This is a genomic window from Pseudonocardia sp. CA-107938 (assembly GCF_050936315.1).
Classification (GTDB): Bacteria; Actinomycetota; Actinomycetes; order Mycobacteriales; family Pseudonocardiaceae; genus Pseudonocardia.
Map to the genome: position 1 here is coordinate 3,110,523 of NZ_JBNJNA010000001.1, position 110,692 is coordinate 3,221,214.

Sequence of the window (110,692 nt, forward strand, 5' to 3'; positions counted from 1 at the left end):
GAGCCGCGCCGCGTGCGAGCCCGGGCCGAGCGCGGTGCTCGCGATCTCGACGGCTGTACCGAACGCGTCCGCCGCGGCCGCGACGTCGAGTCGCTCCCTGGCCGCGATGCCGGCGAAGCAGCGGCCGTAGATCGAGACGTACGGTCCCATCCGGGCGTGGTACGGCGCGGCGAACTCCTGCCAGCGCACCGCTGCGGCGAAGTCGAACCGCAGGGTCGCGGCCATGGTCGCCACGTTCGCGGCGGCACCGGCGACGCGGACGGGCAGGGACTCCGGCCGGTGGAGCGCGTCGGCGGTCAGCGCGTCGATCCCGTCCAGCCGGTCGGCGAAGACCTCGCCGACGCTGCGGAGCACGTCGGCCTCTGCGCGCAGGTCCGCGCGTTCTGGGCCGGTCAGGTCGGATCGGTCGAGTGCGGCGTGGAACCGGGTCAACGCCGTCCGGGTCGGCGCGGGCCGCTGCAGCAGCGCGTTCGCCCACGCGGCGACGAGCTGGATCCGGCTGCGGGTCTCGACCAGGCGTTGCGGGAGCTTGGCGATGATCCCCAGCAGGGTGGTCATCTCGCCGCGTTCGAGCAGGTCGGTCTCGTCCAGCTCGACGAGCTCGATGGCGCGCTCCCGGTCGCCGGCGGCGAGCGCGTGGTCGACGGCCTCGTTCAGCATGTCGTGCTCGGCGAACCAGTCCGACGCGGTCCGGTGCAGCGCATCGACCTCGTCGGCCAGGTCGCGCTCGAGCCGCACGCGCAGGTGGTCGCGGAACAGGTGGTGGTAGCGGTACCACGTGCTCGCCGGCCCGACGCGCTGCAGGAACAGCCCGCGCGCCTCGACCTCCTCCAACCTGGGGGACGGAAGGCCCGACGGAGGAGGGCCGGGGAGGGTGAGGCCGGCCTGCCCGCGCCGCACCCCGGCCAGCGCGGAGGCGAGGCTGCCGCAGGTCCGCTCCGTGACGGACGTGCGCATCAGGAACTCCAGCAGTGCCGGGTCGAGCGCGTCCAGGACGTTCGCGGCGAGGAACTCGCCGATGTCGTCATGCGCGGACAGGTGCTCGATCAGCAGCGCCGGGTCGGTGCCTCCGCGCAAGGACAGCGCGGCCAGCTGCAGCGCCGCGACCCACCCGTCGGTGGTCGCGGCGAGTGCCGCGACCTGCGCACCGGCCAGCTGCAACCGGCCGACGTCGACGAGCAGCGACCGCGACTCGGCGGCGTCGAACCGCAGCGCGGCCGCGTCCACGACGACGAGCTCGTCGCGCACCCGCAGCCGGCCCAGCGGGAGCCCGGAGCGGGATCGGCTGGTCACGAGCACCCGCAGCCGTGGACCCGCGTTCTCCACCAGGAAGGCGAGCGCCGCGACCGACTCGGCGGCGCTGACGCGGTGCCAGTCGTCGATCACCAGGAGGACGTCGCCGGGGCCGGCGTCGACGCGCTCCACCAGCGCGGTCAGCACGTAGCGCGCGGCCTCGTCGAGGTGCGCGGCCAGCACCTGGGCGAGGTCGTCCGCGAGCGCGGCGCGGACCCGGCGGATCGCCTCGATCAGGTGCGAGAGGAACCAGACGGGGTTGTCGTCGTCCTCGTCGACGGTCAGCCAGGCCACCTCGACGCCCTCGGCGGCCAGGACGTCGCACCACTGGGCGGCGAGCGTGGTCTTGCCGAACCCGCTCGGCGCGTGGACGAGCGTCAGCTGGCGGGTGCGGCCGGCGCGCAGCGCGGTGATCAGCCGCTCGCGGGGCACGAGCGCGGCCGCCGGGGTCGGCGGCCGGTACTTCGCGGCCGGCGCGGGCGGGGTCGTGGGCGTCGGTGTCACTGCCGATGGCACGTAGGCGCCGGTGGCCGGCCCGGACGGGTCAGGGGCCGGCGCGGCTGCGAGGTCGGCGGGCAGCGCCATGTCGTCGACACCGAGCTGGTGGCGGCGCTGCAGCTCACGCAGCTCCTCGCCGAACTCCGCGGCGGTGGCCGGCCGGCCCGCGGGTTCGCCCGCCATCGCTCGTTCGATCAGGTGGCAGACGTCGTCGGGCACGTCGATCTCCCGCAGGTCCGCCACCGGCTGCGTCGTCAGCCGCACGAAGTGCGCGAAGACCTCCTCGCCGGAGTGCCGCTCGAACACGGCGTGCCCGGTGAGCGAGCAGAAGAGCGTGGCGCCGAGCCCGTAGACGTCGGCCGCGGGCGTGGGGTCGGCGCCGCGCAGCAGCTCGGGCGCGGTGAAGCCGGGCGAGCCGGCGACAGCCCCGACGGAGGTCTGGAAACCGCCGGAGACGCGCGCGATCCCGAAGTCGGTGAGCTGGGGCTCGCCGTAGTCGGTCAGCAGGATGTTGCCCGGCTTCACGTCGCGGTGCAGCGTGCCGGCGCGGTGGGCGGCCTCCAGCGCGCCGCAGATCTTCACGCCCAGCCGCAGCACCGCCGGCCAGTCCAGCACGCCGTGCTGCCGGAGCCGGCCGTCGAGCGAGCCCTTCGGGTGGTACTGCATGACGATGAACGGGCGGCCCGATGCGGTGGCGCCGACCTGCATCATCGCGACGATGTGCGGGTGCCCCGACAGGCGCCCCATCGCTCGCTGCTCGCGCAGGAACCGCTCGAGGTTGTCGGGGTCGACGTGCGAGGTCAGGACCTTGACCGCCACCGTCCGGTCCAGTTCGGGCTGCCCGCACCGGAACACGGCGCCGAACCCGCCCCGCCCGATCTCCTCGGGATCGACGAAACCCGCCGCGGCCAGCTCGGTGCGGATGTCGGGAACGTCGTCGTCCGGTGCGGGTGGTCGCTGCGTCCTGCTCGGATCGGCGTCGGCCATCGCGTCGTCGATCCTGGTCCGCGGCGCGCGGACGGGCAACCGGCCGCCGTTGACTCCGGGCCGGTGTTCGGACACTGTCGACGGATCGGGCTGTCCGGGGGCACAGCGCGGGGGGACGGCGGGTCGTGGGGGACGAGCAGGAACGCGTCACGTACCGGAGCATCTTCGCGGAGCGCGAGTTCCGCGCGCTGTTCGCGAGTCGCGCGCTGTCGACGGTGGGGGACTACGTCGCGCGGGCCGCGCTGGTCGTCGCGGTGTTCACCGAGACGGGCTCGGAAGCGCTCATGGGCGTCACGTTCGCCCTGACGGTGCTGCCGGACCTCCTCGGCGGCCCGCTGCTCGCCGGCCTGGCCGACCGGTACCCGCGCCGCGCGGTGATGGTGGTGACCGATCTCGGCCGGGCCGCGCTGCTCCTGGTCATGGCGATCCCCGGGATGCCGCTGCTCGCGCTGTGGGCGCTGCTGTTCGCGGTGCGGCTGATCGACCCGCCGTTCACGAGCGCGTACATCTCGACCATGTCGGTGGTGCTGCCGGGGAAGCGCCTGGTCACGGGCTCGGCGGTCACGCAGCTCGTCAACCACGTGTCCTACACCGTGGGGTACGGGCTCGGCGGCGCGATCGTCGCCGTCAGCGGGCTGTCCACGGTCCTCGTGATCAACGCCGCGACGTTCACGGTGTCCGCCGTGGTGATCCTGCTCGGCGTGCTCGGGCGGCCGGCGACGGCGCTGCCGGACGGGCGGGTGACGCTGCTCGGCGCCGGTGTGGCGGCGGCGCGGTACGTGCTGGGCCGCGCCCGCCTGCGCGTCATCCTGCTGTTCACGCTGCCCATCGCGGCCACGCTCGCGACGGAGACCCTCGCCGCCCCGTACGCGGTGCAGACCGGCAACGACCCGGCCGTCGCCGGCCTGCTGATGGGCGCCGGTCCCGCCGGCATCGTCATCGGGCTGTGGCTGCTCCCGTTCCTGATCCCGGACCAAGGCGCACGCCACGTCGCCGCGTTGTCGATCCTCAGCTGCGCGCCGCTCGTGCTGTTCGTGGCCACGCCGGGCCCGGCGCCCGCGGTCGTCCTGATCGTCGTCTCCGGGACCAGCCTCTGCTTCTGGATCCCGCTCGCCGCGGAGTTCACCCAGGCCGTGCCGGACCACATGCGCGGGCAGGCCGTCGGGCTGCTCACGACCAGCATGCGCGTCACGCAGGGTGTCGCGATCCTGACGTTCGGTCTCGTCGCCCAGAACGTGTCGTCGGCGCTGGTGATCGCGGCCGCCGGGGCGCTCGGCACGGGAGTCGCGACCGTGCTGTCCGTGGCCTGGATGCGCGCGGACCGTGCGACGGTGATCGAGCGCTGACGCTCAGCGCTCGATCACCGCAGCGTCGCGGTGAGCACCTCGCGGTGCGTGCGCTTCGCGGCGAGGTAGCGCTCGCGGCCGGCGTCGGTGAGGGTGACGAAGATCCCGCGGCGGTCCGCCTCGCACAGCGCCCGCTGGACCAGGCCTTCCTTCTCCAGGCGCGCGACCAGCCGCGACGTGGCGCTCTGGCTGAGGTGGACGGCCTCGGTGAGATCGGCGGAGCGGCACTGGTGATCGCAGGTGGCGAGCCGTTCGAGGGCCTCGAACTCGCTCGCGCCGATGCCGTGGCGCTCCTGAAGGCGGCTGTCGAGCGTGCCGAACACGGCCGAGTAGCGCGACAGCAGCTCGTGCCACTCCTGCACCAGGCCCTGCTCAGCGACGTCGCTCACGGCCGCGACGATAGCATGCGTCGACATCAGATGCGACCGCATTAAATGCTCTTGCATTAGATGCAGATGCATGTAGTGTGCCGGTCATGAACTCGCCCGTGCCCTTGTCCACCACGTCGACCCGATGGGACGCCCGACTCTGGGGCGTCCTGCTCACGGTCTCGATCGTCGTCGGTCTCGACGCGCTCGACGTGTCGATGGTCGGGGTCGCGCTCCCCGCCATCCAGGCCGACCTCGGCCTGTCCACGAACGCGCTGCAATGGGTCGTCAGCGGATACGTGCTCGGCTACGGCGGGCTGCTGCTGCTCGGCGGGCGGACCGCCGACCTGCTCGGCCGCCGCCGCGTGTTCCTCGTCGCCGTCTCCGTGTTCGCGCTGGCCTCCCTGCTCGGCGGGCTCGTCGACGACGGCGTGCTGCTCATCGCGAGCCGCTTCATCAAGGGCCTGGCCGCCGCGTTCACGGCGCCGGCCGCGCTGTCCATCGTCACCACGACGTTCCAGGAAGGCCCCGCCCGCAACCGGGCGATCGGCATCTTCGCCGTCTTCGGTGCCAGCGGGTACTCCGCCGGGCTCGTGTTCTCCGGCCTGCTGACCGAGGTGGGGTGGCGCTGGACGTTCCTGCTGCCGGCGCCGATCGCGCTGATCGCACTGTTCGCGGCGTGGAAGCTGATCCCGTCCTACCCGGCGGAAGGTGGCCGCGGCTACGACATCCCGGGCGCCGTCACCGGCGTCGCCGGCTCGTTGCTGCTGGTCTTCGGCGTCGTCGAGGCCCCGGAGATCGGCTGGGCCGCACCGCGCACGCTGGTCACGTTCGCCGTCGCGCTGGCGCTGCTGGCCACCTTCGTGATCATCGAGAAGCGCAGCAGCCACCCGCTGCTGCGGCTGGGGATCCTGCGTGCGGGGCCGCTGGCCCGCGCCAACCTCGGCGGCGCGCTGTTCTTCGGCGCGTACATCGGTTTCCAGTTCGTCGTGATGCTGTACCTGCAGCGGGTGCTGGGCTGGTCCGCGCTGCAGACCGCGCTCGGGTTCCTGCCGGCGGCGCTGATCGTGGCGTTCGGCTCGCCGCGCATCGAGCCGCTGATCGACCGGGTGGGCACGCCTCGCACGATCTTCGCGGGCGTCGTCGCGCACGTCGTCGCCTACGCGCTGTTCCTGCGCATCGACGAGCACTCGAGCTACGCCGGCACCGTCCTGCCGAGCATGATCCTGCTCGGCATCGGTTTCACGCTGGCGTTCTCGTCGCTCAACATCCAGGCGACGTCCGGGATCGCCGATGCGGAGCAGGGCCTGGCCGGCGGCCTGCTCAACACGTCACTGCAGGTCGGTGGCGCGATCGGCCTCGCGGTGGTGACGGCGGTCCTGACCTCCAACGGAGGCCGGGAAGCGTCGCCCGCCGCGCTGCTCGCCGGGCTGACGCCGGCGCTGAGCGTGGTCACCGGCATCGCGGTGCTGGGCCTGCTGGTCGCGGCCGGTGGGCTGGTCGCCCGGCGCCGGGTCGAGGTGCCCGCGGTGGAGCCGCAGCTGGCGGCCGTCGCGGACTGATACGCGCCGGCAACATCGCACCGTCTTGACTCGCCCCGTGACCGTGATGCGGCTGACCAGGTACACGAGTGACGACCAGGCCGAGATCCTGGGCGCCGGCGCCGATCCCTTCGGCGTCGGCGCCACGGGGCTGACGTGGCGGGCCAAGGACGACCACTTCGGCATCCGCCGCGGCACCCGGCTCGTCGCGCACGCCGGCGTGGTGCGGCTGCCCGTCGCGATCGGTGCGCTCGACACGGAGGTGGTGGGCATCGGCGGCGTGGCCGTCGCCCCCGACCTGCGCGGGCAGGGGCTGGCGCGGGCGGTCGTGGCCGCGGCCCTCGACCACGCGCGGACGCTGGGGCCGCCGTTCGGGCTGCTGTTCTGCCGCCCACCGCTCGTCCCGCTCTACCAGCGGCTCGGCTGGCGGACCGTCGACGAGGACGTCCACGTCGAGCAGGACGGCGGACCCGTCGTCATGCCGCTGCGGACCATGTGGACGCCGCTGCGCGAGGACGCGAGCTGGCCGGCCGGTCGGGTCCGCCTGCGCTCGGCCCCCATGTAGCCCGCGTTCCCCGCGAACCGTGCGGGCGGCACGATGGCCGGAACGCGCTCGCCGGCTCGGCACGAGGAGACCGCCATGTCCGTCTACGACGAGAAGGTGTGGCTGGCCCGCTACGACCCCGGCCAGCCGGCGGAGATCACGCCGGAGTTCGACACCGTGCTCGCGATGTTCCGGGCGACGGTCGCGCGGGCCGGGGCGGCCGACGCCATCCGCCACTTCGGCCGGACGATCAGCTTCACCGAGCTGGACGCCCTGTCCGACGCGTTCGCCGCCGGCATCACCGCGGACGGGTTCCGCCCCGGCGAGCGGGTCGCGATCTTCACCCAGAACGACCCGCAGTTCGTGATCGCGCAGCTCGGCACGTGGAAGGCCGGCGGCATCGCCGTCTCGGTCAACCCGATGAACAAGGAGCGCGAGCTCGCCGAGCTGCTGCGGGACTCGGAGGCGTCCGTGCTCGTGGCGCTGCAGTCGCTGCACCGCGACGTCGCGTCCCGGGTGCTGCCGGGCTCGTCGGTGCGCACGGTGATCACCACGTCGGAGCTGGACTTCCGGACGCGCGACGAGCCGGGCGTCGAACGCGTCGACCGTCCCGACACGACCGACCTGCTCGATCTCCTGGAGCGGTACCGGGACGCCGCTGCGCCGACGGTCGACCTCGGGCCGGACGACATCGCGTTCCTGACCTACACCTCCGGCACGACCGGCCCGCCCAAGGGTGCGATGTCCACCCACGCCAACGTGGTGTTCAACGCCCAGGCCTACCGCGACTGGGTCGGCATCGGCCCCGACGACGTGGTGCTGGGGATCGCGCCGCTCTTCCACATCACCGGGCTCGTCGGGCACATCGCCCTCTCGCTGCTGACCGGGGCACCGCTGGTGCTCATGCACCGGCTCGACCCCGTCCTGACCATCGACACGATCGAGGCCGAGCGGGCCACGTTCACCGTCGGCTCGATCACGGTGTTCATCGCGCTCATGAACGCGCCCAACGCCGAGCGCGCGAAGCTGGCGTCGCTCACGAAGATCTACTCCGGTGGCGCACCGATCCCGCCCAGCACCGTCGCGGCGTTCCGGGACGTCTTCGGCCACTACATCCACAACATCTACGGCCTCACCGAGACGACCTCGCCGTCGCACGCGGTGCCGTTCCGCGCCGAGGCCCCCGTCGACCCGGCGTCCGGGGCGCTGTCGGTGGGCGTGCCGATCTACGGCACGGTCGTGCGGATCGTGGACGAGGACGGTGCGGAGCTGCCAGCCGGAGAGATCGGTGAGCTGGTCACGTCCGGGCCGCAGGTCGTCGTCGGCTACTGGAACAAGCCGGAGGAGACCGCGAAGGCGCTCCCGGGCGGGGCGCTGCACACCGGCGACGTCGGCTACATGGACGCGCAGGGCTGGTTCTACATCGTCGACCGCAAGAAGGACCAGATCAACGCGGGCGGCTACAAGATCTGGCCGCGCGAGGTGGAGGACGTGCTCTACGAGCACCCGGCCGTCCGGGAGGCTGCCGTCGTCGGGGTGCCCGACGAGTACCGCGGGGAGACCGTCACGGCGTTCGTCTCCCTGAGGGCCGGCGCCGCGGCCACGCCCGAGGAGATCATCGCGTTCGCCAGGGAGCGGATGGCCGCCTACAAGTACCCGCGCCAGGTCGAGATCCTCGACGAGATCCCGAAGACCGTGAGCGGCAAGGTACTGCGCCGGGAGCTGCGGGCCCGGAGATGACACCCGCCATGATGGGCGCATGACGGCGCGTCCCCGGCGAGTGCTGCTCGTCGTGATCGGGCTCCTGGTCGTGGCAGCCGGCGCCGGGTACTGGTGGCAGCGCCCGCTGCTGCTCACCGGCACCGGTTACGCCGCCCACAACGGGTGCGCGCTCGCCGCGGTCTCCGCGCGGGCGCACCCGGAGGCCGACCTGCCGCCCAACCCGCTGGTGCCCGTGCTGCGGACCTCCGTCGAGCAGGGCAGTGCCACCAGCAGCATCCTCGGCGTGCTGTCCCGGCAGACCGCGTGGGCGAGCCCCGGCTTCGGGTGCACCCTGGCCGGTGCGCGGCCCGCGCTGCCGCCGCCCACCCCCGTCGCGGCGGCGGGCAACCCGTACGCCGCGACCGTCGCGCCGGATCCGGCGCCGGGCGTGCGGGACGCGCTGAACCACGCGTTCGGCACGGATCTGCCGGCCGCCGAGCGGGCGGAGCTGGGCACCCGGGCGGTCGTCGTGCTCAAGGACGGGAAGCTCGTCGCGGAGCGGTACGCCGACGGGTTCGGCCCGGCGACCCCGCAGCTGGGCTGGTCGATGGCGAAGAGCGTGACCGACCTGCTGGTCGGCCGGCTCGTGCAGCAGGGCCGGCTCTCCCTCGACGACGACCACCTGCGCCCCGAGTGGGCCGGTGACGCGCGCGCCCGCATCACCGTCCGCCAGCTGCTGCAGATGACGAGCGGGCTGGCCTGGGACGAGACGTACGCGCTCGGCACCCCGATCACACGGATGCTGTACCTCGAACCGGACATGGGCGCCTACGTGGCGGCGCAGCCGCTCGGCCACGATCCGGGCACCTACCTGCAGTACTCGTCCGGCAGCACGACGCTGCTCTGCTCGGTGCTCGCCGCCCGTACCGGCCTGGGCGCGAACCTGCCCCGTGACCTGCTGTTCGCGCCGCTCGGCCTGACCAGTGCCGTGCTGGAGCCGGACGCGGCCGGCACCCCGGTGTGCAGCTCGTACCTGTGGGCGACGCCGCGGGACTGGGCGGCGCTCGGCCAGTTCGCGCTCAACGACGGCGTGTGGAACGGCGAGCGGCTGCTCCCCGCCGGCTGGCTGGCCGACTCGACCCGCGCGGTCGCGGTGACCAGCGCCGAGCTCGACCCCTACGCGTCCGGGTGGTGGCCCAACCGCGGCCCCGACGGCTCGGTCGACGATCCCCGGCTGCCCGCCGACAGCTACTTCGCGAAGGGCCACGACGGCCAGTGGGTGATCGTGGTGCCGTCCGAGCGGCTCGTCGTCGTCCGCCTCGGGTTCACGCCGAGCAGGGACGACACCCGCGCGGTCTCGGCGACGCAGCAGCTGGTCGCGGCGCTGCGTCGGTAGTCAGGCGGCGGTGACTCAGGCGGCCGCGCGGACGGCGTCGATCAGCGCGGTGGTGGCCGGCGGGTCGGGCGGCTCGCCGTAGGTGACGGCGTAGATCCGGCGGGCGAACTCGGGGATCTCCGTCGTGTGGATGCCGGGGAGGCGGTGCGCCCGCAGCGAGAGGCCGGGCAGCGTGGTGACCCCGACTCCGGCGGCGACCAGCGCCTGCACGACGACCATGTCGTCGCAGACCGACTCGATGCGTGGGGCGAACCCGGCGACGCCGCAGATGGCGACCAGCTCGCCCTGGCAGTACTGGCAACCGCCGATCCACGCGGAGTGGCGGTGGTTCGCGACGCTGTCGTCCGCGCGCAGGCTCACCAGGTGGACGGTGTCGTCCGCGACGTGCACCGTGCGCACCCCGTCGTCCTCCAGCGGCGCGTGCGCGTGGCGGGGGACGAGCGCGACGTCGATCTCGCCGTTGCGCAGCATCTGCAGGGCTTCGACGGGATGCCGGTCGATCACGTTCACCGTGAGCCCCGGATGTGCGTCGACCAGCGCCGCTGTCGCGACGGGCACGATCGTGGCCAGCACGGACGCGTTGGCGGCGAGGCGGACCCGGCCGGCGCGCAGCCCGACCTGCGCGGCCAGCTCGCCGGCCGCGGCGTCCACCCGCCCGATGATCTCGGCGGCCCGGGTGGCCAGCAGCGTGCCCTCGGGGGTCAGCCGGATGCCCCGCCCCACCTTCTGGACGAGCTTGGCGCCGGTGGCCTCTTCGAGGCGGGACAGGTGGTGGCTCACGGAGGGCTGGGAGTAGTGCAGCTCCTTGGCCGCCTCGGTGACCGACCCGTGCCGTGCCACCGCGGCGAGCACCTTGAGGTGGACCAGGTTCAGCATGCATCAACTTTATCTATGCGATCGCGAAAGGATTGGCATTAGACGACATCTGTTGACCCGCCCATGCTTTTCGTAGGCGGCCGGACGCGCCGCGGACGGAGGGGACGATGAGCAAGCTCAGGTGCCACATCTCGATCTCGCTGGACGGCTACGTGGCCGGTCCGGACCAGAGCGCGGAGAACCCGCTCGGCGTCGGCGGCGAGGAGCTGCACGACTGGGTCACCAAACTGGCCGCCTTCCAGGAGGCCCACGGCCACACCGGCGGCACGGCGAACGCGGACACGCCGGTGTTCGAGGAGGCGAACGCGAACATCGGCGCCGCGATCATGGGCCGCGGCATGTTCGGGCCCATCGGCGGCGGCCCGTGGGACGGCGACGAGTGGACGGGCTGGTGGGGCGACGACCCGCCGTACCACTGCCCGGTCTACGTCCTCACCCACCACCGGCGCGACCCGGTCGAGATGGCCGGCGGCACGACGTACCACTTCGTCACCGACGGCATCGAGTCCGCGCTCGCGCAGGCGCGGGACGCGGCCGGCGGGAAGGACGTCATGCTGTGGGGCGGCGGGCAGGTCATCGCGCAGTACCTCGACGCCGGCCTGCTCGACGAGCTCGAGTTCCACGTCGTGCCGCTGCTGCTCGGCGGCGGTTCCCGGCCCTTCGCGGGCGCCGGCCCGCGGCTGGAGCAGGTGCGGGTCGTCGAGGGGAACGGCGTCGCCCACCTCAAGTACCGCGTGCTCGCCGGCGGTGCGGCATGAGCGCCGGGCAGCCCGACCGGTTGGAGACGTTCATCGACGACGTGGACCGCCTCGTGCGGAGCACGGACGACGAGCACGAGCTCACGGCTCGGACCGCCGAGCTGCTGTCGGACCTGCTGGCCGAGGGCTACCGGCTCCCGCCGGAGGCCGCCCAGGTGGCCGAGGGGCGGCAGATGACCTACCCGCTCCACATCGCCGCCGACGGCAGCTGGTCGATGGCGTCGGTGGTGTGGGACGTCGGTCAGCGGACGAAGGTGCACACGCACGAGACGTGGGGTGCGGTCGGCGTCTACTCCGGGGCCGAGCTGGAGGTCCGCTACGTCAAGCCGGCCGTGGACGCGCCGGTCGCGCCGCTGGTACCGGCCGGGGAGGCGCGCTGGGAGGTCGGGCAGGTGACCGTGTGCTGCACGACCGACGACGACATCCACGCGGTCGTGGCCGTCGGTGACGAGCCGACCATCGGCATCCACGTCTACGGCGCCGACATCGGCAGCATCCGCCGGCGGTCCTACGATCCCGCGACCGGCGAGTACCAGTGGTTCGTCCACGGCTGGGACAGCCCGACCTCGCTCAACCGGTCCGGGCCCGCGCTGCCAGCGCACCCGCGGTGAGCGCCGCTGCTACCGCCCCGACGAGGAACGGGGTGGTCGCACCCCACGTCGCCGCCAGCCAGCCGGCGAGGGGGCCGCTCACGGTCATCGCGCCCAGCAGGACGACGGCGAACACCGCCATGACCCGGCCGAGCAGGTCCGGTGGGGCCTCCTGCAGCTGCGCGACCACGGTCATGAGCAGCATCGACCAGCCAAACCCCGCGACGGCCAGCCCGGGCAGCGCGAGCGCGGGTGCGACGCCGACGAGGAGCTGCCCGGCCGCGAGCGTGCCGGTCGCCGCCGCGGCGGTGCGCGTGCTCGGGCGGCCCCGGGTCGCAGCGACGAGCGTGCCCACCAGGGACCCCGCGGTGAAGACGGCGAGCGCGGCGCCGATCGCCCCGGCCTCCGGCACCAGCACCGGCACGCTGACCTGGTAGGAGAACGTCGCCGTCGCGACCGCCGCCAGCACGACGACGGGCCGGCGCAGCTCCGGGGTGCGCCACACGTGGGCCAGGCCGTCGCGGATCTGGCGGGGCGCGCGCGGCGTCCGGGGGCTCGGGCCGATCGGCAGGGAGGCCAGCACGGCGACGTCGACGAGGAACGAGAGCGCGTTGACGCCGAACGTGACGGCCGCCCCGAACGCGGGCACGAGCAGTCCGCCCAGTGCCGCCCCCACCGTCATGCCGAGGAGCAGCAACGTGCCGGACAACGCCGCCGCGGCCGGTGCGGCGGCCGGCGGCACCAGCTGCGGGGTGAGGGCGCGCCGGGCCGGGGTGTCGACGGCGTTCACGATCCCCCAGACGGCGGCCAGCACGCCGATCACCGGGAGCGTCAGCCGTCCGGTCGCTGCGGCGACGGCGTACGCCGCCGCGACCAGGCCCAGGCCCGCCTCGGCCGCCATCAGCAGCGTGCGCCGGTCGACCCGGTCGGCCAGCGCCCCGCACCACGGCCCGAGCACCAGCGTCGGCACGAACTGGAGCGCCACCACCCAGCCCAGTGCCGTCGGGTCCAGCGCCACCACGACCGCCGACAGCGCCACGACCTGTGCCCACGAGCACGTGATCGACGGCAGCTGGCCGGCCGCGTAGCGCCGGAAGGCCGGGCTGCGCAGGGGCCCGAACGCGGTGCGCAGCGGCGAGTCGATCGCTGCGTTCATGCCAGCGTGAACGCCGCGGCCACGGCCAGCGCGAGACCGAACAGGTAGGTGCCCATGGCACCGACGACCCCGACCAGGCTCTGGTGGGCCAGCGAGTCCGAGCTGAGCATGCCGTAGGCGTGCATCAGCCGGGCGAGCGTGGCTCCCACGATGAGCGGGATCGCGACGCCCGCCGGGCTGCCGATCCCCACCACCAGGAACAGCACGGCGAGGTACGGCACGTACTCGCTCGCGTTGCCGTGCGCGCGCTGCGCGATGAGCAGCGGCGACGCCGGGTCGGTCGGCTGCTGCGACCCGCCCGCCTTCGCGGTGACCCCGCGCATGCGCGAGACGTTGAAGCCGAGCACGAACAGCAGGCCGCCGAGCACGGCGACGCCGACGACGGCGGCGACCATGGCGGTGGACGAGTGGACGGTCAGGGAGGTCATGCCGGTCTCCTCTCGAGAGCAGGGGTGGTGCGGGCCAGGAAGGCGCCGTTCAGGGCGAGATCGACGACGTCGGCGCAGAGCGTCCAGCCGAGCAGCGCGTCGGCCTTGCGGAGGCCGCCGACGCTGGTCACGTTGACCTCGATGAGGTGGCGGCCGATCACGTCGAGGCCGGCCAGGTGGATGCCGTGCCGGCGCAGGGTGGGGGCGAGGCGCGCGCAGATCTCGCGGTCCCGGTCGGTGAGCGGCGCTTCTGCCGTCGGGTTGCCGATGCGGAAGTCGCCGCCGAGCGGGTACCGGGCCACGGCCCCGACCGGCTCACCGTCCAGCACGAACACGCGCTTGTTGCCCGCGCTCACCTCGCGCAGGTAGGGCTGCAGCACCACGGCCCGCGAACCCGCCGCGGTGACGACCTCGACGAGCGAGGCCAGGTTCGGGTCGTGCCGGTCCAGCCGCAGCACACCCCGCCCCGCGAACCCGTCGACGGGCTTGGCGACGACCACCCGGTGCTCGGCGACGAACGCGCGGACCGTGGCCGGGTCGGCGCTGACCACCGTGGCCGGGCCGAGGTCCGGGACCTGCAGCGGCAGCAGGTGCTCGCTGCACGCCCGCAGCCCCGCCGGCGCGTTCACCAGCGCCGTCCGGGCCGGGTCGACGAGATCGAGCACCAGGGTGGCGGTGACGAACTCCTCGTCGAGCGGGGGCTCGGTGCGCACGAACACGGCGTCCGCCTCGTCCAGCCAGAGGCGGGTCGGCGTGCCGGCGCGGTACCAGGGATCGGGCACCGACCAGCGGCACCCCTGCACCGGGACGCTCGGCGCCAGCCACAGCGGCGTGGCCACGCACCGGGCCCGGCCGTCGACGGCCTCCAGCTGCAGCGCGCCGGTGGCCCACACCCGTGCCCCGCGCTCCTGTACGGCGTGCATCAGGCCGATGCTGGTGTCGAGTGCGGGGTCGAGCCCGTCCAGCGGGTCGACGACGAACACGACGTCGCGGCTCATCGCGCCACCACCCCAGCCGATGCAGCCGGCGCGGCGATCGCGAGCAGGTCCGCTGCGAGCGGCGACCAGCCGGTGGCCGCCCGGCGCCAGGCTGCCGGCAGGTCACCGAGGCCGGGCAGGAGCAGGTCGAGGGCGTCGCGGCGGGCCCGTGGGTCGGTCAGCAGGGTGTGCACCGCGTGGACCGCGGCCGGGATCCGCTCGTCGGGCTGCGCGTCGAGGTAACGCACCTCCAGGTACCCGCCGCGCGGGCGCACCGGCGGGAACAGCGTCGACAGGTGCTGCCGCGCGTCGAGGCCGGGCAGCGGGAGCCGGGGGGCCGCGGCGGCGAACGCGAGGTAGGCGCCGACGGGGTCGAGCGGGTCGAGGTGGCGGCCGTCGTATCCGCAGCGGCGGGGGTCGATGCGCGTCCAGATGCCGGTGCGGGAGCCCGCGACGGACGGGCGACCGTCGAGGGTCGGCGAGTTGGCGAAGGCGGCCGCGAGGTGCGGGCCGGCCAGATTGGCGACCAGCCACTGCTCGCGGCCCGCCCGCCCCGGCAGCAGGTCGACGCACACCTGCAGGGACGCGGTCAGCCGCATCATCCGCCGGCCGTCGGGCCCGTGCTCGTCGAGCGCGGCCTGCAGGGCGCGGTAGCGCGGGTTGGCCACCTGCAGGGGCACCCGGTCACATCCGTGCAGCGGGTCGGTGCCGGCCGCGACCAGCGCGATGCCGGCGCGCGCGGCCCGTTCGCGGGCCTGGTCGAGCAGGTCGAGGATCGTCGCGACGGCGGCGTGCACCGGCTGCGGCGCCGGGCTCAGCTCCAGCTGGCCGCCGGGTTCGAAGGTCGGTCGCGCCACGGCGGCGAACGGCGCGTCGAGCACGGCGGCGACGACGGCCGGTTCCGGTCGCGCACCGCGGAGCACCGGGATGAGCTCGACCTCGACGCCGACCCGCCCCGGTGTGGCGGCGGGTGCGAATGCGCTGCGTACAGCGGTCTCCAGGTCCATGGCCGTACGGTCGCGCGAGCGGCCCGCCCGGTACCTCAGTGCCGCCACGGACTGCGGTACGGAACTTTCGTGGTCGGGAATGTCCGGGTCGGTGCGCGATACTCCCGCCATGACTCCGCCCGAGCGCCTCTTCGGACGGGAGCGGGAGCTCTCCGTGCTGCGCTCCGCGCTGGAGCGGGCGCGCGGCGGCTCGGGCGGGTTGGTGCTGGTCGGAGGACCGCCGGGGATCGGGAAGACCAGGCTGGTCGAGGAGCTGGCTGGGGAGGTCGACGCGGTCGCGTGGGGTGCCGCGCTCGACGACGACGGCATGCCGATGCTGTGGCCGTGGACGCGGGCCGTCGCGGCGCTGCCCGAGGTGCGCGCGGCGCTCGCCGCCGACGTCACGCCTGAGGCGGCCGGCCCGGCGGACGCCGCGGCCGCAGCGTTCGCCGCCGACACCGCCGTGCTCGACGCGCTGGTGGCGCGCGCCCGGGAGCGGTCGCCGCTCGTGCTCGTCCTCGAGGATCTGCACTGGGCCGACGCCGCGACGGTGCGGCTGCTGGAACGGCTGGTGGCCGGCGTCCGGCGGGTGCCGGTGCTGGTCGTGGCGACGCACCGGCCCGTCGACGCGGGCCCGTTCGCGCAGGCACCGTTCGGGCTGGCGCTGCCGCGGCTGCTCGCCGGCTCCGCGACCGTGCCCGTCACGCTCGGGCCGCTGCGCGCGGACGACGCCGCGGCGCTCCTCGACCACGCCGTCGAGCACGCCGATCCGCGCGCCGTCCGCGAGGCGATCGACCGCGCGGGCGGCAGCCCGCTCGTGCTGTGGACGCTGAGCCGCATCGCGGCCGAGCAGCTGCGCGGGCACGCCGGCTGGGACGCTCCGCTGGGGGAGGCGGCCGAGCTGCGCGGGCTCGTCTCGGCGGCGCTCGCCGCGGCCGGGCCGGCGGCCGCCGACGCCGTCGCGGCGCTGAGCGTGTTCGGGCAGCCCGCCGAGCTCGACGTCCTCGCCGGCCTGCTGGCCACCCCGACGGCGGCGGACGCCGTCGAGCTGCTGGCGCCCGCGGCTGCGCTGGGCCTGGTGACGCTGCCCGACGAGGGTGCGATCACCGTCAGCCATGCGCTCGTCCGCGACGCGGTGTACGCCACCCTGCCGGCGCAGCGCCGGTTCGCCCTCCACCGCAGGGTCGCGGAGCTGCTCGAACCGCGCGCGGTCGGGCGCGACGACCGGGCAGGCGCCGTCGCGCGGCACTGGGTGCGGGCGGGGGAGCCGGCGCGGGCGGTGCCGTGGGCGGTCCGCGCGGCCGACGACGCCCGCTCCGGCGGCGGCTACCCCGAGGCCGCCGACTACCTGCAGCTCGCGCTCGACGCGCTGTCCCCGGACGCCGACGCCGACGAGGCCGAGGTGCTGCTCGACCTGGCCCGCGTGCAGGCGCTCGCGGGCCGCATCGACGAGAGCATCCGCACGTGCCGCCGGGCCGTCGCGGTGGGGGAGCGGACGGGCCGGCCGGACGTCGTCGCCAGGGCGGCCGTCACGGTGCAGGGCTTCGGGCACCCCGGCGTCAACCGGGCCGTCGAGGGGATGTGCCGGCAGGCGCTCGCGGGTGACCTCGACGGCGGGCTCGCCGCCCGGGTGTCCGCGGCGCTGGCCTGCGCGTTGACCGAGATCGGTGACCTCGACGAGGCCCGCGACCACGCCCAGCGCGCGATGGCCACCGCGGTGGCCGCCGGTGACCGGCACGCCGAGCTCGACGCCATCCTCGCAGGCGCGATGGTGGCGCAGGATCCGCGATGGGGGATCGACCGGGTCGCGCTCGGCCGACGCTCGGTGGAGCTGGCGGCGCCGACCGGCCGGCCGCTGGCCGCGCTGTGGGGGCACCTGTGGATCTCCGACGCTGCCATGCAGGGGGGTGACCTCGCCGGCGCGCAGGCGCACATCGCCGCGATCGGCGGGCTGGCCGAGCAGACCGGGCTGCCCGTCGCGCGCTGGCACCACCTGCGACGACGGGCGGCGCTGGCCGGGATGGTGGGCGACTTCGCGCTGTCGCGGCGCCTCTCGGCAGAGGCGCGGTCGGTGAACGCGGACTGGAGCGACGAGTCCGCCGAGGGCACCCACATCGGCCACTCGATGTTCCTCGCGCTGCTGCGCGGCGACCCGTCCGACATCGCCCCCGGCTGGCGGCACCTCCTCGACGACGTGGGCCGGCAACCGCCGGTCGCGCGCGCGGGAATGGCCGCCGCCCTGCTGCTCGACGGTGACCGCGACGAGGCACGCGTGCTGTACGCGCCGCTCGTCGACCAGCTGGGGCGGCTGCGCGACGCGCGCACCCTGGCCTGCGTGGCGTACCTGTGCGAGGTGGCGATCGGCCTGCCGGACGTGCCCGGCGCCCGCATGCTGGCCGCGGTGCTGGACGAGGTCTACGCCGACCTCGTCGTGTTCGGCACCGGGACGATCTTCTACACCGGCGCGCTGGCCCGCCTCCGGGGCGAGCTCGCCCTCGTCTGCGGCGACCACGCGGCGTCGGCGTCGGCGTTCGCCGAGGCGGAGCGGGTGAACACCGGGCTGGGCGCGCGGCCCTACCTCGCCCACACGCGCGCCGGCCTGGCCCGGCTCGCGCACGCGACCGGGGACCTCGCCGGCGCCACTCGGCACGCGAAGGCCGCCGCCGCGGACGCCCGCGTGCTCGACCTGCCCGGTCTGCTCCGTGACGCGACGGCACTGCTCGCCCGCGTCGCCGCCGACACCGCAGCGGCCGACCCGTTCACGCCGCGCGAGCGCGAGATCGCCGACCTCGTCGGCCGGGCGCGGACCAACCGGGAGATCGCCGCCGAGCTCGTGCTCTCCGAGCGCACGGTGGAGAGCCATGTCCGCAACATCCTGATGAAGACCGGCACCGCAAGCCGCAAGGAGTTCATCCGCTGGCGGCTGACCAGCGGCCGTTAGCGGAGTCGGGCGGCCTCGCGAGCCGCGCTCGCGTTCAACGCGCCTCCGCGGGAGCCGGCGAGCTTCGCCCGCAGGTGCTCGCCGACCGTCACCGGCTCGTACAAGGCCGGCCGGTCCGGGCCGACGCAGGTCGGCAACGGGGCGATGACCGCGTCGACGTCGCCGTCGTGGAAGTAGGCGGCCGAGCGGCGCGGCACCAGCACGCCGTCCACGCGCGGTGGCGCGACGCGGTGCATGGTGGAGATCCACTGGTCGTTGGTCCAGCGGGCCAGCGCGTCGCCGAGGTTCACCAGCAGCGCGCCGGGCCGGGGGCGGACCGGGTGCCAGCCGCCGTCGCCGTCGAGGATCTCCAGCCCCGGCACGGGGTCGGCCCAGAGCACGGTGACGATGCCGTAGTCGGTGTGCGCGCCCATCCCGAGCTGGTCGGGGCCCAGCTCGACGTCCGCCGACGGCAGCCGGTAGTTGTTCATCCGCAGCACGTCGATCGAGTGGCCGGTGGACGCGGCGAAGAAGTCCGGGGCCAGCTCGAGCGCGTCGGCGAAGATCGTGGTCATGGTGCGGGCGACCGCGCCGGCCGCGGCGAACCAGGCCTCCACGGCCGGCCGGAAGCCGGGCACGTCCGGCCAGACGTTCTCGGGGTAGTCGGCCGTGGGCAGATCCAGCTCGGGGTGGTCGGACGCCTGCGTGCCGACGTTGAACGCCTCGAACAGGTCCGCCGCCGTGGCCAGGCCGAGGCTGTTGGCCAGCGCCTCCGACTTGGGCGGGCTGTAGCCGCGGTTGACCCCGGGCGGGCAGCGGTAGGCCGCCTTGCGGTCGGGCGCCAGCGCGAAGAACGCGTCCATGGCCTCGGTGAACGCGGCGACCGTCGCTGCGGGGATGCCGTGCCCGACGACCTGCATGAAACCGACGGTCCGCGCAGCGGCGTCGACCTGCGCGGCGACGGCGGCACGGCCGGTCTCGGCCTCTTCGAGGTAGGGCGCGATGTCGATGGTCGGAACGTCCACAGCCACGTCACCCACCTTGCCACGGGCACACGGGTTGCAACCTGTGCGGATCGTCCTGGCGATGGCTCAGCGGGTCAGCTCGCGCAGCTCGCCGACCGCGTCGGCGTCCGTGGCGAACCGGTCGTGGCCTTCCGGCACGCCCGTGCCGGGGTACGTGCTCGCCGTGCCGACCGGGATGCGCGGGGCGGCGTGCACGGCGGTGACGCCGGTGCGGTCCAGCACGGCGCGGACGTTGTGCGGGCGGATCCCGCCGCACGCCATGATCGTCAGGCTGCCGTGGGCGACCAGCGCCGCGACCGCGTCGACGTCGACCGTGGCCGGTCCGCCCGAGGTCAGCACCCGCTCGACACCCAGCTCGGCCAGCGCGTCCAGCGCGGGCAACGGCTCGGCGAGGCGGTCGAAGGCGCGGTGGAACGTCACCGGCACCCCGCGGGCGGCGTCGACCAGGCCGGCCGTCGCCGCGATGTCGACCTCGTCGCCGTCCAGCGCGCCGACCACGATGCCGGCAGCGCCCGCCGCGACGGCGTGGCGGATGTCCGCGCGCATCAGCGCGAGCTCGTCGGGGCAGTACGCGAAACCGCCCGGGCGGGGCCGCACCAGCACGTGCACCTGGGCGGTGCCGGCCGCGAACACAGCGGCCTCGACCAGTGCGATGCTGGGCGTGAGGCCGCCCTCGGAGAGGCCCGCGCACAGCTCGATGCGGTCGGCGATCGACGCGACGCCGACCCCGTCGAGCGTCTCGACGCTGATCTCGAGCTGGACCACGACGATCACTGTAAGGATGTGCGCAGCGTGACCTGGCTCGGTATCGACATCGGCGGCACGAAGATCGACATCGTGCTGTCCGACGACGAGCTGCAGGTGGTGGACGCCCTGCAGGTGTCGTCGGACGCCGGGCTCGGCGGCGACCGGCTGCTGGACAACGCGATCGCGGCCGCGCGCAGGCTGGCCGGGCCCGACGTCCGCGGCGTCGGGGTGGCGGCGGCCGGCGTCATCGACCCGGCCACCGGCGCGGTGGGCCTCGCCAGCTCCACGTTCCCGCGCTGGTCCGGCACGTCGCTGGCGAAGGAGCTCGGCGCGCGCTTCGACGTGCCGGTGACCGTCGACAACGACGCCAACGCGTTCCTCTTCGGCGAGGCGCGCGCCGGCGCCGCGGTCGGACACCCCGACGTCCTCGCCATCGTCGTCGGCACCGGCGTCGGCGGCGCCGTCCTGCTGCGCGGCGAGATCTGGCGCGGCGCCCGCGGGATGGCCGGCGAGATCGGCCACACACCCGGCCACGGCGACGAGGTCTGCACCTGCGGCGCCGTCGGGCACCTGGAGACCATCGCCGCCGGCCCGTCCATCGCGCGGCGGTACGCGGCGCGGTCCGGCACCGCCCGCGGGGTCGCGGAGATCGCCGACCGCGCCGCCGGAGGCGACCCCGTCGCCCACGGCGTCCTCGCCGACGCCGGCGCGGCCATCGGCCGGGCCATCGGCACCGCCGCGGTGCTCCTCGACTGCCCGCACGTCGTCCTCGGCGGCGGCGTCATGCGCTCCTGGGCGCTGATGCAGGACGCCTGCGCGGACGCGCTCCGCGCCTCGACCCTCGGCGGCGGCGCCGGCATCACCGTCCGGCTCGGAGCGCTGGGCCCGCGGGCCACGGCCATCGGGGCGGCGGCGGCCGCGGCCGCGATGTCCTGAACGCCGGGGTGCGGATCGCTGCCGCGCTGCTTGGTCAAGTCCGCTGGCGTGGTGTGTGACGACGATCGCGTGATCTTCTGTTCGGTCAGGCGCTGAGCGCGGGGATGGTGTCGGTCGGGTTCACCTCCTCGACGTTGGCGGGGGTGTCGGGGACGGCGGCGGTGACGCGTGAACGCGTGAGGACCTCGAGGCCGAGGTAGCGGCGTCCTTCGGCCCACTCGTCATGCCGCTCGGCCAGCACGGCGCCGACGAGGCGGATCAGCGCGTCGCGGTCGGGGAAGATCCCGACGACGTCGGTGCGGCGGCGGATCTCCCGGTTAGTAGCTCGCTGGAGCGTTCGACCAGATCTGGGCGCCAGATCTGGTTGGGGGAAGCCGGTGAACGCGAGGACGTCGGCGCGGGCGTCATCGAGGTGCTCGGCGAGCTTGGGGAGCTTGTCGGTGACGGCGTCGAGGATCCGGTCGAACTGGGCGTGCACCGATGCGGCGTCGGGCTGGTCGTAGACCGAGTGCAGCAGCGCCCGCACCCACGGCCAGGACGCCGTCGGAGTCGCCGCCATCAGATTGGCCGCGTAGTGGGTGCGTAGTGGGTGCGGCACCGCTGCCAGGCCGCCCCGGGCGGTCACCCCGATCGCGGCGACCAGCCCGGCGTAGGCGTCGGAGGTGACCAGCCGGACCCCGGTCAGACCGCGGGCGGTGAGGTCACGGAAGAACCCGAGCCAGCCGGCGCCGTCCTCGGCCGAGGTGACCTGCAGACCGAGGATCTCGCGGCGTCCATCGGCGTTGACCCCGGCGGCGAGCAGGGCGTGGACCGTCGGCGGCACAGGACGCTGACCACCCGGCCGCCCTCGCGGACCTTGAGCACCAGCGCGTCGGCAGCGACGAAGGCGGCGACGAAGGTGTAGGAGCCCTGATCGAGCGGGCGCGGAAGTCGGCGGCCTGGGCGTCGAGCTCGGCGGCCATCACCGACACCTGCGACTGCGACAGCCTGGTGATGCCGAGGGACTCCACGAGCTTCCCCATCCGCCGCGTCGAGACCCCGAGCAGGTAGCAGGTCGCGACGACGGTGGTCAGTGCTCGTTCGGCGCTCGTTCGGCGCGGCGGCGGCGCTGCAGGAGCCAGTCGGGGAAGTAGGAGCCGTGGCGCAGCTTCGGGATCGCCACGTCGATGGTGCCGGCGCGGGTGTCGAAGTCGCGGTGCCGGTAGCCGTTGCGGGTGTTCGTGCGCTGCTCGGAGCGCTCGCCCCACGCCGCACCGCACACCGAATCGGCATCGGCCGACATGAGGGCGTTGATGAACGGGGTCAACATCTGGCGCAGCAGGTCCGGGCTGGCTTGGGACAGCTGCTCGTGCAGGAACTTGGGACGGGTCGATAATCGAGGGTGCGGTCATCGCGTGGAACTCCTGAAGCACTGTGGAAGGTCTCCAGAAGATCACGCGGTGGCCGCCCTACACGTCTACGCCACAGCCCTCATCAGGGCTGAGTCGCACACCACCTCGGTAGACGCCACTCGCTGCTTCCGCTCCTCGGCCCTGACGAGCCTGCGGGGCGGGTCAGCTTGCCCACGAACATCTCTGGTCGCGCGGTGTGGGTGGCCCCCAGGGGTTGCCGATGATCCTGGTCTCTCCCTGTTTTCACTGGTCACGGGCACCATCCTGCGGTAGAATCGAACACATGGTCGATGTCGAGGAGTGGGTCGGTGCACCCGACTCGCTGCTGCTCGACGGCTCCCCGTCCCCGGCGGCGGTGCAGCCGTCGGGATGGCTGGCGCTCGAACTCGACCAGTACTTCTCCTCCCCGGCCGACCTGTCCGACCCGGCTCTGATCGACGCGCTCGTCGGCTACGAACGGGTGGTGGCGTGGGCGCAGGCCCGGCAGGCCCGGCAGGCCCGGCTGATCGCCGAACTGTCCGCACGGCGCAGCGAACCGGGTGCGGTGACCGACTGGGCCGCCGACGAGGTCGGCACCGCGCTGCACCTGTCCGGTGGCACGGCGGCGTTTCGCACCCGGCAAGCCGAGGCGCTGGTGTCGCGGCTGCCGGACACCCTGGCCGCGTGGGAAGCCGGACTGCTCGACCAGCGGCGGGTCACCGTGATCACCGAAGGCACCGCCACCCTGTCCGATGAGCATGCCGCCCTGGTGGAGGCCCGGGTGTTGCCGAAGGCGCCCGAGCAGACCGCGGCGCAGCTGCGGGCGTCGGTGAAGCGGGCGATCATCGCCGTCGACCCGGGCGGCGCGCAGGAACGCCACGAACAAGCACGTCGGGATCGGCGGGTCGCGGTCAATCCCGAACCCGACGGCATGGCGTCGCTGTGGGCGCTGTTGCCCGCCCCGGACGCGGTCGCGGCGTACGAGTGGTTGACCCGGCTGGCGCGCGGGTGCGGCGCCGAGGATCCGCGGTCGATGGATGAGCGGCGTGCGGACCTGTTGGCGGATCTGCTGTCCGGGCGGCTCGCCAACCCCGACCCGGCGCTGCCGGTGCCGGTGAACCCGGGCAAGCCGCTGGTGCAGTTGCTGATGCCGATGACCAGCCTGTTCGGGTTGACCGATGACCCGTGCGAGCTGCTCGGGTACGGACCGATCACCGCCGAGATGGCCCGCGAGATCGCCGCCTCCGCGGTGTGGCGGCGGTTGTTGTTCGACCCGGCCTCCGGGGCGCTGTTGGATCACGGCCGCAGCACCTACACCCCACCCGCCGCGCTGGCCGAGTTTGTGCGGGCGCGGGATGTGTATTGCCGCTTCCCCGGCTGCCGCCGCAAGGTCGTCAACGGCGAACTCGACCACGTCACCGCTTTCGCCGAGGGCGGGGCCACCAGCGCGGCCAACCTGGCCGGGTACTGCGTGCGCCACCACCACCTCAAACACGCTGGCGGTGGTTGGCAGGTCCGCGCGCTGCCCGACGGCGGGCTGGAGTGGACCACTCCGACCGGGCACGCCTACGTGACCCGGCCCTACGACTACCGGAGCGACCCCGACCCACCCTGACCACCACCGTGCTCCGCGGAGCCGTAACCGAGTTGGCGACAGCCCGAGTTGGCATTGCGCCTTCGAACATCGCCGTTCGCCGCTGTGCACCAGTACACGGCGCCGCCGCGCCCACCTGCCTGCGTGACGCCGTGGTGCGCTTGATCCGCCGGGTCACCGAGTGTGGGGGCGCCACAGGCCCCGTTGCTCCGCGTGGGCCGCGATCGACGGCCAGGATTCGTCGCCGGAGTGGCCAGATCGTCCTGGGCTGTCAGGGCTCGATCAGCTGCTCGATCAACGTCCGGGCGAGCCACGCCCGGTACCGCTCCGGCGACCAGCCCCCACCGGTCGACGATCTGGTGGCACGTGCCGTAGTTGAGCGCGTGCAGCACCTAGACGATGCGTCGCTGCGTGTCGCGGAACCCGGCCGGCACAGTGCCCACAGCGCGCCGATCTCCGCGTCGGCCTGCGCCGCCCGGCCGCTCACCTCGACCCGCCGCGCGATCTTACGTCGCAGATGATCGGAGGGGTCCGTCACCGGCTCGTCGGTCGGGCGATGGTCGGCCGCGCGCTCCCACACCGCCGCCAGCACGCCCGACTTGGTGCCGTACGCGGCCTTGACGGTTAGGGCGCCGGCGCCGGCGGCCGCCGCGATGTCCGCGAGCGTGGTCGGCACGTAGCCGCGTTCGACGAACAGCGCCCGGGCCGTGGTCGTGGTTGCGGCGCGTGGCCGACTCGAACGGCCGGCCCGGCTCGACTTCCTCGACCACACCGTGGCCGCACGACCGGCGCGGGCATGATCCGCAAACCGGTCCAGCCGTGGTCGGCCGCGGTCGACGCGGTGCTGCGCCACCTGGAGGCGGTCGGGTTCGCCGGCGCGCCCCGCGCCCTTGGCTCCGACGAGCAGGGCCGCGATCCTGACCTACCTCCCCTGCCGGACGGTGGGCGAGCGGCTGTCGTGGCCGGAGTGCGTCCGCGGCGGCTGCGCGACGCGACCGCCGACGTCGTGCCACCGGCCGACGCGGTCTGGTTGTCCGGCCGACCCTGGCACCGCGGCTGTTCGTCGGGCACCAGGATGCGGCCACGCACAACGTCGTCTGGGACGACGACGGGCTGGTCGAGTCGTCGACCGGGACACCACGGCCCCGTCCGCCCGGGTGCTCGACCTCGCGTTCGTGGCGCTGACCCGAGTGCCGCAGCATCTGCAGGAGGCGGTGGCCGAGCAGGGTTCACCGCATTCGACGAGAGGCGCTGGCGGCCGGGTGGGTCAGCGGCTGATCGCGGCGCGCCGCAGGCCCAGGGCGACGACGACCAGCGCGGCGACGATGCCGCCCGCGATGGTCAGCACCGCCGCGCGGATCCCGTCCGACGTGGCCACCCGCAGGGCTTCACCGGCGAGCCCGTCGGTGCCGGCGGTGGCCACGAGGACGAGGACGGCGAGGCCGATCACCGCGCCGATGCTGGAGCCGGTGGACACGATGCCGGACGCCACGCCCTGCTCGCGCTCGGCGACGCCGGTGCCGCCCGCGATGAACATGGCGGTGAAGACCATGCCGTCGCCGACGCTGAGCAGCACGAGCCCGGGCAGCAGGGCGGCGTAGGAGCTCTCCGGGGTCATCGCGACGGCCAGGGCGAGCGCGCCGACCGCGCCGACCGCCAGCGCGCCGATGAGCGTTCGCCCGAGTCCGAGCGCAGTGACGACCCGGCCGGTGAACGCCGATCCGGCGACCACGACGACGGTCGGCGCGACGAAGCCCAGCCCGGTCTCCAGCGCGTCGTAGCCCCGCACGTCCTGCAGGTAGATGGACAGGAAGTAGAGCGCGGAGCCGAAGGTGGCGGTGAACAGCGCCGCCACCGTGGTGGCGACCAGCAGGCTGCGGTTCCTGACCAGGCGTGGCGGCACCAGCGGGTCGTTGCTGCGCCGCTCCACGATGACGTGCAGGGCGGTCAGCCCGACCGCGGCCGCGAGCAGCCCGACGATCCACGGCGAGGCCCAGCCGAGGTCGGCGCCTTCCACCAGCGCGAACACCAGCACCGTGACCGCGGCGGTGGCCGAGAGCGCGCCCGGCAGGTCGAATGAGCGGGTCCGGTCGCGGACCGGGTCGGGAGCGACGAGCACCACGAGGAGGGCGAGCGCCAGCCCGGCCAGCGGCACGTTGACGAGGAACACGGCCTCCCAGCCGAACGCGCGCGTGAGCAGCCCGCCGGACAGGACGCCGATCACCAGCCCGGCCGCGCCGGCGCCGCCCCAGATCCCCAGCGCCCGGTTGCGCTCGGGCCCTTCCGGGAAGATCGTGTTGATCACGGCGAGGGTGCTCGGGAACACCAGCGCGCCGCCGAGTCCCTGGAGAGCGCGCGCCGTCAGCTGGACCTCCGGCCCGGTGGCCAGCCCCCCGGCCAGCGACGCCACCGCGTACAGCGCGAGGCCGGCGCCCAGCATGCGCCGGCGGCCGAGCACGTCCGCCGCGCGCCCGCCGAACAGCAGGAACCCGCCGGAGGCCACGGCGTACGCGCTGACCACGGCTTGGAGGGTGCGGGCGGAGTAGCCGAGGTCGCGGCCGATCTCCGGCAGCGCGACGACGACGATGTACTGGTCGAGCGACACGATCAGCATCGCGAACGACAGCAGTGCGAGCGTCGCGGAACGGGAGTCGAGCGCGAGGCGTCGGTGCTGCTCCGGCGGGGGCACGCAGGTCGAACGGATCATCGGAACCCTCTCAATAAATCGTACGTAATTTGTCATACAAAGTTCTCGGCGCATGAAAATGCCTACTGGCTGCTCGCCGCCATCCGCACCCCGAGGCCGACTAGCACGGCGCCGCTCAGCGCGTCGAGGCGGCGGCGGATCGTGCTCCGGCGGAACCACCCGCCTGCCCGCGCGACCCCGGCGGAGAGCGCGAGGTACAGCGCGGTCTCCAGGGCCACCTGGGCGGACGCGAACAGTGCCGTCGTCGCGAACAGCGGCCGGTCCGCCGGCACGAACTGCGGGTAGAACGCGACCATGAACACGGCCGCTTTCGGGTTGGCCAGCGAGACCGCGACCGCCTCGGCGACCGAGCGCCACCACGCTCGCGGCGGCGACGCAGCACCCTCCGGTGCAACCGGGAGACCCCGCAGCACTCCCAGCCACGCCTTGACGCCGAGGACGACGAGCACCGCGGCGCCGACCGCGCGCAGCACGACGAACGCCGTCTCCGACGCCGCGACCAGCGCCGCGAAGCCTGCCGCCGCGAGCATCGCCCAGGCGAAGAGGCCCGCCTCCAGCCCGACCACGGTCGGGACCGCGGCGCGGAACCCGTGCAGCGCGGCGCGCCGCAGGATCAGCGCCATCGCCGGGCCGGGCGACGCGGAGATCAGCAGCACGGCGACGAGGAACGACGGCAGCGAGCTGGGCAGGTCCATGCCTGCAGTGTCGCACAGATTCTGCTATCGTCATACAAAGTATGAACGATGATTCTGTCGAGTCAGGAACGAGTCGAGCATGCGCTCTGAAGCTTTCACCGGGGTTCCGCAGTTCGACACCGCGCCGCTGGCCGAACGGGTCCGGGCCGCGATCCTCGAGGCGATCCTCGGCGAGAAGTTCGTGCAGCGGCTGCCCAACGAGGACGTGCTGGCCGGGATGTACGGGGTCAGCCGCACCACGATCCGCGCCGCGCTGCAGAGCCTCGAGAGCGACGGCGTCGTCACGCGCCGGCGCGCCATCGGCACCACGATCAACAGCCACGTCCGGCGCTCGGCGCTGGCGCTGCAGCGGCTGGTGAGCTTCGCGGAGCTGCTGGAGGAGCGCGGCCACGAGGTCCGGGTCGAGGCCGCGCACTACCGCGCCGACGCACCGCCCGACGACCTGCTCGCGGCGTTCGGGTCCGACCTCGCAGCCGGCGCGCCCGCGTTCGTCACCGACACGTCGTTCTTCGCCGACGGGCGCCTCGCGATCTGGATCCGCGACCTGGTGCCGTGGAGCAGGTTGCGCGACCAGTCGCGGGTCCCGGAGGTGGGCGATCCGGCGCACTTCGACTTCGCCCGCCCGTACCTGGTCCAACCCGTGGTGCACGCGGTGGCGGAGATCCGCCCGGTGGTGAACGACGGCGAGCGCACCCCGCTGCCGGTGGCCGTCGGGACGGCGTTCACGCGGTTGCTGGAGCGCCACTACGCCGCCGACGGCACGATCATGGCCGTGTCGCTGGTCGACGTGGACGACGACTTCGTCGTCTTCGAGGTCGTCCGACGTGGCTGAGATCGTGGTGGTCCGGGCCCGGCAAGGGCAGTCCTACCGCCTGGGGAACGCGCTGTTCAAGGTCGGCGGCAGCCAGACCGGGGGCCGGTTCGACTTCCTGGTGATGGACGTGGCGCACCGGTCCGGCCCGCCGCTGCACGTCCACGAGGTGCAGGACGACACGTTCTTCGTGCTGAGCGGCGTGCTCACCGTCCAGGCGGGCGACGAACTGGTGGAACTGGGTCCCGGCGACTTCGCGACGGTGCCGCCCGGGGTGCCGCACACCTTCGACAACCTCGGCGCCGAGCCGGTGCGGGTCGTCAACATCATGACGCCCGGCGGGTACGACGAGCTGTTCCAGGAGTGGGAGCAGCTCGCCACCGACCCGTCCGACGCCGAGGTCGCCACGATCTACGCGCGGCACGGCGCGCGGCCCGTCGGCCCGCCGCTGCGGGACCGTTAGGAGGGCACGGAGCTGCGCGCCAGCGCATGCTCGACGAGCAGCACGAGCGCGGCCTGGCTGGACTCGGGATCGCGGGCGTCGAACCACATCAACGGGTGGTCGGGTGAGAGCGCCAGCGCGTCGCGCACGGTGGCTTCGTCGAACTGGTCGCTGCCGGGGAACGTGTTCACCCCGATGACGAACGGGAGCCTGCGGCTCTCGAAGAAGTCGATCGCGGGGAAGCAGTCGTCCACCCGGCGCAGGTCCACGAGCACGACGGCACCCACCGCGCCGCGCGCGAGCTCGTCCCACATGAACCAGAACCGGGACTGCCCGGGCGTCCCGAACAGGTAGAGGATCAGCGACCGGTCGACGGTCAGGCGGCCGAAGTCCATCGCGACGGTCGTCGTCTGCTTGTCCGGCACCGCGTCGGCGTCGTCGACCCCGATCGACGCCACGGTCATCGGTGCCTCGGTGAGCAGCGGCGGGATGTCCGACAGCGAGCGCACCATGGTCGTCTTGCCGGCGCCGAAGCCGCCGGCGATGAGGACCTTCAGCGGGATGAGGTCGGATTCAGCGGGCACGGAGTCCCTCCAGCAGTCGTTCGAGCACGGCCGGCGCCGGTCCCCCGTCAACACCGCCGCCGGACGGCGGCAGGTGGATCTCGAGGAGGCCGGCGGCGACCAGGTCGCTCACGAGCACCCGCGCCACCCCGACGGGGACGCGCAGGTGGGCGCTGATCTCGACGACCGACACGGGCTGCGCCGCCAGTCGGATCGTCTCGCTGTACTCGGCCTGGAGCTCGCCCACCGGCCGACCGGACGGGGCCACCGTCACCAGCGTCTCGACGGGCAGTTGGCTGCCGTCGACGGCTCGGGTGCGGCCACCGGTGAGGGCGTAGACGGGCACGACCCGACCGCCACCTGCGTCGTCGAACACCGGCTACCGCTCCGCGGGCTTGCGCTGCGCGGGCGTGACGGCGTGCCCCACCCGCGTCGCCAGCATCGTCATCTCGTAGCCGACGACGCCCATGTCGCACGAGCGCTCGGCGAACACCGCGAGCGTCGCGCCCGTGCTGACCGACGTCACGAAGTAGTAGCCGCCGTCCAGCTCGAGGATCGTCTGCCCGACGGAGCCGGCGCCGAGCAGCTGCGCCGTACCCCGCGCGAGGCTGACCAGCCCGGACGCCGCCGCGGAGAGCTGATCGCCGAGGGTGGCGCCGATCCCGGGGGAGCTGGCGAGCCGCAGCCCGTCACCGGAGACGACGACCACGTGGACGACACCGGGGGTCGCGCGGGCGAACTCGTCCAGCAACCAGTCGAGCCGGCCCGTCCCGACGGCCGTCACTGCGCTCCGCCGCTCTGCGCGGCCTCGCTCTGCGCGGCCTGCCGGCTGGCCTGGTAGCGCGACAGCGCGTTGGCAGCGCCGGCGTGCACACCCGAGGGCTGTGCCGGTGCCTCGTGCCCGTTGCGCAGCTCGGGGGCGAGGTGGCTCTGCGGGACGCGGCGGCGCAGGGTGGGCCGCCCGTTGCCGTTGGTCGTGGGCTGCTCGGCCCGCGGTTCCGGGACCTGCACACTCGGGCGCTCCGGTGCGGCGGGCGGCTGCTCTTCCCTGGGTCCGTCCCACCAGCCGCGCCAGTCGTTGCGCTCCGCTGCCTGCACGCCGAACGGGGTGAAGGCCGTCTCCGGCTCGATGCCGCGGGCCGGCCGGCGGGTGGGCAGCGATCCGTCGATCGTCACCGGCTCGATCCACCCGGGACGCGCTGCCGGTTCGGCGGCCTGGTCGGGGCCTGCGGAGATGCCGAGGGTCGGCCCGCCTGCGTACCGGCGCTGCCGGGGCGCCGGCTGGACCGCGACGGCCGGCGCGGACTGCGGGTCGGCGAACAGGGCAGGTGGCATCGCCACGACCGCGGTGATGCCCGAACCCGGTGTGGTCCCGAGCGACACCTCGATGCCGTGCCGCGCGGCGAGCCGGGCGACGACGTGCAGGCCGAGTCGCTGCGTGACGGTCGGGTCGATCTCGTGCGGCTCGGCGAGCTGGAGGTTCGCCCGCGCGAGGTCCTCGGGCGGCATGCCGACGCCCCAGTCCTCGATGGTCAGCAGCTGGCCGCCCGCCTGCCGCAGGTCGTGCCGGGCCCGGACCGTCACGGTGGTGTCCGGCGGCGAGTACCGCACCGCGTTCTCCACCAGCTCCGCGAGCAGGTGGGTGGTGTCCGCGACGCAGCGGCCGAGCACGTGGACGCGCTCGTCCACCGCGAAGACCACGCGGCCCAGGTCCTCGGTCTCCGCGATCGCCGCGCGCACGACGTCGCGCAGCGGCACCGGGTGCGTCCAGGTCCGCGGCGACTGCTCGCCGGCCAGCACCAGCAGGCTCTCGGCGTTGCGGCGCACCCGGGTGGCGAGGTGGTCGAGCCGGAACAGCTCACCGAGCGCGTCCGGGTCGCGTTCCTTCTCCTCCAGCTTGTTGATCAGCTCCAGCTGACGGTGGAGCATGCTCTGGTTGCGGCGGGCGAGGCTGACCAGCATGTCCGAGGTGAACTTGCGGTGCCCGATCTCCGCGTCGGCGACCACGAGCTGCTTGCCGAGGGTCTCCCGCAGGTGCTGCTCGTCCTCGGTGATGCGCCAGAAGACGACCATCCCCGCGCACGCGGCGAGTACCGCGACACCGTGGATGCCCGACCACAGCCACGGGTTCGCCTGGCCGGCGCCGTGGTTGAAGATCAGCGTGCCGAGCCAGAGCGTGCCGATGCCGTGGCTGAGCACGGTGAACCCGACGTTCCACAGGAACGGCACCCAGTCCTGGTAGAGCGCGATGAACCCGATGATGATGAAGAAGTGGAAGTGCGCCTCGATGCTCCCCGAGGTCAGCACCACCAGCCCGGCCGAGCAGAAGACGAGCCCGCCGGTCGTGAAGAACGAGCGCAGCCGCCGGTTGCCGGCGACGTGCGCCGCCACGAGGAAGACGACCGGCGCGACCAGCGTGTAGCCGACCCTCGACGGCGAGTCGCCGAGCACCCAGCCGAGCCCCGCCATGAACGGGATGTGCGCCAGGAGGAGGCGTTGCAGCAGCCGGTGCCGCCGGCTCCACTGCGCGTCGTCGAGGGTGTTGCCGCGCGGCAGCTGCCGCAGGAGCCACGCCAGGAATCCGCGCTTCTCGCGCGCGGACTCCGGTGCGGCCGAGAGGTCACTGGGCATACTTCGGGCTCCGTCACGTTCGCCGGGTCGACCGACTCGCTCCGGTCGCGCCGACGACCGTAGCCATGGCTGCAACGGGTCCGCGGTTGCAGCAGAGCCGGGTGCGGAGAACGGCGCAACGCGCGGTGCCCGTTGGGCGCGACGCGCCGCACGTTCGGCTGATGGAACCCGGACGACACAGATCGGAGCGCCTCGACGGTCACGGTCGGCTCACGGATGAGATACTCAGCGTCACGACGGGCCGATCGGCGAACCCATGTCGCCACTGGGCGCGCGACCGCGCGCGCGTCGCCGTACCCGGCCGTCTGCGCGGGGTACGGCCGAACGGTCGACGCCTTCGCTGGGCTGACCAGCCGTGTCGGCCCAGGTCAGCTCGGACGCCGCGTGCTCTCGCGGAGCACGATCTCGCCGCGGACCGGTACGCGGGACGGACCGGAGGTGTCGTCGAGGGCCAGGTCGACGACCGTCGCTCCTATCCGCGTCATCGGCAGGCGCAGGGTCGTGAGGCCGGGCACGACGTCGCGGAGCGAGGGGATGTCGTCGAAGCCGGCGACCGCGATGTCGTCGGGCACGCGCAACCCGGCCGCGCGGAGGGCGGCCAGCGCGCCGAGCGCCATCACGTCGGTGACGGCGAAGAGGCAGTCGACGGGCGCGCGGCCGCCGGCCGCGGCGATCATGGCCGCGGTGGTGGCGTACCCGCCCTCCCAGGTGAACTCGCCGGGCAGGACGTGCGCCGGCAGCGGTTCGGCACCCGCGGCGGCGAGCGCGTAGCAGAAGCCCTCGGCGCGGTCGCGCGCCGTGAGGTGCCCCGACGGCCCGGTGAGCACGCCGAACCGGCGGTGGCCGAGCCCCAGCAGGGCCTCGGCGAGCGCGGCGGCCCCGAGCCGGTTCTCCACGACGACGGTGCGTACGCCGAGCACGTCCTGCCCGATGCAGGCGACCCGTCCGCCGTGCCGGGTGACGGCGGCGAGCGCGGTGCGCATGGCGTCGAGCAGGTCGGGGTCGTCGATCCGGGAGCCGGCGAGCACCACGACCTGGGCGCGCTCCTGGTGCAGCTGCTCCACGTGCCGCAGCTCGGTCTGCGGGTCGCGCTGGGTGCTGGCGACGGTGACGAGGAGCCCGTGCGCCGCCGCCGCGGAGATGACGCCGGCGGCGATGGCGGAGAAGTAGGGGTCGGCGATGTCGTGGACGACGAGGCCGAGCGTCGCCGTGCGGCCGCGGGCCATGGCCTGGGCCTGCGCGTTGGGCGAGTAGTCCAGCTCCTCCGCGGCCCGGCGCACGCGCTCGCGCAGCTCCTCGCGGACCTGGCGGTTGGCGCTCCCGTTCAGCGCGCGCGAGGCCGTGGCCAGCGATACGCCGGCCCGTGCCGCGACGTCGGCGAGCGTGGCGGGCCCGCTGGAGCGCATGCGCGAAGGGTAGCGCTTTCCCCGGAGGGGTACGGCACTTACCTTGACACCCGTCGTAGGGGATTCCTACGCTGGAAAGCGCTTACCGTACAGGAGGGGACATGAGCGAAACGCTCGGAACGCCCCCGGCGACCGTCACCGACGCCGGCGCACGACCCATCTTCAGCGGGCACTACCGCAGCCTCTGGGGGTTCCTCCTCCTCGGCTGGCTCTTCAGCTACGCCGACCGCACGGTCACCGGCCCCGTCATCGCGTGGATGATCGCGAACAAGGCCGGGTTCATCGGCGACGCGAGCAACCCCGCCACCCTGGGCGGTCTCGTCGGCTCGATGTTCTTCGCCGGCTACATGCTCACCCAGTACGCCGGTGGGCGGCTCGGCGACCGGTTCGGCCACCGCGAGATGCTCGTCCTCTCGCTGCTGTGGGCCGGCCTGCTGACGCTCGTGTCCGGCCTGGTCGCCGGCCTGGTCGCGTTCGTCGCCGCGCGCGTGCTCACCGGTCTCGGCGAGGGTGTCTTCTACTCCAACGACCGCACGATGGTCATGAACCACACCCCGGCGAACCGGCGCACCCTCGGCCTCGGCGTCGTCCTTTCCGGCCTGTCCATCGGGTTGACGATCGGCGTGCTTGCCACGCCGTACCTGATCAACTGGGGCACCTCCGTCGGGCTCGCCGGCGAGGCCTGGCGGATGCCGCTGTGGGTGTTCGGCGTCGTCTCGCTGGTGGTCGCGCTGGCCACGTACCTGTTCTTCCGGGGTCGCGGCGACCGCCCGTTGCGGCTCGGTCCGCCCGCCCTGCGGCTGATCGCCTACTCGGCGCCGACGTTCGTCGCGATCGTGGCGCTCTTCCTCGTGGCGGAGGCGCTGCGCTGGCCCGAGTGGCTCACCGCGGTGGGCGTCGGCGTGCTCGCCGCGATCGTCACCGCCGTCGTGGTGCAGAACGTGCGTCGCTCCGGGCACGCGTCCACGCTGCTCAACCGCAACGTCTGGTACGTCTACATCGCGTTCATCGCCGTCATGTGGAACCTGTGGTTCTTCAGCTTCTGGTCGGTGCAGATCGTCAAGGAGACGGCGCAGTCGAGCCTCGTTGCCGCCGGCCTCACCGCCGCGTTCAACGCCGGCGCAGGGATCATCGGGTTCCCGATCGGCGGCTGGCTCGCCGACCGCCGCGCCCGGGCCGGCAAGGGGCGCAAGCCGCTCGCCATCGCCTGCGCCGTCGCGCACGCGCTGCTCGCCGTCGCGTTCGGGCTGAGCATCATGAGCGGGCGCCCGTCGCTGCTGCTGCTCGGGCTGATCCTCTTCACGTCCGGGCTGTTCTTCAACGCGTTGCAGCCCATCGTCCACGGGATCACCGGCGATCTCGTCCCCGACGACCAGCGCGGCTCGGTCTTCGGCCTGTTCAACCTGGTCGCGGAGATCGGCGCCGTGGCCAGCCCGGTGGTCAGCGGCATCCTGCGCGACGCCACCGGCAGCTGGGCGCCCGGCGTCTTCACCGCCGCCGGGGTCATGGCCGTCTCCGTCGTGCTCTACGCGCTGGTGCGCGAGCACGTGCCGGCGGCCGCATCCACCTGAGATCGAGGAGCACCATGGCTCGGCAGAGCATCGGCATCATCATGAACGGCGTCAGCGGGCGCATGGGCTACCGCCAGCACCTGCTGCGCTCGGTCCTCGCGATCCGCGACGAGGGCGGCATCCGGCTCAGCGACGGGTCGCGGGTGCAGCTCGAGCCGCTGCTCGTCGGGCGCAGCGCGCCGCGCCTCGCGGAGATCGCCGCGCGGCACGGCATCGCCGACTACACCACCGACCTGGACGCCGCGCTGGCCGATCCGCGCTGGGAGATCTACTCCGACTTCCTCGTCACGCAGGCGCGCCCGGCCGCGCTGCGCAAGGCCATCGCGGCGGGCAAGGCGATCTACACGGAGAAGCCGACCGCGGAGACCGTCGAGGATGCGCTGGAGCTGGCCGCCCTCGCCCAGGCGGCGGGCATCAAGAACGGGGTGGTGCACGACAAGCTGTACCTGCCCGGCCTGCTGAAGCTGAAGCGGCTGATCGACTCCGGGTTCTTCGGCCGGATCCTGTCGGTGCGCGGCGAGTTCGGCTACTGGGTGTTCGAGGGCGACTGGCAGCCCGCGCAGCGGCCCAGCTGGAACTACCGGGCCGAGGACGGCGGCGGCATCGTCGTCGACATGTTCCCCCACTGGAACTACGTGCTGGAGAACCTGTTCGGCCGCGTCGAGTCGGTGTACGCCCGCGCCGTGACGCACATCCCGAACCGGGTCGACGAGTCGGGCCGGCCCTACGCCGCCACCGCCGACGACGCGGCGTACGCGGTGTTCGAGCTGCCCGGCGGCGTGATCGCGCAGATGAACTCCAGCTGGGCAGTGCGGGTGGACCGCAAGGAGCTGCTGGAGCTGCAGGTCGACGGCACCCACGGCAGCGCGGTCGCCGGGCTGCACCGCTGCCGCGTGCAGCACCGCAACGTCACGCCGAAGCCGGTCTGGAACCCGGACGAGGCCGACGCGCACGACTACGACGCCGACTGGGCGGAGGTGCCGCCGAACGACGAGTTCGGCAACGGGTTCCGCGCCCAGTGGGAGCAGTTCCTGCTGCACGTCCTGGAGGACGCGCCGCACGAGTACGACTTCCTCTCCGGCGCCCGCGGGGTCCGGCTGGCCGAGGCCGGGCTGGAGAGCTCGCGCACCGGCCGCCGGGTGGAGCTGGCCGAGCTGACGCTGCCGGTGGGGGTCGGATGAGCGGCCAGATGGGCACCGTCGCCCTTCTGCGCGACGGCCAGGTGCAGCGGCGCGAGCTGGCGGCACCGCCTACGTTCACCCGGCCCACCGCGCCGCTGCGGTCCCGCGTCGCGTACGCCGCCGCGCACGTCGTGCCCCGGATCGACGGGGAGAACGTGCCCGGCGCACCCGCGGACATCGACTGGGACGCGACCCTCGCCTTCCGCCACCACGTGTGGTCGTGGGGCCTGGGTGTCGCGGACGCCATGGACACGGCCCAGCGCAACATGGGCCTCGACGCCGCGGCGACGCGCGAGCTGATCGCCCGCAGCGCCGCCGAGGCCCGTTCGGTCGGCGGGGACTTGGTCGTCGGGGTCAACACCGACCACCTCGACGACGAGGTCGTGAGCCTGCAGGCAGTGATCGACGCCTACGTCGAGCAGCTGCACCACGCCGAGGACCACGGGGCCGGCGTGGTGCTCATGGCGAGCCGGCACCTCGCCCGCGCCGCGTCCGGGCCGGCCGACTACGAGCACGTCTACCGGGAGGTGCTGGCCCGCGCGTCCGCACCGGTCGTCCTGCACTGGTTGGGCGCGGCGTTCGACCCGAAGCTCGCGGGGTACTTCGGGGCCGTGGACGTCGCGCCCAACCTCGACACCGTCGTGCGGATCATGAGCGAGAACGTCGAGCGGATCCGCGGCATCAAGATGAGCCTGCTCGACGCCGGCCACGAGATCGCCTTGCGCGCCCGGCTGCCCGAGGGCACCACGATGTTCACCGGCGACGACTACCACTACGTCGACCTCATCGCCGGCGACGGCACCCGGCACTCCGACGCGCTGCTGGGCGCGTTCGCCGCCGTCGCGCCGAACGCGTCGGCCGCGATCGCGGCGCTCGACGCCGGCGACCCGGGCGGCTACCGGCGGATCCTCGGGCCGACCGAGGAGCTGGCCCGGCACGTGTTCGCCGCGCCGACCTGGTTCTACAAGACGGGCATCGCGTTCCTGGCCTGGCTGAACGGTCACCAGCCGGCGTTCACGATGGTCGGCGGGCTGCACGCCGGCCGCAGCCTGCCGCACCTGTCGCGGCTGGTGGAGCTGGCCGACGCCGCCGGAGCGCTGGAGGACCCCGCGCTGGCGGCGCAGCGCTGGAACGGGTTCCTGGCCCTGCTCGGCGTGGACGTGCCGGCGGCGGTGGGCGTGTGAACCCGCGGCTCTCGCTCAACCAGGCCACGGTCCGGCGCGCCGACCTCGCGACCGCGCTCGCCGTCACGCAGAAGGCGGGCATCGCGAGCATCGGGCTGTGGCGCGAGCCGGTCGCCGACGTGGGCCTGGCTGCCGCTGCCGCGCTGCTCGCCGACTCGGGGCTGCGGTTCTCCAGCCTGTGCCGGGGCGGGTTCTTCACCATGTCCGATCCTGATGCCCGTCGCGCCGCCATGGACGACAACCGTCGCGCGATCGAGGAGACGGCCGCGCTCGCCGCGGCCGGCGCCCCCGGTTCCGCTGCGGTGCTCGTGCTCGTCCCGGGCGGGTTGCCGGCAGGGGATCGCGACCTGCCGGGAGCCCGCGCGCGGGTCGCCGACGCCGTCGGGGAGCTGGCGGCCGATGCCGTGGCGGCCGGGGTGACCCTCGCCATCGAGCCGATGCACCCGATCTACGCGGCCGACCGCGGCGTCATCTCCACCCTCGGCCAGGCCCTCGACATCGCCGAGCAGCACGACGACGTCGGCGTCGTGCTCGACACCTTCCACGTGTGGTGGGACCCGCAGCTCGCCGAACAGATCGCGCGCGCCGGCCGCACCGGTCGCATCGCCGGCTACCAGGTGAACGACTGGATCACCCCACTCCCACCCGACACCCTGCTGGCCCGCGGCATGATGGGCGACGGCCACATCGACCTCCGCGCCGTCACCGCGCTGGTCGAGCAGGCCGGCTACCGCGGCGACGTCGAGGTCGAGATCTTCAACCAGGAGATCTGGGACGCCGACCCGGGCGAGGTCGCCCACCGCGTCGCGGCGGCGTTCGGGGCGCACGTCGGGCTGTGACAGGGGGAGCATGGACGCGATCCGGATCGGTGCGCTCGCACCGCTCAGCCGGCCGGGGTGGGCAGAGGCCGGGCGGCAGCTGGTCGCCGGGCTGGCGCTGGGGGTGCGCGACGCGAACGCGGCCGGCGGGGTGCCGCTGGAGCTGGTGGTGCGGGACACGGCGGCTGATCCGCAGCGGGCCGCCGCGGCCGTCGACGAGCTGGCGTCGCTGGGCGTGGCCGCGCTGGCGGGGGAGTACCACAGCGTGGTCGCCCGGACGGTCGCCGCGCGGGCCGACGCGCTCGGCCTGCCCTACCTGTGCTCGTCGGCGGTGCTCGATGCGCTCACCGACGGGCCGACGGACGTGGTCGCGCGCATCGCCCCGGCACAGTCCCGCGGCTGGCGGCTCTTCGCCGATCACCTCCGCTCCTCAGGCCATGACCGGGTCGCCATCGTCGCCCAGCCGAGCGTCTATTGGGCGTCCGGTACGCGGATCCTGCGCGAGCACCTCGAGGCGGTCGTCGAGCTGGACCCTGCTGCGGTCTGCGACGGACTGGTCGACAGCGGCGCGACGGCGCTGCTCCTGCTGGTCGGGTACCCGGAGCCGGCGGTGCCGATCGTGCGGGCCGTCCGCAGCGACCCGCGCCTCGCCGGGGTCCTGATCGGGGCGCCGGCCGGGCAACCGGAGCTCCCCGAGTGGGCGGAGCTGCTCGGCGCCGAGGGGGCCGCCGTCCCGTTCCTGCGCTACCTGCCCGAGCAGCTCGACCCGCTCGGCAAGCGGGTCGAGGCCGAGCTGAACGGGCCGTCGTTCGTCGCCTACGAGGGCTACGACACCGCCACCGTCCTCGCCGCGATGCTGCGATCCGGCGGTTCCTGGGCCGACATCGCCGTCGACGGCAGCCGCGGGCGGATCACGTTCTCCCGCGTGCCGGGCATCAGCGTGTGGCAGTGGGCGTGGCCGCCGATCCAGGTCGTGGACCGCGATCCGGCAGCTCCCGACCGCTTCCGGGTGCTGCGCAGCGGCTGAGCCAGCCCGGGGCGCGCCGGCGGAACTCGTCGGCGTCGAGGCCGCCGGCGCCCTCGGGCAGCACTCCGAGCAGGTCGCCCAGGTGGGCCCGGTTGCTCACGTCGATCGCGGACGGGTGGGCGGGCCACGACCCGATGACCAGCCCGGCGACGGTGATGCCGCGCCGGGTCAGCGCCTCGACCGTGAGCGCGGTGTGGTTGAGCGTGCCCAGGCCGCTGCGGCACACCACGACCACCGGCGCGGCCAGCGCGGACGCGAGGTCGGCGAGGGTGTGGCCGTCGTGGTCGAGCTCCACGAGCAGCCCGCCGGCCCCCTCGACCAGCACGTCGCCCTGCTCTGCCAGCTGCCGGACCCGCTCGACGTGGGCCCGGAGCGGGGGCAGCCGCGCGCCGGCCCGCGTGGCCGCGGCGACCGGGGCCATCGGGTGCGGCAGCCGGACGCCCTCGTGGACGGCCGTGCCGCGCGCCAGCCGCCGCACGACGTCGATGTCGCCCTCGCCCTCCTCCGTACCGGCCTGCACGGGCTTGTAGACGGCGCCGCCGTGCAGGACCGCGAGCGTCGCGGTGGCGATGGTCTTGCCGACGCCGGTGTCGGTCCCCGTCACGATCAGGACGGTCATGCCGGCACCTCGGCCCGTGCCCAGCGGCTCGCGAGTCGGGCGGCGTGCGCGGCCCGCTCCACGTCGACGCCCGCGCGGGCGACCAGGCGCAGCCGGGAGATGCCGTCGGGCACGCTCGGCGGCCGGAAGCAGCCGACGGCGATGCCCTCGTCGCGCAGCCGGTCGGTCGCCGCGACGGCGTCGTCGGCCGAGGTCGCCGGGACCGACTGCACGGCGCCGGGCGCGTGCGGCACCCCGGCCGCCTCGGCGATCGCCGCGGCGACGCGGTGCAGCTCGGCGACCCGGTCCGGCTCGGCGGCGATGATCCGGCAGGCCGTCGCGGCGGCGGCCGCGGCGGCGGGGGCGAGTCCCGTGTCGAAGATGAAGGTGCGCGCGGTGTTGACCAGGTGCTCCCGCAGCGCAGGCGATCCGAGCACGGCGCCGCCCTGCGCGCCGAGCGCCTTCGACAGCGTCGCCGTGACGACGACGTGCTCGGCACCGGCGAGCCCGGCCGCGTGGACCGCCCCCCGGCCTCCGCCGGCCACGCCGATCCCGTGCGCCTCGTCGACGACCAGCAACGCGTCGTGCCGCGCGCACAGCTCGGCGGCCCCGCGCAGGTCGCAGGCGTCGCCCAGCACCGAGTAGATCGACTCGACGACGACGAGCGCCCGCGGCTGCGTCCGCTCGCGCAGCAGCCGCTCCAGCGCGTCGAGGTCGCCGTGCGGGCACACGGTGACGGGGGAGCGCGACAGCCGGGCCCCGTCGATCAGGGACGCGTGGACGTGCGCGTCGGAGACCAGCAGCGTGTCCGGGTCGCCGAGCGCGGTGAGCACGCCGATGTTCGCGGTGTAGCCGCTGGAGAACGCCAGGCAGGCGGGCTGCCCGGTCAGCCGCGCGAGTTCGGTCTCCAGCTCGACGTGGCTCGCGGTGGTGCCCGTGACGACCCGAGACGCGCCGGCGCCGACGCCGTACCGCTCGATCGCGCGCACGGCGGACCCCTGCAGCCGCGGGTCCGCGCTCAGCCCGAGGTAGTCGTTGGACGCGAGGTCGAGCACGCCGGCGCGCGGGTGGCGTCGCTCGTCGGCGGCACGGACGACGGTGCGCGCCTGTGCGGTGGACGTGATCCACTCCTGCATGCCGCCCATCAGCCGTGCACCTGCTCGATCGCGCCGGTGACGGCGGCGCCGATGGTCGCGATCTCGTCGGGCGCGCAGATGTAGGGCGGCATCGTGTAGACGAGGTCCCGGAACGGGCGGACCCAGACGCCGCGCTCCAGCGCCGCGCGGGTCACCGCCACGACGTCCACGGGGCCGGTGAGCTGGACGACCCCGACCGCGCCGAGCACCCGCACGTCCCGCACGGAGCCCAGCGCCGCGGCGGGCTTCAACGCCACGGCCAGCTCGCTCGCGATCCCGGGGACCCGCGCGGCGTGCGCGGGCAGCAGGTCGAGCGAGGCCGACGCGACGGCGCAGGCCAGGGGGTTGCCCATGAACGTGGGGCCGTGCAGCAGCGTGCGGACGGTCCGGCCGACCTCGCCGGTGCACAGCACCGCCGCCAGGGACAGGTAGCCGCCGGTCAGCGCCTTGCCCACGCACATCACGTCCGGGACGACGCCGGCGTGGTCGACGCCGAACGGGGTGCCGGTACGGCCGAAGCCGGTCGCGATCTCGTCGGCGATCAGCAGGATGCCGTGCTCGTCGGCGATGCGGCGCAACGCGGTCACGCAGACGGGCGGGTAGACGTGCATGCCGCCCGCGCCCTGCAGCACGGGCTCGACGACGATCCCCGCGATCGTCTCCGCGTGCTCCGCGACGAGCTGCTCGGCCTGGGCGACCCAACCGTCGACGGATGCGTCGTCGGCGGGTGGCCGGGGCAGGAACAGCTGCTCGGCGACGAGTCCCGGGAACAGCGCGTGCATGCCGTCGACGGGGTCGCAGACGCTCATCGCGCCGGTCGTGTCGCCGTGGTAGCCGCCGCGCAGCGCGACGAACCGCCGGCGCTGCGGCCGCCCGATCGCCGCCTGGTACTGCACGGCGAGCTTCAGCGCGACCTCGACCGACACGGAACCGGAGTCGGCCAGGAACACGTGCTGCAGATCGCCGGGCGTGAGCGCCACCAGCTGCTCCGCCAGCCGCACGGCCGGCTCGTGCGTGAGCCCGCCGAACATCACGTGGCTGAACCGGTCGACCTGCGCGTGCACCGCCGCGTCCAGCGCGGGGTGCCGGTAGCCGTGGATCGCGCACCACCACGAGCTCATCGCGTCGACGACGTCGAAGCGGGTGCCGTCGGCCGCCTCCAGCTGCAGCCGGGTGCCGGATGCCCCGCGCACCGCGTAGGGGGACGGCCCGTCCAGTGGCGCGTACGGGTGCCAGACGAGGCCGCGGTCGCGCTCCAGCAGCGCGGTCACGCGTTCGGCGCGTGGACGGTGCCGGCGCCGCGCTGCCGGATGGTGACGGTCGCGTGGTCCGGTGCGGTCTCGGCCCCCAGCACGTGGAACCCCGCGTCGGCGATCATCGCGAGGTCGGCCTGCGCCGCCTGCCCCTCGCTGGTCAGGTAGTCGCCGAGGAACAGCGAGTTCGCGACGTGCAAAGCGAGCGGCTGCAGCGAGCGCAGGTGCATCTCGCGCCCGCCGGCCATGCGGATCTCGGTGGCCGGGCAGGCGAAGCGGGCCAGCGCGAGGATCCGCAGCGCGCGGAGCGGATCGAGCTCCCAGGTGCCGGCGAGCGGGGTGCCGTCGAACGGCATCAGGAAGTTGATCGGGATGGAGTCGCTGCCGAGCTCGCGGAGGGCGAAGAGCGCGTCGATCAGCTCCTCGTCGGTCTCGCCCATGCCGACGATCAGCCCCGAGCAGGGCGAGAGCCCGGCGGACTTCGCCTTCTCCACCGTGGCGACGCGGTCGGCGTAGTCGTGCGTCGAGCAGATGTCGGCGTAGTTCGACTCGCTGGTGTTGAGGTTGTGGTTGTACGCGTCGACGCCGGCCGCGCGCAGCCGCTCGGCCTGCCCGTCGCCCAGGATGCCGAGGCACGCGCACACCTCGACGTGCGGGTGCGCCGACTTCACCGCCTCGACGACCCCGGCCACGCGCTCGACGTCGCGCTCGCCCGGGCCGCGCCCGCTCGCGACCAGGCAGACCCGGGACGCGCCACCCGCGATGCCGGCGCTCGCCTGCCGGACGGTCTCCTCAGCGGAGAGCCACGAGTACTTCAGGATCTGCGCGGACGAGCCGAGGCGCTGCGAGCAGTAGCCGCAGTCCTCCGGGCACAACCCCGACTTGAGGTTGACCAGGTAGTTGACCTTGACGGACGCGCCGAAGTGCGCGCGGCGTAGCCGGCCGGCCGCGGCGACCAGCCCGAGCACCTCCTCGTCGGGGCACTGCAGGACCTGCCGGGCGTCGGCGCGGTCGAGCACGCCGCCGGCGAGCTGGCGGGAGGCGAGGTCGTCGAAGGTTTTGAACACCGTTCAAAGCTAGCCGTGCCCGGCGCGACGAGGCAAGGAGGCGGCCGGCACACTGGATCGGTGAAGGTCACCCGGGCCCAGATCGTCGAGGGCGCGTACGCGGCGCTCGGCGAACGCGGGCTCGGCGGGCTGTCCATGCGCGGGCTGGCCCAGGACCTCGGCGTGCAGCCGGGCGCGCTGTACTACCACGTCGCGAGCAAGCAGGAGCTGCTCGCGGCCGTCGCGGCCCGGATCATCGCGGACGTCCCGGCGCCCGCCACCGACCCCCGGGCGGCCGCTGAGCACCTGCGCGCCGCGTTGTTGCAGGTCCGCGACGGGGCCGAGGTCGTGTCGTTCGTGCAGGCGTACCGGCCCGACGTCGTCGCGCCCGCGCAGGACCTGTGCCGGCTGTTCGCCGAGACACTCGGCCCGCGCGAGGCGGAGTGGGCGGCCCGGACGGTGATCCACTACGTGCTGGGGTTCGTCGCCGAGGAGCAGAACCACGCCGAGCTCGTCCGGGCGCAGATCCTGCCGGAGGAGCCGGCGCGAGCCACGGGATCGGCCGAGGCGTTCGCCTTCGGCATCGAGGCGATCCTGGCCGGGCTCACTCGGCGCTGACCGGGCGGCGCGCCTCGATGGCCTTCACGACGGCCGCCATGTCCGCCTCGCCGAGGCCCAACGCGGCGGCCTCGGCGAACAGCTCGCGGGACGTGTCGAGCAGGGGCAGTGCGATCCCCGCGGCGGCCGCGGCCGCCGAGATCAGCTGCGTGTTGACCCACACGTTCGCGATCGAGGCCTGCGGGGCGAAGTCCTCCGCCACCAGCTTGGGTGCCTTCACCAGCATGATCGGGCTCGCCATCTGCCCGCCGGCCAGCACCTCGACGAACCGGCCGAGGTCGAGGTGGTGGCTGCGGGCGAAGTGCACGGCCTCGGCGAGCGCCGTGACCAGCGTGTTCAGGAAGACGTTCACGGCGAGCTTCATGAGCAGCGCGCCCGGCGCGGCCCCGCACGGGACCGTCTCGCGGCACATCGGCGCGAGCAGGGGCCGCACCCGGTCGACCGCGTCGGGCGCGCCGGCCAGCATCGCGACCAGCTCACCGGCCTCGGCGGGCGCCCGGGAGCCGGAGACGGGCGCCTCCACGTAGCTGCCGCCGGCCGCGTGCACGTCGGCGGCGAGCCCGACCGAGTACGCCGGTTCCGTCGTGCCCATGTGGACGACCGTCCGCCCGCGGACCCGCTCCGCGAACGCCGGCGTGCCACGGCCGAGGACGTCGTCCATCGCCGCGGCGTCGGCCAGCATCAGGATCACGACATCACAGCGGGCGAACACCTCCGCGGCGCCGGCCGCGACCTCGGCGCCGATCGCCTCGGCCTTCTCGGGGCTGCGGTTCCACACCAGCAGGGGTGTGCCGGCGGTCGCGAGGTTGCGCGCCATCGGCGTCCCCATCGACCCGAGCCCGATGAACCCGACGGTCACGGCCGCGGCGCCCCGACCGGGTTCGGCACGGGGAACGCGCCGGTGTCGACGAGCACCCGGCTGAGCGGCGCCGCCCGCGCGATGACGTCCTCCACGCCGGTCGGACCGAGCCGTTCGACGGGTGCGGCGGCCAGGCGGTCGGTCATGTCCTCGACGTCGTGCCGCAGGGCGCCGCCGAGCCTGGTCAGGCGGCCGTCGCGGTCGAGCAGCCCACGCGCAGCCAGGCGCCGCGCGGACTGCGCCCACTCCTCGTCGGTCCAGCCGCGGGCGGGCTGGATGACGTCGCGCTGCATGCCACCGGCCGCGACGAACGTGAGCGTCGCGTCGAGGCCGGCCAGCCCGTGCGCGACGGCGGCGAGCACGTGCCCGTCGCCGCGGTGCTCGCGCAGCACCCCCGCAGCCAGCCAGGCCGACGCGACCGGGTCGGCCGGGCGCGGCACCTGCGACCACGCCGCGGCCAGCGGGCGCCCGTCGAACCGGCAGGCCGCGACGGTCTCCCACAGCGGTTCGGCCAGCTCCGCGAGCGCGGTGACCTCCGCCGGGTCGAAGGCGGCGCGCAGGGCCTCGGCCGCGGCAGCGATGCGGGTCTCCAGCACCAGCGCCGGCTCGGCGTAGGACCACGCGTCCGGGATCGCGCGGGCCACCATCGACGGCGCGAACCCGTACGCCATGGCGGCGACGGCCACCGGCGGCACCGGCCCGAGCGGCGCGACCCGCGACGCGAAGTAGCCCATCCAGTAGCCGCGCAGGCCGATGCGCCGCGCCGCCGCGGCGGGCTGCGGCGCGAAGTAGACGATCGCGTGCAGCGGCTCGACGGCTTCCCAGAGCCGGCGGGCGAGGGTCGGGGTCGGGGTCACGGCGATCACGATCGTCCGCTCGGCACCGCGGAGACAGTGCCAATCTGGGGGAATGGACCAGGCGTGGTGGACCGAGGTCGTGTTCCGCGGCTGGCGGGAGCGCCCCGGGCCGCGGCACCGGCGGCTCGCGTCCGCCGTGCTCGACGCCGTCGCGGACGGCACCCTGGGCGAAGGCACCCGCGTGCCGGCAGAGCGCGCGCTCGCGGCCGCGCTCGGGGTGTCCCGCGGCACCGTCGTCGCCTGCTACGAGCGCCTGGCGACGGCCGGGGTGCTCGCCCGCCGGCAGGGCGCGGGCACGTTCGTGCTGGGCCGCCCGTCGTGGACGGCAGGCGGCGCGGCCACCCTGCTGCTGCGCCGGAACGAGCAGGCCATCGACCTCTCCCTCTCCGTGCCCGCCGACCGCAGCCACCTGCCCCCGATCGACGCGGCCGCGGCCTGGGCCGGGCTCGACGGCGCCGGCCTCGACCCGGCGGGCCTCCCGGCGCTGCGCGCTGCGGTCGCACGGCACCTGACCCGGCACCAGCAGCTGCCCACCGAGCCCGACCAGATCCTGGTCACCGCGGGCGCGCAGGAGGCGCTGTGGCTGCTCGCCCGCACCGGATCCGGGCTCGTCACCACTTGCCCGACGTACCCCGGCCTGGCGGGCGTCGGCCGACCGGCCGGGCTGCTGCTGACCGGGCCGGACGGCGCCGACCCGGCCGCCGTGGCCCGGCTGGCCCGCCCGGGCACGGTCGTGCACCTCATGCCGACCGGCCACAACCCGACCGGCACCGTCATGCCGGCGCTCGCCCGCCAGTCCGTGGCGGCGGTCGCCGACGCCGGCCGGGCGACGATCGTGGAGGACCTCACCCTCGCCGACCTGCACCTCGACGGCGAACCGCCACCACCGCTTGCCGCGCTGAGCCCCGCCGTGGTGGCCGTCGGGTCGGCGAGCAAGCTGCTCTGGAGCGGCCTGCGGGTCGGCTGGATCCGGGCGGACGGGCCGGTGCTGGCCACCCTGCTGGCGGCGAAGGCGTCGCTGACCCTGGCGACGGCCGCCGTCACTCAGGCCGTCACGGCCCAGCTGCTGGACTCCATCGACGGCCCGTGGCTGGCCGCGCACCGGGCCGCGCTGGCCCTGCGGCGCGACCACCTGGCCGCCGAGCTGGCCGCCCGCCTGCCGGGCTGGCGGATCACCCGCCCGGCGGCCGGGCTCTCGCTGTGGGTGGAGCTGCCCGTCGCGAGCGCCGACGCGTTCGCCCACACCGCTGCCCGGCACGGCGTGACGATCTCCCCGGGCAGCGCGTCCTGCCTCGACGGCCGCCACCACGGCCACGTCCGGCTCTCGTTCGCCGGCCAGCTCGACACGCTCACCACGGCCGCGGAGCGGCTGGCCGCGGCGTGGGCGGCGCACGCGACGGACCTGGCCGCATCGCCGTAGCGCTCAGGCCGGGACCGCGTCGAGGAAGCCGTGGACGCTGCGGATCCGCCCGTCCCCGTCGAGGACGATCACGTCGAACCCGACGACCGGGGCGTCCTCGTCGGCGACCCCGGCCGGGCCCGCAACCCAGCGAAACCGGGCCTGCCGGTGGTGGCCGTCGACGTCGCCGGCGAGCCGGAACGTGAATCCCGCGAGCTGCTGCTGCGCGGCGTCGAGGAAGCCGTCGATGCCGTCGTGGCCGGCGACGTCGGCCAGCGGGTCGGTGTAGGTGGCATCGCCGGCGAACAGCGCGGCCACCCGCTCCTTGCGCGCGGTCGGGTCGGTCTCGTTGAAGGCGGCGATGTAGCGCTCGGCGATCGCGGTGAACTCGGTCATCGAAGATCTCCTCGTTCTCGTGCTGACGAGATCGAGCCTGGTCGAGGTGCGGGCGTGGAGCGATTACCTCCCGGGTCACGCCAGCGCGGCCGTGACCTGCGCCCAGCGGGCCACCTCGGCCGGCCCGGCCAGGTCCGGCGGCGCCACGAACACCGTGCAGACGCCCTGCTCGGCGAGGCCCCCGTACCGGCGCACGTGCTCGGCGGCCGGTCCGGCGTGGTGGCGCGCGGCGAAGGCCGCGGCAGCCGTGCGACCGCGCAGCCGCTCCACGAGCTGGGCGACGTGCTCGCGGTCGGCGCCGAGCAGCGGCGTGTCGAGCACCGTGACCCGACGCTGCTGCCCGACCTCGGCGACCCGTGCGGCGGGCACGTTGCAGGCGTCGCCGAGGGTCGCCGCGATCCGCAGCACCCGCCGGCCGGTGCCGCCGACGATGATCGGTGGGGCACCGCTCGGCCGCGGGTAGCAGGTGGTCTCCGGGAGGCCGGCGCCGGGCTTGGTGCCGGGTGCCCACAGCGCCCGCATGACGGGCACGGCCTGCTCGACCAGGTCGACGCGGGCGGCCGGGGCCGGGAACGGCACCCCGAACGCGGCGTGCTCGCGGTCCCACCAGCCCGCGCCGAGCCCGCAGAACGCGCGCCCGCCGCTGAGCGCGTCGAGGGTGGCCACGGCCTTCGCGAGCACACCCGGCGGGCGGAACGTGACCGGGGAGACGAGGGTGCCCAGGTGCAGCGTCGTCGTCGCGCCGGCGAGCAGGCCCAGCGTCACCAGCGGTTCGGGGATCGGCTCGAACGGCCGTCCGACCTGCGGGATCTGGATCAGGTGGTCCATGAGCGCGAGGCCGGCGAAGCCCGCTTCCTCGGCCGCGCGGGCGACGTCGCGCAGCCAGCCCGCCGGGTCGTCGCCCCACGGGAAGCGCGACACCTGCAGCAGGAACGACAGCCGGCCCGGTTCGGCGAACAACGGCCGGGCACCGGCGGCGATGGCGACCGGGGGCGGGACCGGGGCCGGCGCCGGCCGGTCCTCGACGTGCTCGACCAGCGTCCAGCCCTCGGTCGCGATCTCCGCGGTCACGGCCGGCATCCGGCGCAGCTGGGACGTCAGAGCCGGTGCCGGGACGGGCCGGTCGCGCGTCCGGTTGCGAGCGCGGCAGACCTCGCCCGGGGTGTCGAACACGACGGCGACGCACGGGAGCCCGGCGGCGCGACCGGCCGCCAGCCAGCGCCGGCGGCTCGCCGGATCGAGCCCGAGCGTGTCGACGACCGTGGTGAGCCCGCGTCGCAGCCGCGCAGCGACGATCGCCTCCAGCACGGCGAACGCGTCGGTGGTGGCGTCGAGGTCGGCCGGTCCGGTGCCGACCCGTTCGCGCAGCGCGTCGGAGGAGACGATCTCGACGGCGCGGTAGCGGGCAGCCGCCCACGTCGACTTCCCCGCACCGGCCGGCCCGACGAGCACCACGAGCGCCGGGTCGGGTAGCTCCACGGGCGGCAGTATGCCCTGATCAGCTGCGTGCCGGGCGAGATCCTCCCCGGTCGCCGAGCAGCCGGCGCTCGAACGCGTCCAGCAGCAGCGGCGCGAGCAGCACCAGCAGGGGGAACAGCGCGCAGAACGCGGTGGCGGAGATCGCGGAGGTCATGCGTCCATCGTCGGGCGGCGGAGACACCGCAGGCACTCCCCACGAGCCCAGGAAGACCCGGCCGGCCCGGCACGCTTCCCTGCCCGTCCGGCAACCCCGACGGGCAGGGCGCCTGACGTGGGTCGCCTCGGGCAGCGCGGTCAGGCGTTGGTGGCGACGGGCTGCTCGGCCACGACGCGGCGGCGCCGGCTCGGCGCCAGCGTCGTCGGGTGGGAGATGCTCCAGGCCGCGCTCCGGCAGATCAGCTCCTTGACCCGCGCGGCTGCCCGGCCGGTGAGCGCGGACGGCTTGACCTCGTCCTGCGGGGTCACCCACTGCACGATGGCGTCGCTGCGGCCGAGGCTGATGCACTGGCCGAGGTAGCCGATCTTGTTCGCGGGCACGGGCTGCCCGGTCAGCCGGGCCGCGATCGCGTCGGCGGCCAGGTGCGCGGTGGGCACGCCGGAGGCGCAGGACATCCGCAGCGGGGTGCCGGCGGCACCCGGGGCCAGCGCGGCGTCGCCGACCGCGTAGACGTCGGGGTGCGAGACGGACCGCATGGTCTCGTCGACGACGATCTGCCCGGTCGGGGAGACCTCGAGGGTCGTGGCTGCGGCGATCGGGTGGACGGCGAAGCCGGCCGTCCAGACCGTCACGTCGGCCGGGATCGTGGCGCCGTCGACGGTGACCGCGGCGGCCGGCTCGACGCGGGCGATCTCGGTGTGCTCGTGCACGGTGATGCCGAGCCGGTCGACCGTCGCGCGGAGGTGGGCCTGGGCCTTCGCGCTCAGCCAGTCGCCGAGGCCGGCGCGGGCGGCGAGGGCGACGTCGAGGTCGGGCCGGGCCTCGGCGATCTCGGTGACGGCCTCGATGCCGGTGAGGCCGCCGCCGACGACGAGCACGGTGGCGCCGGCGGGCAGCTCGGCCAGGCGCGCCCGCAGCCGCAGCGCCGACCGCTTGCCGGCGATGTGGTGGGCGTGCTCCGCGACGCCGGGCACGCCGTAGTCGTTCGCGGTGCTGCCGAGGGCGAAGACGAGCGTGTCGTAGGCGATCTCCGCGGGACCCGCGGCCTCGTCGACGTTCACGATCCTGCGTTCGGCGTCGACGGCGGTGACCTGCGCGATCCGCACCCGCACGCCGGTGCCGGCGAACACGTCGGCCAGCGGGCGCGGCGCGAGGTCCTGGCCGGTCGCGAGCTGGTGCATGCGGACCCGCTCGACGAACTCCGGGTCGGCGTTGACGAGGGTGATCTCGACGTCGTCGGCGTGCAGGCGCTTCGCCAGGCGGCCGGCGGCGTTGGCTCCGGCGTACCCGGCTCCGAGGACGACGATGCGGTGCTTCATGGTGAACCCTCCTGTCCGGTCGGTGTGTGCTTCCTGAACCGGGCAGGGGCGCGAAGCCTGACAGTCGCCTGACGTGACCTGAGTCACCAGCTCTCGAGCGGATCCCCGTGGTCGGAGGAGTCCCACTGGCGCCCCGCGCGCGCCAGCTTGCCGGGGTTCACCTGGGCGTGGACCGCGGCGATGCCGTCGGTGGTGACGTCGAGCGAGATCACGCCGGCGACCCGGCCCTCGATCATCACGACCATGGCGGGCACGCCGTTCGCGACCGCCGCGTACAGGACGGGCCGGCCGCCGAGGAGCTCCCACTTCCGCTCGCTGGGCGTGAACAGCCCGCGCAGGAACCGCGCCACCCGCACCTTGCCGGTGACCGGGCTCGGCAGCGAGAAGATCAGGCCGCCACCGTCGCCGACGCTGATCGCGTCGTCCGTGAGCATCCGCACCAGCGCGTCGGTGCGGCCGCTCAGCGCTGCGGCGAGGAACTCCTCGACGATCCGACGGGCGGCAGCCGCGTCGACGGGCACCCGCCGCCGGTCCGCGGCGAGGTGCTGCTTCGCCCGGCGGTAGATCTGCTGGCAGTTCGACTCGGTGAGGTCGAGCACCTCGGCGATCTCGGCGTGCGAGTACCCGAAGGCCTCCCGCAGCACGTACACGACGCGTTCGCGGGCGGAGAGCCGCTCCATCACGGCGAGCATCGCGATCGAGACGGAGTCGCGCTGCTCCACCGTGTCGGACGGGCCGAGCATCCGGTCCCCGGCCAGCACCGGCTCCGGGAGCCACTGACCCACGTAGGTCTCCCGCCTGGCCCGCGCCGACGTGAGCCGGTTGAGGCAGAGGTTGGTGAGCACCTTCGTCAGCCAAGCCTCAGGGGTCTCGATGAGCTCGCGGTCGGCGGCCTGCCAGCGCAGGAACGTGTCCTGCACGGCGTCCTCGGCGTCGCTCGCCGAGCCCAGCAGGCGGTACGCGATCGCCTCCAACCGCGGCCGTGCTGCCTCGAAGACCTCGACCTCCTGCGCGCTGACGAGCATGCGATCACGTTAACCCGGACGCCGGCGACCTTCTTTGACTTGATCAGGTAATAATTGACTCATGCGAGTCATCGAGACCGGTCGATCCGTCACCGCGGATGCGCGACGGCGGCAGATCGTGGCGGCGGCGATCGAGGTGCTGGCCGACGAGGGGTTCGCCAGGGCGAGCTTCGCGCGGATCGCCGACCAGGCTGGGGTCGCCAGCACGCGGATGATCTCGTACCACTTCGCCGACCGGGACGAGCTGATGCGCGAGGTCGTCTCGACGGTGCTCGGCGAGGCCGGGCCGCACATCGAGCGGTTCGTGCCCGTGGATGCGAGCCCGGCGGCGCAGCTGCGCGGGCTCGTGCTCGGCAACGTCGACTACTACGCCGGGCACCGCCGGGAGGTCGCCGCCGCGCAGGAGGTCTGGAACGGGCTGCGCGACGCCGCCGGCCGGCCGGTGTACGGGCTGCACTCGCACGAGCTGGAGTTCGAGATGGTCGGGCAGGTCCTGCGCGCCGGCCAGGAGCGGGGCGAGTTCCGCGACTTCGACGTCCGCTTCATGTGCGTCGCCCTGCGGCACCTGCTCAACGGCGCGGCTGCGGTGCTGGTGGCCGACCCGGAGACCGACGTGGACGCGCTGGGCGCGCAGCTGGTGGCCACCGTCGACCGGGCGACCCGCCGATGACGTCCACCCAGCAGCTGTTGGCCGACGACCCGATCTGGCTGGTCCTGCTGAAGGTCCTCGCGCTGTTCATCATCGGGCTGCTCCTGACGATGGTGATGATCGTCAGCGAACGGAAGGTCGTCGCGCGGATGCAGCAGCGTCCGGGTCCGAACCGGGTCGGGCCCGGCGGGTGGTTGCAGAGCATCGCGGACGCGCTGAAGCTGGTGTTCAAGGAGGACGTCACGCCGGTGATGGCCGACAAGCGCGTGTTCTTCATCGCGCCGGTCATCTCCACCATTCCCGCCTTCGTGGCGTTCTCGGTGATCCCGTTCGGCGGCAAGGTCTCGATCTTCGGCGAGGAGACGGTCCTCCAGCTGGTGGATCTGCCGGTCGGGGTGCTGGTGGTGCTGGCCTGCAGCTCGATCGGCGTGTACGGGATCGTGCTGGGCGGCTGGGCCTCCGGGTCGCCGTACCCGTTGCTGGCGGCGCTGCGGTCGGCGGCGCAGGTGATCTCCTACGAGATCGCGTTGGGCCTGTCGATCGTCGGGGTGATCCTGTACTCGGGGTCGCTGTCCACGGCGGACATCGTGGCCGGGCAGGCGTCCGGGTGGAACGCGCTGCTCCTCGCCCCGAGCTTCGTCGTGTTCGTCATCTCGATGGTCGGCGAGACGAACCGGGCACCGTTCGACCTGCCGGAGGCGGAGTCGGAGCTGGTGGGTGGGTTCCACACCGAGTACAGCTCGTTGAAGTTCGCGCTGTTCTTCCTGGCCGAGTACGTGAACATGGTGACGGTGTCGGCGATGGCCACCACGCTGTTCCTGGGTGGCGGGCAGATCCCGTGGTTGCCGTTGCTGTGGGACGGGTTCAACTCGGGCTGGTTCCAGTTCCTGGCGTTCCTGGTCAAGACGTTCGTGTTCTTGTTCGTGTTCATCTGGCTGCGCGGCACGCTGCCGCGGCTGCGGTACGACCAGTTCATGCGCCTGGGCTGGAAGGTGCTGGTGCCGGGCAGCTTGTTGTGGATCCTGGCGATCTTCGCGATCCGCACGATGCGCCAGTCCGGGTTCGGCGTCACCGGCGTGCTGATCACGGTCGGAATCGCGTTGGTGATCGTGCTGGCGATCGCGTTCGCGGTGCCGGACCGGCAGGTCGACGCGGAGCCGGTGATCGAGCTGGCGTCGGACTTCCCGGTGCCCCCGATCGACCTCTCGGTGCCCGAGCGCCGCTCAACCCTCCACGCGCACCCGGCGGAGGACGACGACCGCGACGACGACCGTCCAGACCATGCACAGCACGCGGCCGATCGGCAGGAGTGCGCTGGCGTAGTAGAACGCCAGTGACAGCACCGACAGCGCGGCGAGCGTGCCGGCGATCAGCCCGAACCAGCGGGTGGGGCTGCCGAAGAGCCGCTCGCGGCCCAGCGTGACGGCGGAACCGAGCACGAACACCCCGAGGGACACCACGGTGGCGACGCCGCCGGCGTAGAAGCTCGCCCGGCGCAGTGCGTCGACAGTGGCGTCGTCCGCCACCGGCGCCACGACGAGCAGCACGGCCGACAGGGCGGACGAGACGACCATGGCCACCACGGAGAGGCGGCCGACCGGGGGCAGCCAGGTTGCGCCTGCGGCGCGCAGCGCGGGCGCGAGGCCGATGACGAACACCGCGAGGCAGGCGACGGACACCACCTGCAACACGGCCGACCAGCCGACGGCCGCCGGGTTGGCGAGGTAGTAGGCCTCGGTCTCCGCGGGCGCCGCGTCAGGCAGCGGCAGCGGCCGGTCGGCCAGCGCGCCGGACACGGGCCCGACCGCGAGGAAGGCGAGCAGGAAACCCGCCGAGGCGAGCACCCCGGTGGTGGTGGCGCGCTCCATGACGGAACTCCTTCGTTCGGCGGGCTCCCACCTTCGCGGCTGGGAGGTGCCCGGAACGACCGTCACGGGGTGACACCTGCACTACCTCCGTGGGTGTAGGCCGACGCTGCCGGTCTACACCCACGGAGGTGGCTCACAGGGACCACGGCGGCTGCATCGTGCTGCCGTCGGGTCCCTTCGCGGAGAAGCCCGCCGTGATGGCGACGTGGACCTCCGCCGGGCCGTCGCCCAGGTTGGACACGGCGATCGGCTCGCCGGCCGGCACGACCGCGGCGTCGCCGGGGTGCAGCTCGTCGCCGTCCGGGGTGACCCGGACCGAACCGCTCAGCACCATGAACACCTCGTCGCGGTCGATGGTGTGCGTGTTGTCGCCGCGGACACCGGGAGCCAGGGTGAGCTTCCACGTGCACAGGCCGGCGGAGCCGAGGCTCGGCGAGGCCAGCACGGTGAACTCGACGCCCGGCAGCTGGTGCCGCGGCGCGTCGGCTGCGCGGGTGGTGATCTGCATTGCGTTCCTCCAATAGTCAAGCCAGCTTGACCAAGCTGGCTTGACTACTATGACGGGCATGACCGATCCGCGCAAGCCCGATTTCGGGATCCTCCTGGTGGCCGCCGAGCACGAGTTCGTGCGCGGGCTGCGCGCGACGACGGCCGAGCGGGGGTTCGCCGACCAGGGCCGCTCCGACGGCTTCGTGCTGCGCACGCTCGGCGACGGCCCGACGACGATCAGCGCCATGGCGAAGCGCCTGGAGATCACCAAGCAGGGCGCCAGCCAGATCGCCGACGACATGGAGCGGCGCGGCTACGTCGAGCGCCGGCCCGACCCGTCGGACGCTCGGGTGCGGCTACTGCACCTGACCGAGCGCGGCGAGGCCGCGCTCGCCGCCGCCCGCGCCTACCACCGCGCCTACGAGCGCCGGCTGCGCGAGCGCTTCGGCGACGCCGTCATCGACGGCGTGCGCGAGGTGCTGACCGCGATGGCGGGGGAGGACGAGGTCCGCTCGCCGCACTTCCGCGCGCTGCTGTTCTGAACCCGTATCGTCGTACCGGAAGTGGATCAGTGGACCGTCGATCGGGGGGAGATCGTGGAGCACCGCACCCTGTCCGACGGCGGAGCGGGCCTCGAGGTCAGCGCGCTGTGCCTGGGCACCATGTACTTCGGGACCACCGTCGACGAGGAGCGCGCGTTCGCGGTCCTGGACCGGTTCGTCGAGGCCGGTGGCACGTTCCTCGACACCGCCAACACCTACTCGTTCTGGGTGCCCGGAGGCACCGGCGTGGAGAGCGAGGAGCTGCTGGGGCGGTGGCTGGCGTCGCGGCGGATCCGCGACGAGGTCGTGATCGCGACCAAGGTGGGTGCGCTGCCCGACCCGCCCGGCGCGGCCTGGCCGGAGCACGCGGAAGGGCTGTCGTACGAGGTGGTGCGCAGTCAGGCCGAGGCCAGCATGCGCCGGCTCGGCACCGACCGGCTCGACGTCTACTACGCCCACATCGAGGACCGCCGCACCCCGCTCGCGGACACGGTGGCCACGTTCGCGTCGCTCGTGCAGGACGGCCTGGTGCGGGTCGTCGGCTGCAGCAACCACGCCGCCTGGCGCGTCGCGGCCGCCCGGGAGATCGCGGCGGCGACCGGGCAGCCGGCGTTCTCCTGCGTGCAGCAGCGCCACACCTACCTGCGATCGCGTCCCGGAGCCGACTTCGGCGCGAACCCCCACATCAGCGACGAGCTGCTGGACCTCGCCCGCGAGCAGCCGGACCTCACCGTGCTGGCCTACTCGGCGCTGCTGTCGGGCGCCTACACCCGGGCCGACCGGCCGTTGCCCGAGCAGTACGACCACGAGGGCAGCCGGCACCGGCTCGCCGTGCTCGCCCAGGTGGCCGACGAGCTCGGCGCGACCCCGAACCAGGTCGTGCTCGCCTGGCTGCTGCGCGGCGACCCGCCGGTGCTGCCGGTGCTCGGGGCCAGCTCGGTCGAGCAGCTCGACGAGAGCCTCGGCGCGCTCGAGCTCACCCTCGACGACGAGCACCTGCGCCGTCTCGACAGCGCGTGACGACCGATCGATGGCTGCGCCGCTACGGCGAGCCTGGGGAACCGACCGTCCGGCTCGTGTGCCTGCCGCACGCCGGCGGCTCGGCGAGCTACTTCTTCCCGCTGGCCAGGGCGCTGCCCGCGCACGTCGAGGTGTTCGCCGTGCAGTACCCGGGCCGGCAGGACCGCTTCACCGAACCGTGCATCGACGACGTCGGCGTGCTGGCCGAGCACCTCGCACCCGTCCTCGCCGCGCGGCGCGACCTGCCGCTGGTGCTGTTCGGGCACTCGATGGGCGCCACCGTCGCGTTCGAGATCGCGCGCCGGCTGGTCGACACGGCCGGGCCGCCGGCGGGCCTGGTCGTCTCCGCCCGCCGCGCCCCCTCGCGGCACCGCGCGACCGGCATCCACCTCCTCGACGACGCCGGCCTGCTCGCCGAGCTGAGCCGCCTCAACGGCACCGACGCCGCCGTGCTGGACGACCCGGAGCTGATCCAGCTGGTGCTGCCGGCGATCCGCAACGACTACAAGGCCGCCGAGACCTACCGGTACGTGCCCGGTCCGCCGCTGCCCGTGCCGATCGTGGGGATCTGCGGGGACAGCGACCCGCGGCTCACGCCCGACGACGTCGCGGCCTGGCGGGTGCACACCACCGCCGGCTTCACGCTGCGGGTGCTGCCGGGCGGGCACTTCTACTTCGGTGCGGACCCGGCCGCGCTCGCCGAGATCATCGCCGGTGTCGCGCTACAGGGATAGCTCCGGGTTGCGCAGCGCGTAGGTCGCCAGCTGCGCGCGGTTCGCGCTGCCCGTCTTGGCCAGCAACCGCTCGACGTGCTTCTCGACGGTGCGCGGCGACAGGTACAGCCGCGACGCGATCGAGCGGTTCGGCATGCCCTCCGCGACGAGCTGCAGCACCTCGCGCTCCCGCGTGGTGAGCCCGCCCGCGGAACGGCCCGCGGACAGCCGTCGCTCCAGCGTCAGGACGGCGGCGGCCGGCTCGGCCAGGCCGCGCCCGACGAAGATCGGGTGGGCGGCCTGCAGCCAGGCGACGGGCTGCCCCCAACCGTCCGCCGCCGCGGACGGGGCGACGTGCCGCCAGCACAGCGCCCGCATGAACGCCTGGGTCGCGAGCTCCTGCATCCCCTCGGCGAACAGCGCGGCCGCCGTGTCCGCGGCGCCGGCGCGGCCCGCCCGGACGGCGTCCGCGACCTGCAGGAGCCCGTGCAGCGGCCGCATCACGTGGTAGCCCATCGCGCGCAGGTCGGCCGAGGCCGGCGCAGGGTCGGTGCCGTCGATCGCGGCCATCAGCACAGCCATGCCGAGCATGGGCATCGGGCCCGTCCGGCTCGACCGCGCGATCGCCAGCCCGATGGCGAGTTCCTCGGCGGCAGTGTCCACGTCGTCCCTGGCCAGCGCGCAGCTCCCGCGGGCCTGGGCGTGCACGGCCGCGCGCTGCGTCGGGTCGTCGGCGATCAGCGGGACCGCCTCGGCCAGCGCCGCCTCCATCGCGTCGGCCTCGCCGCGGATGGCGTGCCCGCAGGCCAGCAGGATCAGGGCGGACGGCAGCAGCATGCCCAGCCGGTAGCGGCGGGCGATCGCGATCGCGGACCCGGCGTGCTGGCACATGGCTGCGGCGTCGTCGCGGTTCCAGGCGGCCAGCACGAGGTGCTGCTCGGCGACGGCCTCGGTCTCCGGCGCGCCGCAGGCCTGCGCCAGTGCACGCGCCTCCGGCAGCCGCCGCGGCTCCTGCGCGCGGTTGATCGCGACGGTGCTGAGCTCCGCAAGCGCCCGCGCCTCCCGATGCGCGAGCCCGGCGTCGTGCGCGACGCGGGCGGCCCGGGTGAACGCCGCCTCGGCGACCTCCAGGTCGGACAGCAGCGTGCAACGACCGTGCACCATCAGTGCCTCGCACAGCAGATCGGCGTCGGCGGACTCGGCCGCCGCCACCGCCGCCGCGGCCAGCACGGCGCTGTCGGCGTGCCGGTACTCGCCGAGCGCCACCACCGCCTGCAGCGTGGTGACCCGGGCCAGTACGTCCGGCGCATCCGTGCGGGCCAGCGCGAGGTGGTGGGTGGCCAGCGCCCAGTCGGTGTCGGCCACCGCGCACCGCGCCATCGCCAGGTGCGCGGTCGCACGGCGCCGACCGCCCGGATCGAGCGCAGGATCGAGCCGCTCCACCACGTCCGCGCCGAGCTGGAAGGCCTCGTCGACGCGGCCGGCGAGCGCGAGGACCTCCAGCAGGAGCTCGGCCGCCGCCAGGTCGTCGGGCCCGCCGGGCGTGAGCCGCCGCGCCCGCTGCAGCGCGCTCTCCGCCGTCATCAGCGCGCCCTGACGCAGGGCGGCGAGGGCCGCCTGCAGCAGCAGCGCGGTCGCCCCCGGCCCGTCGCCCGCCCACTCGGCGAGGTCGGCGGCGGCACCGAGTCGTTCGTCGCCGGCGATCCCGGGCGCGTGCTCGCGGAGGGCGGTGAGGGCCTGCCGGGCCCGGGTGGTCCGCTCCGGCGGGCGGAGCCCCGCGATCAGCACATCCCGGGTCAGGGAATGGCGGAACCGGACGCCCCACTCGTCGTCGGTCAGCAGGCCGGCGGCCTGCGCACCGGTCACCATCTCGTCGACGAGCGGGCGGTCGCCGCCCCCGATCACCGCGAGGAGGTCCAGGTCGAGCTGCCGGCCCACCAGCGCCGCGTCGACGAGCAGGTCCTGGTGCGCGGGCGGGAGGGACGCGGCCCGTCCGCGGACGGAGTGCGCGAACGTCACCGGCGCGACGGCGCCGGGACGGCCTGGCCCGTCCTGCAGCCCGGTCAGCAGCTCCTCGACGAAGAACGGCAGGCCCTCGGCCCGCTCGGTCACGAACTGCACCACCTCGGCCGGCGCGTCCGCGAGGCACAACCGCGCCATCTCCACGGTCTGCGCGGCGCTGAGCCGACCCAGGTGCAACCGCACCACCGACCGGCGGTCGACCGCGGCGAGCAGCGCGCCGACGGCCGGCCGGTCGAGATCCGGGCGCGCCGTCGCGACCAGCAGCACCGGTTCGCCGCCGACGTTGTCGGCCAGGTAGTCGAGCACCGCGGTCGTCTCCGCGTCGGCCCAGTGCAGGTCCTCCAGCACGACGGCGACCGCGCCGCGGCGCCGGCCGATGCCCCGGCACACCCGCAGGAACCCCTCCGCCACCTGCAGGATCGACGTGCCGCTCGGCTCGTCGACCCGCTCGGGCAGGAGGGCGTCGAGCGCCGGGCGGAAGGGGCGCACGTCGGCGTCGTCGGTCACGACACCGGCGCGCTCCGCGGCGAGCAGTACCTCGGCGAGCGGCCGGAACGGCAGCGGCGTCGCGGTGTCGACGGCGCGCCCGATCAGCGCGACCCCGCCGTCGGCCGCGCAGCGGCTGCGCAGCTCGGCGACCATGCGCGACTTGCCGACCCCGGCCTCTCCGGTGATCAGGACGGCCGAACCGGCGTCGTGCGCGGCGGCATCCCACGCAGCCGTCAGCGCGTCCAGTTCCGCTGCCCGCCCCACCAGGGTCGGGCACAACAGAGGCCGCATGTGATCAGTATCGGCCTTCCCGGCGGCTCAGCCGTCGAGCACCTCACGCCACGGATCGCGGTTGCAGGGTCGGGTCGTGGCGCAGGATCCGCGACTCCAGCTGCACCGTCTGCGGTGTGACGTCCAAACCTGCGGCGTCGACGAGGCTCTGCCGCAGCAGGCGCAGCCGGTGCAGCGCCTCGACCTGCCGGCCCGCGCAGTACAGGGCCTGCGCGAGGAGCATCTGGACCCGCTCGTTCAACGGGTGCTGCTCGGCGAGCCCGACCAGCTCCACCACGAGCATCTCCGCCGGCGCGAGGTGGAGCATCGCGGTCAGGCGCAGCGTCGTCAGCTCCAGCCGCCACTCCTCGATGCCGGTCACGGCCGCGTCGACGAACGGGATGCGGACCAGGTCCTCCAGCGCAGGGCCGCGCCAGTGCGCCAGTGCCGCGGTCGCCGCGACCACCGCCGCCTGGCGGCGCTGCGTCCGCGCGGCCGCCCGGGCCTCGACAGTCAGTCGTCGCGCCGCCGCCACGTCGGACACCTCGCACCCCAGCAGCCGGTACCCGCCGCCCGCCGCGTGGACGAGCAGCTTCGCCCACGGCCCCAACGACCGGCGCAGCCGCGACGCCTGGACGCGCAGCCTGCGGCCGATCATCGCGTCGCCCGCGTCCGGCCACAGGTCCGCCGCCAGCGTCGCGTCCCGCACGGCCCAACCGTTCTCCAGCGCCAACCGCACGAACAGCGCTCGTTCGAGCGGCCGGTTCACCTCCACCGGCACGCCGCCTGCCGTGATCGTCGTCTGCCCGAGCACTCGCACCTGCACCGTCGCGTCGGCGTCGCCCACCGGACCGATTCCCCGTACCGGGTCCTGCAAGATCATGGCTCGGTTTGTAGCGACGGACGCTGGCACCGCACATGGCGGTGAGTACTCATCATGGGTACTCAGATCAGCTGGAGCGGGGCCATCAGCGACAGGAACCCGATCCGGTGCTGCTCCGCCGCCAGCAGCCCGTCCCGCCAGTCCATGGTGATCACGTCCTGGGTGACGACCGTCTTGTAGGTGGGTGGCGCGAACCCGGCGCCGTCCGGTGTGGGCGCGGACTGCGTGGCCCGCCACGTCACGACGGCGCGCGTCGTCGAGCCGAGCCGGGCCAGCATGCGGATCTCGGCGGACGTGTCGGGGTACACGGCCGTGACGCGGCGCCAGCGCCGCACCACCTCCTCGACGTCGTCGCAGCGGCTTCCGAACGCGTGCTCCTCGTGCACGAACGCCGGCGCGGTGGCGGCGCGGTAGGTCGACCAGTCGGCGCGGTTCCACGCGTCGATCACCGCTCGGGTGCGCTCCTCCAGATCGATGGTGATCATCTGCCCTGCTCCTGCCTGGATCCGGGCGGATCCCGTACTGCAGAGCACCGGACAGGCCGGCTGATACCGGCTTCACGCGCGTCCGCGGACCGCCCAGGCGCGTGCTGTCAGCTGCAGCGGGCCGGCACCGGCCCGGGTGCGCAGCCGCTCGCGCAGCTCCGCCTGCCGGTCCGCGGGCTGCTTCGCGAGGTAGGCGGGAGCCGGCCCGACCGCGCCGAGGAACGGCGTCCAGTAGTCGTCGAAGTCGGCGAACGGGGTGTCGATCACGATCGGCGCGACCGTGACGTCGGCGAGCCCGGCCGCGGTCCAGAGGTCGCGCAGGGGCTCCGGGTGGCAGAGCGGGAAGCAGGCACCTTCGTCGAGGTCGGCGGCGGCCGGGTCCAGCGCGACGGCCGCGTCCCAGAACCAGCGGATCAGCTGCATGCCCTCGGCGTAGTCCCAGACGTAGGCGGCCACGGTGCCGCCGGGCGCCACCACCCGGACCGCCTCGGCCAGTGCGGCCGCCGGCTCCGGCACGAAGTTCAGCACCAACCCGCTCACGACGGCGTCGACGCTGCCGTCGGGCAGCGGCAGGTCACGGGCGTCACCCGTGGTGAACCGGGCCGGGCGATCCGCCAGCACCCGGCGCGCGTGCTCGACGAACGCCGCGGACGGCTCGACCCCCGTGACGCCCTCCGGCGCGCCGGCATCGAGCACCGCCCGCGTCAACGCCCCGGTGCCGCACCCGACGTCGAGCCAGCGCCGGCCGGGCGGCACGTCCAGCCACACCACGAACCGGGCCGCCACCGGGGCACTCCAGCGGCCGATGTACCGCTCGTAGGCGTCGGCGCCGGCCCAGGTGTCCATCGGGCCACGGTAGCGCCGCCACCCTGGGGACCCGGGGTGCGCCGGTCGGGATCCCTGGGGCTTTCCCGGGTCCGACGCCCCGGTGGCCGCCCCTAGATTCCCTGCCACGCGGGTCGGGGGAGATCGAGGACTGACAACTCGGTCTGGACCTGCGTGCAGGGCGTGCGGCGGAGACGGCAGCGGAGGGGGTCCGCCGCGCGCCGCTGCGCGCCTCTGCGTACCGGTGCCAGGAGATCGCCGATGGGGGGCGAGCATGCGGCCGTCGATCACGTGCCCAGCCGTGTGGCCCGTCAGCTGGGGTCCGCTGTCCTTCGTGGTCGACTCGGCCGGCTCGCCGCTGTACATGGTCGAGCTCGCCGCGGACCGCCGGCTCATGACGAGCGTCGCGGGGCGGAGCCCGGACAACTACTTCTACGGCGGCGAGGAGGAGAACGTCTTCGCCACCGGGCCGCACTGGACGGTCCCGGGCCGGGTGTGGGCCCGGCTCTCGGGGCTGCGGCTCGTGTACTACCGGGTCGTGGCCTTCGATCACACGCTGACGGTGTCGGCCCCCTCGGTCACCGACGACCGGCTCGACGCGGTGCCGATCGTGTGCTTCGCCGCAGACCTTCCCGACCTGTCCGACGTGCGGCGATGATGACCGGGCGATGACGTCTCCACTCGATCCGGCCGGTCCCGAGCTCGCCATGGTCGACCCGGCGCCGCCGGAGAAGCAGCTGCTGCGCCCCGGCGACTTCCTGCTGTGCCGTGCGCACGGGATCAACCACGACCTGCTGCGGATCGGGCAGGGGCTGCGGCTGGGTCGCACGCAGCGGCACATGGCCCGCTACACCCACGCCGCGCTGTTCGTGTCGGCCTCGGGCGACCTGATCGAGGCGGTCGGCACCGGGGTCCGCCGCAACCACCTGCGCAACTACGCGCAGCACGGGCGGGCGTACCAGATCGTCCACATCACCGCGTCCGACGAGGACCGGCGGCAGATGGTGGCGTTCGCGGAAGCGGCGCTCGCGCGAAGGGCCCCGTACGGCTTCCTGTCGAACATCAGCACCACGCTCTGGGCGTTCACCGGGTCGTCCCTGATCTTCTTCCGCGACGGCTCGTTCACCTGCTCCGGGCTGGTGGCGGCGGCGCTGGAGCGCACGTCGGCCCAGTTCGCGACGAACGCGACGCGCGTGATGCCGGCGCAGCTCGCCGTCCTGTTCGGGGCGCCGACCCCGCCGCTGGATCCGCCGCGCAGGCTCGCGGCGCTGCGCCCGTTCAGCCGGAGGCCATGAGCCGCGCGAGCTCGGCGCGGGTACGGATCTCCAGCTTCCGGTAGATGTTGGACAGGTGGTACTCGACGGTCTTGCGGGAGAGGAACAGCTCGGCGGCCGCCTCAGCGTTGGTCGCACCCCTGCCCACGGCCATGGCGACGCGCAGCTCGCGCGGGGTGAGCGAGCCGAGGTCGGCCTGCGTGGACCCGGCGGGGCGGCGGCGGGCCGTCAGCCCGGTCGCCCGCAGCTCGGTCTCGGCCCGACGGGCCCACGCCGTCGCGCCGAGCCGGGTGAACGCCTCGAGCGCGGCCCCGAGCTGGACGCGTGACTCGGCGCGCAGCTGGTGCCGGCGCAGGAGCTCTCCGTAGCAGAACCGGGTCCTGGCCTGCTCGAACGGCCGCTCGGTGTGCTCGTGCCAGCCCAGGGCGGCCTCGAACGCCGAGCGGCCCGCGTCCAGGGAGTCGGCGAGCAGGCCGTCGCACCGGGCCGCGATCGCCGCCTCGGTGGGCCGGCCGCTGCGCGCGACCTCCTGCGCGAGCGCGCGGCGGGCCACCCCCACCTGATCCGCCCGGCCGGCGCGGACCAGCGCCTCGACGAGGTCGCCCGCCCAGTTGAACAGCACCGAGTCGCCCATCCGCTGGGCGACGGCGAACTCGCCGGCGGCCTGCAGGTGCTCCGCGGCCTCCGCGGGGCGCCCGGCGCCCAGCTCCAGCAAGCCGAGCAGGCGCGACCGGTGCGCGGCGAACAGCCGCGAGCCACCCTTGGCGCCCAGCTCGGCCGCGTCGGCGAGGTGCCCGCGCGCCGCGTCGTCCTGGCCCAGGGTGACCTCGGCGGTGGCGAGGGCGACCAGGCAGTTGGGCAGCTCGGTCGTCCAGCCCGTCTCCTCCGCCGACTGGACGGCGGCGTGGCCGTGGGCGAGTGCGCTCTGCCAGTCGCCCTGCAGCCAGCACACCAGCGACAGCCACGACAGCTGGAACGGCAGCAGCCCGACGGCCTGCGCGGTGCGCGCAGCGCGTTCCGCGGTCTGCAGCCAGTGCCGGGCCGGGGCGAGGTCGTCCAGCGCGGCGTAGGCGAGCGCGCCCTGCACCAGCAGCTGGTCGATCGAGAGCGGGTCGCAGTCGGGGAGGTGCGGCGCGCACCGGTCGAGCACGGCGCGCGCACCGGTGGTGTCCCCGTTGATCGCGCGGGTGACGGCCTGGGCCACGAGCACGCCCATGCGCTGCTCGTCGGGCCGGTCGGCGGTGACGGTCGCCGCCTGCTCCACCATCGCCGCGGCCAACCGCTGCTCGCCCAGCGCGATGCTGACGATCGCGGCCTGCGCCCGCATGGCGGCCGACCAGTCGGGCACGTGCTCCTCGGTGCGGTCGGCCAGGTCCAGCAGCTGGTCGCGGGCCTGCACTGGCTGACCGCTCCACATCTGCACGCGGCACTGCAGGTGCTGGGCGATGATCCGCAGGTGCTCGTCGTCGGTCTCGGCGATCGCCATGTCCAGCAGCGGCCCGACCGAGTCGAGCAGCCCGGCGGCCTGCCCGGCGACCGCGGCCTCAACGGTCCGCTGCGCCCGCGCCGCCCCGGGCGGGCTGAGCCGGGCGGCGCGCTCGAACAGGGCCGCGGCCGTGACGTGGTTGTGCCGGGCTGCAGCACCGGCCGCGGCGGCCGCGAGCTGCGCGGCCACCTCCTCGTCGGGGGCGGGGGTGGCGGCGGCCAGGTGGAACGCGCGCCGCTCGGCCGCGCCGGGCGCCACCCGGTCGGCGTACGCGTCGGCCAGCGCGCGGTGCGCCGCGCGCCGGGTCGCCGGCGACGTCGAGTGGTAGAGCGTGCTGCGGATCAGCGGATGGACGAACCGCGCGTCGCCGCGGTCGATGACGACGAGGCCGGCGTCCTCGGCGGGTTCCAGCGCGGCACGGGTGAGGTCGCCCGCCGCGAGCGCCTGGTCCAGCACGTCACCGGCGCGGCCGGCAGCGGCGAGCAGCAGCATCGCCGCACGGGTGTCGGCGGGCAGCGCGGTGAGCCGGCGGCCGTAGGCGCGCATGAGCCGGGCGGACAGCACGATCGGCTCGTCGAGGAACGCGGCGTCGTGCGGGCCGGACATCTCCAGCAACGCCAGCGGGTTGCCGCCGACCGCCTGCCACGTCTCGACGGGCAGCACACCGCGATGGGCCGTGAGCTGCCGCGCCGAGGCCAGGTCCAGCCCGTCCACGAGCACCGTCGGCACCTGGTCGAGCCAGCGCTCGACGTCGGGTGCCACGTCGGCCTCCAGCCGCGCGGTCATCACCACGGCCGCGGGTTCCGTGCGCAGCCGGCGCAGGGTGAACGCCAGCGTCTCCAGGGTCGGTGCGTCGACCAGGTGCACGTCGTCGACGGTCACCAGCAGCGGCCGGGACTCCGCCGCAGCGGCCAGCACGGACAGCGTGGCGGCGGCGACGCCGAGCCGGTCGCCGTGCACCGCGGGCCCGAGGTCCAGCGCGGCGTCGAGCGCGGCGGCCTGCGCCGCCGGCAGCCCGGGCGCCTCGCTCAGCAGCGGGCCGACCAGCATCGACAGCGCCGCGAACGGGATGTCCTGCTCGGCCTCGTTGCCCTGTACACGGACGACCCGGAACCCGTCGGCGACGGCCTCGGCGTACTCGAGCAGGCTCGTCTTGCCGATGCCGGGATCGCCGCGCAGTGCCACGGTCTGCGGCCGCGCGGCGCGCGCTGCGGCGAGCACCGAGTGCAACCGGGCGCGGTGTTCATCGCGTCCGACCAGGAACATGTGGGTGATCCTGCCCCACGAACGGGCTACGTCAGAGCTGAACCTGTGACCCCATCACGACGGTGCGGTCGACGGGCAGCCGGAAGTACGCCGCCGGGGAGGCCGCGTTGTTGGCCAACCCGATGAACAGCCGCTTGCGCCACGACGCGAGTCCTGGCTGGTCGCCGCGGGTGATCTGCATGCGCGAGAGGTAGTAGTAGGCCGTGTCGGGGTCGACGTCGAGCTCGTCGGACATGCCTCGGGCCTGCCGGAGGACGTCCGGGACGTCCTGCTCGTCCTGGAACCCGAAGCGGGCGGTCAGGTGCGTGATGCCGTCGCGCGCGTAGCCGAGCTCGTCGACGGCGAGCCGGTCCTCGCGCGGTACGTGCGGCACGTTCTCGCTGATCACCGAGATGATCACGTTGTGCTCGTGGACCACCCCGTTGAACGCGACGTTGGCGCGCAGCGCGAGCGGCGTCGACTCCTTGTTGGGGTGCGGGAACACCGCCGTCCCCGGCACGCGGGGAACGCCCTCGGCGTTGAGCCGGTCGACGAACTCCTGCAGCGGGCCCTCCAGCTCGATCCGCCGCTGCGTGATCAGCCGACGCCCGCTCTGCCACGTCGTCATGATCGTGACGACGACGACGGCGACCAGCACGGGCAGCCACCCGCCGGTGGCGATCTTCGTGACGTTGGCGGCGAAGAAGACCAGCTCGAGCCCGCCGAGCACGACTGCGACCAGCACGATCCGCCACACCGGCCACCGCCACGCCGTGCGCGCCTGGATCAGGAACAGGGTGGTGGTGAGCATCAGCGTGCCGGTGACGGCGAGCCCGTAGGCGGTGGACAGCCGCTGCGACGACTCGAACGCGACGACCAGCACGACAACACCGCCGAACAGCAGCCAGTTCACCGCGGGCACGTAGATCTGGCCGCTCTCCACGGTCGAGGTCTGGCGGACCGTGAGGTGCGGCAGGTACCCGAGCCGCACCGCCTGCCGCGAGACGGAGAACGCGCCGGAGATCACCGCCTGGGACGCGATCACGGTGGCGAGCGTGGCCAGCACGACCAGCGGCCAGCGCAGCGACTCCGGTGCCAGCAGGTAGAACGGGTTGGCGACGGCCTGCGGGTTCTCGATCACGAGGGCCGCCTGGCCCAGGTAGTCGATCACCAGCGCGGGCCACACGAGCCCGAACCAGGCGACCCGGATGGGCCGGCGGCCGAAGTGGCCCATGTCGGCGTAGAGCGCCTCGGCCCCGGTGATCGACAGCACAACGGCGCCCATCGCGATGAACGTGATGTACGGGTGGGCGACGACGAACGCGATGGCGTACGTGGGGGAGAGGCCGCCGAGCACCCCGGGGTGGGCCACGATGTGCGGGATCCCCAGCAGCGCCAACGCCAGGAACCACACCACCATGATCGGCCCGAACAGCCGTCCGACGAGGTGGGTGCCCCAGCGCTGCACGAGGAACAGGCCGGTGAGGATCGCGATGCCGATCGGCAGCACGAACTCGGCGAGCCGCTGGTCCACGACCTCGAGGCCCTCGACGGCCGACAGCACGGAGATGGCCGGCGTGATCAGCGAGTCGCCGTAGAAGAGCGACGCGCCGAGCACGCCCAGCGCCAGCGCGATCCCGGCCCGGCGGGCCTGAGCGCGGGCCGCCTTCCTGATCAGCGCGGCGAGCGCCAGGATGCCGCCCTCGCCGTCGTTGTCGGCCTGCAGCACGAACACGACGTACTTGACGGTGACGACGAGCGTCAGCGACCAGAAGATCAGCGACGCGACCCCGTAGACGTCGTCGGGGCTGGGGGTGACCACGCCGCCGTCGATCGAGAACACGGTCTGCATCGCGTACAGCGGGCTGGTGCCGATGTCGCCGAACACGATCCCCAACGCGCCCAGCGCGAGCCCGGCGAGCCCGCTGCCGTGCGCCGCGGGATGTGCGCTGCCCGGCACGGGCGCGGGTTCCGGGACGGGGTCGGCCGCCAGGGCTTCGGTCATCCGCACAGTCTTGCGGGCGGTCCGGCGGGTACCGCACCCGCCACGGCCCTGAGTGATTCACCGCACGTGTCCGCTGCTTCACCCGTTCGTCAGTGGCCGGGTCGTGCCGGCGCCCTGCACGCTGGACGTTCGATCGAGTCGAGTCGAGTCGGGGAGGCCAGATGCGGACGACCAACTGCGGGTGCGGAACGAAGGGTTGCACGGTCCCGAAGGACCGTTGACCAGCGCCGGCGACGACGGCTTCGCGCCGTCGTCGCCGGTCAGCTCGACACCGCGACCCGGGCCGGTCCGCACCACTGCGTGAGCACCGCGTCGAGCTCGGCGTCGGTGGGTGCGGTGTCGCTCGCCCAGGCGACGTAGGCGTCGGGGCGGACCAGGACGACGGCGGGCCCGCCGTCCGTGCGGGCCGGGATCGCCCGCGTGTGGACGCGGTCGGCCCACCCGTTCGCCGCCCGTGCGGCCGCCGGGGCGCCCGGCGTGGCGTCGAGCAGGACGAACTGCGCCGACCGCAGGTCCTCGTAGAGCCGGCCGCCCGGGAACGTGACGTCGGCGGCGCGGGTGCCGGCGAGCGGGTGCGGGTCCGTTCCGTGCGGCGCGTACCGGATCGCGATGCCGCTGACGAGGCCGCGCGGGTGCTTGCGGATCGCCGCGATGCTCAGCGCCGTTCGCATGGCGGCCTGCACGAGCTTGAGCGCGATGTTCGACTTGACCAGCGCCATCCTGGTCAGACCGTCGGTCAGCCGCAGGACGCTCGCGCCGACCGGATGGCGCTCCGACTCGAACGTGTCGAGCAGCCACGCGGGCGCGGTGCCGTGCACGACGGCGGCGAGCTTCCATCCGAGGTTCATGGCGTCGCCGATCCCGGTGTTCATGCCCTGCGCACCGATCGGCGAGTGCGTGTGCGCGGCGTCGCCGGCGATGAGCACGCGGCCGTCCCGGTAGTGCGCCGCCTGGCGCTGCTCGGACAGGAACCGCGACGTCCAGCGCGGCTCCCGCATCCCGAAGTCGGTGCCCGCGATCAGTCGCATCGCGCTGCGGATCTCCTCGGCCGTCACCGGCCTGTCCAGCGGGACGCGGTCGTTGCGGCGGTCCCAGACGATCACGCGCTGGACGCCCTCGCCGAACGGGATGGCCAGGCAGATGCCGTGCTTGTTGATGGCCGCGGCGACCGCGTCGGCAGGCCGGTCGGCCAGCTCGGCGTCGGCGAGCGTGATGGGGGTGCGGTTCTCCCGGCCGACGAACTCCACACCCATCGCGCGGCGCACGGCGCTGTGCGCGCCGTCGCAGCCGACGACGTAGGCCGCCCGTTCCTGCGACCCGTTCGACAGCGACACCGTGACGCCGTCCGCGTCCTGGTCGAGCCCGACGAGCTCCGCTCCGCGGACGAACTCCACGCCCGCGTCGACGCAGCGCTGCTCGAGCATCTTCTCGGTCAGGCTCTGCGGCGTGATCAGCATCATCGGGTAGCGGCTGTCGATGACGCTGAGGTCGATCGAGACGTCGCCGTTGAGGCCGGCCTGCTGGACCCGGTTGCCCTTGGCGACGAGCTCGTCGGCCATGCCGCGTGCGTCGAGCAGTTCGAGCGTTCGCGAGGCGACGCCGAACGCCCTGGTCAGGTTGGCCTGCTCGGCCCGCTTCTCCACGATCGTGCACTCGACACCGGCGAGCCGCAGCTCGTGGGCGAGCATCAGTCCGGTCGGCCCTGCGCCGACCACGATCACCCGGTTCGTCACCGTCTGCTCCTGGATCGCTGTTCTCCGTTGACGTCCTGAACGGTAGGCCGGATTTCAACGAAACTCAACACTCGTTGAATTAATCGCTCGAACGGCGGAGCGAGCCGGGCTGCGGGAAGGGTCAGCGGAACGGTCTCAGGCCGTCGCGCAGCAGGTCGGCGGCGCGCTCACCGGCGACGATCCGCCGCTGGTGCTCCGCCGTCAGCTCGCGGAGCACGACGAGCACCTGGCGGGCCGCGAGGCGGGCGGTCAACGGATCGGCGGCGACCTGCGCGGTGGCCGTCAGCGACGCGATCCTCGGTCTCGCCCCGTTCGCCGACGCGGTGCACCAGGCGCTCGACGCGGTGCCGAACCCGAACGAGATCGCCGGGCACGCGGTGCCCGTCGAGCAGCTCTCCACCGGGTTGTCGGCGGCCGCGATCGACCTGGTCGACCACACCTCCGGGGCCGCCGGCCCGGTGGGCGAGAACCCGTCCGGAACGCCGACGCGCATGCTGATCCGTCGCGCTCGCCGACCAGTACGTCGACCACGTCCCGGTTCCGACCAGCGAGGGCCGGTGACGATGCGCGGCAGACCCGATCGGACCGAGAACCGTGGCCGCCGGTGCGGTCCTGTTCGCACTGCTCGCGGGCCTGGGCGCCGTCATGGTGCGCGCGGTGGCCCACCCCTGCCGGACTGGGCAGAAGCGGAACAGGTCACCGGCCCAGGTGCATGCCGCCGCTCACGTGGACGACCTGGCCGGTCAGGTGCGACGCCGCCGGTGAGGCGAGGAACTCGACGGTGGCCGCGACCTCGTCGACGCGCCCGAGCCGGCCGTCCGCTGCCCGGCTCTCGACGAACGCGCGGCGCGCCGCGGGGAAGTCGCCGCCGCGGAAGAAGTCGGTGCCCTCGGTCGGGCCCGGCGAGACGACGTTGGCGGTGATCCCGCGCTCGCCGAGCCGGAACGCCAACTCCGACGTCCACGGCTCGAGCGTCGCCTTGACCGCGCCGTAGCTGCCCTGCCCCGACCGAGCCGTGACCGAGCCGAGGTTGACGATCCGGGCGTCGTCGGTGAGGCGGGGCAGGAGCGCGGTGGTGACCAGCACCGCGCTGAGCACGTTGGCGTCGAAGTTGGCCAGCCAGGACTCCCGGACGGCGGCGAGGTCGCTCTCGTCGGGTGGACCAGCGGGCAGGTCGGTGTTGGCGCCGGCGGCGTTGACGAGCACGTCCACACGGTCGGGCAGCTGGGGGAGCGCGGCGGCGACCGCGTCCGGGTCGGTGGCGTCGAACGGGACGGCGGTGGCGCCGATCGTGGCGGCCGTGTCGGCGAGCACGTCCGGTCGGCGGCCGGTGATGACCACGCGGTCCCCGCCCTTCGCGAGCCGGGCGGCGACGGCGCGTCCGATCCCGGTGCCGCCTCCGGTCACGACTGCGGTGCGAGACATGATCCCCTCCTCTTTAGGTCTAAAGAACCTCGCCTACGGTACCACGCTCTTGAGGTCTAAAGATCCGGCTATGCTGTGCCGGTGGCTGCGGACGCCGTCGACGAGATCGCCCAGCAGTGGGCCCGAGAGCGCCCGGACATGCCGGTCGACTCGATCGGCGTCGTCGCGCGGATCCTGCGCATCGCCAAGCTGATCACCGACGAGCGCCGCCGCACGCTGTCCGCGATCGGCATCGACGTCGCGACGTTCGACCTGCTCGCCACGCTGCGCCGGTCCGGCACCCCGTACCGGATGAGCCCCACCGGCCTCGCCGAGGCCTGCCTGGTGAGCGGCGGCGCCATCACCCAGCGCGTCGCGCGGGCCGAGGAAGCCGGGCTGGTCCGCACCACGCGGACCGACTCCGGCCGCCGCACCCTCACCGTCGAACTCACCCCGCAGGGCCACGACGTCGTCGAACGCGACGTCGAAGCGCTGATCGGGCGGGAGCGGGAGCTGATCGGACACCTGCCCGCCGGTGACCAGGAGCAGCTCGCGGACCTGCTGCGGCGACTGCTCGCAGGCTTGCCGGGTTAGCGCACCCGCGCCCCGTAGACGTGGTCGACGGACAGCTCCAGCAGCACGCGCCGGTCGGACACCATCACCGCGCGGTACTCGTCCCAGTCGGGGTGCTCGCCGGCCGCCTTGCGGTAGTAGTCGACGAGCGCCTCCACCTCCGGGCCGTGCGGGTCGGTGCCCGGGCCGATCAGCGTGGCGGTGCCCTCGACCGTCGCCCACGACCAGCCGTCGGCGCTGGTGATCTCCAGTGCGGCGCGGGGGTCGCGGCGCAGGTTCGCCGTCTTCGCCCGGCCCTCGGTGATCGACACCCGGATCACGTCGGCGTCGGGGTCGTAGGCGGGGGTGACGGGGGAGAGCTGGGGGCGGCCGTCGGCCTTGATGGTCGCGAGGATGCCCAGCCGGGCCTCGGCGAGCAGGGACCGCGGATCGAACTGCTGCGTCATGATCTGCGGAACCGCGATCGGCGCCCGCCTTATTTCACGACGTGCCGGCGACGGCCAGCGCGGCCAGCCCCACCGCCCCGACCAGGGCGGTGGACAGCGCGCCCAGCACGAGCCCGCGCCGCCCGGTCCGCAGCAGCGCGCCGACCCGCACCGCGCTGCCCAGCCCGAACAGCGCGGCTGCGAACAGCAGGGTCGTGAGGGTCTGCGCCGCCGACAGGACCGCGTCCGGCACGACGCCGGTGGTACGCACCGCCATCGTCGCCAGGAAGCCGAGCACGAACAGCGGGACGAGTGGCGGCCGCCGGCCCGCGGCGTCGCGCCGCTGCGCCACGCTCACCGCCGTCACGATCGGAGCCAGCAGCACCACCCGGGTCAGCTTCACGACCACCGCGATCGCGACAGCCGTGGCCCCGGCCGGGGAGGCCGCGGCGACGACCTGCGCGACCTCGTGCACGGAGAGCCCCGCCCAGGCGCCGAGCTGCTCGGGGGAGAGGCCGAGCCAGGTCCCGACGAGCGGTACGAGCGCGATCGCGGCGCTGCCGAACAGCGTGACCAGGGTGATGCCGGTCGCGACGTCCTCCTCGTCGGTGCGGGTGACGCTGTCCATCGCGGCGATCGCCGACGCGCCGCAGATCGAGAAGCCCGTCGCGACCATCAGACCCAGCCCGGGCGAGACGCCCAGCCGGCGGGCGGCGAGCAGGGTGCCGCCGAAGGCGACCAGCACGGTCGCCACCACCGCGGCCACCGTGCCGGGGCCGAGGCCCAGCACCTGGTCGAGTCCGAGCTGCAGGCCGAGCAGGACGACGCCGATCCGCAGGAACCTGCGCGTCGCCCACGCCAGTCCGGGGCGGGTGGGCGCCGGGAGGAACGGGCCGGCGGCGATGCCGAGCACCACCGCCACGGTCAGCGAGCTCACCGCGGGCAGGAGGGAGGCGACGCCGAACGCGATCCCCGTCCCTGCAACGGCGAGCAGCAGGCCCGGACCGAGCTGCGGGCGGACGGCGGTCGAGGTCATGTCACGACGGTCGTCGCGTCGGCGCGTCCGCGGTAGCCGTCGATCCGACCTGACGTCATAACCTCTGGTTAAGTATCTGGGTGCCCACGCTCCCGGATCTCGAGTCGTTGCGGCTGCTCGTGCTCGTCGGGCGGCGACGCAGCCTCGGCGGCGCCGCCGCCGAGATCGGGGTCAGCCAGCCGGCTGCGAGCAAGCGCATGCGCGCGCTGGAGCGGCGGCTCGGCCTGCAGCTCGTCGAGCGCAGCCGGCGCGGCTCCACCCTGACCGCCGCCGGCGAGCTCGTCGCCGCCCGCGCCGAGCGGGTGCTCGCCGAGCTGGACGCGCTGGAGGACGGCGTCGAGCTGCTGCGGCAGCACGCGTCCGCGCCGCTCGTCGTCGCCGCGAGCCTGACCGTTGCCGAGCACCTGCTGCCGGGGTGGATCACCCAGCTGTCGCGCTCCGATCCCGAGGTCCGGGTCGGCCTGCACGTGATGAACTCGGCGCGGGTCTGCGAGGCCGTCCGCGACGGGGAGGTGTCGCTCGGCTTCGTCGAGTCGCCGGGGGTGCTGCCCGGGCTGCGCTCGCGGGTCGTCGCGCACGACCGGCTGGTGCTCGTGGTGGAGCCCGGGCACCGGTGGGCTCGGCGGCACCGGCCGGTCGACCCCGTCGCGCTGGCTGCCACTCCGCTGCTCAGCCGCGAGCCCGGCTCCGGCACGCGGGACACGGTGGAGCGTGCGCTGCAGGCGGCAAGGCAGGCGCTGGTGGCGCCCCTGCTGGAGCTCGGGTCGAGTGCCGCTCTCCGGTCGGCGGCCCGGTCGGGCGGTGGGCCGGCGGTGCTCTCCGAGTTCGTGGTGGCCGACGACCTGGCCACGGGCGTGCTGGTCGAGGTACCCGTCGACGGGCTCGACCTGCGGCGGGAACTGCGGGCGGTCTGGCCGGCCAGTTCGCAGCCGTCGGGGGCCGCTGCGGCGCTGCTCCGCCATGCCAGGATGCGGCCGTTGGAGTGAATCCCGATCAATCGAACTGTTGTTCTAAAAGATCATGAACGCGCTGCTAGCGTGGAGGCATGTCCAGGTCGGCCGAGCTCATCGAGCGCGTCTCGCGCATCGATCGCTCGTTGGCTGCCCTGGCCGCGGAACGCGCCGAGGCGGTCCGGGAGTTCGCGCAGGTGCACGTCGCGGAGCAGATCGAGACCGGTGAGATCGGACCGGAACGGTTGGAGCAGAGCGTCGTCGCGCAGGTCGCGCTGGCCTGCCGGGTCTCCCCGTCGGAAGCGCGCAAGCGCCTGCACGTCGCGCGGGACCTGCACGAGGGGCTCGACCGGGTGCGGGAGTTGTTCGCAGCCGGCGAGCTCAGCGAGCACAAGGTCGCGGTCATCGTCGCGGCGACGGCGCACCTGTCGCGCTCGGAACGAGCCTGGGTCGACGAGCAGCTCGCGGAGCGCGGGCTGGAACGGCTCGGCGTCGGCCGGCTCGGGGACCTGGCGCGGAAGCTCGCAGCCGAGGTGGCGCCCGAGAAGTTCCTGGAGCGCTGCCGCGAGGCTCGTGGCGGGCGGCGGGTCACGATCCGGCCTGCGCTCGACGGCATGGCCGACCTCACGGCGCACCTGCCCGTCCCGGAGGCCGTCGCCTGCTTCGCGGCTCTCAAGAAGGCGGTGGACGAAGTGTTCACCGCTCCGGATCCGGTCACCCGTAGCCGGAGCCAGATCATGGCCGACACCCTCGTCGAACGGGTCACGGGGCAGGCGGTCGCCACCGACGTTGGCTTCGCGGTCAACGTGACGGTGCCCGTGGAGTCCCTGGTCGACCCGGTCTCGCCGCTGCCGGCGGAGATCCCCGGCTACGGCCCGGTCCCGGTCTGGTGGATCACCTCCGGCGGGGGTCGGAAGGCGTGGCGGCGACTCGTCACGAAGGACGGGGTGGTGATCGGCGGCGACTCCCGCCAGCGCGCGTTCACCGGTAGCCTCGCCGCCTTCATCCGGGCCCGCGAGGGCAACCGGTGCAGCGAGCCGTACTGCGACGCGCCGGTACGGCACATCGATCACATCGAGCGGTACTCCGAGGGCGGGCGCACCGAGTTCGACAACGGACGCGGGTTGTGCGAGTTCCACAACTACGTCCGCGAGAACCCGGACTGGGACGTGTACCGCGCCGGCGACGTCATCGTCACCACGACGCCGACCGGGGCGAGCTACGTCGCCGACGTCGGCTCGGCGACCAGGAAGATCCGCGCGCCGCACCGGATGCGTCCGAGCAGGTCGAGGGCGGGGCCCGATGGACGGCGCTCCGTCGGTCGGTTGTCCGACTATCTGGTGCCAGACCGATCGAACGTTTGATGCGGCGGGTTTCCGTGTTACGTTCGTTCGGCGCCGGCGGATCGTCGGCTCCAGGTGGAGGAACCGCATGCGACCCGTGCAGCTGCTCGCCCCCGACGGAACACTGAGCGCCGATCCCGCGTGGCCGTTGGAGGTCACCCCGGAGCTGTGCCGCGACCTGCACCGGCGGATGTCGCTGGCCCGGTGCTTCGACAACGAGGCACTGGCCCTGCAGCGTCAGGGCGAGCTCGGCCTGTGGCTGCAGTCGCTCGGCCAGGAGGCCGCGCAGGTGGGGTCGATCCTCGCGCTGCGCAGCACCGACCACGTGTTCCCCAGTTACCGCGAGCAAGCCGCCGCGCTGTGCCGCGGCATCACGCCAGCCGAGTTGCTCGTGCAGTGGCGGGGCAACGCGCACAGCGGCTGGGACCCGGCGCGCTACCGCTTCCACGTCTACACGCTCGTACTGGCCGCGCAGCTCCCGCACGCCACCGGTTACGCCATGGGCGTGCAGCGCGACGGGGTCGACGAGATCGTCCTCGCCTACTTCGGGGAAGGCTCCAGCAGCCAGGGCGAGGCCAACGAGGCGTTCAACTGGGCCGCGGCCGCCGAGGTGCCGCTGCTGTTCTTCTGCCAGAACAACCACTGGGCCATCTCCACACCGACGCACATGCAGATGCGGGCGCCGCTGCACCAGCGCGCCCGCGGCTTCGGCCTGGACGCCTACCTCGTCGACGGCAACGACGTGCTCGCCGTCCTCGCGGTCACCCGCGCGGTGGCCGCGCAGATCCGGGCCGGCGGCGGCCCGGCCCTGATCGAGGCCGTCACCTACCGGATGGCCGGACACAGCACGTCCGACGATCCGGGGCGGTACCGCACACCGAGCGAGCTCGACAGCTGGACGGCCCGCGACCCGATCGCCCGCCTCGAGGCGTTGCTGGTGGAGCGCGGCTGGCTCGACGAGCAGTACCGCGCAGAGCTCGCCGCCGAGTGCGCGGCGCTGGCGGAGGAGACCCGCCGGGTGTGCCGGGAGTTCGGTCCGGTCGACGTGTCCGGGGTGTTCACCTCGGTGCTCGCCGAGCAGACCGCGCTCCAGGCTGAGGAGCAGCGCAGCTACGAGGCGCTCGTCGCCTCCTACGAGGACTGACCGCCATGCCCGTGCGCACCCTCTCGAAGGCGATCAACACCGGTCTGCGCCGCGCGCTGGAGGACGACCCGAAGGTGGTCGTCATGGGTGAGGACGTCGGCGGCCTCGGTGGTGTCTTCCGCGTCACCGACGGCCTGCAGAAGGACTTCGGCAGCGACCGCGTCGTCGACACCCCGCTGGCCGAGGCGAGCATCGTCGGCACCGCGATCGGGTTGGCGCTGCGTGGCTACCGGCCGGTCTGCGAGATCCAGTTCGACGGTTTCGTCTACCCGGCGTTCAGCCAGATCGTCTCCCAGCTGGCGAAGCTGCGCGCCCGCACGGCCGGGCTGCTCGCGGTGCCGGTGGTGATCCGCATCCCGGTCGGCGGCGGGATCGGCGCGGTCGAGCACCACAGCGAGTCGAACGAGGCCTACTTCGCGCACACGGCCGGTCTGCGGGTGGTGTGCTGCTCGAACCCGCAGGACGCGCACTGGATGCTGCGCCAGGCCGTGCGCTGCGACGACCCGGTGATCTTCTACGAGCCGAAGCGGCGCTACTGGTCGAAGGCGGAGGTGGACGAGTCGGTCGAGCGGGTCCCGCCGCTCGACAAGGCCACGATCGTGCGTCCGGGCCGCGACCTCACGCTGCTCACCTACGGCGGCATGGTGCAGACCTGCCTGGACGCCGCCGAGGCGGCCACCGCGGACGGCCGCGACATCGAGGTGGTCGATCTCCGCACGCTCTCGCCGCTCGACCTCGACACGATCACGGCGTCGGTGCACCGCACCGGGCGCTGCGTCGTCGCCCACGAGGCCCCGACGTTCGCCGGCCTGGGCGCGGAGATCGGTTCCGCGGTCACGGAGCGCTGCTTCTACCGGCTCGAGGCGCCGGTGCTGCGGGTGGGCGGGTTCAACACGCCGTACCCGCCGGCGAAGCTGGAGGAGCAGTACCTGCCGGACCTGGACCGCGTCCTGGACACGGTGGACAGGGCGTTCGCGTTCTAGCAGCGCGTGCGGTCCGCGGTGTCGCCCGCACGGCGACGCGCGACCTTGCCAGTCACCGCCTCTGGAGGCAAGCTTCGGCCGTGGCCGTCGACACGCACTCGGGCGAGCCGGCACGAACTCGGGGGATGCACTTACCGCCACGGGCGGCCTTCTGGCTGCTCGCGACGACTCTGTGCCTGCTGCTCGTCGCATCGTCCGCGCCGTCGCCGATCTACGTCCTCTACCAGCAGCAGTGGCAGCTCTCGCCGATCACGCTCACGGCCGTCTACGCGGCGAACGCGGTAGCCCTGCTGGTCACCCTGCTCTTCGTGGGCTCACTGTCCGACCCCGTCGGGCGCCGACCGGTGCTCCTGGTCGCGCTCGTCGTCGAGATCGGTGCGATGGTGGCCTTCGCGCAGGCGTCCGACGTCGGCTGGCTGTTCGTCGCGCGGGTCCTGCAAGGCATCGCCACCGGCGCTGCGACCGGCGCGATCAGCGCGACGCTGATCGACCTGCAGCCGCCTGGCGGGCGGCTTGGCGCGCTGATGACGAACGTCGCGTCGTCGGGCGGGATCGCCGCCGGCGCGCTGGGGGCCGGGCTGCTCGTCGAGTTCGCGCCGGCCCCGTCGCAGCTGGTCTACTGGCTGCTCACCGGGCTGTTCGTGGCCGGGTGGGTCGGTGTGCTGGTCATCCCCGAGACCGTGCCGGAATCGGCACGCCGGGACGGGAGCTGGCGCGGGTCGCTGCGACCGCGGGTGGCCGTTCCGGCGTCGGTGCGGACGACCTTCCTCACGCTGGCGCCGTCCCTCGTGGCGACGTGGGCACTCGGCGGGCTGTACCTGGCGCTGGGTGGTTCGCTGGCGCGCGGTGTGTTCCACGTGACGAGCCCCTTGGCCGGTGGCCTCGTGATCGTGGCGCTCAACGCGACGTCCGCGCTGGTCGCCGTCCTGGCGCGCGACTGGTCGTCGCAGCGGTCACTGCTGCTCGGCTCGATCGCGATGGTGTGCGGGGTGGCCGTGGCGATGGTGGCGCTGGCGCTCGGTTCGCTCGCGTTGTTCCTGGTCGCGAGCGTCGTGGTCGGAACCGGGTTCGGGCCGTCGTTCTCCGGCGTGCTGCGGACGCTGACGGCCATGGCGCCACCGGAGCGCCGGGCCGAGGTCGTCACCGCCATCTACGTGGTGTCGTACCTGGCGTTGAGCCTGCCCGCGGTGGCCGCCGGGATCGCCGTCACCCAGGTCGGCCTGCTCTCGACGGCGTACGGCTACGGCGTCGCGGTCAGTGCGCTGTCCGCGATCGCGCTGATCGGCTCGTGGCGGCAGCAGCACGCTCCGGTCGTCGGGCGCGGGCACGAGCTGGCGGCGAGCCCGGGCACGGTCGCGCCGTGCCCGCGCATGCTGGCCGCAGGGTCCCGCGCCTGAGCACCTCACCCATCGAGCTCCGCCTCGTCGTCCTCCTCGATCGCCCGCAGCGGCGTGGGTGATCTCCACGTCTGCAGGATGATCATCGACTCGCTGTGCTGGAAGTCCGCGACCGACCAGACGTCGCCGAGCAGGATCTCGCGCAGGTGCAGCTGGTCGCGCACCATGAACGTCAGCAGCAGGTCCCAGCGGCCGGTGACCAGCTGCACCGCGCGGACCTCGCGGATGGCGCGCAGCTGCTCGACGGTCTCGCGCACCGGTTTGCCCTGCCGCAGCTGGATGGCGACCACCACTTCGAGGGCGTAGCCCAGCGCCGCATGATCGACGTCGGCGCTGAACCCTCGGATGACGCCGCGCTTCTGCAGCCGGTCGAGGCGCTCGCCGACGGCGCTCGGCGACATGCCCACGGCCCGGGCGAGGGCCCGGTTCGACGCCCGCGGATCCTCGATGAGCAGCTCGAGGATCCGGCGGTCCGTCGCGTCGACGACCGGCTTGCGCTCCACGAAGATCGAGGTTAGCGGCTCACGGGAGCACCGAGGCGTGCGTCCAGCCGGTGGCTGCGCGGACGTGTCGGGTCCGGGCGGCAGGGGCGTCGGGGCCCTGGCCGCGCCACAGCTCGACCACCTCGGCCGTGAGGGCGTACGTGGTCCAGGTCGGCGGCGCAGCGGCGTCGGGGGCTGCGGCGAAGGCCCGCTCCGGCGCGCCGGGTTCGATGGCCTGCAGCGGTCCGGTGCGCTGGTCGAGCAGCGCGTCGTAGACCCAGGCGAGGCGGCGCAGCTGTTCGGGGCGCCGCTCGAACGCCGCGTCCGTGTCGGCCCGGTCCAGCTCGGCGACGGGCCCGGCGACGACGACCTGGCGGCTCAGCGCCGGCCACAGGAACACGCCGGACGCCCGCGGGTGTGCGGCGAGGTCGTGGGTCTTCTGGGTCGGTGTCGAGGTGTGGAAGCGCAGTGCGCCGTCCGCGATCTCCGTGACGAGCACGGTGCGGGCGTGCGGCGCGCCGTCCGGGCCGACGGTCGCGAGCACCATGGCGTTCGGAGCAGGCAGGCCGGCGGTCTCTGCGTCGGCCATCCAGCCGGCGAGGACGGCGAGGGGATCGTCAGGCGTCATGGTGGATCACCAGCAGCACGCAGGTCTCGTCGCCGATCTGCCGGTAGCGGTGCCCGGCGCCGCCCGGGCAGGTCAGGGTGTCGCGTGGGTGCAGTGTGGCCAGCACGCGCCGGTCCTCCTCGCGGATCTCGACCTCGACGGTGCCGCGCGCCAGGTAGAGCAGTTCGGCGCGGGAGTGGACGAAGAACTCCTCGAACTCACGGGGCAGGCCGACGAACTCCGTCACGTCCACCCCGGACGGATCGTGCAGCAGGAGGCGCGCCCCACCGTCCCTGTTGTCGACGAGGTCGGCGCCGGTTCCCCGGACGGGCGCCGCGCCGGCATCGGGTGGCGCCGCAGCGGCGAGGAGCGCCTGTTGCGTGGTGCCCAGTGCGACGGCGATGCGGTGCAGCGAGCGCATCGACGGGCGGGCCCGACCCAGCTCCAGCTGCGACAGGAACGGCTGGGAGAGCTGGGCGGCCGCGGCGACCTCGACGAGCGTCATGCCGCGGGTCTTCCTTGCAGCGCGCAGGACCTGCCCCAGGCGTTGCTCGGCATCGCTGTTCCACGGCATCGTTCACGCACCAGACTCAATCGGACACGTACTCGCAACGCGGAGTATCTACTGTCGCTCGTGATAGTACTGTCCTCAATATTTCCCAGGTGAAACGTGACAGTGACAGCTCTCGGAAGTGCCTCGTCAAGCCCGCAGCTCGCGGGCTCGACGGTCGCGGTGCTGCGCGGCATCCGCCGGGCCGACGGCACCGTCGGTGATCTCGCCGTGCGGGACGGGCAGGTCGTCGCCGACGTGTCCGACGCGGGGGAGGGCGTCGAACTCGACGCCTCCGGTTGGCGCGCCGTGCCGGCCGGCTGCGAGCCCCACGCGCACCTGGACAAGGCCCTGTCCGCAGCCCGCTTGGGCCCGACACGGGACAACGACCTGATGTCGGCGATCGAGCAGTGGTGCGGGCACCGGCCGCTGGTGGACGCCGCCGACGTCTACGCGCGGGGCAGCGCAGCGCTCGCCCGCTACGCCGCGCGCGGCATCACCGCCGTCCGGACGCACGTGGACCTCCCGACCGAGGGCGACCCGTTCCGCGGGGTCGACGCGCTGGTCGCGCTGCGCGAGGAGGTGCGCGACCGGATCACGCTGCAGGTGTGCCTGCTGTACAGCAACGACACACCTGACGACGTTCTGTTCGCGGCGGCCGCCCGCGGTGTTGACGTGATCGGCGGCTGCCCGCACATCGCGCCCGACCCGAAGCGCGAGATCACCCGTGCACTGGACGTCGCCGAGCGCCACGGCCTGCCCGTCGACCTGCACTGCGACGAGCAGACCAGCCTGCCCGCCGACGACGACGACCTCGACGTCGTGCAGCTGGCCCGGCAGGTGCTCGACCGCGGCCACTCCACCCCGGTGACGGCGAGCCACGCGGTGCGGCTGGGCATGCTGCCGCCGGACCGGCTAGCACCCGTCGTGGAGCTGCTCGCCCGCGCGCGGATCGGCGTCGTGACCCTGCCGATCACCAACCTGTACCTGATGGGACGAGACTTCGATCACGCGATGCCGCGCGGGCTCACCGCCGTCCGTGCGCTGCTCGACGGCGGCGTCACCGTCGCCGCCGGCGGCGACAACCTGCGCGATCCGTTCAACCCCGCCGGGCGCGCCGACCCGTTCGAGACGACGTCGCTGCTGATGACGGCCGCGCACCTGCGCGGGGACGAGGCGCTGCACGCGGTCACCGCGGCGGGGCGGCAGCTGCTCGGCCTGCCGCCCGCCGGCACGGCTCCGGGCGAGACGGCCGATCTTGTGCTGCTGCCCGACGAACCGCTCGGTGACGTGCTCGCCGGCGCGGTCGATACCCGGATCGTGCTGCGGGCAGGCATGATCATCGCCGAGACCCGCGTGGCGAGCGCTGTCACGCTCGACCCGACCCCGCTGGAGGTCCCATGACCACCACCGAGACGGCGACGCTCGCGCTCGACGGCGTCGGCAAGACCTTCCCGACCGGCACCGTCGCGCTCACCGACGTGAGCATGGCCCTGCGGCCCGGCGACTTCACCTCCGTCGTCGGCCCGTCCGGCTGCGGCAAGTCGACGCTGCTGCGGCTGGCGTCCGGGCTGGAGCAGGCCACCACCGGCACCGTCCACGTGACGGCGAAGTCCACCAGCTACGTCTTCCAGGACCCGACGCTGCTCGAGTGGCGCACGGCGGCGCGCAACGTCGAGCTGGTGCCGGAGCTGCGCGGCGCGTCCAAGGCGGAGCGGCGCGCGCGGGCGGCCGAGCTGCTGGAGCTGGTCGGTCTGACCGGATTCGCCGACCAGCACCCGCGGCAACTCTCCGGCGGCATGCGCATGCGGGTGTCGATCGCGCGGGCGCTGGTCGCCGAGCCCGATCTGGCCCTGTTCGACGAGCCGTTCGGCGCCCTCGACGAGATCACCCGGCTGCAGATGCAGACCGAGCTGCAGCGGTTGTTCGTGCTGAAGCGGTTCGCCGGGCTGTTCATCACGCACTCGGTGTCGGAGGCGGTGTACCTCTCCAACCGGGTGCTGGTGATGAGCGGCCGGCCCGGCCGCATCGTCGCCGACATCGCGGTGCCGTGGGAGTACCCGCGCTCCCCGGAGCTGCGCTACTCGGCGGAGTTCGCGACGCTGACCGGACGGGTGTCGCACGCGTTGGGGGAGCACTCATGACCGACCTGGCCACTCCACCGGCCACGTTGCCACCCGCGACCGGGACGGCCCCGACCAGCGCCCGCGTGCCCTGGTGGCGCACGGCGCTGCAGCGCTCGGCGCCGATCGTCGCCGCGCTGGTGGGCGTGGCCGCGATCTGGTACCTGGTCACGTACGCGGTGCTGCCCGAGTCACAGCGGTTCCTGCTGCCGCCGCCGCACCAGGCGTACGGTGTCGCGTTCTCGAACCCGAACATCATCGGCCCGATGCTCGAGTCGCTGTGGCGCAGCATCGCCGTCGCGATCGTCGGACTCGTGATCGCGGTGGTGATCGGGGTCGGCTGGGCGACGGTGATGTCGCAGTGGAGCTGGGCGGAGAAGATCCTCTACCCGTACGCGGTGATCCTGCAGACCATCCCGATCCTCGCGCTGGTGCCCCTGATCGGCATCTGGATGGGGTACTCGTTCGCCGCCCGCGTGACGGTGGCCGTGATCATCGCGCTGTTCCCGATGATCTCCAACACGTTCTTCGGGCTGCAGTCGGCGACGGCGGCGGCGCACGACCTCATGACGCTCAACAAGGCCACCCGCTGGCAGCGGCTGGTCAAGCTGGAGTTCCCGGCCGCAGTGCCGGCCATGTTCACCGGGCTGCGCACCGCAGCGGGCCTGGCCGTCATCGGCGCGATCGTCGGTGACTTCTTCTTCCAGCAGGGTGCTCCCGGCATCGGTTCGCTGCTGCGCGTGTACACGCAGCGGCTGTCGATGGAGGCCCTGCTCACCGCGGTGACGCTCACGGCGCTGTTCGGCGTCCTGTTCTTCACCGCGTTCGCCGTACTCGACCGGGCCGTGGTCGGGCGCTGGTACGGCGCCACCGGCAAGCGCTGATCCCTAGGAGTACTCCGTGACCCGTCTCCCCGCACTAGCCGCCGCCACGGCGGCAGCTCTCCTGCTCGCCGCCTGCGGTGGCGGCGCCACCTCGGCACCCGCCGGTCCGACCGGTCCGGCCGCACCCGCCGGTGGCGCGCTCGACCTCAAGGGCACCTGCCCCGACACCGTCGTGGTGCAGTGGGACTGGCAGCCCGAGGCCGAGCACGGAGGCACCTACTCGCTCGTCGGCCCCGGATACACGGTCGACACCGGCACCAAGTCCGTCACCGGCCCGCTGGTCGCCCAGGGCGTCGACACCGGGGTGAAGCTGCAGGTCCGCTCGGGCGGCCCGAACACCGGCTTCCAGCCCGTCTCGTCCCTGCTCTACGTGGACGACGCGATCACGATCGGCGCCGTCAGCACCGACGACGGGATCGTGGGCGCGAGCAAGGGCCGGCCCACCGTCGCCGTCACCTCGCAGATGACGGTGAGCCCGCAGATCCTCATGTGGGACCCGGCCTCGCACCCCGGGGCCACGACGATCAAGCAGGTCGCCGCGTCCGGGGTCACCGTGCTGACGTCCGGGGAGATCATCCCGTCGCTGCTGGAGCAGCAGGGGATCATCCAGAAGGCGCAGTCCGACACCAGCTACGACTCGTCGCCGGCCCGGTTCGTGTCCGACCCGAAGATCCTCCAGCAGGGCTACGCGACGGCCGAGCCGTACCTCTACAGCAACGAGATCGCGCAGTGGAAGAAGCCGGTGCAGGCGGAGCCGTTGTCGAACTACGGCTACTCGATCTACCCGTCGGCGCTCGCCGTGCGCAGCGACAAGCTCGCGGCGCTCACCCCGTGCCTGAAGAAGCTGGTGCCGATCCTGCAGCAGGCGGAGATCGACTTCCTGAAGAACCCCGGCCCGACGAACGACCTGATCGTGAAGCTCGTCGAGCAGTACCAGACGGGCTGGTCGTACTCGCGCGGTGTCGCGGACTTCTCGGTCAAGACGCAGCTGGACGGCAAGTTCGTGACGAACGACCCGGCGTCCGGGGTGTTCGGCAAGTTCGACCCGAAGCGCATCGCCGACACCGTCGCCCGGTTCGCGCCGCTGCTCACCGCGGCCGGCACGCTGACCGGCCCGGCGCCCGCGCCGGAGACGCTGTACACGAACCAGTTCATCGACGACAAGATCAAGCTCTCGTGAGCGGTGTGGAGGAGGCCTGTGCCGAGATCACCCGGCGCGGCGCCGGGCGGGTGGTGCTCGACCAGGCCCAACGGCTGAAGGCGTCGTCGGACTGGTCCCGGATGTCCCCGGTGCTGGCCGAGAAGGTGCCGCCCGGCCGGTACGTGGCCGACGCGGTCGTCCGTCCGGCCGTGCCGCAGGACGTCGCGACGATCCTGCAGGTGGCGTACGAGCACGACGTGCCCGTCACCCCGCGCGGGGCGGGCACCGGCAACTACGGCCAGGCCACCCCGTTCGACGGCGGCATCCTGCTGGACCTGCGTGGCCTCCTCGACGTCGAGCTGGGGGACGGCACCGTCACCGTCGGCGCCGGGGTGCGGTTCTCCGCGGTCGACAAGGTGCTGCGGGCGGCGGGCCGTGACATCTGGATGTTCCCGTCCACCAAGACGTCGACGATCGGCGGCTTCATCGGCGGCGGCAGCGCCGGCACGGGCTCGATCGAGCACGGCACGTCGTCGGACGGGTTCGTGGTGTCGGCGACGATCGCGCCGTGCGACGGCAGCGGCGAGCTGTTCACGGTGAGCGGCGCGGACCTCGTCCCGTACATCCACACCTACGGCGTGACGGGCATCGTCGTGTCCGCCGAGGTGCGCACCGACCCGGCCCGCGAGTGGATCTCGGTCTACGCGGCGTACGGCGACTACGCCGGGCTGGCGGCCGGGCTGGCGGCGATGGCGGACGTGCGGCCGCTGCCGCGGCTCGTGTCGGGCGACGAGCCGCCGCTGGTGGCGAGCCTGCCCGCGTCGGTGCCGCTCGACCCGCAGACGTGCAGCCTGCGGATCATCGCCGAGGCGACGTCGATCGAGCAGGTGCGCGACGCCGTCGCACGGACCGGCGGGTCGATCGTCGCGGAGCTCACCGACTACGTCGAGGGCGACCGACTCTCCGGCATGTCGTACAACCACCCGGTCTGGTTCTTCCAGCGTGCGCACCCCGACGAGACGTGGTTCCACATGGAGACGGCGGGGCAGGTGGTGGTCGACGACCCCGCCGCCGTCCGGGAGCTCTACGACGGGCCGGTCTACATGCACCTGGAGCAGTTCGCGCGCGGCCCGGGCGGCATGCTGGTCGCCGGCTACACGGGCGAGGCGGACGTGCTGGCCGGCATGGCCCGGATGGACGCCATCGGGCTGGGCGTGCACTCGCCGCACCAGTGGTACGTCGACCGCAACGTCGAGCTGGCCATCGAGACGGCGAAGCGGACCGACCCGAAGGGCCTGCTCAACCGGGGCAAGCTCACGGCCACCCCGCCGGTTGACTCCCGCGTGAACATCGGGGTGCGCTCGTGAACTGGATGGACCTGACCTGGCAGCAGATCGCCGGGCTGCCCGACGACACCGTCGCGGTGCTGCCGCTCGGTGCCGTCGAGCAGCACGGCCCGCACCTGCCCGTCTCGACGGACTTCGTGATCGCCTCGGAAATCGCCGCGGCCGCAGTCGACGCCGTTCCCGACGACGTGCCGTGCGTGCTGCTCCCCGGCCTCTCCTACACGAAGTCCGACGAGCACCACGCCTTCCCCGGCTCGATCTGGCTCTCGTGGGACACCCTGATGGCCACGCTCGTCGACATCGGCCGCTCGCTGCAGAAGTCGGGCATCAGCCGACTGCTGTTCGTCAACGGGCACGGCGGCAACTCGGCGCTCGGGCAGGTGGCGTGCCGGGAGATCCGGCGGCGCTTCGGGCTGCGGACGTTCTTCACGCACCCGGGCGTGCCGGTCGACCAGGGCGGCAGCGGGTCGGCGGCGAGCGAGCTCGGCATGGGTGTGCACGGCGGGCACGGCGAGACCTCGCTGATGCTGCACCTGCGGCCCGACCTCGTGCACATGGAGCTGGCCGTTGCGCGGGTGCCGCAGGCGCTCACGGAGTTCCGGCACATCGGCTTCGGCAAGCGCACGTCGTTCGGCTGGACGAGCGACGACTTCGGCCCCGACGGCCACATCGGCGACCCCACCGGCGCCACTGCCGAGCACGGCAAGGCGTTCGTGGAGGGCGCGGTGCCGGCACTGGCCGAGGTGATCGGGGAGGCGCACCGTTTCCGCACGCAGTGAGCTGACCGTCACGGGTGCCGAACTGCTCTGGACGGGCACCCGCGAGGTGCCCGGCGGCGTCGTCTCCTGCGTGGACGGGTTGGTGGCCGACGGGCCGTCCGGCGGCGAGGTGCTCGACGCGTCCGGCTGCGTCGTCACCCCCGGCCTGGTCAACGCGCACCACCACCTGCTGCAGACCGCGTTCCGCACCCTGCCCGGCACCCGCGGGGTGCCGATGCGGGAGTGGCTGCCGCGCATGGCTTCGGCGTACGCCGCGGTCGGCGTCGACGACGAGCTGGCCCACGCCGCCGCCTCCGCGGGGCTCGCCGAGGCGCTGCTGTGCGGCGTCACGACCGTCGCCGACCACCACCTGACGTGGCCGCCGTCCACCGGTGACGGGGTGTCGATCGCCCGCGCGGTCGCCGCCGCGGCATCGGACGTCGGTGCCCGGTTGGTGTTCGTCCGCGGCAGCGCGCGCGACGATCCCGAGTTCGCCGCCACGTCCGCCGATGCGATCGCGACCGCGCTGGCCGACGACCCGATGGTGCAGGTGGCGGTCGGGCCGGCCGGCGTGCACAGCGACGCGCCGGAGACCTTCGCCCTGCTCGGCGAGGTCGCGGCGACCCATGGACTGCGACGTCGCACCCAAGCCAATGAGCAGGTGGATGTCGAGACTGCGACAACGCGCTACGGCCGCCGCCCACTCGACCTGCTCGACGAGTGGGGCTGGCTCGCCCCCGATGTCACCCTGGCCCACCTGTGCGGCATCACCGACGCGGAGCTGGCCCGGCTCGCCGCAGCAGGTGTGTCGGCCACCCACGCACCCGGCTGCGACCTGCCCATGGGTTGGGGCGTTGCGCCCGTCGCTGCGCTCGCCGACGCCGGCGTCGCCGTCGGGCTCGGGACGAGCGGTGGCGGCAGCAACGACGCCGGCCACCTCCTCGCCGACGCCCGCCTCGCGATGCAGGTCGCGCCGCTCGTCGGGCGGCCGGTCGCTGCGCGGGAGGTGCTGGGCTGGGCGACGGCGGGCGGCGCCGCCGGGCTCGGCCGTCCCGACCTCGGCCGGCTCGACCCCGGCTGCGCCGCCGACCTCGCGTGCTGGGACGTGCGCGGCGTCGCCGACGCCGGCGTCGCCGACCCGCTCGCCGGGCTCCTGTGGGCCGCACCCGGCCGCCGGCCACGGCACGTCGTCGTCGCGGGACGGGTGGTGGTGAAGGACGGCCGCCTGGTGGGGCGGGAGGAGCACGAGATCGCCGGGGCGCTCAGAACGCTGCTGGGAGGCCGCCCGGCCCGCTGACCGCCTGCTGCAACCCCGGGCGGGCCACCTCACCGGGTCGTCGCGCTGCGCTCCGGCTCCGGGAGCCAGGCGTCGGCCGGTCGCGCGGGCCACGTCTGCGCCAGCTCGTCCACCGCCCGGTGGAGCGCTCGGAGCCCGGGGTGGTCGCTGCCGGCGCGCCACAGCATCTGCCACGGGAACAGCGGGGTGGGACGCACGAGCGGGCGCTGCACGACGCCGGGCACCGCCGGCTGCGTGGTGAGGGTGAGGACGGGGGCGTTGCGCTCCCGCACGTGTTGGGCGAGCTCGTCGCCGCCGCGGACGACGGGGTGGGAGCCGGCCGCGGTGGCGCCGAACGGCGCCAGCAGCTGCAGCACGGCGTGCTCCCACCCGGGCGTGACGTGGTCGCCCGCGCGGGAGCACGGCCGGGTGCCCGCCAGCGCGTCGAACGGCACCTCGGTCAGCTGCGCCAGCGGATGCCGCTCGGGGAGCAGCACGGCGAGCGGCTCGTCACGCACGTGCCGGCGGCCCAGGTCGGTCGGCGGGTCGGGGTACCGGCCGAAGGTCACGTCGATCTCCTCGGCACCGGCCCCGCCGTACCGGGCGAAGAACTCGATGTCCGGGGCGAGCCGGCGGGCTGCGGCCAGGACGAGCGTCGGGGTCAGGCCGGCTCCCACCACGTCGACGGTGAGTGACGCCCGCTCCCCGCGCAACTCACGCAGCGTGTCGTCGTGCAGGGCGATGATCTCGCGGGCCCTGGCCAGCAGCGCGCTCCCGGCGGCGGTGAGCGTGACTCGCCGCGTGGTGCGGTCGAGCAGCCGCACCCCGATCGCGTCCTCCAGGTGCCGCACGTCGCGGCTGAGCGCCTGCTGCGCCACCAGCAGCCGCCGGGCCGCCCGGCTGAAGTGCAGCTCCTCGGCGACCGCGACGAAGTAGCGCAGCCGCCGGATGTCCAGATCCGACACCCCGCCTTCCTACCGCATCTACACGCTCAGCGTGTAGATCATGAACGGATCGGTGTTGGACCGCGCCCGCCACGCCAGGACACGCTCTGTGCATGCGAGCGCGGACGTCGATCACGGCGAGCTACGGGCTGACCGGCCTGCTCACCGCCGTCTGGACGGCCACGCTGCCCACGATCGACGCCCACCTGCAGCTGGGTCCCGCCCGGCTCGGCACCGTGCTGACGGCACTGGCGGCCGGGGCGTTGGCCGCGATGGTGGCCACCGGCTGGCTGGCCGGCCGCGGCACGGCCCCGTCGCTGCGGCCGGCGCTGCCCGCCACCGCGCTCGCGCTGGCGGCCACGGGTGCGGCGCCGACGTTGCCGGTGCTCGTCGTCGCGGCGACGCTGCTCGGCGCGTCGACCGGCCTGCTGAACGTGCTGCTCAACCTGCGGGCCGGCGCGCTCGAACGGGCGCTGGCGCGACCGGTGATGGCGGCCCTGCACGGCACGTGGGGGATCGGTGCGGTGGCCGGTGGCCTCGCCACGGTGGGGGCGCTCGGTGCCGGGGTGCCCGCGCCGGTGTTCGTGCTCGGCGCGGCGACCGTCGTCGGGGCGGTGGGTGCCGCCCTGCCGGACGGCCCGATCGCGGCCCCGCCGATCACGGCTGTCCCGCCCCGTGCCGGGCTGGTGGTCGTGCTCGGCCTGCTCGGAGCAGCCGCCTTCGTCGCCGAGGGCGCGGCGATCGACTGGGCCGGCGTGCACGCCGCCCGCGTGCTCGGCGCGGCTCCGGCGCTCGCCGCCGTCGCGTCCACGGTGTTCTTCGCCGCCATGACGGTGCTGCGGCTGTCCGGCGCCGCGGTCCGCACGCGACTCGGCGCGGCGCGCACGCTGCGGCTCGGCGGTCTCACGGCCGCCGCCGGCCACGGCATCGTGCTGCTCGCCGGCCTGCCGCCCGACCTGCCGCTACGGCTCGGCGTCGCCGCGCTCGGCTGGGTGCTGGCCGGTGCCGGGCTGGCGCTGGTGTGGCCGACGGTCGCGGGCGCCGTGGGCGCTGCCAGCCGCTCGGCCGGGCACCTGGCCGCCGTCACGACCATCAGCTACGCCGGCGGGCTCCTCGGGCCGGCCGCCATGGGGATCGTCGCCGGCCGCGCCGGCCTCGCGGCCGCCCTGCTCCTGCCCACCGCCCTCGCCCTGCTCCTCGCGGCGGCCGCTCCGGCCGCCGTCACCGCGTTGACCACCCCCGAAAGGACCCCACGATGATCACGAAGACGCTCGACGTGCCCGGCGCCCGCCTCCACTACGAGCTGCGCGGCTCCGGCCCGCTCGTGCTGCTCGTCGGCGCGCCGATGGACGCCGTCGCGTTCGCACCGCTGGCCGACCGGCTCGCCGCCGACCACACCGTGCTGACCACGGATCCGCGCGGCATCAATCGCAGCACCGTCGACGACCGCGACCAGGACTCCACCCCGCAGCTGCGCGCCGCGGACCTCGTCGAGCTGCTCACCCACGTCGACGCCGGCCCGGCGGCCGTCTTCGGCTCCAGCGGCGGCGCGGTCAGCGCGCTGGCGCTCGTCCAGGCGCGCCCCGACCTCGTCCACACCCTGGTGGCCCACGAGCCACCGCTGATCCAGCTGCTGGACGACCGGGCCGAGATCCGCGCGCGCGTCGAGGACTACACCGCGACCTACCTCGCCGGCGACGTCGTCGGCGCCTGGCGGGAGTTCTTCGCCGCGGCCGACATCGAGGTGCCCGACGCGGTGCTCCAGCAGATGGTCGGCGGCGAACGCGACCCGCAGGTCGTCGCGGACGAGCGGTTCTGGTTCGAGCACGAGATGCGGGCCTCCGACTTCTGGGAGCCCGACCTGGATGTGCTGGCGGCGAGCCGGACCCGGATCGTCGTCGGGGTCGGCGAGCAGTCCGCAGGGCAGCTCTGCACGCGCACGTGCGCGGCGCTGGCCGGCGCGCTCGGCACCGCACCGACGCCCTTCCCCGGCGACCACACGGGCTTCGTCGACGACCCCGCCGGGTTCGCAGAGCGGCTCCGGCCGCTGCTGGGCTGACCGACGGCTACCTCAGCGGGTGGGGCTGCGGCGCAGCTTGCCCGTGACCGCGCGGACGGGTGTGCCGAGTGGGCCGTTCGCCAGGGTGCGGCGCAGCCGCCGCGCGCCGACGTACACCGCGGGCAGGCGGCGGGCGACGAGGTGCCGGCGGTCGACGAGCAGCTGCGCGAACGCCCTCGCGCCGTAGCCCAGGTAGCGCTCGACGTCGGTGAACCAGCGCTCGCTGGCGTCCGCCTCGGCCGCCACGTCGGCCAGCTCGGCGATGCGGCGCTGTTCGTAGGCGGCGAGGCCGGCATCGATCCGGCCGGGGTGCGCGCCCAGCTCACGGGCCAGCGCCATCGCGTCCAGCAGGGCCAGCCGGGTGCCGGAGCCGATCGTGAAGTGGGTGGTGTGCGCGGCGTCGCCGAGCAGCACCAGCCGCCCGTCGACCCAGCGCTCGTTGCGGACCCGGCTGAACTCCTGCCAGGGCGTCGGGCCGTCCGTCGGGCCGGGTGGTCGCAGCGCGTGCCCGTCGAGCTGGGCGGCGAAGATCCGTTCCAGGGCGCGCATCGTCGCGTCGGTGTCGAGGCGGTCGAACCCGAGCGCCCGCCACGTCTGCGGCGTCGTCTCGACGACGAACGTGCTGCCGTGCTCGTCGTAGCCGTACGCGTGCGCCCACACCCAGCCGGCGTCGGTGCGCACGAACGGGAAGGTGAACGAGCCGAACACGGCGTCGGTGCCGAGCCACACGAACTTGTTGCGGCCGCGCTGCAGGCTCGTCCCGAACCTCGTGGACGTGCCGCGCAGGCTGCTGTGCACGCCGTCGGCCGCGACGACGACGTCGTGCGCAGCGAGCAGCGCGGCCGGGTCCTCGACCGGCTCGCCGAACCGCACGTCGACCCCGACCTCGCGGGCCCGCTCGGTGAGCAGCGCGCGCAGCGCGCGGCGGCTCATCGCGTAGCCGTGCCCGCCGACGTTGACCGCGTCGCCGTCGACCTCGATGACCTGGTCGTTCCACGTGAACGCCTGGGCGCGGACCGCCGCGGCGGTGGGCGGGTCGTGGATCTCGAGCTGCTCGAGCAGGTCGTCCCAGAAGACGACGCCCCACCCGTGGGTGACGCCCTCGGGCGATCGCTCGTGGACCGTGACGCCGTCCACCCCGGGCAGCTGCTGCAGCAGCACCGCGGCGAACAGCCCGCCCGGCCCCCCACCGACACACGCGACTCGCACAGGCGCAGTATCCCCAACGGCGATCGGGCCCGACGCCAGGTATCTGAACTGTGACGTGCGCCACGTTAACGTGCCGGGTGGGGCCTCCGAGACGTCTTTCGAGACGAGAGCGGGGGCTCGGTTTCGGGGGAACGAGATGTCGGAACTCATGTCATTGCCAACGGTCGACGTCGCGGTGCCGTGCTACCGCTACGGCGCCATGCTGCCCACGGCCGTCGGCTCGGTGCTGGAGCAGGAGGGTGTCCAGGTCCGGGTCCGGATCATCGACGACGCGTCCGACGACGACAGCGCCGACGTGGCCCGCGAGCTCGCCGCGGCGGACCCGCGGGTCGACGTCGAGGTGCACGAGGTCAACCGCGGGCACATCGCCACCTTCACCGAGGGCGCGGTCGAGTGGCCGGAAGCCGAGTACACCGTGCTGATGTCCGCGGACGACGCCCTGACGCCCGGCGCGCTGCGCCGCGCGACGGCGATCATGACCGCCCACCCGGAGGTGGTGCTGGTCTACGGCCCGTCGATCTCGTGGTTCGGCGAGCTGCCGCTCCCGCCTGCGCGGACCGGGCACGGCACCGCCGTCGTCCACCGCGGTGCGGACTGGCTGCGGATGCGGTTCGAGGAAGGCGCCAACTGCGTCGCGTCGCCCACCGCGGTGACGCGCACGTCGGTGCAGAAGCAGGTCGGCGGCTACGACCCGGACCTGCTGCACACCAGCGACCTCGACATGTGGATGCGGATGGCCATGCACGGCGACGTCGGCTTCGTCGCCGACGCCGACCAGGCCTACTGCCGCGGCCACGCGGCCAACATGTCGGTCGCGTACGAGGAGAGCGACGGCGGGCTCGGCGACCTGCAGATGCGGCTGCGCGCGTTCCTCGCCGTGCTCGCCAAGGCGGACGGCCGGCTCGACGGCGTCGGCGGCGGGCCGGCGGCGCTGGAGCGGACCGTGCGGCGGCGGCTGGCGTCGGAGGCGCTGCTGCGCGTCGCCCGCTCCTACGACAAGGGCAGCTACGACGAGCGCATCGCCGGCGGGCTGATCGCGTTCGCCGAGGCCACCGTCGACGACGTCCGCTCGCTCCCGCACTGGCGCTCGCTGCAGCTGCGCCGACGGATCGGGGCGAAGGCCATGCCCAACCTGCGCTACCTCGTGCTGCCGGCGGTGGCTCGCCGGTTTCGGCAGTTGGGGCGCGAACGACGGCTCTCCCGGCGGGGTGTGTGAGGTGGCGGCGCCGATCATGAGATCCGTCGACTGGCCCGCGAGCCGCAGCGACCTCGTCACCGAGTGGGACGACCTCGTCGACCGCACCGGCGCGATGCCGATGAGCCGTCCCGGCTGGTTCGCCGCGTGGTGGCGGGCCTTCGGCCAGGGCACCCCGCAGATCCTGCGCGTGCGGCGCAACGGCCGGCTGGCCGGCGTGCTGCCGATCGCGGTCCGCCGTGGTCGCGCCGCGAACCTGCACAACTGGCACACCTTCCTGTGCTCGCCATTGGCCGAGGACGCCGACGTCGAGGCCGAGCTGGTCGACCGCGCGCTGCGTTCCGCCCCGTTCCTGTCCGACCTCGGCCACCTGTCCACACCGTCGGCCGACCTCGTCGAGCAGATCGTCCGCCGGTCCGGCGGTGCGGTGCGCCGGCACGTCGTGCAGCGCTCCCCGTACGTGCCCGTCACCGGCACGTTCGAGGAGTTCCTCGCGGCCCGCGCCACCAAGTTCGTGGCGCGCATCCGGCAGCGCCGGCGCAAGCTGGAGAAGTCCGGCGAGCTGCGCCTCGACGTCTACACCGGCACCGGCGATTCCGCGCAGCTCGACGCCGCGCTCGACGAGGCGTTCGCCGTCGAGGGTATGGGGTGGAAGGGGGAGAACGGCACCGCCATCCTCTCCGACGCGCGCACCGCCGCGTTCTACCGCGACGTCGCCCACTGGGCGGCCGGTGAAGGCATCCTGCACGTCACGACGCTGCGCCAGACCTGCGGCGACACCGACCGCGCCGTCGCCGTCGAGCTCGCGCTGGACGACGGGCGTGCCCACTACGGGCTGAAGGTCGGGTTCGACCCGGAGTTCCGGGCCGCCGGACCGGGCTTCATCCTCGCCCACGACCTGCTGCAGAGCGCGTTCGAACGGGGCCTGGAGAGCTTCGAGTTCCTCGGCTCCGTGTCGGAGGAGAAGCTGCGCTGGACCGAGCACACCCGGCGCGTCTGGCACGTCCGGGCCTTCCCCGGCTCGGTGGGCGGACGCTCCGCCGCGGTGGCGACGGCGGGCTGGCGCGCGGCCGGCGCGGCGGCGCGGCGGCTGAACGACCGGGTCGCGCGCGGCTGATCCTCGCTCAGCCCAGCACGAAGCTCGCCTCCACCGCGTTGCGCGCGATCGTCTCCACGTCGTCGGCGGTGAGGCCGGCGCGGGTGGCGGCGACGTCGTACTCGTGGGAGAGGGTGACGTTGCTGGCCCGCGGGTTGTCGGTGTTCAGGGTGACCTGCACGCCGTGGCGCAGCAGGGTGCGTACGGGGTGCTCGGCGAACGACGCGGCCGCCCCGGACTGCACGTTGCTGGTGATCGCGACCTCCAGCGCGATGCGGTGCTCGGCGAGGTGCTCCATCAGCCGCGGGTCCTCGGCGGCGCGCACCCCGTGCCCGACGCGTTCGACGCCGAGCTCGCGCACCGCCGCCCACACGGACGCCGGTCCGGCAGCTTCGCCCGCGTGCGCGGTGAGCCGCAGGCCCGCCTCGTGCGCCTTCGCGTAGGCGGGCGCGAAGTCGCCGGCCGGGTAGCCGGCCTCGTTGCCGGCGATGTCGATGGCGACGAACGCGTCGCGGCGGCTCAGGATCGAGGCCAGCTGGGGCAGCGCGCCGTCCGGTCCGAGGTCGCGCAGCATGATGCCGATGAGCCCGACCGGGAGGTCGACCAGCTCCTGGGCCTGCGCGACGCCCTCGACCACCGCGTCGATCACGGCCTCCGGCGCCAGCTCGGTGCGTGACTGCACGAACCACGGGCTGAACCGCAGCTCCACCGCGCGCAGGCCGTCGTCGTACGCGTCGAGGACGACCTCGCGGGCGACCCGCGTCCAGCCCTCCGCGGTGCGGACCAGCTCGGCCGGGGCGTCGACCCGGTCCAGGTAGGGCAGCAGCCCGGCGAGCCGCGAGGTGGCGACGAACCGCTCCCGCGGCGCGTCGGGCAGCGGGTGGCCGGCACGGCGCGCGATGTCGAGCACGGTGCTGGTGCGCATCGCGCCTTCGAGGTGGCGGTGCAGGTCGACGAGGGGGACGGTGATCATGCCGGTGGATCCGATCGGGAGGCAGGACGGGTCAGGCGGAGGGCGCCCAGCCCAGCTCGGGCGCCAGCTGGGTGGCGATGTCGGTGAGGATCTGCTCGTAGTCCGCCGGTTCGAAGGTGAACGGCAGCGCGAACACCACCTCGTCGACGGCCTGGTATCCGGCGTGCGCGCGCAGCTCCTCGGCGATCTGCGCCGACGTGCCGACGAGGTCGCGGGCGAACAGGATGCCGGCCGGGCCCTGGGGTGCGGCGGTGCGCGGGGTGCGGGCCGCGGCGAACGCGGCGTACCGCTCCCGCTGCTCCGGGGTGGCGCTGTCGGTCGGGACGACGACGAGGCCCTGCGACACCCGCCCGGCCGGATGCGCGGCGCGGAAGGCGTCGATCTGGCGGCGCTGGATCGCCGCGAAGCCGTCGGTGGCGCCCTCCGCGCGCACCACGCTGCTGGTCAGCAGGTTCATGCCCAGCTCGCCGGCACGACGGGCGGAGCCCAGGCTCGCGGCGCCGTACCACATCCGGGAGCGCAGGCCGGGGGAGTGCGGCTGCACGCGGTCGGAGAACGTCTCGAAGCCGACGGTCTCCCTCGGTGCCGTCACCGGCTCCCCGGCGACCATCCGCAGCAGCCGGCGCAGCCGCTCGTCGCTCATGTCCTCGACGTCGGCGGTGTCCGGGTACAGCGCTTCGCGCATGACATCGTACTGCATCGGCGGGCCGACGCTCACCCCCGGGTTGAGCCGGCCGCCCGACAGCAGGTCGACGGTGGCCAGGTCCTCGGCGAGCCGCAGCGGGTTCTCCCAGCCCAGCGGGATCACCGCCGTGCCCAGGTCGATGCGGTGCGTCCGTTGGGTGGCCGCGGCCAGCACCGCCACAGGCGACGAGATGCCGAACTGCAGGTGCCGGTGCCGCACGAACGCGCTGTCGAACCCGAGCCGCTCACCCAGCTCGATCATCCGCAGCGTCGTCTCGTGACCGGCCGCGGGGTCGGCCTCGTCGAACAGGCCGATGGTGAGGAAGCCGAGCCGCCGCAGGGTCATGGGTCAATCATGGTCAACCCGAGAGGATCTTGTGCGGCGCGCCCTCCATGAAGGCCTGGTCGATCCCCAGCGCCTCCCACCAGTCGTGGAACGGGCGGGCCACGCAGAGCGTCGGATCGTAGGGCTTGTCGAGCGCGCCCGGGTCCGCGCCGAACAGCTCGGCCGTCCGCGCCCTGGCCGCCGGGCCGTCCAGGACGGCGTCGAGATCGTCCGACTCGTTGGCCAGGCCGTCGTCCAGCGGGAAGGAGCTGTAGATCCCCGTGCTGCGCAGCTTGCGGCGAAGATCGGCGAAGTCGACGATCCTGGTCGGGTCGGCCCGCACCTCCTCGGGGTAGTCGTCGAACAGGTCGGGCGGCACACCCGGGCCCGGGTCCGTGAGGAAGTCGATGAGGTTGTACGGCACGCCGTCGTCGGTGCGGGGCTCGACGTGGATGTCGTGAGTGCGGACCAACCGGCCGTCCCGGTTGGCCAGCACCACGTGCCCCATGCCACCACGAGCGTGTCGCCGGCCGGGACGTCAGCGGTGCAGCACCAGGCCGGCGAGCCGGTTGCCCACCCACTGCGCGGCCTGCACGATCACGATGATGATCACCACGGTGACCAGCGTGACGGGCCAGTTGAACTGCTGGTAGCCGTAGCTGATGGCGAAGTCGCCGAGCCCGCCGCCGCCGACGTAGCCGGCCATGGCCGACATGTCGACCACCGCGATGAAGATGAACGTGTAGCCGAGTACGAGCGGGCCCAGCGCCTCCGGGATGAGCACGCTCCAGATGATCCGGAACCGGCTCGCGCCCATGGCCCTGGCCGCCTCGATCACGCCGTGGTCGACGGCCACGAGGTTCTGCTCGACGATCCGCCCGATCACGAAGGTCGCCATCGCCGCCATCGGGAACAGCACCGACCGGGTGCCGATCGTGGTGCCCATGACCAGCAGCGTCAGCGGGCCGACCGCCGTGATGAAGATGATGAACGGGATCGGCCGGATGATGTTGACCAGCACGTTGAGCAGGCCGAACACCGGCGCGTTGGCCAGGAGCCCGCCGCGGCGGGTGGTGTGCAGAGCCACGCCCAGCACGAGTCCGAGCAGGCCGGCCACGAGCATCGTCCAGAAGACCATGTAGATCGTCTGCTGCACCGACAGCCACAGCACCGGGCTCAGGCGGTCCCAGTCGGTCATGGGGTCAGCTCCTCGACGGTGGTCCGGTCGCGCAGCTCCGCGATCAGCGCCTCGACGGCGTCGGCCGCCCCGTCGAGCGCGTAGGTGACGCTGCCGAACGGCTTCTCGGCGATCTCGCGGATGCCGCCGTAGACGATGGTGCTGCGCACGTCGTGCGCGGCCAGCACGTCGGACAGGCGGATCGGGCGTCGGTGTCGGCGCGCACCGACACCGTCACGATGCGGCCCGGGAAGGCCAGCCGCAGCCGTCCGAGGGTCTCCTCGGACGGGCGGTCGCGCAGCACGCTGTGCACGAACCGGCGGGTGGCGGGCTCGCGCGGGTCGGCGAACACGTCGTAGACGGGGCCGTACTCGATCACCTTGCCCGCCTCCATCACGGCGACGGTGTCGCAGATCGAGCTGACGACCTCCATCTCGTGGGTGATCACGACGATGGTGGTGCCCAGCTCGCGGTTGATCCGGCGCAGCAGCGCCAGCACGTCCTGCGTGGTCTCCGGGTCCAGCGCGCTGGTGGCCTCGTCGGCCAGCAGGATGCCGGGCGCGGTGGCGAGCGCGCGGGCGATGCCGACGCGCTGCTTCTGCCCGCCGGAGAGCTGGCCGGGGAAGCTGCGCGCCTTGTCGGCGATGCCCACGAACTCCAGCAGTTCCGCCACGCGCGCGCGGCGTCGCTCCTTCGACCAGCCCGCGATGCGCAGCGGGTAGCCGACGTTGCCGGCGACCGTGCGCGAGGAGAACAGGTTGAACTGCTGGAAGATCATCCCGACGTCGCCGCGCAGCTCGCGCAGCCCGCGCTCACCGAGCCCGCCCACGTCCCGCCCGGCCACGGTGACCGTGCCGGACGTGGGCAGCTCCAGTGCGTTGATCATGCGGACGAGCGTGCTCTTGCCCGCCCCGGAGTAGCCGATGACGCCGGTGATCGAGCCCTTCTCGATGTCGAGGTCGACCGTGTCGACCGCGTGGACGGGGGTCTTCCCGGCGAACGTCTTCGACGCGGCCCGGAAGGAGATCACCGGCGCCACGGTCACCGGCCCGCCGTGCGGAGCGTGTTCTCGATCTGCTTCAGGGTGGCCTGCAGGTCGGCGGCGTCGTTGGTCTTGATGATGCCGCCGGAGCCCAGGTCCTTGCGGGCCGCCTCGATCACGGCGGGGTCGTGGTAGATCGCGGCGAGCTTGAGGTACGTCGGGTTGTCCTTGTCGGCCGCCCGCGCCACGAACGCGTTGATGTACGGCTTGGCGGAGTCGCTGTCGGGGTTCTCCTTGAAGAGGATCTTGTCCTCGCCGAGCTTGGCCGCCGTCGCGTAGTTGTTGTTGACGATCGCGGCGTCGACGCCGGCGAGGTTGGCCGCGGTCTGCGCCGCGTCCACCGGCAGCACCTGGACCTTCGAGGCTACGGGGTCGATGTCGCTGGGCGTCGACAGCGAGTTGCCGCCGCCCTTCAGTGTGATCAGCTTCGCCGACTGCAGCACCAGCAGCGCGCGGGCCTGGTTGGTCGGGTCGTTCGGGATCGCGACGCGGCCGCCCTGCGGGATCTCCTCGAGCTTGGCGTGGTTGAGCGAGTAGAGCGGCAGCGGGTAGACCGCGGTGGCGCCGATCGGCACCAGCGTGTCGTTGTTCTTGACGTTGTAGTTGGCCAGGTACTGCAGGTGCTGGAACTCGTTGAGCTGCAGCTGGCCCTGCGACAGCGCCGGGTTGGGCTGGTTGTAGTCGGTGAAGTTGACGAAGTTGACGGTGATGCCGGCCTCGGCGGCCTTGGCCTTGTAGACGTTCCAGTAGCTCTCGCTGGCGTCCGAGACGCCGATGGTGACCGTCTGCTTCCCGTCGGCGGCCGGGCCGGCCGGCGCCTGGCCGGGAGCGGCGCACGCGGCGGCCAGCAGAGCGGCGGGGACGAGCAGAAGCAGTGCACGCGTCAAGCGCGACATGGGAGGACCTTTCGCGGACAGCGCAGGCCGCGAAAACGCGCGGCTGCGCAGAAGGAGCCCGAAGGGGCGGAAGAGGCAGAGGTCAGCGGGTACGACAGGCAGCGCTGCTGACGCGCTTGAGGTCGACGTGGCGGCGACGCACCAGGTATCGCCCGTCCACGTGCTGCACCTCTCCTCGGCGGGCCGACGTGACCCGCAGACGATCACCAGCGTCTCTCCGCGGGCCGGAGCGGGTCAAGCTGACAGGGCCGGTTGTGGTCGCTCTCTCAGGGGGCCTATGCCGAGGTGAGCGTCAGCTCGAAGCTGTAGCGGGAGGCGCGGTAGATGTGGGAGCCGTACTCGACGGCCTGGCCGCCGGCGTCCCACGCGGTGCGGGTCATGGTGAGGACGGGGGTGCCGGAGGGCTCGCCCAAGAGCCGCGCCTCGGCGGCGGTGGCGGCGCGGGCGCCGACGACCTGGCGGGCCATGCGCGGCACGCGTCCGGCGGCCCGCAGCAGGTCGTAGAGGCCGTGGTCGGTCAAGGCCTCGACGGAGAGGGACAGCACGTCGGCCGGCACGATGTTGGTCATCAGCGCGAGCGGCTCACCGCCGGCGAAGCGCAGCCGTTCGACGTGCGTGGCGGCGGTGCCGGCGGCCAGGCCCATGAGGTCGGCGATGTGGTCGGTCAGCGGCTCGACGGTGAACGAGCGCACCTCGGTGCGCGGTTCCTGCCCGCTCTGCGCGAGATCGTCGTGGAGGCTCGTGAGCTCGACGGGCCGGCGCACCTTCGGGTGCACCACCTGGGTGCCGACGCCGCGCTTGCGCACGAGCATCCCGCGCTCGACGAGGTACTGGATGGCGCGGCGCATGGTCGGCCGGGAGACACCTAGCCGATCGGCCAGCTCGATCTCGTTCTCCAGCCGGCTGCCGGCCGGCAGCTCGCCCTGGTCGATGAGCTGCTCCATGCGCGTGGCGACCTGGTAGTAGAGCGGGACCGGGCTGGAGCGGTCCAGGACGACATCGGGCACCAGCATGCTCGACCCCCAACTGACTTTGTCAGGACAAAGTGTTGACACGCGAATAGGGCGAGAGTACATCTTTGCCGCGTACCGTGGAGGGAGCGCGCCGATGACGGGGCAGCCGGAAGTCCTGACGATGGGTCGCATCGGCGTGGACGTCTACCCGCTGCAGATCGGGGTCTCCCTGCGCGAGGTCACCTCGTTCGGCAAGTACCTCGGCGGCAGCCCCAGCAACGTCGCGGTCGCCGCGGCCCGGCACGGGCGGCGCAGCGCCGTCATCACTCGGACGGGTGCCGACCCGTTCGGCGAGTTCATCCACGACGCCCTGCGCGGCTTCGGCGTCGACGACCGGTTCGTCACGCCCGTGGCGCACCTGCCGACGCCCGTGACGTTCTGCGAGATCTTCCCGCCGGACGACTTCCCGCTGTACTTCTACCGCTTCCCGAAGGCTCCGGACCTGGAGATCCACCCCCACGAGCTGGACGGTTCTACAGAGGCCGGGGACGCTGTCCGCGGCGCGGACGTGTTCTGGGTGACCGGCACCGGGCTCTCGCAGGAGCCCAGCCGCTCGGCGACGCTGGAGGCGCTGCGCGCGCGGGGCAAGCGCGGGATCACCGTGCTCGACCTGGACTACCGGCCCATGTTCTGGGACTCCCGCGAGGAGGCCCGCCGCTGGGTGCAGCAGGCGCTGCCGCACGTCACGGTCGCCGTCGGCAACCTGGACGAGTGCGACACCGCCGTGGGGGAGACCGAGCCCCGGGCCGCGGCTGCCGCGCTCCACGCCGCCGGCGTCGAGCTGGCCGTCGTCAAGCAGGGGCCGGCCGGGGTGCTCGCGTCGCGGGACGGCGAGGTCGTCGAGGTGCCGCCGGTGCCCGTCGACGTCGTCAACGGGCTGGGTGCCGGTGACGCGTTCGGCGGCGCCCTGTGCCACGCGCTGCTGTCCGGTTGGGACCTGGAGCGCGCGATGCGGTTCTGCAACGCGGCCGGCTCGATCGTCGCCGGGCGGCTGGCCTGTGCCGACGCGATGCCGACGCCGGACGAGGTGGAGCAGGCGGTGCTGCTGGGGTCCGCGCGCGAGGTGGCTCGTGCCTGACCTGCTGCAGACCCTGGTGGAGACCCGGGTGCGGCGGCCGGGCGCGGTCGCGGCGGCCGCGGCGAACCGGCGGCGGCCCACGTCGCTGCTGGGGGCGCACGGGCGGCTGATGATGGTGGCCGCCGACCACCCCGCCCGCGGTGCGCTGCGCGCCGGCGACCGTCCGCTCGCCATGGCCGACCGCGCCGACCTGCTGCAACGGCTGGTGCTGGCGCTGTCGCGGCCCGAGGTCAACGGCGTGCTCGGCACCCCGGACGTCCTGGAGGACCTGCTCCTGCTCGGCGCGCTGGACGGCAAGGTCGTCGTCGGGTCGATGAACCGGGGCGGCCTCGCCGGCACCGTCTTCGAGATCGACGACCGGTTCACCGCCTACGACGCGGCGAGCATCGCCGCGGCCGGGTACGAGGGCGGCAAGATGCTCACCCGCATCGACCCGGACGACCCCGCGACCGCGGCGACCCTGGAGGCGTCCGGGCGGGCCGTGAGCGAGCTGGCCGGGCACGGGTTGATGGCGATGGTGGAGCCGTTCATCTCCCATCGCGTCGACGGCAGGGTGCGCAACGACCTGTCCGCGGAGGCGATGATCCGCGCGATGACGGTCGCGGCCGGCCTCGGCACCACCTCCGCGCACACGTGGCTGAAGGTGCCGATCGTCGACGAGATGGAGCGCGCGATGGCCGCCACGACGCTGCCCGCGCTGATCCTGGGCGGCGAGGTCTCGGCCGACCCCGACAAGGCGTTCGCGAGCTGGCAGAAGGCCCTCGCCCTGCCCACGGTGCAAGGCCTGGTGATCGGCCGGAGCCTGCTGTACCCGGCGGACGACGACGTGGAGTCAGCGGTGGCGACGGTAGTAGGCCTCCTATGAGCACCCCGGGCACGCGTCGAGAACGAAGTTGTGGTGATCAACAGGGCTGTTTGATCACCATAAGTTCGTTCTCGACGGAGCTGGGGGTGGGGTTGTGAGCCCGGAACACGTTGTGCGGCGCGGGGAGACCGCGGACGGGACGTTTGCCTTGGTGATCACCCCGGAGACCGCGGGGTGGGGGTACTCCAGTCTGCGCGTCCTGGAGCTGGGCGCTGGTGAGTCCGCCACCTTCGCCACCGGCGAGGACGAAATGGTGGTGCTTCCGCTGGCCGGTGCGTGCACGGTCGCGTGCGACGGGGAGACGTTCGAGCTGGCCGGCCGCCGCGGGGTCTTCACCCGCGTCACCGACTTCGCCTACGTGCCCCGTGACGCCGAGGTGACCGTCTCCTCGACGGACGGCGGCCGCTTCGCCCTCCCGGCCGCTCGCGCGACCCGACGGCTGCCCGCCCGTTACGGCCCCGCCGAGAAGGTGTCGGTCGAGCTGCGCGGCGCCGGCCAGTCCAGCCGGCAGGTGAACAACTTCTGCATGCCCGGCACGTTCGACGCCGACAAGCTGATCGCCGTGGAGGTGCTGACGCCGGGTTCCAACTGGTCGTCGTTCCCGCCGCACAAGCACGACGAGGACACCGCGACCGAGTCGGTGCTGGAAGAGGTCTACTACTTCGAGGTCGAGAACGACGGCCCCGGCTTCCAGCGCGTCTACACCTCCGGCCCGGGCCGCGAGATCGACGTGTGCACCGAGGTGCGCAGCGGGGATACCGTGCTCATCCCGCACGGCTGGCACGGCCCGTCCATGGCCACGCCGGGCTACCACCTCTACTACCTCAACGTCATGGCCGGTCCGGGCGCCGAGCGCGCCTGGCGGATCTGCGACGACCCGGCGCACGGCTGGGTCCGCGACACGTGGGCGGACCAGGAGATCGATCCGCGCCTCCCGCTGACGACGACGGAGGAGTCGGCACATCCAGCACTGACCACCACGGAGGAGAAGGCATGAAGCTGACCGTCGCCCAGGCGCTCGTCCGCTTCCTGACCGTCCAGTACAGCGAGCGCGACGGGATCGAGCAGCGGCTGATCCCCGGCGTGTTCGGCATCTTCGGCCACGGCAACGTGGCCGGTGTCGGGCAGGCGCTGCTGGAGCTGCAGGACGAGATGCCCTACCACCTGGCCCGCAACGAGCAGGGCATGGTGCACGCCGCGGTCGGCTTCTCCCGCATGCGCAACCGCACCCAGGTGCTGGCGTGCACGGCGTCGATCGGCCCCGGCTCCACCAACATGCTGACGGGCGCGGCGCTGGCCACCACCAACCGCATCCCGGTCCTGCTGCTGCCGAGCGACGTGTTCGCCACGCGCGTCGCCACGCCCGTCCTTCAGGAGCTGGAGCGGCCGGACGTCGGCGACGTCTCCGTCAACGACGCGTTCCGCCCGCTCTCGGTGTTCTTCGACCGCGTGTGGCGGCCCGAGCAGCTGCCGTCCGCCCTGCTGGGCGCGATGCGCGCGCTCACCGACCCCGCGACGGCCGGTGCCGTGACGCTCGCGTTGCCGCAGGACGTGCAGGCCGAGGCGTACGACTGGCCGGACGAGCTGTTCGCGAAGCGGGTCTGGCACATCGCCCGTCCGGTGCCCGAACCGGCGGCGCTGGCCCGCGCGATCGAGATCATCCGGTCGGCGGAGGCACCGCTGGTCGTCGCCGGCGGCGGGGTGCACTACAGCGAGGCCACCGACGCGCTGCGCCGCTTCGCCGAGGCCACCGGCATCCCGGTCGGCGACACGCAGGCCGGCAAGGGTGCGCTGCTGTGGGACCACCCGCAGGCCGTCGGCGGGGTCGGCGCCACCGGCTCGCCCGTCGCCAACGCGCTGGCCCGCGAGGCCGACGTCGTGATCGGCATCGGCACCCGCTGGAGCGACTTCACCACCGCCTCCCGCACCGTCTTCCAGAACCCGGACGTGCAGTTCGTCAACATCAACGTCGCAGCGCTGGACGCGGCGAAGCACGCGGGCGAGATGGTCGTCGCCGACGCCCGCGCGGCCCTCGACGCCCTCACCGACGCGCTGGATCGGCGCTGGCCGCAGCGCTGGGACACCGCCGCGTGGAACGGCGTCGTCGACGCCGCGTTCCACGCCGGCCACGAGCCGCTGCCCGCGCAGACCGAGGTGCTGGGCGCGCTGAACGAGGAGATGGACGCCCGCGACGTCGTCGTCCAGGCCGCCGGGTCCATGCCCGGTGACCTGCAGATGCTGTGGCGGGCGCGGGACGCGAAGCAGTACCACGTCGAGTACGCCTACTCCTGCATGGGCTACGAGATCGCCGGCGCGCTCGGCATCAAGATGGCCGCCCCCGATCGCGAGGTGTTCGCACTCGTCGGCGACGGCTCGTACCTGATGATGGCGCAGGAGCTGGTCACCGCCGTGTCGGAGGGGATCAAGCTCAACGTCGTCATCGTGCAGAACCACGGGTTCGCCTCGATCGGGGCGCTCTCGGAGTCGGTCGGCTCGCAGCGCTTCGGCACCCGCTACCGCTACCGGACGGAGTCGGGGCAGTTCGACGGCGACGTGCTGCCCGTCGACCTGGCCGCGAACGCCGCGAGCCTCGGCGCCGACGTCATCCGGGTGCGCACGATCGCGGAGTTCCGCGAAGCCATCGGCCGCAGCCGCGCCGCCACCCGCACCACGGTGATCCACATCGAGACCGACCCGCTCGCGCCGTCGCCCGACAACGAGACGTGGTGGGACGTGCCCGTCGCCGAGGTCGCGCAGCTCGACTCCACCACCCAGGCGCGCAAGACCTACGAGACGCACAAGGCGGACCAGCGCCCCTTGATCGGGAGGAAGCCATGAGGACCGTCAACCACTGGATCGGCGGCAAGCCCACCACCGGCGACTCGACGCGGACGGCGCCCGTCTGGAACCCCGCGACGGGCGAGCAGCAGGCCGAGGTGCCGCTGGCCAGCGCCGCCGACGTCGACACCGCCGTGCGCACCGCCGCGGCCGCGTTCGAGTCGTGGTCGCAGTCGTCGCTCTCGCAGCGCACGAAGATCCTCTTCGCGTTCCGCCAGCTCATCGTCGAGCACACCCAGCAGCTGGCGGAGATGATCTCCGACGAGCACGGCAAGGTCGTCTCCGACGCCCGCGGCGAGGTGCAGCGCGGGCTGGAGGTCGTCGAGTTCGCGTGCGGCATCCCGCAGCTGCTGAAGGGCGAGTACTCCGACCAGGTCTCCACCGGTGTGGACCTGTTCTCCTTCCGCGAGCCGCTCGGCGTCTGCGCGGGGATCACGCCGTTCAACTTCCCGGCCATGGTGCCGATGTGGATGTACCCGGTGGCGATCGCGTGCGGCAACACGTTCGTGCTCAAGCCCAGCGAGCGCGACCCGTCGACCGCCGAGTACGTGGCGCAGCTGTGGGCGGAGGCCGGCCTGCCCGACGGCGTGTTCAACGTCGTGCACGGCGACAAGGAGGCCGTCGACGCGCTGCTCGACCACCCGGAGGTCGCCGCGGTGTCGTTCGTCGGCTCGACGCCGATCGCGCGCTACATCCACGAGCGCGGCACGGCCGCCGGCAAGCGCGTGCAGGCGCTCGGCGGCGCGAAGAACCACGCGATCGTCCTGCCCGACGCGCCCGTCGACTACACCTCCGACCACCTCGTGGCCGCCGCGTTCGGCTCGGCGGGGGAGCGCTGCATGGCGATCTCCGCGGCCGTCGCCGTCGGTGGTGCGGCCGACGAGTTGGTTGCCGCCGTCAGCGAGAAGGCCCGCAACACCAAGGTCGGGCCGGGTCGCGACGCCGACAGCGAGATGGGCCCGGTGATCACCGCGGCGGCCCGCGACCGCATCGTCGGGCTCATCGGCAGCGGCGCCGAGCAGGGCGCCACCCTCGCCGTCGACGGCCGCGGGATCTCCGTGCCCGGCCACGAGAACGGCTTCTTCGTCGGCCCCACGGTGATCGACAACGTCACCCGCGACATGGACGTGTACCGCGAGGAGATCTTCGGCCCGGTGCTGTCGGTGGTCCGCGCCGAGACGGTCGACGAGGCGATCGCGCTGATCAACGCCAACCCGTACGGCAACGGCACCGCCATCTTCACCTCGTCCGGCGAGGCGGCGCGGCGGTTCCAGCGCGGCGTGAAGGTCGGGATGATCGGCATCAACGTGCCCATCCCGGTGCCCATGGCCTACTACTCGTTCGGCGGGTGGAAGGACTCGCTGTTCGGCGACAAGCACATCCACGGGCCGGAGGGCGTCTCGTTCTACACGCGCGCCAAGGTCGTGACGTCGCGGTGGCCGCGCGTGTCCCAGGACAGCGCTGCGTCCTTCCACTTCCCCACGGCGACCTGATGACGATCCGCGTGGGCGTCATCGGCGCCGGCGTGATGGGCCGCGACCACGCGCTGCGGCTGACCCGCCGCACGGCCGGGGCGCAGGTCGTCGCGGTCGCCGACACCGACGCCGAGCGGGCTGCGGCCGTCGCCGCCGAGGTGGGAGCGCAGGTCTTCGCCTCCGCCGCCGAGCTCATCGACGCGGTTGACGCCGTCGTCGTCGCGTCCTGGGGCGCGACGCACGAGGAGTACGTGCTGGCCGCGATCGCCGCGGGCAGGCCGGTGTTCTGCGAGAAGCCGCTGGCCCCGACGCGGGAGGCGTGCGACCGCATCCTCGACGCCGAGGTGGCCGCCGGCCGGCGGCTCGTGACCGTCGGGTTCATGCGCCGCGACGACCCGCAGTACCTGGCCATGAAGGAGGTCGTGGTCGGCGGCGCGATCGGCGCGCCGCTGCTCATGCACGCCGCGCACCGCAACGCGTCGGTGCCGGACTGGTTCACCAGCGAGATGATCGTGACCGACACCGCGGTGCACGACATCGACGTGGCCCGCTGGATGTTCGACGAGGAGATCGTCGCGGTCACCGTGCTGTCCGGGCGGGTGTCGCGCAAGGCGCAGCCCGGGTTCCGCGACCCGCAGCTGCTGATCCTGGAGATGGCGAGCGGGATCCTCGTCGACGTCGAGGCGTCGGTGAACGCCGGCTTCGGCTACGACATCCGCGGCGAGGTCGTCGGCGAGGACGGCACCGTCGAGCTCTCGGAGAGCGCCGGCGCGGTCGTCAAGCGCGCCGGCGCCGCGCACACCCGCATCCCCGGCGAATGGATCGAGCGGTTCACCACCGCGTTCGACGCCGAGTTCCGGGCCTGGATCGACGTGATCGCCAGCAGCGCTGACAGCGGCGACCACCTGACCGTCGGACCGACGGCGTGGGACGGCTACGCCGCCACCGCCTGCTGCGAGGCCGGCCTCGCAGCCCTGCGCTCGGGGACGCGGGAACGGGTCGAGCTGCGCCCGAAGCCGGAGCTGTACTGCACCGCCCCACTCACCGAAGGGACCCCCCGATGAAACTGCGCAAGGGCGTCATCGTCGCCGCCTCGGCCCTGGTGCTGGTCGCCACGGCCGCGTGCAGCGGTACCGGTCAACCCGCCAGCCCCGCGAGCAGCGGTGGCGGTGGCGGAGCCGGCAGCTACGGCTACAAGTTCTCCGTGATCACCCACGGCGCGCCGGGCGACACGTTCTGGGACGTCGTCAAGAAGGGCGCCGAGAAGGCCGGCAGCGACGAGGGGGTGACCGTCAACTACCAGGCCAGTGGTGGTGACCCGGCCAAGCAGGCCCAGCTCATCGACGCGGCCGTCAACGAGAAGGCCGACGGGATCGTCGTCTCGATGGCCAACCCGGATGCCCTGCAGGCCTCGATCAAGAAGGCCGTGTCCGCCGGCATCCCGGTGATCACGATCAACTCCGGGCAGGACAAGTCGAAGGCCTTCGGCGCGCTCGCGCACGTCGGCCAGGACGAGATCATCGCCGGGAAGGGCGCCGGCGAGCAGATGAAGGCCGCCGGCGTCACCAAGTCCCTGTGCGTGATCCAGGAGGCCGGCAACATCGGCCTGGAGCAGCGGTGCCAGGGCTACGCGCAGGGGCTCGGCGGCGAGGTGCAGAGTCTGCAGGTCGAGAACTCGAACCCGTCGGGCGCGGAGGCGACGATCAAGTCGAAGCTGCAGTCCGACCCGTCGATCAACGGCGTGCTGACCCTCGGCCCGGTCATCGGCGCCGTCGCGATCAAGGCCGTCGGCGACTCCGGCTCGTCGGCCAAGCTGGCCACGTTCGACCTCAACGCCGACGTCACCCAGGCGATCGCCGACGGGAAGATGCTCTTCGCCGTCGACCAGCAGCAGTACACGCAGGGCTACCTGCCGATCGTGATGCTGACGCTCTACAAGTCGAACCTGAACACCGTCGGTGGCGGCCAGCCCGTCCTGACCGGGCCCGGCTACGTCACCAAGGACAACGCCGCCAAGGTCAAGGGCCTGGCCGGACAGGGAACCCGTTAGGACCCGGCACGGGGAGCCGGGTCACCGGCTCCCCGTCCGGTCCGGGGAGGACCTCATGACCACAACCTTGACCCCACCGTCCGCCGACGAGCGCGTCGCCCAGGTCGGCATCGTCCGGCGGCTCGTGCTGCGTCCCGAGATCGGGTCGCTGATCGGCGCCGTCGTGCTCTTCGTCGTGTTCGCCGTCGCGTCGTCGAACTTCTACTCCCTCGCCGGCATCTCCAACTGGCTCGACCCGGCGTCACTGTTCGGGATCATGGCCGTCGCGGTGGCCCTGCTGATGATCGGCGGGCACTTCGACCTCTCGGCCGGCGTGCTCACCGGCACCTCGGGCCTGGCCACCGCCGTCATGACCACGCAGTGGGGCCTGAACATCTGGGTCGCGCTGCTGGTGTCGCTGGCGCTCTGCCTCGGCGTCGGCTTCGTCAACGGCTACCTGGTGACGCGCACCGGGTTGCCCAGCTTCATCATCACCCTCGCCACGTTCCTGATGCTGCAGGGCCTCAACCTGGCCGTGACGAAGCTGATCACGGGCACGGTGTCGGTCGGCGGCATGGCGACCGTGCCGTTCTACGACACGGTGCGGCCGATCTTCGCCGCCAAGATCAACATTTTCGGCGTCGACTTCAAGATCCAGATCCTGTGGTGGATCGTCGTCACCGCGATCGGGGCCTGGGTGCTCACCCGCACCCGGTTCGGCAACTGGACCTTCGCCACCGGCGGCGACCCGGTGGCCAGCCGCAACGTCGGCGTGCCGGCCAAGCGCACCACGATCACGCTGTTCATGACGGTCGGCGCGTTCGCCTGGCTCGTCGGCTCGCTGAAGCTCATCGAGCAGACGTCGGTGCAGACCAGCCAGGGCTTCGGCGAGGAGCTGATCTACATCGTCGCCGCGGTGATCGGCGGCTGCCTGCTCACCGGCGGCTACGGGTCGGTCATCGGCGCCTCGATCGGCGCGCTGATCTTCGGCATGACCAACCAGGGCATCGTCTACGCCGGCCTGGACAGCGACTGGTTCAAGTTCTTCCTCGGCGCGATGCTCCTGCTGGCCGTGCTCGCCAACCAGGTCGTCCGCCGCTACGCCTCGCAGACGAGGAGATGAGATGGCGCCGCTCCTGGAGATCGAGTCGGTCTCCAAGTTCTTCGGCAGCGTGATCGCGCTGCAGGACATCAGCACGAAGGTCGAGGCCGCCGCCGTCACGTGCGTGCTCGGCGACAACGGCGCCGGCAAGTCCACCCTGATCAAGATCTTCGCCGGGGTGCACCAGCACGACGCCGGAGAGTTCCGGGTGGAGGGCGAGCCCGTCCGGCTCGCCTCGCCGCGCGACGCGCTCGACCGCGGCATCGCCACCGTCTACCAGGACCTCGCCGTCGTGCAGCTCATGCCGGTGTGGCGCAACTTCTTCCTGGGCTCGGAGATCCGCAAGGGCAAGGGGCCGTTCGCGCGGCTCGACGCCGACGCCATGCGGAAGACGGCGAAGGCCGAGCTGCTCGACATGGGCATCGACCTGCGCGACGTCGACCAGCCGATCGGCACCCTGTCCGGCGGCGAGCGGCAGTGCGTGGCGATCGCCCGCGCCGTCCACTTCGGGGCGAAGGTGCTCATCCTCGACGAGCCGACGGCGGCGCTGGGCGTCAAGCAGGCGGGCGTGGTGCTGAAGTACGTGCTGCAGGCCAAGGAGCGTGGCCTCGGCGTCATCTTCATCACCCACAACCCGCACCACGCCTATCCCGTCGGCGACCGGTTCATGCTGCTCAAGCGCGGCCGCAGCCTCGGTGACTTCGCCAAGGGCGAGATCACCCGGGACGAGCTGACCGCGCTGATGGCCGGCGGTGCCGAGCTGGAGGCGCTCAGCCACGAACTCGAGCGCGGCGGGGGCGCGGCGGCCGAGGCCGCGCACGAGCTGGAGGCCGTGGGCGCCCAGCTCGGCGCGACCGCAGCAGCGGAGAACCTGGGGCTCGACACGTGACGGTGGGGATCGGGCTGGCCGGGCTCGGCCGGATCGGCCGCGTGCACGCGCGCAACCTGCGGGGCCGGTGCGCCGAGGCGCACCTGGCCTGCGTGTACGACGCGGACACCGCGGCCGCCCAGGAGGTGGCCGCGGCGTTCGAGGTGCCGTGGGTGGCGACGTTCGCGG

Annotated in this window: 109 protein-coding genes and 2 pseudogenes (2 of these 111 only partly in view); 53 read left to right on the forward strand and 58 right to left on the reverse strand. The window is 73.7% G+C overall.

Features of this window, described 5'->3' with window-relative positions; translation table 11 throughout:
• Nucleotides 1-2,853: the 5' portion of a protein kinase domain-containing protein gene (locus tag ACQEVB_RS15505; RefSeq protein ID WP_432971039.1), read on the reverse strand. Its footprint begins 630 nt before the window's first position; the window shows 2,853 of its 3,483 coding nt (coding positions 1-2,853); its start codon is at nt 2,851-2,853; the stop codon falls past the left edge of the window.
• 50 nt (nt 2,854-2,903) lie between these two features.
• Between ACQEVB_RS15505 and ACQEVB_RS15510 the strand changes: the two genes are divergently transcribed.
• The gene (locus ACQEVB_RS15510) at nt 2,904-4,124 is read left to right on the forward strand and encodes an MFS transporter (protein ID WP_432971042.1); all 1,221 of its coding nucleotides are present in this window, start codon (nt 2,904-2,906) and stop codon (nt 4,122-4,124) included.
• 14 nt (nt 4,125-4,138) lie between these two features.
• On the opposite strand, the gene ACQEVB_RS15515 is transcribed toward ACQEVB_RS15510, so the two are convergent.
• Nucleotides 4,139-4,513, reverse strand: a complete 375-nt coding sequence (locus ACQEVB_RS15515) for a MarR family winged helix-turn-helix transcriptional regulator (protein WP_432971045.1) — start codon at nt 4,511-4,513, stop codon at nt 4,139-4,141.
• Between the two features lie 86 nt (nt 4,514-4,599).
• Here ACQEVB_RS15515 and ACQEVB_RS15520 point away from each other — a divergent pair, with 86 nt between their 5' ends.
• From ACQEVB_RS15520 to ACQEVB_RS15535, 4 genes are all read left to right on the forward strand, one after another.
• The gene (locus ACQEVB_RS15520; protein ID WP_432971048.1) at nt 4,600-6,054 is read left to right on the forward strand and encodes an MFS transporter; all 1,455 of its coding nucleotides are present in this window, start codon (nt 4,600-4,602) and stop codon (nt 6,052-6,054) included.
• Between the two features lie 46 nt (nt 6,055-6,100).
• Nucleotides 6,101-6,598, forward strand: a complete 498-nt coding sequence (locus ACQEVB_RS15525) for a GNAT family N-acetyltransferase (RefSeq protein WP_432980379.1) — start codon at nt 6,101-6,103, stop codon at nt 6,596-6,598.
• A 75-nt stretch (nt 6,599-6,673) separates the two neighbouring features.
• Nucleotides 6,674-8,317 (forward strand): class I adenylate-forming enzyme family protein, encoded by a 1,644-nt coding sequence (locus ACQEVB_RS15530; RefSeq protein ID WP_432971051.1) that lies wholly within the window; start codon nt 6,674-6,676, stop codon nt 8,315-8,317.
• A 19-nt stretch (nt 8,318-8,336) separates the two neighbouring features.
• Nucleotides 8,337-9,674: a serine hydrolase domain-containing protein gene (locus ACQEVB_RS15535; RefSeq protein ID WP_432971054.1), complete on the forward strand. Its 1,338-nt coding sequence runs from the start codon at nt 8,337-8,339 to the stop codon at nt 9,672-9,674.
• A 15-nt stretch (nt 9,675-9,689) separates the two neighbouring features.
• Here the strand turns inward: ACQEVB_RS15535 and ACQEVB_RS15540 are convergent, their stop codons facing one another.
• Nucleotides 9,690-10,550, reverse strand: coding sequence for a LysR family transcriptional regulator (locus ACQEVB_RS15540; protein WP_432971057.1), 861 nt, complete (start codon nt 10,548-10,550; stop codon nt 9,690-9,692).
• Between the two features lie 107 nt (nt 10,551-10,657).
• Between ACQEVB_RS15540 and ACQEVB_RS15545 the strand changes: the two genes are divergently transcribed.
• Together ACQEVB_RS15545 and ACQEVB_RS15550 are read left to right on the forward strand one after the other, a co-directional pair.
• A complete protein-coding gene (locus ACQEVB_RS15545) occupies nt 10,658-11,308 on the forward strand; it encodes a dihydrofolate reductase family protein (protein WP_432971060.1) in 651 nt (216 codons plus the stop codon).
• Nucleotides 11,305-11,919, forward strand: coding sequence for a hypothetical protein (locus ACQEVB_RS15550; protein WP_432971063.1), 615 nt, complete (start codon nt 11,305-11,307; stop codon nt 11,917-11,919). The genes ACQEVB_RS15545 and ACQEVB_RS15550 overlap by 4 nt, the downstream gene beginning before the upstream one ends.
• Here ACQEVB_RS15550 and ACQEVB_RS15555 read toward each other — a convergent pair.
• Genes ACQEVB_RS15555 through ACQEVB_RS15570 form a run of 4 tightly spaced genes read right to left on the reverse strand, consistent with a single transcriptional unit; the run spans nt 11,879 to nt 15,466 of the window.
• Nucleotides 11,879-13,054 (reverse strand): MFS transporter, encoded by a 1,176-nt coding sequence (locus tag ACQEVB_RS15555; RefSeq protein ID WP_432971066.1) that lies wholly within the window; start codon nt 13,052-13,054, stop codon nt 11,879-11,881. The genes ACQEVB_RS15550 and ACQEVB_RS15555 overlap by 41 nt on opposite strands.
• Nucleotides 13,051-13,482 (reverse strand): MAPEG family protein, encoded by a 432-nt coding sequence (locus tag ACQEVB_RS15560; RefSeq protein WP_432971069.1) that lies wholly within the window; start codon nt 13,480-13,482, stop codon nt 13,051-13,053. Before ACQEVB_RS15560 ends, ACQEVB_RS15555 begins: the two co-directional genes overlap by 4 nt.
• On the reverse strand, nt 13,479-14,480 hold the full coding sequence (locus ACQEVB_RS15565) for a glutathione synthase (RefSeq protein WP_432971072.1): 1,002 nt from the start codon (nt 14,478-14,480) through the stop codon (nt 13,479-13,481). Before ACQEVB_RS15565 ends, ACQEVB_RS15560 begins: the two co-directional genes overlap by 4 nt.
• A complete protein-coding gene (locus ACQEVB_RS15570; RefSeq protein ID WP_432971075.1) occupies nt 14,477-15,466 on the reverse strand; it encodes a glutamate-cysteine ligase family protein in 990 nt (329 codons plus the stop codon). Before ACQEVB_RS15570 ends, ACQEVB_RS15565 begins: the two co-directional genes overlap by 4 nt.
• A 109-nt stretch (nt 15,467-15,575) precedes the next feature.
• Between ACQEVB_RS15570 and ACQEVB_RS15575 the strand changes: the two genes are divergently transcribed.
• Nucleotides 15,576-18,386, forward strand: a complete 2,811-nt coding sequence (locus ACQEVB_RS15575) for an ATP-binding protein (protein ID WP_432971078.1) — start codon at nt 15,576-15,578, stop codon at nt 18,384-18,386.
• On the opposite strand, the gene ACQEVB_RS15580 is transcribed toward ACQEVB_RS15575, so the two are convergent.
• The gene (locus ACQEVB_RS15580; protein WP_432971081.1) at nt 18,383-19,396 is read right to left on the reverse strand and encodes an isopenicillin N synthase family dioxygenase; all 1,014 of its coding nucleotides are present in this window, start codon (nt 19,394-19,396) and stop codon (nt 18,383-18,385) included. The two genes, ACQEVB_RS15575 and ACQEVB_RS15580, sit on opposite strands and share 4 nt — an antisense overlap.
• A 60-nt stretch (nt 19,397-19,456) precedes the next feature.
• The gene (locus tag ACQEVB_RS15585) at nt 19,457-20,155 is read right to left on the reverse strand and encodes a copper homeostasis protein CutC (RefSeq protein WP_432971084.1); all 699 of its coding nucleotides are present in this window, start codon (nt 20,153-20,155) and stop codon (nt 19,457-19,459) included.
• Between the two features lie 27 nt (nt 20,156-20,182).
• On the opposite strand from ACQEVB_RS15585, the gene ACQEVB_RS15590 reads away from it, so the two are divergent.
• Nucleotides 20,183-21,073: an ROK family protein gene (locus ACQEVB_RS15590; RefSeq protein WP_432971087.1), complete on the forward strand. Its 891-nt coding sequence runs from the start codon at nt 20,183-20,185 to the stop codon at nt 21,071-21,073.
• 85 nt (nt 21,074-21,158) lie between these two features.
• Here ACQEVB_RS15590 and ACQEVB_RS15595 read toward each other — a convergent pair whose 3' ends face one another.
• The 3 genes and pseudogenes from ACQEVB_RS15595 to ACQEVB_RS15605 form a co-directional block, all read right to left on the reverse strand.
• Nucleotides 21,159-21,896 (reverse strand): transposase, encoded by a 738-nt coding sequence (locus ACQEVB_RS15595; RefSeq protein ID WP_432971090.1) that lies wholly within the window; start codon nt 21,894-21,896, stop codon nt 21,159-21,161.
• A 142-nt stretch (nt 21,897-22,038) separates the two neighbouring features.
• Nucleotides 22,039-22,095, reverse strand: a pseudogene (locus ACQEVB_RS15600) (hypothetical protein); the annotation flags it as partial.
• Between the two features lie 47 nt (nt 22,096-22,142).
• A complete protein-coding gene (locus tag ACQEVB_RS15605) occupies nt 22,143-22,382 on the reverse strand; it encodes a transposase (RefSeq protein ID WP_432971093.1) in 240 nt (79 codons plus the stop codon).
• Between the two features lie 302 nt (nt 22,383-22,684).
• On the opposite strand from ACQEVB_RS15605, the gene ACQEVB_RS15610 reads away from it, so the two are divergent.
• Entirely contained in the window at nt 22,685-24,058 is a 1,374-nt protein-coding gene (locus ACQEVB_RS15610) for a DUF222 domain-containing protein (RefSeq protein ID WP_432971096.1), read from the forward strand.
• Nucleotides 24,059-24,308: 250 nt separating this feature from the next.
• Here ACQEVB_RS15610 and ACQEVB_RS15615 read toward each other — a convergent pair whose 3' ends face one another.
• From ACQEVB_RS15615 to ACQEVB_RS15625, 3 genes are all read right to left on the reverse strand, one after another.
• Entirely contained in the window at nt 24,309-24,890 is a 582-nt protein-coding gene (locus ACQEVB_RS15615) for a TetR family transcriptional regulator (protein WP_432971099.1), read from the reverse strand.
• A 414-nt stretch (nt 24,891-25,304) separates the two neighbouring features.
• Nucleotides 25,305-26,744 carry an MFS transporter gene (locus tag ACQEVB_RS15620; protein WP_432971102.1) on the reverse strand — a complete coding sequence of 480 codons (1,440 nt, stop codon included), beginning with the start codon at nt 26,742-26,744 and terminating at the stop codon, nt 25,305-25,307.
• A 62-nt stretch (nt 26,745-26,806) separates the two neighbouring features.
• Nucleotides 26,807-27,439, reverse strand: a complete 633-nt coding sequence (locus ACQEVB_RS15625; protein ID WP_432971105.1) for a LysE family translocator — start codon at nt 27,437-27,439, stop codon at nt 26,807-26,809.
• Between the two features lie 79 nt (nt 27,440-27,518).
• On the opposite strand from ACQEVB_RS15625, the gene ACQEVB_RS15630 reads away from it, so the two are divergent.
• Together ACQEVB_RS15630 and ACQEVB_RS15635 are read left to right on the forward strand one after the other, a co-directional pair.
• Nucleotides 27,519-28,271, forward strand: coding sequence for a GntR family transcriptional regulator (locus tag ACQEVB_RS15630; protein WP_432971108.1), 753 nt, complete (start codon nt 27,519-27,521; stop codon nt 28,269-28,271).
• A complete protein-coding gene (locus ACQEVB_RS15635; RefSeq protein WP_432971111.1) occupies nt 28,264-28,713 on the forward strand; it encodes a cupin domain-containing protein in 450 nt (149 codons plus the stop codon). Before ACQEVB_RS15630 ends, ACQEVB_RS15635 begins: the two co-directional genes overlap by 8 nt.
• Here ACQEVB_RS15635 and ACQEVB_RS15640 read toward each other — a convergent pair.
• From ACQEVB_RS15640 to ACQEVB_RS15660, 5 genes are all read right to left on the reverse strand, one after another.
• Nucleotides 28,710-29,276, reverse strand: coding sequence for a GTP-binding protein (locus tag ACQEVB_RS15640; protein ID WP_432971114.1), 567 nt, complete (start codon nt 29,274-29,276; stop codon nt 28,710-28,712). The genes ACQEVB_RS15635 and ACQEVB_RS15640 overlap by 4 nt on opposite strands.
• The gene (locus tag ACQEVB_RS15645; protein WP_432971117.1) at nt 29,266-29,631 is read right to left on the reverse strand and encodes a DUF742 domain-containing protein; all 366 of its coding nucleotides are present in this window, start codon (nt 29,629-29,631) and stop codon (nt 29,266-29,268) included. Before ACQEVB_RS15645 ends, ACQEVB_RS15640 begins: the two co-directional genes overlap by 11 nt.
• A gap of 3 nt (nt 29,632-29,634) precedes the next feature.
• Nucleotides 29,635-30,039, reverse strand: coding sequence for a roadblock/LC7 domain-containing protein (locus tag ACQEVB_RS15650; protein ID WP_432971120.1), 405 nt, complete (start codon nt 30,037-30,039; stop codon nt 29,635-29,637).
• On the reverse strand, nt 30,036-31,886 hold the full coding sequence (locus tag ACQEVB_RS15655; RefSeq protein WP_432971123.1) for an ATP-binding protein: 1,851 nt from the start codon (nt 31,884-31,886) through the stop codon (nt 30,036-30,038). Before ACQEVB_RS15655 ends, ACQEVB_RS15650 begins: the two co-directional genes overlap by 4 nt.
• A 368-nt stretch (nt 31,887-32,254) precedes the next feature.
• On the reverse strand, nt 32,255-33,292 hold the full coding sequence (locus tag ACQEVB_RS15660; RefSeq protein ID WP_432971126.1) for a LacI family DNA-binding transcriptional regulator: 1,038 nt from the start codon (nt 33,290-33,292) through the stop codon (nt 32,255-32,257).
• A 101-nt stretch (nt 33,293-33,393) separates the two neighbouring features.
• Between ACQEVB_RS15660 and ACQEVB_RS15665 the strand changes: the two genes are divergently transcribed.
• The 5 genes from ACQEVB_RS15665 to ACQEVB_RS15685 are packed head-to-tail and all read left to right on the forward strand — an operon-like array spanning nt 33,394 to nt 39,073.
• Nucleotides 33,394-34,863 (forward strand): MFS transporter, encoded by a 1,470-nt coding sequence (locus ACQEVB_RS15665; RefSeq protein WP_432971129.1) that lies wholly within the window; start codon nt 33,394-33,396, stop codon nt 34,861-34,863.
• A 14-nt stretch (nt 34,864-34,877) separates the two neighbouring features.
• Nucleotides 34,878-36,044 (forward strand): Gfo/Idh/MocA family protein, encoded by a 1,167-nt coding sequence (locus ACQEVB_RS15670; protein WP_432971132.1) that lies wholly within the window; start codon nt 34,878-34,880, stop codon nt 36,042-36,044.
• Entirely contained in the window at nt 36,041-37,228 is a 1,188-nt protein-coding gene (locus ACQEVB_RS15675) for a dihydrodipicolinate synthase family protein (protein ID WP_432971135.1), read from the forward strand. Before ACQEVB_RS15670 ends, ACQEVB_RS15675 begins: the two co-directional genes overlap by 4 nt.
• On the forward strand, nt 37,225-38,067 hold the full coding sequence (locus ACQEVB_RS15680) for a sugar phosphate isomerase/epimerase family protein (RefSeq protein ID WP_432971138.1): 843 nt from the start codon (nt 37,225-37,227) through the stop codon (nt 38,065-38,067). The genes ACQEVB_RS15675 and ACQEVB_RS15680 overlap by 4 nt, the downstream gene beginning before the upstream one ends.
• Before the next feature lie 10 nt (nt 38,068-38,077).
• A complete protein-coding gene (locus ACQEVB_RS15685) occupies nt 38,078-39,073 on the forward strand; it encodes an ABC transporter substrate-binding protein (RefSeq protein WP_432971141.1) in 996 nt (331 codons plus the stop codon).
• Here ACQEVB_RS15685 and bioD read toward each other — a convergent pair.
• Genes bioD through bioB form a run of 4 tightly spaced genes read right to left on the reverse strand, consistent with a single transcriptional unit; the run spans nt 38,982 to nt 43,127 of the window.
• Entirely contained in the window at nt 38,982-39,692 is a 711-nt protein-coding gene (bioD, locus tag ACQEVB_RS15690; RefSeq protein WP_432971144.1) for a dethiobiotin synthase, read from the reverse strand. The genes ACQEVB_RS15685 and bioD overlap by 92 nt on opposite strands.
• Complete coding sequence (locus ACQEVB_RS15695) at nt 39,689-40,816, reverse strand: 8-amino-7-oxononanoate synthase (RefSeq protein ID WP_432971147.1); 1,128 nt, start codon at nt 40,814-40,816, stop codon at nt 39,689-39,691. The genes bioD and ACQEVB_RS15695 overlap by 4 nt, the downstream gene beginning before the upstream one ends.
• Complete coding sequence (locus ACQEVB_RS15700; RefSeq protein WP_432971150.1) at nt 40,816-42,078, reverse strand: adenosylmethionine--8-amino-7-oxononanoate transaminase; 1,263 nt, start codon at nt 42,076-42,078, stop codon at nt 40,816-40,818. Before ACQEVB_RS15700 ends, ACQEVB_RS15695 begins: the two co-directional genes overlap by 1 nt.
• Entirely contained in the window at nt 42,075-43,127 is a 1,053-nt protein-coding gene (gene bioB, locus ACQEVB_RS15705; RefSeq protein ID WP_432971153.1) for a biotin synthase BioB, read from the reverse strand. Before bioB ends, ACQEVB_RS15700 begins: the two co-directional genes overlap by 4 nt.
• 60 nt (nt 43,128-43,187) lie before the next feature.
• Between bioB and ACQEVB_RS15710 the strand changes: the two genes are divergently transcribed.
• Nucleotides 43,188-43,724 (forward strand): TetR family transcriptional regulator, encoded by a 537-nt coding sequence (locus ACQEVB_RS15710; RefSeq protein ID WP_432971156.1) that lies wholly within the window; start codon nt 43,188-43,190, stop codon nt 43,722-43,724.
• On the opposite strand, the gene ACQEVB_RS15715 is transcribed toward ACQEVB_RS15710, so the two are convergent.
• Nucleotides 43,711-44,583 carry an NAD(P)-dependent oxidoreductase gene (locus ACQEVB_RS15715; protein ID WP_432971159.1) on the reverse strand — a complete coding sequence of 291 codons (873 nt, stop codon included), beginning with the start codon at nt 44,581-44,583 and terminating at the stop codon, nt 43,711-43,713. The genes ACQEVB_RS15710 and ACQEVB_RS15715 overlap by 14 nt on opposite strands.
• Nucleotides 44,580-45,440, reverse strand: a complete 861-nt coding sequence (locus ACQEVB_RS15720; RefSeq protein WP_432971162.1) for an SCO6745 family protein — start codon at nt 45,438-45,440, stop codon at nt 44,580-44,582. The genes ACQEVB_RS15715 and ACQEVB_RS15720 overlap by 4 nt, the downstream gene beginning before the upstream one ends.
• A 52-nt stretch (nt 45,441-45,492) precedes the next feature.
• Here ACQEVB_RS15720 and ACQEVB_RS15725 point away from each other — a divergent pair, with 52 nt between their 5' ends.
• Nucleotides 45,493-46,860, forward strand: a complete 1,368-nt coding sequence (locus ACQEVB_RS15725; protein ID WP_432971165.1) for a PLP-dependent aminotransferase family protein — start codon at nt 45,493-45,495, stop codon at nt 46,858-46,860.
• Nucleotides 46,861-46,863: 3 nt separating this feature from the next.
• Here the strand turns inward: ACQEVB_RS15725 and ACQEVB_RS15730 are convergent, their stop codons facing one another.
• From ACQEVB_RS15730 to ACQEVB_RS15750, 5 genes are all read right to left on the reverse strand, one after another.
• Nucleotides 46,864-47,235: a nuclear transport factor 2 family protein gene (locus ACQEVB_RS15730; protein WP_432971168.1), complete on the reverse strand. Its 372-nt coding sequence runs from the start codon at nt 47,233-47,235 to the stop codon at nt 46,864-46,866.
• A 75-nt stretch (nt 47,236-47,310) separates the two neighbouring features.
• Nucleotides 47,311-48,714, reverse strand: coding sequence for an LLM class flavin-dependent oxidoreductase (locus ACQEVB_RS15735; RefSeq protein ID WP_432971171.1), 1,404 nt, complete (start codon nt 48,712-48,714; stop codon nt 47,311-47,313).
• A 19-nt stretch (nt 48,715-48,733) separates the two neighbouring features.
• Nucleotides 48,734-48,868 carry a hypothetical protein gene (locus tag ACQEVB_RS15740; RefSeq protein WP_432971174.1) on the reverse strand — a complete coding sequence of 45 codons (135 nt, stop codon included), beginning with the start codon at nt 48,866-48,868 and terminating at the stop codon, nt 48,734-48,736.
• A gap of 140 nt (nt 48,869-49,008) precedes the next feature.
• Complete coding sequence (locus ACQEVB_RS15745) at nt 49,009-50,190, reverse strand: NAD(P)/FAD-dependent oxidoreductase (RefSeq protein WP_432971177.1); 1,182 nt, start codon at nt 50,188-50,190, stop codon at nt 49,009-49,011.
• 83 nt (nt 50,191-50,273) lie between these two features.
• Entirely contained in the window at nt 50,274-51,215 is a 942-nt protein-coding gene (locus ACQEVB_RS15750; RefSeq protein ID WP_432971180.1) for an RNA polymerase sigma-70 factor, read from the reverse strand.
• 61 nt (nt 51,216-51,276) lie between these two features.
• On the opposite strand from ACQEVB_RS15750, the gene ACQEVB_RS15755 reads away from it, so the two are divergent.
• On the forward strand, nt 51,277-51,885 hold the full coding sequence (locus tag ACQEVB_RS15755) for a TetR/AcrR family transcriptional regulator (protein WP_432971183.1): 609 nt from the start codon (nt 51,277-51,279) through the stop codon (nt 51,883-51,885).
• Nucleotides 51,882-53,201: an NADH-quinone oxidoreductase subunit NuoH gene (gene nuoH, locus ACQEVB_RS15760; protein ID WP_432971186.1), complete on the forward strand. Its 1,320-nt coding sequence runs from the start codon at nt 51,882-51,884 to the stop codon at nt 53,199-53,201. Before ACQEVB_RS15755 ends, nuoH begins: the two co-directional genes overlap by 4 nt.
• Here nuoH and ACQEVB_RS15765 read toward each other — a convergent pair.
• Entirely contained in the window at nt 53,088-53,732 is a 645-nt protein-coding gene (locus ACQEVB_RS15765) for a hypothetical protein (protein ID WP_432971189.1), read from the reverse strand. The two genes, nuoH and ACQEVB_RS15765, sit on opposite strands and share 114 nt — an antisense overlap.
• Nucleotides 53,733-53,865: 133 nt before the next feature.
• Nucleotides 53,866-54,240 (reverse strand): cupin domain-containing protein, encoded by a 375-nt coding sequence (locus ACQEVB_RS15770; protein ID WP_432971192.1) that lies wholly within the window; start codon nt 54,238-54,240, stop codon nt 53,866-53,868.
• 58 nt (nt 54,241-54,298) lie between these two features.
• Here ACQEVB_RS15770 and ACQEVB_RS15775 point away from each other — a divergent pair, with 58 nt between their 5' ends.
• The 3 genes from ACQEVB_RS15775 to ACQEVB_RS15785 are packed head-to-tail and all read left to right on the forward strand — an operon-like array spanning nt 54,299 to nt 56,517.
• On the forward strand, nt 54,299-54,763 hold the full coding sequence (locus ACQEVB_RS15775; protein WP_432971195.1) for a MarR family winged helix-turn-helix transcriptional regulator: 465 nt from the start codon (nt 54,299-54,301) through the stop codon (nt 54,761-54,763).
• Nucleotides 54,764-54,784: 21 nt separating this feature from the next.
• Nucleotides 54,785-55,783 (forward strand): aldo/keto reductase, encoded by a 999-nt coding sequence (locus tag ACQEVB_RS15780; RefSeq protein ID WP_432971198.1) that lies wholly within the window; start codon nt 54,785-54,787, stop codon nt 55,781-55,783.
• Nucleotides 55,780-56,517, forward strand: a complete 738-nt coding sequence (locus ACQEVB_RS15785; RefSeq protein WP_432971201.1) for a thioesterase II family protein — start codon at nt 55,780-55,782, stop codon at nt 56,515-56,517. The genes ACQEVB_RS15780 and ACQEVB_RS15785 overlap by 4 nt, the downstream gene beginning before the upstream one ends.
• On the opposite strand, the gene ACQEVB_RS15790 is transcribed toward ACQEVB_RS15785, so the two are convergent.
• From ACQEVB_RS15790 to ACQEVB_RS15805, 4 genes are all read right to left on the reverse strand, one after another.
• Nucleotides 56,506-59,298: an ATP-binding protein gene (locus tag ACQEVB_RS15790; protein ID WP_432971204.1), complete on the reverse strand. Its 2,793-nt coding sequence runs from the start codon at nt 59,296-59,298 to the stop codon at nt 56,506-56,508. The two genes, ACQEVB_RS15785 and ACQEVB_RS15790, sit on opposite strands and share 12 nt — an antisense overlap.
• Nucleotides 59,299-59,341: 43 nt before the next feature.
• On the reverse strand, nt 59,342-60,160 hold the full coding sequence (locus ACQEVB_RS15795; RefSeq protein WP_432971207.1) for an AfsR/SARP family transcriptional regulator: 819 nt from the start codon (nt 60,158-60,160) through the stop codon (nt 59,342-59,344).
• 62 nt (nt 60,161-60,222) lie between these two features.
• Nucleotides 60,223-60,645, reverse strand: a complete 423-nt coding sequence (locus ACQEVB_RS15800; RefSeq protein WP_432971209.1) for a nuclear transport factor 2 family protein — start codon at nt 60,643-60,645, stop codon at nt 60,223-60,225.
• A gap of 72 nt (nt 60,646-60,717) precedes the next feature.
• Nucleotides 60,718-61,491, reverse strand: coding sequence for a class I SAM-dependent methyltransferase (locus ACQEVB_RS15805; RefSeq protein ID WP_432971211.1), 774 nt, complete (start codon nt 61,489-61,491; stop codon nt 60,718-60,720).
• Between the two features lie 253 nt (nt 61,492-61,744).
• On the opposite strand from ACQEVB_RS15805, the gene ACQEVB_RS15810 reads away from it, so the two are divergent.
• Both ACQEVB_RS15810 and ACQEVB_RS15815 read left to right on the forward strand, forming a co-directional pair.
• Nucleotides 61,745-62,128, forward strand: a complete 384-nt coding sequence (locus ACQEVB_RS15810; protein ID WP_432971214.1) for a hypothetical protein — start codon at nt 61,745-61,747, stop codon at nt 62,126-62,128.
• 10 nt (nt 62,129-62,138) lie between these two features.
• Nucleotides 62,139-62,765: a hypothetical protein gene (locus ACQEVB_RS15815; protein ID WP_432971217.1), complete on the forward strand. Its 627-nt coding sequence runs from the start codon at nt 62,139-62,141 to the stop codon at nt 62,763-62,765.
• Here the strand turns inward: ACQEVB_RS15815 and ACQEVB_RS15820 are convergent.
• The 5 genes from ACQEVB_RS15820 to ACQEVB_RS15840 all read right to left on the reverse strand — a co-directional run bounded on the left by ACQEVB_RS15820 (nt 62,749) and on the right by ACQEVB_RS15840 (nt 70,638).
• Nucleotides 62,749-65,496, reverse strand: coding sequence for an AAA family ATPase (locus ACQEVB_RS15820; RefSeq protein ID WP_432971220.1), 2,748 nt, complete (start codon nt 65,494-65,496; stop codon nt 62,749-62,751). The two genes, ACQEVB_RS15815 and ACQEVB_RS15820, sit on opposite strands and share 17 nt — an antisense overlap.
• Nucleotides 65,497-65,527: 31 nt before the next feature.
• The gene (locus ACQEVB_RS15825) at nt 65,528-67,480 is read right to left on the reverse strand and encodes a potassium transporter Kup (RefSeq protein ID WP_432971223.1); all 1,953 of its coding nucleotides are present in this window, start codon (nt 67,478-67,480) and stop codon (nt 65,528-65,530) included.
• Between the two features lie 260 nt (nt 67,481-67,740).
• Complete coding sequence (locus ACQEVB_RS15830; protein ID WP_432971226.1) at nt 67,741-69,213, reverse strand: FAD-dependent monooxygenase; 1,473 nt, start codon at nt 69,211-69,213, stop codon at nt 67,741-67,743.
• 121 nt (nt 69,214-69,334) lie between these two features.
• A complete protein-coding gene (locus ACQEVB_RS15835; protein WP_432971229.1) occupies nt 69,335-69,706 on the reverse strand; it encodes a hypothetical protein in 372 nt (123 codons plus the stop codon).
• A gap of 203 nt (nt 69,707-69,909) precedes the next feature.
• Entirely contained in the window at nt 69,910-70,638 is a 729-nt protein-coding gene (locus ACQEVB_RS15840) for an SDR family NAD(P)-dependent oxidoreductase (protein WP_432971231.1), read from the reverse strand.
• A gap of 81 nt (nt 70,639-70,719) precedes the next feature.
• Here ACQEVB_RS15840 and ACQEVB_RS15845 point away from each other — a divergent pair, with 81 nt between their 5' ends.
• Nucleotides 70,720-71,211, forward strand: coding sequence for a MarR family winged helix-turn-helix transcriptional regulator (locus ACQEVB_RS15845; RefSeq protein ID WP_432971234.1), 492 nt, complete (start codon nt 70,720-70,722; stop codon nt 71,209-71,211).
• Here the strand turns inward: ACQEVB_RS15845 and ACQEVB_RS15850 are convergent.
• The gene (locus ACQEVB_RS15850) at nt 71,208-71,636 is read right to left on the reverse strand and encodes a PPOX class F420-dependent oxidoreductase (RefSeq protein WP_432971237.1); all 429 of its coding nucleotides are present in this window, start codon (nt 71,634-71,636) and stop codon (nt 71,208-71,210) included. The two genes, ACQEVB_RS15845 and ACQEVB_RS15850, sit on opposite strands and share 4 nt — an antisense overlap.
• 34 nt (nt 71,637-71,670) lie before the next feature.
• The gene (locus tag ACQEVB_RS15855; protein ID WP_432971240.1) at nt 71,671-72,651 is read right to left on the reverse strand and encodes a YeiH family protein; all 981 of its coding nucleotides are present in this window, start codon (nt 72,649-72,651) and stop codon (nt 71,671-71,673) included.
• 80 nt (nt 72,652-72,731) lie between these two features.
• Here ACQEVB_RS15855 and ACQEVB_RS15860 point away from each other — a divergent pair, with 80 nt between their 5' ends.
• The 5 genes from ACQEVB_RS15860 (at nt 72,732) to ACQEVB_RS15880 (ending at nt 78,468) form a co-directional block, all read left to right on the forward strand.
• Nucleotides 72,732-73,637 carry a LysR family transcriptional regulator gene (locus tag ACQEVB_RS15860; protein WP_432971243.1) on the forward strand — a complete coding sequence of 302 codons (906 nt, stop codon included), beginning with the start codon at nt 72,732-72,734 and terminating at the stop codon, nt 73,635-73,637.
• Between the two features lie 59 nt (nt 73,638-73,696).
• Nucleotides 73,697-74,965 (forward strand): DUF222 domain-containing protein, encoded by a 1,269-nt coding sequence (locus tag ACQEVB_RS15865; protein ID WP_432971246.1) that lies wholly within the window; start codon nt 73,697-73,699, stop codon nt 74,963-74,965.
• Nucleotides 74,966-75,032: 67 nt separating this feature from the next.
• Complete coding sequence (locus tag ACQEVB_RS15870) at nt 75,033-76,088, forward strand: thiamine pyrophosphate-dependent enzyme (protein WP_432971249.1); 1,056 nt, start codon at nt 75,033-75,035, stop codon at nt 76,086-76,088.
• A 5-nt stretch (nt 76,089-76,093) separates the two neighbouring features.
• Entirely contained in the window at nt 76,094-77,071 is a 978-nt protein-coding gene (locus tag ACQEVB_RS15875; RefSeq protein ID WP_432971252.1) for an alpha-ketoacid dehydrogenase subunit beta, read from the forward strand.
• 125 nt (nt 77,072-77,196) lie between these two features.
• Nucleotides 77,197-78,468 (forward strand): MFS transporter, encoded by a 1,272-nt coding sequence (locus tag ACQEVB_RS15880; protein WP_432971255.1) that lies wholly within the window; start codon nt 77,197-77,199, stop codon nt 78,466-78,468.
• A 5-nt stretch (nt 78,469-78,473) separates the two neighbouring features.
• Here the strand turns inward: ACQEVB_RS15880 and ACQEVB_RS15885 are convergent, their stop codons facing one another.
• The 3 genes from ACQEVB_RS15885 to ACQEVB_RS15895 are packed head-to-tail and all read right to left on the reverse strand — an operon-like array spanning nt 78,474 to nt 80,131.
• A complete protein-coding gene (locus ACQEVB_RS15885; protein ID WP_432971258.1) occupies nt 78,474-78,971 on the reverse strand; it encodes an Lrp/AsnC family transcriptional regulator in 498 nt (165 codons plus the stop codon).
• A gap of 19 nt (nt 78,972-78,990) precedes the next feature.
• Complete coding sequence (locus ACQEVB_RS15890) at nt 78,991-79,578, reverse strand: pyridoxine/pyridoxamine 5'-phosphate oxidase (protein WP_432971261.1); 588 nt, start codon at nt 79,576-79,578, stop codon at nt 78,991-78,993.
• Nucleotides 79,568-80,131, reverse strand: coding sequence for a helix-turn-helix domain-containing protein (locus tag ACQEVB_RS15895; RefSeq protein WP_432971264.1), 564 nt, complete (start codon nt 80,129-80,131; stop codon nt 79,568-79,570). Before ACQEVB_RS15895 ends, ACQEVB_RS15890 begins: the two co-directional genes overlap by 11 nt.
• 96 nt (nt 80,132-80,227) lie before the next feature.
• Between ACQEVB_RS15895 and ACQEVB_RS15900 the strand changes: the two genes are divergently transcribed.
• From ACQEVB_RS15900 to ACQEVB_RS15930, 7 genes are all read left to right on the forward strand, one after another.
• A complete protein-coding gene (locus ACQEVB_RS15900) occupies nt 80,228-81,511 on the forward strand; it encodes an amidohydrolase family protein (RefSeq protein WP_432971267.1) in 1,284 nt (427 codons plus the stop codon).
• Nucleotides 81,508-82,251, forward strand: a complete 744-nt coding sequence (locus tag ACQEVB_RS15905) for an ABC transporter ATP-binding protein (RefSeq protein WP_432971270.1) — start codon at nt 81,508-81,510, stop codon at nt 82,249-82,251. Before ACQEVB_RS15900 ends, ACQEVB_RS15905 begins: the two co-directional genes overlap by 4 nt.
• The gene (locus tag ACQEVB_RS15910) at nt 82,248-83,114 is read left to right on the forward strand and encodes an ABC transporter permease (RefSeq protein WP_432971273.1); all 867 of its coding nucleotides are present in this window, start codon (nt 82,248-82,250) and stop codon (nt 83,112-83,114) included. The genes ACQEVB_RS15905 and ACQEVB_RS15910 overlap by 4 nt, the downstream gene beginning before the upstream one ends.
• 16 nt (nt 83,115-83,130) lie before the next feature.
• Nucleotides 83,131-84,294, forward strand: a complete 1,164-nt coding sequence (locus tag ACQEVB_RS15915; RefSeq protein ID WP_432971276.1) for an ABC transporter substrate-binding protein — start codon at nt 83,131-83,133, stop codon at nt 84,292-84,294.
• Entirely contained in the window at nt 84,291-85,622 is a 1,332-nt protein-coding gene (locus ACQEVB_RS15920) for an FAD-binding oxidoreductase (protein ID WP_432971279.1), read from the forward strand. The genes ACQEVB_RS15915 and ACQEVB_RS15920 overlap by 4 nt, the downstream gene beginning before the upstream one ends.
• 5 nt (nt 85,623-85,627) lie before the next feature.
• Nucleotides 85,628-86,380, forward strand: coding sequence for a creatininase family protein (locus tag ACQEVB_RS15925; RefSeq protein WP_432980382.1), 753 nt, complete (start codon nt 85,628-85,630; stop codon nt 86,378-86,380).
• A 70-nt stretch (nt 86,381-86,450) separates the two neighbouring features.
• Complete coding sequence (locus tag ACQEVB_RS15930) at nt 86,451-87,656, forward strand: amidohydrolase family protein (protein WP_432971282.1); 1,206 nt, start codon at nt 86,451-86,453, stop codon at nt 87,654-87,656.
• A 29-nt stretch (nt 87,657-87,685) separates the two neighbouring features.
• Here ACQEVB_RS15930 and ACQEVB_RS15935 read toward each other — a convergent pair whose 3' ends face one another.
• Entirely contained in the window at nt 87,686-88,600 is a 915-nt protein-coding gene (locus ACQEVB_RS15935) for a LysR family transcriptional regulator (RefSeq protein ID WP_432971285.1), read from the reverse strand.
• Between the two features lie 92 nt (nt 88,601-88,692).
• Here ACQEVB_RS15935 and ACQEVB_RS15940 point away from each other — a divergent pair, with 92 nt between their 5' ends.
• Together ACQEVB_RS15940 and ACQEVB_RS15945 are read left to right on the forward strand one after the other, a co-directional pair.
• Nucleotides 88,693-89,838 carry a hypothetical protein gene (locus ACQEVB_RS15940; protein WP_432971288.1) on the forward strand — a complete coding sequence of 382 codons (1,146 nt, stop codon included), beginning with the start codon at nt 88,693-88,695 and terminating at the stop codon, nt 89,836-89,838.
• Nucleotides 89,835-90,638, forward strand: coding sequence for an alpha/beta fold hydrolase (locus ACQEVB_RS15945; RefSeq protein ID WP_432971291.1), 804 nt, complete (start codon nt 89,835-89,837; stop codon nt 90,636-90,638). The genes ACQEVB_RS15940 and ACQEVB_RS15945 overlap by 4 nt, the downstream gene beginning before the upstream one ends.
• A 12-nt stretch (nt 90,639-90,650) precedes the next feature.
• On the opposite strand, the gene ACQEVB_RS15950 is transcribed toward ACQEVB_RS15945, so the two are convergent.
• Nucleotides 90,651-91,847 carry an FAD-dependent monooxygenase gene (locus tag ACQEVB_RS15950; protein WP_432971294.1) on the reverse strand — a complete coding sequence of 399 codons (1,197 nt, stop codon included), beginning with the start codon at nt 91,845-91,847 and terminating at the stop codon, nt 90,651-90,653.
• Nucleotides 91,848-91,995: 148 nt separating this feature from the next.
• Here ACQEVB_RS15950 and ACQEVB_RS15955 point away from each other — a divergent pair, with 148 nt between their 5' ends.
• Nucleotides 91,996-93,063, forward strand: a complete 1,068-nt coding sequence (locus ACQEVB_RS15955; protein ID WP_432971297.1) for a glycosyltransferase — start codon at nt 91,996-91,998, stop codon at nt 93,061-93,063.
• 16 nt (nt 93,064-93,079) lie between these two features.
• On the forward strand, nt 93,080-94,159 hold the full coding sequence (locus ACQEVB_RS15960; protein ID WP_432971300.1) for a GNAT family N-acetyltransferase: 1,080 nt from the start codon (nt 93,080-93,082) through the stop codon (nt 94,157-94,159).
• A 7-nt stretch (nt 94,160-94,166) separates the two neighbouring features.
• Here ACQEVB_RS15960 and add read toward each other — a convergent pair whose 3' ends face one another.
• The 9 genes and pseudogenes from add to ACQEVB_RS16005 form a co-directional block, all read right to left on the reverse strand.
• On the reverse strand, nt 94,167-95,111 hold the full coding sequence (add, locus tag ACQEVB_RS15965) for an adenosine deaminase (RefSeq protein ID WP_432971303.1): 945 nt from the start codon (nt 95,109-95,111) through the stop codon (nt 94,167-94,169).
• A 31-nt stretch (nt 95,112-95,142) separates the two neighbouring features.
• Nucleotides 95,143-96,141, reverse strand: coding sequence for an LLM class flavin-dependent oxidoreductase (locus ACQEVB_RS15970; RefSeq protein WP_432971306.1), 999 nt, complete (start codon nt 96,139-96,141; stop codon nt 95,143-95,145).
• 13 nt (nt 96,142-96,154) lie between these two features.
• On the reverse strand, nt 96,155-96,628 hold the full coding sequence (locus ACQEVB_RS15975) for a hypothetical protein (protein WP_432971309.1): 474 nt from the start codon (nt 96,626-96,628) through the stop codon (nt 96,155-96,157).
• Between the two features lie 30 nt (nt 96,629-96,658).
• Entirely contained in the window at nt 96,659-97,318 is a 660-nt protein-coding gene (locus ACQEVB_RS15980) for a methionine ABC transporter permease (protein ID WP_432971312.1), read from the reverse strand.
• Nucleotides 97,315-97,485, reverse strand: a complete 171-nt coding sequence (locus ACQEVB_RS15985) for an NIL domain-containing protein (protein ID WP_432971315.1) — start codon at nt 97,483-97,485, stop codon at nt 97,315-97,317. Before ACQEVB_RS15985 ends, ACQEVB_RS15980 begins: the two co-directional genes overlap by 4 nt.
• Nucleotides 97,486-97,883: 398 nt before the next feature.
• Nucleotides 97,884-98,342, reverse strand: a pseudogene (locus tag ACQEVB_RS15990) (ATP-binding cassette domain-containing protein); the annotation flags it as partial.
• Nucleotides 98,339-99,235 carry a MetQ/NlpA family ABC transporter substrate-binding protein gene (locus ACQEVB_RS15995; protein ID WP_432971317.1) on the reverse strand — a complete coding sequence of 299 codons (897 nt, stop codon included), beginning with the start codon at nt 99,233-99,235 and terminating at the stop codon, nt 98,339-98,341. The gene ACQEVB_RS15995 and the pseudogene ACQEVB_RS15990, both read right to left, overlap by 4 nt.
• An 82-nt stretch (nt 99,236-99,317) precedes the next feature.
• Nucleotides 99,318-99,404 (reverse strand): putative leader peptide, encoded by an 87-nt coding sequence (locus ACQEVB_RS16000; RefSeq protein ID WP_432980385.1) that lies wholly within the window; start codon nt 99,402-99,404, stop codon nt 99,318-99,320.
• Nucleotides 99,405-99,510: 106 nt separating this feature from the next.
• Nucleotides 99,511-100,248, reverse strand: a complete 738-nt coding sequence (locus tag ACQEVB_RS16005; protein WP_432971320.1) for a GntR family transcriptional regulator — start codon at nt 100,246-100,248, stop codon at nt 99,511-99,513.
• Nucleotides 100,249-100,342: 94 nt separating this feature from the next.
• On the opposite strand from ACQEVB_RS16005, the gene iolC reads away from it, so the two are divergent.
• From iolC to ACQEVB_RS16055, 10 genes are all read left to right on the forward strand, one after another.
• A complete protein-coding gene (iolC, locus tag ACQEVB_RS16010) occupies nt 100,343-101,326 on the forward strand; it encodes a 5-dehydro-2-deoxygluconokinase (RefSeq protein ID WP_432971323.1) in 984 nt (327 codons plus the stop codon).
• Nucleotides 101,319-102,191, forward strand: a complete 873-nt coding sequence (locus ACQEVB_RS16015; protein WP_432971326.1) for a Cgl0159 family (beta/alpha)8-fold protein — start codon at nt 101,319-101,321, stop codon at nt 102,189-102,191. Before iolC ends, ACQEVB_RS16015 begins: the two co-directional genes overlap by 8 nt.
• Nucleotides 102,192-102,285: 94 nt before the next feature.
• Complete coding sequence (gene iolB, locus ACQEVB_RS16020; RefSeq protein ID WP_432971328.1) at nt 102,286-103,188, forward strand: 5-deoxy-glucuronate isomerase; 903 nt, start codon at nt 102,286-102,288, stop codon at nt 103,186-103,188.
• Nucleotides 103,185-105,029, forward strand: coding sequence for a 3D-(3,5/4)-trihydroxycyclohexane-1,2-dione acylhydrolase (decyclizing) (gene iolD / locus ACQEVB_RS16025; RefSeq protein WP_432971331.1), 1,845 nt, complete (start codon nt 103,185-103,187; stop codon nt 105,027-105,029). Before iolB ends, iolD begins: the two co-directional genes overlap by 4 nt.
• Nucleotides 105,026-106,522 carry a CoA-acylating methylmalonate-semialdehyde dehydrogenase gene (locus ACQEVB_RS16030; protein ID WP_432971334.1) on the forward strand — a complete coding sequence of 499 codons (1,497 nt, stop codon included), beginning with the start codon at nt 105,026-105,028 and terminating at the stop codon, nt 106,520-106,522. Before iolD ends, ACQEVB_RS16030 begins: the two co-directional genes overlap by 4 nt.
• Nucleotides 106,522-107,568 (forward strand): Gfo/Idh/MocA family protein, encoded by a 1,047-nt coding sequence (locus tag ACQEVB_RS16035; RefSeq protein WP_432971337.1) that lies wholly within the window; start codon nt 106,522-106,524, stop codon nt 107,566-107,568. The genes ACQEVB_RS16030 and ACQEVB_RS16035 overlap by 1 nt, the downstream gene beginning before the upstream one ends.
• The gene (locus tag ACQEVB_RS16040) at nt 107,565-108,554 is read left to right on the forward strand and encodes a sugar ABC transporter substrate-binding protein (RefSeq protein WP_432971340.1); all 990 of its coding nucleotides are present in this window, start codon (nt 107,565-107,567) and stop codon (nt 108,552-108,554) included. The genes ACQEVB_RS16035 and ACQEVB_RS16040 overlap by 4 nt, the downstream gene beginning before the upstream one ends.
• Nucleotides 108,555-108,609: 55 nt before the next feature.
• The gene (locus ACQEVB_RS16045; RefSeq protein ID WP_432971343.1) at nt 108,610-109,656 is read left to right on the forward strand and encodes an ABC transporter permease; all 1,047 of its coding nucleotides are present in this window, start codon (nt 108,610-108,612) and stop codon (nt 109,654-109,656) included.
• Nucleotide 109,657: 1 nt separating this feature from the next.
• Complete coding sequence (locus tag ACQEVB_RS16050; RefSeq protein WP_432971346.1) at nt 109,658-110,524, forward strand: ATP-binding cassette domain-containing protein; 867 nt, start codon at nt 109,658-109,660, stop codon at nt 110,522-110,524.
• Nucleotides 110,521-110,692 carry the beginning of a Gfo/Idh/MocA family oxidoreductase gene (locus tag ACQEVB_RS16055; RefSeq protein ID WP_432971349.1) on the forward strand. 821 nt of this gene lie beyond the right edge of the window, so 172 of the gene's 993 nt are visible here — the first part of the coding sequence; the start codon lies at nt 110,521-110,523; the stop codon falls past the right edge of the window. Before ACQEVB_RS16050 ends, ACQEVB_RS16055 begins: the two co-directional genes overlap by 4 nt.

What these genes read in the sequence shown, in the direction of transcription:
- ACQEVB_RS15520 (WP_432971048.1), top strand. Translation starts at nt 4,600, where the DNA reads ATGAACTCGCCCGTGCCCTTGTCCACCACGTCGACCCGATGGGACGCC.
- ACQEVB_RS15525 (WP_432980379.1), top strand. Translation starts at nt 6,101, where the DNA reads ATGCGGCTGACCAGGTACACGAGTGACGACCAGGCCGAGATCCTGGGC.
- ACQEVB_RS15530 (WP_432971051.1), top strand. Translation starts at nt 6,674, where the DNA reads ATGTCCGTCTACGACGAGAAGGTGTGGCTGGCCCGCTACGACCCCGGC.
- ACQEVB_RS15535 (WP_432971054.1), top strand. Translation starts at nt 8,337, where the DNA reads ATGACGGCGCGTCCCCGGCGAGTGCTGCTCGTCGTGATCGGGCTCCTG.
- ACQEVB_RS15540 (WP_432971057.1), bottom strand. Translation starts at nt 10,550, where the DNA reads ATGCTGAACCTGGTCCACCTCAAGGTGCTCGCCGCGGTGGCACGGCAC.
- ACQEVB_RS15545 (WP_432971060.1), top strand. Translation starts at nt 10,658, where the DNA reads ATGAGCAAGCTCAGGTGCCACATCTCGATCTCGCTGGACGGCTACGTG.
- ACQEVB_RS15550 (WP_432971063.1), top strand. Translation starts at nt 11,305, where the DNA reads ATGAGCGCCGGGCAGCCCGACCGGTTGGAGACGTTCATCGACGACGTG.
- ACQEVB_RS15555 (WP_432971066.1), bottom strand. Translation starts at nt 13,054, where the DNA reads ATGAACGCAGCGATCGACTCGCCGCTGCGCACCGCGTTCGGGCCCCTG.
- ACQEVB_RS15560 (WP_432971069.1), bottom strand. Translation starts at nt 13,482, where the DNA reads ATGACCTCCCTGACCGTCCACTCGTCCACCGCCATGGTCGCCGCCGTC.
- ACQEVB_RS15565 (WP_432971072.1), bottom strand. Translation starts at nt 14,480, where the DNA reads ATGAGCCGCGACGTCGTGTTCGTCGTCGACCCGCTGGACGGGCTCGAC.
- ACQEVB_RS15570 (WP_432971075.1), bottom strand. Translation starts at nt 15,466, where the DNA reads ATGGACCTGGAGACCGCTGTACGCAGCGCATTCGCACCCGCCGCCACA.
- ACQEVB_RS15575 (WP_432971078.1), top strand. Translation starts at nt 15,576, where the DNA reads ATGACTCCGCCCGAGCGCCTCTTCGGACGGGAGCGGGAGCTCTCCGTG.
- ACQEVB_RS15605 (WP_432971093.1), bottom strand. Translation starts at nt 22,382, where the DNA reads ATGTTGACCCCGTTCATCAACGCCCTCATGTCGGCCGATGCCGATTCG.
- ACQEVB_RS15610 (WP_432971096.1), top strand. Translation starts at nt 22,685, where the DNA reads ATGATCCTGGTCTCTCCCTGTTTTCACTGGTCACGGGCACCATCCTGC.
- ACQEVB_RS15620 (WP_432971102.1), bottom strand. Translation starts at nt 26,744, where the DNA reads ATGATCCGTTCGACCTGCGTGCCCCCGCCGGAGCAGCACCGACGCCTC.
- ACQEVB_RS15625 (WP_432971105.1), bottom strand. Translation starts at nt 27,439, where the DNA reads ATGGACCTGCCCAGCTCGCTGCCGTCGTTCCTCGTCGCCGTGCTGCTG.
- ACQEVB_RS15630 (WP_432971108.1), top strand. Translation starts at nt 27,519, where the DNA reads ATGCGCTCTGAAGCTTTCACCGGGGTTCCGCAGTTCGACACCGCGCCG.
- ACQEVB_RS15655 (WP_432971123.1), bottom strand. Translation starts at nt 31,886, where the DNA reads ATGCCCAGTGACCTCTCGGCCGCACCGGAGTCCGCGCGCGAGAAGCGC.
- ACQEVB_RS15660 (WP_432971126.1), bottom strand. Translation starts at nt 33,292, where the DNA reads ATGCGCTCCAGCGGGCCCGCCACGCTCGCCGACGTCGCGGCACGGGCC.
- ACQEVB_RS15665 (WP_432971129.1), top strand. Translation starts at nt 33,394, where the DNA reads ATGAGCGAAACGCTCGGAACGCCCCCGGCGACCGTCACCGACGCCGGC.
- ACQEVB_RS15670 (WP_432971132.1), top strand. Translation starts at nt 34,878, where the DNA reads ATGGCTCGGCAGAGCATCGGCATCATCATGAACGGCGTCAGCGGGCGC.
- ACQEVB_RS15675 (WP_432971135.1), top strand. Translation starts at nt 36,041, where the DNA reads ATGAGCGGCCAGATGGGCACCGTCGCCCTTCTGCGCGACGGCCAGGTG.
- ACQEVB_RS15685 (WP_432971141.1), top strand. Translation starts at nt 38,078, where the DNA reads ATGGACGCGATCCGGATCGGTGCGCTCGCACCGCTCAGCCGGCCGGGG.
- bioD (WP_432971144.1), bottom strand. Translation starts at nt 39,692, where the DNA reads ATGACCGTCCTGATCGTGACGGGGACCGACACCGGCGTCGGCAAGACC.
- ACQEVB_RS15695 (WP_432971147.1), bottom strand. Translation starts at nt 40,816, where the DNA reads ATGGGCGGCATGCAGGAGTGGATCACGTCCACCGCACAGGCGCGCACC.
- ACQEVB_RS15725 (WP_432971165.1), top strand. Translation starts at nt 45,493, where the DNA reads ATGGACCAGGCGTGGTGGACCGAGGTCGTGTTCCGCGGCTGGCGGGAG.
- ACQEVB_RS15730 (WP_432971168.1), bottom strand. Translation starts at nt 47,235, where the DNA reads ATGACCGAGTTCACCGCGATCGCCGAGCGCTACATCGCCGCCTTCAAC.
- ACQEVB_RS15740 (WP_432971174.1), bottom strand. Translation starts at nt 48,868, where the DNA reads ATGACCTCCGCGATCTCCGCCACCGCGTTCTGCGCGCTGTTCCCCCTG.
- ACQEVB_RS15745 (WP_432971177.1), bottom strand. Translation starts at nt 50,190, where the DNA reads ATGAAGCACCGCATCGTCGTCCTCGGAGCCGGGTACGCCGGAGCCAAC.
- ACQEVB_RS15750 (WP_432971180.1), bottom strand. Translation starts at nt 51,215, where the DNA reads ATGCTCGTCAGCGCGCAGGAGGTCGAGGTCTTCGAGGCAGCACGGCCG.
- ACQEVB_RS15755 (WP_432971183.1), top strand. Translation starts at nt 51,277, where the DNA reads ATGCGAGTCATCGAGACCGGTCGATCCGTCACCGCGGATGCGCGACGG.
- nuoH (WP_432971186.1), top strand. Translation starts at nt 51,882, where the DNA reads ATGACGTCCACCCAGCAGCTGTTGGCCGACGACCCGATCTGGCTGGTC.
- ACQEVB_RS15765 (WP_432971189.1), bottom strand. Translation starts at nt 53,732, where the DNA reads ATGGAGCGCGCCACCACCACCGGGGTGCTCGCCTCGGCGGGTTTCCTG.
- ACQEVB_RS15770 (WP_432971192.1), bottom strand. Translation starts at nt 54,240, where the DNA reads ATGCAGATCACCACCCGCGCAGCCGACGCGCCGCGGCACCAGCTGCCG.
- ACQEVB_RS15775 (WP_432971195.1), top strand. Translation starts at nt 54,299, where the DNA reads ATGACCGATCCGCGCAAGCCCGATTTCGGGATCCTCCTGGTGGCCGCC.
- ACQEVB_RS15790 (WP_432971204.1), bottom strand. Translation starts at nt 59,298, where the DNA reads ATGCGGCCTCTGTTGTGCCCGACCCTGGTGGGGCGGGCAGCGGAACTG.
- ACQEVB_RS15795 (WP_432971207.1), bottom strand. Translation starts at nt 60,160, where the DNA reads ATGATCTTGCAGGACCCGGTACGGGGAATCGGTCCGGTGGGCGACGCC.
- ACQEVB_RS15800 (WP_432971209.1), bottom strand. Translation starts at nt 60,645, where the DNA reads ATGATCACCATCGATCTGGAGGAGCGCACCCGAGCGGTGATCGACGCG.
- ACQEVB_RS15805 (WP_432971211.1), bottom strand. Translation starts at nt 61,491, where the DNA reads ATGGACACCTGGGCCGGCGCCGACGCCTACGAGCGGTACATCGGCCGC.
- ACQEVB_RS15810 (WP_432971214.1), top strand. Translation starts at nt 61,745, where the DNA reads ATGCGGCCGTCGATCACGTGCCCAGCCGTGTGGCCCGTCAGCTGGGGT.
- ACQEVB_RS15815 (WP_432971217.1), top strand. Translation starts at nt 62,139, where the DNA reads ATGACGTCTCCACTCGATCCGGCCGGTCCCGAGCTCGCCATGGTCGAC.
- ACQEVB_RS15820 (WP_432971220.1), bottom strand. Translation starts at nt 65,496, where the DNA reads ATGTTCCTGGTCGGACGCGATGAACACCGCGCCCGGTTGCACTCGGTG.
- ACQEVB_RS15825 (WP_432971223.1), bottom strand. Translation starts at nt 67,480, where the DNA reads ATGACCGAAGCCCTGGCGGCCGACCCCGTCCCGGAACCCGCGCCCGTG.
- ACQEVB_RS15835 (WP_432971229.1), bottom strand. Translation starts at nt 69,706, where the DNA reads ATGCGCGTCGGCGTTCCGGACGGGTTCTCGCCCACCGGGCCGGCGGCC.
- ACQEVB_RS15840 (WP_432971231.1), bottom strand. Translation starts at nt 70,638, where the DNA reads ATGTCTCGCACCGCAGTCGTGACCGGAGGCGGCACCGGGATCGGACGC.
- ACQEVB_RS15850 (WP_432971237.1), bottom strand. Translation starts at nt 71,636, where the DNA reads ATGACGCAGCAGTTCGATCCGCGGTCCCTGCTCGCCGAGGCCCGGCTG.
- ACQEVB_RS15855 (WP_432971240.1), bottom strand. Translation starts at nt 72,651, where the DNA reads ATGACCTCGACCGCCGTCCGCCCGCAGCTCGGTCCGGGCCTGCTGCTC.
- ACQEVB_RS15865 (WP_432971246.1), top strand. Translation starts at nt 73,697, where the DNA reads ATGTCCAGGTCGGCCGAGCTCATCGAGCGCGTCTCGCGCATCGATCGC.
- ACQEVB_RS15870 (WP_432971249.1), top strand. Translation starts at nt 75,033, where the DNA reads ATGCGACCCGTGCAGCTGCTCGCCCCCGACGGAACACTGAGCGCCGAT.
- ACQEVB_RS15875 (WP_432971252.1), top strand. Translation starts at nt 76,094, where the DNA reads ATGCCCGTGCGCACCCTCTCGAAGGCGATCAACACCGGTCTGCGCCGC.
- ACQEVB_RS15880 (WP_432971255.1), top strand. Translation starts at nt 77,197, where the DNA reads ATGCACTTACCGCCACGGGCGGCCTTCTGGCTGCTCGCGACGACTCTG.
- ACQEVB_RS15890 (WP_432971261.1), bottom strand. Translation starts at nt 79,578, where the DNA reads ATGACGCCTGACGATCCCCTCGCCGTCCTCGCCGGCTGGATGGCCGAC.
- ACQEVB_RS15895 (WP_432971264.1), bottom strand. Translation starts at nt 80,131, where the DNA reads ATGCCGTGGAACAGCGATGCCGAGCAACGCCTGGGGCAGGTCCTGCGC.
- ACQEVB_RS15905 (WP_432971270.1), top strand. Translation starts at nt 81,508, where the DNA reads ATGACCACCACCGAGACGGCGACGCTCGCGCTCGACGGCGTCGGCAAG.
- ACQEVB_RS15910 (WP_432971273.1), top strand. Translation starts at nt 82,248, where the DNA reads ATGACCGACCTGGCCACTCCACCGGCCACGTTGCCACCCGCGACCGGG.
- ACQEVB_RS15925 (WP_432980382.1), top strand. Translation starts at nt 85,628, where the DNA reads ATGGACCTGACCTGGCAGCAGATCGCCGGGCTGCCCGACGACACCGTC.
- ACQEVB_RS15940 (WP_432971288.1), top strand. Translation starts at nt 88,693, where the DNA reads ATGCGAGCGCGGACGTCGATCACGGCGAGCTACGGGCTGACCGGCCTG.
- ACQEVB_RS15945 (WP_432971291.1), top strand. Translation starts at nt 89,835, where the DNA reads ATGATCACGAAGACGCTCGACGTGCCCGGCGCCCGCCTCCACTACGAG.
- ACQEVB_RS15955 (WP_432971297.1), top strand. Translation starts at nt 91,996, where the DNA reads ATGTCATTGCCAACGGTCGACGTCGCGGTGCCGTGCTACCGCTACGGC.
- ACQEVB_RS15960 (WP_432971300.1), top strand. Translation starts at nt 93,080, where the DNA reads ATGAGATCCGTCGACTGGCCCGCGAGCCGCAGCGACCTCGTCACCGAG.
- add (WP_432971303.1), bottom strand. Translation starts at nt 95,111, where the DNA reads ATGATCACCGTCCCCCTCGTCGACCTGCACCGCCACCTCGAAGGCGCG.
- ACQEVB_RS15970 (WP_432971306.1), bottom strand. Translation starts at nt 96,141, where the DNA reads ATGACCCTGCGGCGGCTCGGCTTCCTCACCATCGGCCTGTTCGACGAG.
- ACQEVB_RS15975 (WP_432971309.1), bottom strand. Translation starts at nt 96,628, where the DNA reads ATGGGGCACGTGGTGCTGGCCAACCGGGACGGCCGGTTGGTCCGCACT.
- ACQEVB_RS15980 (WP_432971312.1), bottom strand. Translation starts at nt 97,318, where the DNA reads ATGACCGACTGGGACCGCCTGAGCCCGGTGCTGTGGCTGTCGGTGCAG.
- ACQEVB_RS15995 (WP_432971317.1), bottom strand. Translation starts at nt 99,235, where the DNA reads ATGTCGCGCTTGACGCGTGCACTGCTTCTGCTCGTCCCCGCCGCTCTG.
- ACQEVB_RS16005 (WP_432971320.1), bottom strand. Translation starts at nt 100,248, where the DNA reads ATGCTGGTGCCCGATGTCGTCCTGGACCGCTCCAGCCCGGTCCCGCTC.
- iolC (WP_432971323.1), top strand. Translation starts at nt 100,343, where the DNA reads ATGACGGGGCAGCCGGAAGTCCTGACGATGGGTCGCATCGGCGTGGAC.
- iolD (WP_432971331.1), top strand. Translation starts at nt 103,185, where the DNA reads ATGAAGCTGACCGTCGCCCAGGCGCTCGTCCGCTTCCTGACCGTCCAG.
- ACQEVB_RS16030 (WP_432971334.1), top strand. Translation starts at nt 105,026, where the DNA reads ATGAGGACCGTCAACCACTGGATCGGCGGCAAGCCCACCACCGGCGAC.
- ACQEVB_RS16035 (WP_432971337.1), top strand. Translation starts at nt 106,522, where the DNA reads ATGACGATCCGCGTGGGCGTCATCGGCGCCGGCGTGATGGGCCGCGAC.
- ACQEVB_RS16040 (WP_432971340.1), top strand. Translation starts at nt 107,565, where the DNA reads ATGAAACTGCGCAAGGGCGTCATCGTCGCCGCCTCGGCCCTGGTGCTG.
- ACQEVB_RS16045 (WP_432971343.1), top strand. Translation starts at nt 108,610, where the DNA reads ATGACCACAACCTTGACCCCACCGTCCGCCGACGAGCGCGTCGCCCAG.
- ACQEVB_RS16050 (WP_432971346.1), top strand. Translation starts at nt 109,658, where the DNA reads ATGGCGCCGCTCCTGGAGATCGAGTCGGTCTCCAAGTTCTTCGGCAGC.